The sequence below is a fragment of the Kitasatospora sp. NPDC088346 genome, assembly GCF_044740765.1.
Lineage (GTDB): Bacteria > Actinomycetota > Actinomycetes > Streptomycetales > Streptomycetaceae > Kitasatospora.
This window is the reverse complement of record NZ_JBIURH010000024.1, coordinates 27,501-111,330: the sequence shown is the minus strand read 5'-3', so window position 1 is coordinate 111,330 and position 83,830 is coordinate 27,501. Positions and strand designations below refer to the sequence as shown.

Here is an 83,830-nt window from a genome sequence, read left to right as displayed (position 1 = left end):
CGCGGGGCGCCGCCCCCGCGGGGGCGCCCCCCCCCCCCCGGCCGCGGGGGGGGGGGGGGGGGCCCGGGGGGGGCCCCCCCCCCGGCGGCCGTGGCCGGGTCCCGACTACCGTGCGGGTGCCCGAACTCGGGTGCCCGCCAGGAACGGAGCCGTGTACCGTCCCGGGTCCGTGTCCGCGGGGTCGTCCGTGAACAGCTCGCAGCGCAGGGTCCGGTCCTCGGCGGGGTCGGCCGCGTAGCCGAGGACCAGGCAGGGGCCGCTGAGGTTCGCCAGGTTCAGGACCAGGTCCGCCAGATCGCGGCCCTCGGGGTCGTGGAAGTCCTGGGACGGCACGCAGCGGAATCCCATGGCGACCTTGAACGAGAAGAGCCCGGCCTTGGTGAGGTGCCCGTACAGGTTCGGCTCGTCGCCCAGGGTCGCCCAGCGGTACCCCTTCTCCCGGGCCGTGCGCATCGCGGCGAAGTAGAGGGTGCGGGCCAGGCTGTGCCGGCGCCACGTCTCGGTCACGGCGGAGAAGCGGATCCGTGCGGCGTCCTCGTCCGGGCACTCCCGCACCACGCAGCCGCCGACCAGCTCGTCGCCCTCGTGGGCGAGCACCGCGAAGTACTGCTCGGTGCCGCCCAGGAGCCGTCCCCGCTGCCGTACGGCGATGGGCACGCCGTAGGCCATTCCCTCGACCCGGTCGCGGTACAGGGCGAGGAAGGGGTCCAGCACCTCCGGCCGGATCGTGTCGTGGACCGAGAAGCGCAGCGCGTTGTGCGCCCGGGTCCGCGCACGCCGGATGTCCTGGCGCGACTTGGTCTCCAGCCGGGCCAGGAACTCGTCCTCGTCGGAGCGGAGTTCGGCCTTCCAACACAGCAGTTCCGGCTTGTGGACGAACCCCGCCGCCGCCAGCTCCTCGCGGGCCCCGGCCGTGGGTTCGGGCATCCGGACCACGTCGACGGGCCGGGTGGTGCCGAGCCAGGGCCGGGTGGCCAGGTCCGCCGGGGTGATCAGGCCGATGCTCAGCCCGTGTTCGTCGACGACGTCCATCCGGATCACCCGCGCCCGTCGTGGCCGGCCGCGGCCAGCACGACGGGCCGGGCGTCGCCGGACCCGGCCACGGTCGTGGTGAACCGCCGGCCGATCTCCGCCGTCCGCTCGGCCACCTGCGCCTCGTCGGCGGCACGCATCACCACGATGCCGCCGTAGACGGACGAGTCGACCGGGCCGTGGAAGACGTCGCCGACTCGGGTCGTCACCTCGGCGTGGACCACGCCCGGCGCAGCCAGCAGCTCCTCGACCGGAGTGACCGCCGTGACCGTGCCGAGCGGGCGCGGCAGCATGTACTGGATCATGTGGTCGGAGCGGGCCGGCTGCCGGACCTCGACCCCCAGCCCCAGGGAGAGGTCCAGCAGGGCGCCCAACTGGTCGACGCCGTACTGGTGTTCCAGCTGGGCGGCGATGCCTCCGCCGCCGGTCCGGCAGGCGATCTCGCCGACCAGGTGGCCCCGGGAGCACTGCAGGACCTCCAGGTGGGTCACCCCGTCGGTGAGGCCCAGCGCGGCGACGACCCGCTCGTGGAGTGCGGCGACGACCCGGGCGTTCGGATCGTCCTCGGGCAGGGTGTACGAGCCGATGGCGCCGCCCACGCTGCGCAGCACCGGAGCGAGGTAGCGGGAGACCGGGGCGAAGCGGACCTGCCCGTCGACCACGATGCCGTCGCAGTGGAACTCGGTCTCGATGTCGATGAGTTCCTCGGCCAGCAGGGGGTAGGGGGCGGCCCGCAGGCCCGCCGTGGCGGCGTCGGTGGCGAGGCGCCGGGCGTGGTCCGCGTCGCGGAGCACGAAGATGTCCTCCGAGCCGCCGCCGAAGGCCCGCTTGACGACGATCGGCCAGCCGAGCTCGTCCCCGGCGTCCGCCGCGTGGGCGAACGAGTCGAGGCGGCGGAAGTCCGCCACCGGCAGTCCCGCGGCGGCGAGTTCCTGCTTCATGACGAGCTTGTTGGAGAAGGCGTTGGACACCGCGTAGCCGGTGCCGGGCAGCCCGAAGTAGGAGCGGATGTAGCCGCCGGCCTGGATGCTCCACTCGGAGGGCGCCACCACGTGGTCGAAGGGGTTCCTGGCCCGGATGCGCAGCGCGGCGAGCCGGACCTGGGTGAGGTCCTCGATGGTGTCGACCACCTCGACGTCCGTGCCGGGCCCGTAGTGGTGCAGGTACTCCGGCATGGTGATGACCGACAGCCGGATGTCCTCCCGCCGTTGCAGTGCGCGGGCGGCGTTCTCCCGGCTTGAGTTGATCAACAGGACGTTCTTCATCACACGGGCCTTTCCTCGGCCATGGCGAGCGGGGGAGTGACGGGTGCGGGGCGGGACGCGGGGCGGAGCGCGGGGTTGCGGACCGTCCACACGAGCGCCCCGAGCAGTGCGGTGGCCGTGACCGGCAGGAAGATCCGCACCGAGCCGGTGAGGTTCGCCGTGAGGCCGAGCAGCAGAGCGGAGACGGGGACCGCGCCGGTCATGAACGTACGGATCACCGCGTTGACCCGGCCGGCCAGCTCTCGCGGGATCTCGCGCTGCCGGTAGGCCATCGTCGTGGCGTTGACCCCGCCCTCGCCGAGGCACAGCACGCAGAAGCCCGCCACCACCGCGAGCGGGGCGCTGACCAGCAGGACGAGGGAGCCGAGGGCGGCCACCGCGAGCCAGAAGGCGATCCGGTGGTGCCGCCGGCCGGGAGCCGGCACCTTGGGGCTCAGCCAGGCGCCGGCGGCGGCGGCCACCGCCCCGCAGGAGACCGCGGCGCCCAGGGCGGAGGAGGACCAGTGCCACTGGGTGGCGCCGACCGTGAGCAGCGTGGGTTCCAGAGCCCCGGCGCCGAGGTTGTACAGCGCGACCGCGAGGGTCAGCCGCTGCAGGTCGGGCCGGGAGCGGAAGTAGGCGGCGCCCTCGCGCAGCATCGCGCCCAGCGCCGTCCGGGGCCCGGCGGGCTCCGGCGCCGGCATGAACAGCACGGTCAGGGCGGTGAGCAGGAAGGTGGCCGCGTCGATCTCCAGGGCCGGGCCGGGGCCGACGCCGGCGATGACCGCGCCGGCCAGCGCGGGCCCGGCGAACCGTGCCGTCAGCTGGGCGGAGTTGAACCAGCCCGACGCCTGGTCCAGGCGTTCGCGCGGGACCAGGGCGGGGAGCAGGCCGTAGTCGCCCGCCACGTCGGAGACGACCTTGGCCAGGCCCATGACGAACAGCACCGGGAACACCGCCGCGACCGCGTGCACGGCCAGCAGCAGGGGGATCAGGGCCACGCACACGCCCTGGACCACCTCGCCCGCGGCGAACAGCAGGCGCCGGTCGTAGCGGTCGATGGCCGCGCCGAGGAAGGGCGCCGCCAGGTACGGGACGGTCTGGGCCGCGAGGCTCAGGACGGCCGGCAGGGTCGAGTGCGTCGACTCGACCAGGGCCCAGGGAACGGCCAGGTAGAGGAAGGTGTTTCCGGCCGTGGACACCGCGGTGGCCCCGGTCAGCAACCAGAACGATTTCATCGGGATCCTCATCGCAGAGGGAGGTCGGGAAGGGGTCAGAGGAAGTGCCCGCTGGCCAGGTACGGCCGCGGGACCGGCAGGTCGCGCACGGCGACGTAGCCCTCCTGGACGATGTCGAGGCCCGCGGCCAGGCCGACGTCCATCGCCCACTCGTTGACCGCGGTGATCGACGGGACGAACGCGTCGTGCGGGGTCGACGCCAGCGCCTCCCACAGCAGTGACCGGGCGGTGTCCTCGTGGGCGGCGGCCAGCAGCGCCACGTGGCCCCGGTCGTCGACGTACGCGTATCCCGGCCAAGGTCCGGACCGGGACACGAGCAGGCGCAGGGTGGACAGCATGAACGTGTGGTCGGGGCCGTGGCCGGCGCCGCGCAGGCCGGTGTCGAGCCGGTCCATCCAGGGGAGGTCGCGGAGATCGCCCTCGGTGACACCGGCGACCGCGGGAAGCGCGGACCGGTCGACGGTTCCGGTCATCCGCACCTGGGAGTGGAGCGAGAAGCCGGCCAGCCGGTACCGGCGGGTCGCGCCGGGGTGCACGCTGGAGATGAAGATGCCCGGGCGGTCCCCGGCGTGCGCGAGCGCGGCGTCCATCAGACCCCGTCCGACGCCGCGCCCCTGATGACCCGGCAGGACTCCGTACGTCGCCAGGTACCAGAGTCGGTCGCGGTTCTGCGAGATCGCGAAGCCCACGACCTCGCCCGCGTCCACCGCCACCCAGCACCCGTCCGGGTCCACGGTGAGGAAGAAGCCCATCCGGTCGATCCAGAGGGCGGAGGCCGCGGCCGAGCGGGGTTCCGGCTCCGGCTCGACGGCGCGCCTGTTGAGCTGCTCGGCCTCCAGGAACGTCGCCGCCGAGGCGCGCTCCGCCCGGCGGAGGTCGTCCGCCCGCATCCGTCTGATCTGCATGATGAACTCCTCGGATTCCCGATCCCCACGGCGCCGCGGACCCCTACCGGGGCGACCGGCGGCCCGCGAGGGCGACCACGGGACGGCTCGCCGCCCCGACCAGCAGGAAGAGCACGGCGAGCACGAGCCAGCCGGGCCGCCCCCAGGACAGCACCATGACACCCATCACGGTCGGGGCCAGCGCGTCGCCGGTGCCCGCGCCGAGCCGGTAGACACCGGAGTACTGGCCCTGCGCCTCGGCGGAGGCGAGGCCGAAGGAGTACTCCATCGAGGCCGCGGCGTGCCAGAGCTCGCCGACCGTGTACACGGCGGTGGCCGCGACCAGGACCAGGGCCGAGACCCAGGCCGTCGGCCCGTCGGCCGCGGCCATCAGGACCAGCCCGGTGCACAGGGCGCCCCCGGCCCACAGCATCCGCCTGCCCGCGGCCTCGGTGGAGGACACCGACCGGCCGGCGATCACCTGGAGTCCGGCCACCATCGCGGTGTTGAGCAGCAGGACGGCGGAGACGGTCCAGCGCGGCGCGTCCGTGTGGTCCACGATCCACAGCGGAAGTGCGAAGGTCGGCACCGCGTAGTGCATCTCCATGACCCCGTTGATCACCGTCGCGACCAGGAAGGGACGGTTGCGCAGCGCGACCCAGCCGGGCTTCTCCGGGGCGCGGTCCTCGCTCCGCGCGGGGCCCGGCAGCCGGGTGAGCACGAGGGCGCACCCGACGAAGGCCACCGTCCGGCCGACCAGCAGGCTCACGTAGGCCTCGCGCGAGTTGGCCTGGATGGCCGCGCCGGCCACCACCGCGCCCAGGCCGACCGCCAGGTTGGTGACGGCCTGGAGGTAGGCGCGGTACGCGGCGGGCCGCTCGCCGCCGAACTGCCGCACCAGCGGGTCCCGGCTGGTGGGGTTGGCGGAGTGCACCGCGGCGGTCAGGCAGGCCACCGCGATGAACGGCCAGAAGGTGTGGACGAAGAGGTAGCAGGTCATGAAGAACGCGCCGAGCACCATGACGCCGATCTGCGTGCGCCTGGCGCCCCAGCGGTCGGCGACGCGGCCGGCGGCCATCCCCGCGACGAGGCCGACGATGCCGCCGGCGGTGAGGCCGACCGCCACCTGTGCGGTGGGCAGCCCGATCACCCGGGTGAAGTACAGCGCACTGCTCGTCACGAACAGGCCGCTGCCGAAGGTGTTGACCAGGGTCGCGGCCGCGAGGACACGCTGCGGGCCGGGTGCCGGCAGCAGTCTCGCCCACCGGCCCGCCCCGCGACGCTCCGGCCGCTCCGCCGGGCCGGCCGCCGGGCCGGCCCGGTCGACGTTCTCGGTCAGTGCCACAGCCGCTCCCCGAGCTCGTCGTGCGGCCGGGCCGCCCGCTGCCAGGCACGCAGCTCGCGGGGGGTCGCGGGGTGCGGGGCGACCACCAACCGCTCGCCGAACCACCGGCGGACCTCGGCGAAGCGCTGCGTCAGCTGGGCCTCCGAGTCGGCGACGACCAGGATCTGGGCAGCCCGCTGGTCGGTGCCCGCGGCGCCCCCGGTCCAGACCGTCCCGACCGGTGCCTCCACCCGGGCGTACTCGACGCCCGGCAGGGCCATCAGGTCGGCGGCCGAGGGGCGGTCGACCAGGATGCCCGGGCGGCCGGGCAGGTAGGACGCGCCGACCGTGCCCGGCCGGACCTTGACGTTCAGTTCCGGCCGGCGGCCGAGTCCGCACAGCAGCATGGCCTCGCCGAGGTCGACGCCGAACTTCGCCTGGACCTCCTCCTGGATGAGGGCGCCGCCGCGGCGTGCGCCGCACTCGCCGAAGACCAGCCGGCCGGTGGCCGGGTCGTGGAAGAGCTCCATGTGGAAGACGCCGTCGGTGAGGCCGAGCGCCCGCAGGGCGCCGAGCACGACCGGTTCGGCCCGCTCGTACCGCCACCGCTCGGTGTCGGGGTCGATCCGCCGCATCCACAGGGGGACGCCCTCGTCGAGCGCGGTCAGGCACGGGGCGCCGTAGGTGCCGAGCGACCAGAACAGCACCTCGCCGTCGAAGACGACGCCGTCGGCGATCCACTCCTCGCCCCCGATGTACTCCTCCAGGACGAAGGTGCGTTCGGCGGTGCCGGCGGTCCGGTACCGCCGGCTGAGCCCGTGCAGCTGCGCCACGGAGTCGACGACGGCGGTCAGCCGGGTCGAGGCGCCGGCCACCGGTTTGAGGACGGCGCGCGCCCAGGGGAGTTCGGTCACGGCGGTGACGTCGTGGACGTCGTCGATCACCGTCAGCCGGGCGGTGTCGATGCCCGCCCGTGCGACCAGCCGCTTCTGCAGGGACTTGTCCCGGAAGCGGAGCGCGGTGCGTGCGTCGATCGCCCGGCAGCCCAGGTGTTCGGCGATCAGTCCGGCGGTCACCAGCGCGAACTCGTCGGAGGTCACCACCGCGTCGAAGGCGCGGTGCGCGAGCCCGGCCCGGTGCAGGGCGGCGAGGACCGCCTCCGGCGAGGCCTGGTCGTCGACCCGCAGCACGGCCTGCCCGGGTGCCGCGAGAGCGGCGTCGTGTTCCCGCGCGCCCGAGGCGATCACGGCGTCGATGCCGAGGCGCGCGCAGGCGTCCACCACGTAGCGGGCGCTGCCGAGGAGCAGGACCAGGGGGCGGTTGTCGTTTCCCATGGGACTTCCTTCCGTGTGTGCGGCCGTCAGAGCAGCCGGTAGACCTGGTCCTTGAGGCCGTCGACCAGAGCCCGGTCGCGGCGCAGACTGGCCTCGTCCGGGCCGGCCAGGAAGACCCGGAGCGGGCTGGTGAGCAGGTCCTCGGTCGGCCGCAGACGTCGTCCCGGGCCGGAGCGGACGGCGACGCTGTGGACGGCGGGAAGGCCGGTGATCCGGTCCACGACGCCGGTCTCGACGGCGGCGACGACGCCGTCCAGGGCGGTGGGGGACTCGTAGACGGCGGCGGCCCGCACCGGCCGGTACGCGCGGCCGCCGAACCGGCGGGCGAAGTCGGCGGGTCGGGTGTAGGCGTGGGCGACCAGTTCGGCGACGTTCGTGCCGAACACGGTGTCGTAGAAGTCGGCGTTCATCGCGCCGTTGAGGCGGGCGCCGACCTCCACCAGGGTCGGTCCCCGAGGGGTGACGATCACCTCGGCGTGCGAGGGGCCGTGCCGGATGCCCAGGGTGTCGAGGACGGTCCCCACGTAGGCGGTGAGGGCCGGGACGGGGTCGGCGCCGGGGTCGCGGAGCACGCACATGTCGTAGATCGTCCGGCCGCCGTCGACGGGGCGCCGCTCGGACTCCCAGACGCCGGCCAGGTAGCGGCTGCCGTCGGCGCTGACGCAGTCCACGGCGAACTCGGGGCCCGCCAGGAACTCCTGGACCAGGACCTCCGTGTTGCGCTCCGCGAACATCGAGTGGGCGGCGAGCACGCGCCGGGCCGCGCCGGCCACCTCCTCGGGGGTGCGGCAGACGAACACGTGGTCGGACGAGGCGGAGGAGAGGGGTTTGACCACGACGGGGGAGCGTCCGTGCCGTACCGCCCACGCGGCCGCCGCGTCCGGGTCGTCGGTCTTGTACTGGTCGGCGCAGCGGATGCCGGCGGCGCGCAGCGCTTCGATCATCTCGTACTTGTCGCGCCGGGCGGCGGAGAGGGCGGTGCCGTTGGTGGCGAGGCCGAGGCGTTCGCCGAGCGTGTCGGCGAGCGGTACGCCGGGTTCCTGGCCGGCCAGCACGGCGACCGGGTCGAGGTCGCGCAGCCGGGCGAGGACCTGTTCCAGCGCGGCGTCGTCCGGGCAGAGGAGCCACTCCCGGTAGTCCTCGGGGCGCGGCGGGATCATCGCCGGCCTCGGCTCGGCCGTGCTCAGCACGTGCACGCAGGCATGCCCACGCCGGGCGAACGCGGTGACCAGGGACGCGGCGTTGGAGTAGCCGTCCACGATCACAACGGGCCTGGCGGGCAATCGGTCAGCCATCGTCACTCCTTGATCGAGGCCTTGAGGTTGTCACAATCATTGCCTGATGGGCAACCATATTGCCAAATCTTGCCATCGCTTCTAACGTCGAGGGCGACAGCCGACCCTTCGAGACCCACAGGAGACCGGATGCCCGAGAGAACGGGTGGCCCATGTGCCGGCTGATCCTGGCCCACGGCTCGTTCGCCGCGGCGGACATCGCGGCCGCCGCCGTGCAGATGAGCTGCGGAGCCACCGCCGACCACGACAACGCCACCACCGTGCACGCCCACGGCTGGGGAGCGGTGTGGCGCGATCCCGTCGACGGCGGGCTGCGGGTCCACCGTGACGTGCGCCCGGCCGCCGACAGCCTGCTCGCCTCCCCCGTGGCACACGTCCGCACGGACTTCCTGGCCATCCACGTCCGCAACGCGACGCTGCCCGGCAACCGGGGCCTCACGTTCACCCACCCGCTGGAACGGCCCGAGGACGACTGGTACTTCATGCACAACGGGTACCTGCCGACCGTCTACGAGCTGCTCGGCATGAGCGAGTCCGTCTTCGACTCCGCGGAGTACTTCGACTACCTGATCCCGCCGCGGACCGCGGGCCTGGAGCAGGCGAGCGCCCTGGCGAGGCTGCGGGCGATCCCGCCCGGCGGAATGTCCGGCAACGCCATCGCCGTCCATCCCGACCGGGCCCATCTCGTCCACTGGAGCCCGCCCGGGACCCGCACCCCGGTGTTCTTCGCGATGCACCGTCACACCACGGCGGACCGGCTAGTGGTGGCCTCCGAGATCGTCGCGGACCTGGCTCCCGCCGAGCACTGGGATCCACTGCCCGCCGACACCGTGCTCACCTTCCCGTTCACCCGAGAGGGCGCCCGCCCGGGCGCCCGCGAAGCCGCCCGAGAGGGCGCCCGAGAAAGGACCCCGTCATGCCCGCTGCCTGGGAGCGCCTCGTCCACCACCTCGACCGGCCCGCAGACCCGGCGCCCGACGGCCCCGGCATCCTGAAGGGCCTCGTCAACGGCGACCACGCCGTGGTCGTGCTCCGCGGCCTGGTGCCCCGGGAGGAGTTCGACGCGAACGTCCGACGCGTCCTGCCGCTCCTCGGACAGGCCGCCACCACGCAGTACAGCAACGGCAGCCTGACCACCATCGGCCCGTTCCTGGCCAAGCACCTCGCCGCCGTGGACGCCTACTTCGAGGAGGCCGCCGCGGCCGCGCGGCTGACCTCCTCGATCGGCTTCGACCTGGCCGGGCGCACCCGCGCCCGGCTGGCCGAGGTCCTCGGCCTCGACTCCTTCGAGGTGGCGGTGGAGCCGGACGGTCGCCGCTACGCCGAGAAGAACGTCCGCATCTACCCGGACGGCGTCCGCACCCCGCTGCACAACGACAACATGATGCGCGACGCGGCCGGCACCGGCCTGCTCCTGGAGAACCTGCGCCACCACCTGAGCGTCGTGGTGTGCCTCCAGGAGTGCGAGGAGGGCGGCGAGCTGGAGATCCACCGCAAGCGGTGGGCGCCCGAGGACGAGGGCTTCAAGGTCCTCGACGGCCTCGGCTACGACGACGCGGTCACCGGGGGCGCCCCCTCGCACCGCTTCAAGCCGGAGGCCGGTGACGTCTACCTCCTCAACCCCACGCACTACCACTCGATCGAACGGCCACTGGGCACGGCGGACCGGGTCACCATGGGCTTCTTCTTCGGATTCCTCGACGACACCCTGAGCGACGCCATCGCCTGGGTCTGACCCGGCCGGGCCCCTCAGAGCCCCCGAACCGACCGCACCCGGTCAGAGACGAGAGCACCGCACGTGCAGAATCACCATGTCCCGGACGGCGTCCGGACATCCGTCGAGCAGGACGACATCGAGTTGATCCGCTTCCTGTGGGTCGACCACAACTCCGTCACCCGCGGCAAGGCGGTGACCCGCGACGCCCTGGCCTCCCGCATGCGGTCCGGCGTCGGCCTGGCCCGCACCCGGCAGGCGTCGAGCCTGCTGGATCTCGGCCAGCCGGTACCGGGCTTCGACGCGGTGGGCGAGGTCCGGCTGGTTCCGGACCCCGACTCCTTCGTCCGGCTCCCGCACGCCCCGGGGTCGGCGGCCATGCTGTGCGACCTGGTGACCCTGGACGGCGAACCGTGGGCCGCCTGCCCGCGCACCTTCCTCAAGGAGGCGCTCGCAGCGGCGGCCGAGTACGAGGTGCTCGCCGCGTTCGAGCCGGAGTTCACACTGTGCGCCGGGAAGCCGGAACCCGGCAGGCTCGACCTGCTCGACGACAGCCTGTGCTTCGACAACGAGGGCTTCGACGCCGCCGACGAGTACGCCGTGGCCCTCGTTCGCGCGCTGCGCGCCCAGGGTCTGGAAGTGGAGACGTACCACCCCGAGTTCGGCAGCGGCCAGCACGAGATGACCCTGCGGCACGCGCCGGCGGTGCGCGCGGCCGACAACTACGTGTGGCAGCGGGCCATCACCCGGGGGCTGGCGCGCAAGCACGGCCTGTGGGCCACCTTCGCGCCGGTCCCGCACCCGGGGATGCGCGGCAACGGCAACCACGCGCACCTGTCGCTGTGGCGGCGCGGGCCTGCGGGCGAGCCCTCCGAGAACCTGTTCGCCGACCCGTCGGACGAGCTCGGCCTGTCCGCCATGGGGCGTCACTTCGTCGGAGGGCTCCTGGAGCACCTCCCGGCGCTCGTCGCCCTCACCAACGCCAGCGTCAACAGCTACCAGCGGCTCCGGCCCGGTATGTGGTCCGGTGCCTTCGGCGCGTACGGATTCGACAACCGCGAGGCGGCCGTCCGGATCCCCAGCCGGCTGCGAGGCAGCGAGTCGGCCTCGACGAACATCGAGGTCAAGACGTGTGACTCGACGGCTAACCCGTACCTGGCGCTCGGGGCGCTGATCCACGCCGGAATGGACGGCGTGCGCCGTCGGCTCGATCCCGGTGAGCCGCTGACGGAGGACCCGAACGGGCTCTCCGACCGCGAACTGCGCCGCCGCGGGGTCCGGCCGCTGCCGAGGTCGCTGGAGGAGGCCGTGGACGCGCTGGAGCGGGACGAGTTCATGATGTCCGTCCTGGGGCCGGAACGGCGTGCCCTGTACCCGGCCGTCAAGCGCGCCGACGTCCGGGACATGAAGGAGATGGGTGCCGTCGCCGACTTCCACACCCACGCGATCCGCTTCTAGGCCGGGTCCGCGGACCGGACGCACGTCGGCCCCGCCCCCCGGAAGGGGCGGGGCCGACGTGCGTCCGGTCGTCGTGCGGCAGGTCAGCCGGTGAGCTGCGCGCGGCGGGCCAGGACCCGCCGGAACGCCTCGGCGATGTCGTGCATGTCCTGCTCCTCGCCGAGCAGTGCGGCATGGTGGAAGGTGAGGAAGGTGTGGGCGGCGCGTGCGGCCGCCGGCCGGGCGTACTGCCGCGGGTCGAGCCGGTCGAGGTGACCGGGACGGATGTCGAACCTCCGGCGGGACGACGGGTCGTACAGCCGGCTGGCGAAGAGCGGCTGGTAGACGGGGCGCACCGGCAGCCCGAGCTCGGCGGTGAGTGCCTCCGCCACGGCCGCGGACGAGGCGGCGTCGGGCGGGGCTGCGGGCAGTTCGACGGCGTACCCGAAGTAGGTGCGCCGGGTGGTGCCCGGGGACGTCTGCTGCGGGCTCAGGCCCTGCTCGGCCAGCAGCCGGTCGAGCAGGGCCGCGTTGGTCCGGCGGCTGCCGTTCTGCGCGTCGAGGGTCTTCAACTGCGCGATGAGCAGCGCCGACTGGAACTCGGACAGGCAGCGGTTGCTGCCCATCAGCTCGCCGGTCTCCACCAGTTCGGGCGCCCCGGTGCGCGGGGCACGGGCCGCCCGGCAGCGCCCGTCGGCCCGCAGGTGCTCGATGCGCCGGGCGAGCGCCGCGTCGTCGGTGACCGCCGCCCCGCCCTCGCCACTGGTGAGCACCTTGGTGTGGTGCATGCTGAACGTGCCGACGTCGCCGAAGGTGCCGACCTTGCGGCCCAGGTACGTCGCCCCGTGGGCCTGGGCGCTGTCCTCGATCAGTGCCAGTCCGTGCCGGTCCGCCACCGCCCGCAGGCCGGTGAGGTCGGCCACGGCCGAGTACAGGTGCACCACCACGATGGCCTTCGTCGCCGGGGTGACGGCGGCCTCGGCCGACGCCGGGTCCAGGCACAGCGTGTGCGGGTCGACGTCGCAGAACACCGGTACGGCGTTGACACCGGCCACCGTCGAGGCCGAGGCGGCCCAGGAGAGGGCGGGCACGACCACCTCGTCGCCCGCCCCGACGCCGCACGCCTCCAGGGCCGTCATCAGCGCCGCCGTACCGCTGGCGGTGGGGACGCAGTGGCCGACACCGAGGTAGGAAGCGAAGTCCCCGGCGAAGCGCTGCTCGTACGTCGTGGCACCGCCGTACGGGCTGGCGATGGACCACCGGCCCGAGTGCAGTACCTCCAGCAGGGCCGCATCGGCACCCGGGGCCGGCTGCGGCCAGCGCGGCCAGGGCCGCCCGGTGCGCACCGGGCGGCCGCCGTGCACGGCCAGTGCGGCGCCCATCAGAGCAGGCCCCGGACGGTGCCGCCGTCCACGCCCCACACCGAGCCGGTGACGAACGAGGCCGCCGGCGAGGCGAGGAAGGTGATGACCCGGGCGATCTCGTCCGGGCTGCCCATCCTCCCCAGGGGCAGCTGGCGCTTGCTCATCTCGTACTCGACGGCTTCCCTGGCGTTTCGGCCGTGCACGTTCCCTAGGGTGTCGGCGAAGCCGCCCGGCCGGGTCCACAGCGGGGTCCACACCGGGCCCGGGGCGACCGCGTTGACGCGTACGGCCGGTCCATCGGACAGGGCCAGGCTCTTGGTCAGGCTGAGCAGGGCGACCTTGGAGACCTGGTAGTCGGCCGGCCCGGCCTCCGGTTGGCGGGCGAGGTCGGAGGCGTTGGTGACGATGCTGCCGCTGCCGCGCTCCCGCATGCCGGGCAGGACCAGCCGGACGGCCCGCACCGCGCTGAGGAAGTTGGTCTCGAAGGTGTCCAGCCAGTCCTGGTCGGAGAGTTCGTCGAAGGTGCGGGCGCGGCACTGGCCGACGTTGTTCACCAGGACGTCGGTGTGCCCGCCGAAGCCGTCGAGCAGCGTGGTGAACGCCTCCGTGACGCCGGCGGCACTGCCGAGGTCGGCCGTCACCGTCGTCACCTCGGCGCCCGCCGCGGCCAGTTCCCCGGCGAGGCGGGCGAGCCCGTCGGCGTCGCGGTCGACCAGGCCGAGCCGGGCGCCCTCCGCGGCCATCGTGCGCGCCGTGTCGGCCCCGATGCCGCTCGCGGCACCCGTGATGACGGCGGTCCGGCCGTCGAGCCCGAGCCTCACGCGACCCCCACCTCCGTGCTGATCAGCCGCAGGGGCTGCGCCCCGGTGGGGGAGACGGTGAAGGCGAGCCCCGGGGTGAGCGCGACGGACAGACCCGGGCCGCCCGGGTGGCGCACGCCGTCCGCGACGATCGCGCCGGAGCCCTCCAGGACGTGCAGCACGATGCTGCGGTCGGTCGGCACCCGCTCGTCGAGGCGTCCGCCGGCCGGTATGTCGAGGAGCCGGAAGCGCCGCCAGTCGCCGGTGAAGTACCGGGTGAGGTCGACCTCCGCCGAACGGATCCCCGCGCCGGGCTCCAGCCGGTCGGGCACGTGCAGGTGCGCGGGGGGTGCGGCCGGGCCCTCGCCGGGGAAGACCTCGGTCACGAAGAAGTGCATGTCCTCGTCGCCCCGGTTGGCGATGGAGTGGGACGAGCCGATCGGCGTGGTGATCAGGTCCCCGGCCGCGGCCCGGATCTCCACGCCGTCCATGGTGACGACGGCGTGGCCGCGGACGATGTAGTAGATCTCCTCGGTGCGCAGGTGCACGTGCTCGCCGACGGAGGCGCCGGGCTCGACGACCACGTACTCGACGCAGTTCCACTCGCCTTCCAGGTGCATGCCGTTCATCAGCATCTTCCACCGGCAGACGCCCTCGCCGCCGACCTGGCGGTGGGTGACGGCGGGGCCCGAGACGTCGTTGGCGATCGGTCCGAACGGGCGGCGTTCGCCGCGTACCGTGGTGGCCATCAGGCACCCACCAGCGCGGGACGGTTGCCGAGCACGGACTCGATGCCGGTCCGGACGGTCCGCTCGTCGACCTGGGTGATCTGCAGGCCGCCGGGCCGGTGCGGCCGGCCGAGGGCCTCCAGGAGGATCAGGTCGCAGCTGCCGCTGCGGCCGGGTACGTAGCCGCGCTTGTTGTCGAGGCGGACGATGTCGAGCACGGATCGGGTGTCCAGCTCCTGCGGCAGCAGGGTGGGGGCGCCGTTGAGTTCGAGGAGCCGGCGGTGGGCGGCCTCGTCGGCGCGGTCGAGCATGCCGAGCTCGCGGGAGACCCGGGCGGCGGCCAGCATGCCGATGCCGATGGCGAAGCCGTGGCGGAGCCGTCCGCCGGTGAGCAGTTCGGCGGCGTGGCCGACGGTGTGCCCGTACTCCAGGATCAGCGCGTCGCCCTTCTCGTTGGGGTCGTGGCGCATCACGCGGGTCTTGGCGTCCACGCACAGGTCGATGAAGCGGCTCAGCACGTGCGGCGAGTAGCGGGCGTCGGTGCGCAGCAGGCCCGCGACCTCGTCGTAGCGCTCCGGCACGATGCCGAGCACGTTCTTGATCATCTCGCAGAGCGCGGACCGGGTCTCGGCGGCCGGCAGCGAGTCGAGGAAGTCCAGGTGGTTCCAGACGAACACCGGGGCGTGGAAGGTGCCCAGGTGGTTCTTGCCGTAGCTGGAGTTCACCGCCTGCTTGAGGGACAGCACCGAGTCGGACATGCCGAGCAGGGTGGTGGGCATGTGGACCAGCCGGATGCCGCGGAAGACGAGAGCGGCCAGCAGGCCCGCGATGTTGCCGACCGTGCCGCCGCCGAGGGCGACCACCACCGAGCGGCGGGTGATGCCGTCGCGCAGCGCCTCCTCGGCGAGCCGGTCGAGTGCGGTGAGGCGCTTCTGGGTCTCGTCGGCCCGGGCGCTCAGCACCCGGGTGGGGGCGAGCAGGGACAGGTTCATCTCGGTCTCGGCGACCAGCTGCGCCGGCAGCCCGGCATCCGCCACGACGACGAAGCGGTCCGCGTCGAGCTCCGCGAATCGGGTGCGCAGATCACTCCACGCGCTGTGGCCGTGGCGTACGTGGAAGTCGTAGCGGACGTCGCCGAAACGGACCTCGCGGTCGAGGCCGACGGTGTTCTCCGACAGGATGGTCACGTCTTCTCCTTGAAGCGGTCTGGGGCGCTCGGCGGGCGGGAGGGCCCGGAGCGGGCCCGGCCCGGTGACGTCGCGTCGCCGGGCCGGGATGCTCGGGAAAGGGGTTGGGTCACATGCTCGGAGTGCCGCCGGCGCCGAACTCCCGGGTGTTGCCCTGGATCGCGTAGCCGGGCAGGCCGTCCACGCCGACGGTGGTGGGACCCGCGACGGTGACGCGCTCACCACGGCGGTGGTCGGTGTAGTCCTTGACGGCGTAGTGCAGGGTCGCCTGGTTGTCCCAGATGACGAGGTCGCCCTTGCGCCACCGCCAGCGAACCGTGTGCTCCGGGACGGTGGCGTACTCGGTGAGGGCGCGCAGGACGTCCCGGCCGGCCTGCGGGCTGTAGCCGACGACGCGACGGGCGAAGCCGCCGAGCATCAGCGCCTTCTCACCGGTCTCCGGGTGCACGCGCACCGCGGGGTGCTCGGCGGTGAACACGTTCTTCAGGTAACTGTCCTTCACGTCGCCGTCGTAGGTGGCGTCGGTGAAGTCGGAGTCGTTGCTGTGGATCACGCGCAGGCTGTCGGCGAGTGTGCGCAGCCCCTGCGGCAGGTTGCGGTAGGCCAGGGCGGTGTCGGCCCACAGGGTGTCCCCGCCGACCTCCGGGCAGACCACGTTGTGCAGGATCGCGAACGCCGGGGGGTTCTCCATGTACGTGAAGTCCGCGTGCCAGTAGTTGGCCCGGGTGCCCTCGCCCATGGAGTCCATCTCCCGCAGGTGCGGGTAGCCCTCGGGGCCGCCGTAGATCGGGTGGCCGAGGGTCAGGGTCCCCAGGCGGCGGCCGAACGCGACGAGCCGGTCGTAGGCGAGGTCCTGATCGCGCAGGAAGATGACCTTGTGGGTCAGCAGGGCCTGGCGCAGCTCGGCGACCACCGCCTCGGACAGGTCCTCCGCGGCGTTCACGCCGCGGATCTCGGCACCGATGTTGCCGGCCACGCGGGCGATCTCGACACCGGTGTGCTCTCGGGTCAGGGTCTCGGTCACTTCGTCGTCTCCATCTCTTCGACTGGGTCGTGGTGCGGTGGTGCGGTCGGACGGTCAAGCGGACGGGGTGTCATGGGGAGTGGGGGAGTGGGGGTGGTGGTGGGTGCTCAGGCGGTGGGGCCGGCGAGGATCGCGTTCAACAGCTTCGCGGCGCCGTCCTCGTACCGGACCACGTCGGTGGCCGGCAGACCGGTGGCCGCCTCGATGGCGGCGATCTCCTCGCGGGCCTGCTCGTCCGACAGCCCGCGGGTGATGAGCGAGATGCCGACGACCGGGCAGCGGCCCTCGGGCCACACCCAGCTCGCGCCCTCCGCGTGCATCTCGATCGAGCGTTCCAGGGAGGGCAGCGGGAAGTCGGGGAGCAGCTTGATGGTGGGCCGGCTCAGGTCGTGGCACAGGATCAGGGAGTCGGCGCGGCTGCCGTGCATCAGGAACAGCGGTCCGCCGGAGCCCCGCGGGTGGTTGAGCGCGCCCTGCCCCTCGACCAGGACGAGGTCGCTCTCCTCGACGGCGGCGCAGACCTCCTCCTCGATGATCTTGGCGACGTAGTCGACCATGATCGCGTCGATCGAGACGCCCCGGCCGGTGATCATGGTGCCGATCTGGCCGGTGGCCACGAACTTCGGCCCGAGGCCGCGGCGCAGGGCCGCCTTCTCGATCTCCAGCATCGTGGTCATCTTCCCGATGCCGCAGTCGGTGCCGACCGTGAGCACGGTGCGCGAGCCCGGGCGGTGCGTCCTGATCTCGAACACCGGCTTGCCGTCCGGCATGAACTCGACGGTGTAGCGCTCCGTGGGCTCCCGTCGGACGTCCCAGAGCGTCGCGCCGGAGCGCTCGGCCGCCGCGCGGATCTCCTCGTCCTCGCCCAGCATGGTGTGCAGGCCGTTGATCACGTCCAGCCCCCTGCCGACCGCGTCGAGGACCATGGCGCGCCAGCTCGGCGGCAGGATGCCGCCGGTGGGCTCGGCGCCCAGCAGGACCGCGTCGGGCCGCAGGGCCATCGCGGCCTCGACGTCCGCCACGATCGGGATGCCCGCGCCGAGGCCGCCGACCGCCTCGCCGGTGTCGCGGCCGGCGTTGTGGTGGTCGACCACGGCGACGACGCGGTCGGAGCGGTACCGCAGGATGCCCATCAGGGTCTTGGCGGGGCTGGGGGTGATCTCGTCCTCGGCGAGGATCGCGATGCGCTTCAGGTGTTCCATGTCAGTGTCCTTCCTCGGTTCGTACGGGGGTGGTTCGGGCGTGGGCCAGGAGGAGTCCGGCGGCGGCGAGCGTGGCCGCTCCGAGTGCGAGCCAGTACCGGTCGCCCGCGCCGTGGTGGTAGCAGGCCAGGAAGACGGCTCCGCCGGACAGCGATCCGAGGGCCTCGCCGGTGGTCAGCGAGACGCCCTGGAAGTTGGAGGAGGTGATGGGGGAGACGTTGGTGAGGCGGTTGAAGGCGATGCTCACCATCGGGCCGAACAGCATCTCGGCGAAGGCGAACACCGCCACGGCGGCGGCCGCCCCGGCGACCACCGGCAGGCCGACGCCGAGCAGCACGATCCCGGTGCCGAACGCGACCACCGAGAGGGCCAGCAGGGTGAGCGGCGCGGTGCCGGCCCGCAGCCTGCGGTTGGTCAGGAGCGTCACCCCGGACTGGAACAGCACGATGAGGATCGGCGGGCCGCCGAGCAGCACCGCGCGGAGCACCGTGGAGTCGACGGCCAGGGCGACGAAGAGCGCGAACGCGGAGTAGAACTGCCCGTAGGCGAACGCGCCGGCCGCCGTGAGCGCGACCGCCCGCAGACACTGCGGGTCGCGGACCGTACGGATCCGGGCGCGGGCCCCATCGGTGCGCCGCAGCGTGCTCGGCGGTCGCAGCCCGAACGGCAGGCCGACGAGGAGCGTCACGGCGGCGGCCAGGTAGGCGATCGCGACGAACGCGAGCAGCGACCGGTTGTCGCCGCCGACGTAGAGCGCCCCGGCGACGAACGGACCGAGCGAGGCGGCGGCGTTGGTGGCGATCTGCAGGACGCCGTAGACGGTGTTGCGGGCCGGCTCGGCGTCCAGGCTCTCCGCCACCAGGACCCGGACGAGTACACCGTGCACGCTGTTGCCGAATCCGGCCAGGCACAGTGCCGGCAGGACGAGCCAGGGGCGGCCGGTGAAGGCGAGCGCACCGAACCCGGCGCCCGAGCAGACCATGCCGGCCGCCATGGTCACCGCGTACGGCAGTCTCGGCAGCCAGCGGCCGACCGGCAACGAGGACAGGCCCACGCACAGCAGGAACGCGAACATGTGGAACCCGGCGGCCGAGGTGCTGCCTCCGTTGTCCCGGGCCAGCATCACGGCCAGCACCGGCATCAGGGAGAACTTGCCGAACTGGCAGCACAGGTAGTTGAGGCCGAGGGTGCGCCGCAGCGCCGAGCTGCTCAACCCGGCCGTCGTGCGCGGCCGCTGGACGGTCTCAGCCATGGTCGACGGTGTCCGTCCGCCGGTAGCCGACGAGCCGGGAGAGGTCGTTCTCGCGGCTGATCTCCTGGTCGTCACGGGCGCGGTCCGCGGGCTCCGCGGCCGGGCCCGGTGTCACGGTGAAGACCAGCCCCGCCACGCCCGCCGCCGCGTTGGCCGCGGCCTCGGCGGGGGTGGCGCCGGTGGCGATCACGTACGCGGCCCGGTCCCCCGACCAGCGGACCGGCCCGATGTGCCGGCCGGGCTCGTGGAGGATCCGGAGCTCGGTCACGGCCGGATCGGCGACGACCTCGTCCTGCCCGGTCACCGCCACCAGCTCGCCGCAGGGCGCCTCGGCGAACCTGATCGCCGACCCGCGCAGCGCCGGCGGCGGCCCGGGCAGCGGTTCGGCGAGCCCCAGCGCCCAGGCCACACTCAGCGCCTCCATGTCCACCCCGTGGGCGAGGCGCACGAGTTCGTTGATCCGGTCACCGCCCCGACGGCAGTGGCCCTCGACGATCCGGGGGCCGGCGGCGGTCAGCTTCACCTCGACGTGGGACGGCCCGTCGGTCAGGCCGACGGCGTCCAGGAAGTCCCCGACCAGATCGGTCACCGCGGTGACGGCGGCCGCGTCCAGCTCGGCGGGCACGCTGTGTCCGGCCTCCACGAAACCGTCGCCGGTCGACTTGTCGGTGAGCGCCAGCACGACGTGCCGGCCGGCGAAGCTGAACGACTCGACGCTGATCTCGGGTCCGTCGAGGTGCTCCTCCAGCAGGAAGGCGCCGGCCCCGCTGTCGGCGAACCGCCGGGCGATCCCGTCCACCCGGTCCGGCTCGACCAGGACCACCCCGAAGCTGCCGGTCGCCGACACCGGCTTGGCGATGAAGGGGAAGCCGTGCCGGCCGCCGAACGCACGCAGGTCGTCCGCGTCCCGTCCCAGGGCGGCCGCCACCGGACTCACGCCGTGCTCGGCGAGCGCCGTGCGCATGGCCCACTTGTCGGTCACGAGCCGGACCGTCCGGTGGCGCGGACCGCGCAGCCCCAGCCGGTCGTTGAGGGCGGCGAGCGAGAGGAGGGCGTGCTCCTGGATGCTCACCACCGCGTCGAACGGCCGGAACGCGTGCAGATGCACGACGAGGTCGACGAACTCCGGAGCGGTGTAGTCGGCCAGCAGGGTCACGACCGGAGCGGCGGTCTCGTCGGGCCGGACACGGTCGGGACGCTGCGCCCACCACACCTCGGCTCCGAGCGCGAGGGCCGCGTCGACCAGGGTCTGCTGATCGCCCAGGACCAGTACACGAGGCTTCATGGCAAGGACTCTGCCAGAGAGTTGCCACGTGTGGCAATACCCTTAAGTCTGATTGCCAAGATGATGGGAAGTGTGATCCCCTCCAGATGTGCGCCGCATCCCCATCTGCCCCTCCACCGGGGGTATTTGATGAGGTGAAAGCCTGGAAAGATGCTTGGCAAGTGCTTGCCAAGCATGTGCCTGGCTTCTACGCTCGGGGTCTGCTCCGCCTCACCCTCTTCCCGCATCCCCAGGTCCTGGAGAAGAAGAATGACGACGTCCATACAGACCGAGGATCTGAGTCTTGACTTCAACAGGCTCGACCCCGGAGTGCGGAAACAGCTGAGGGCGCTGTGCACCATCGACAACCACCACGCCCCGCTCGCCCTGCTCGGCGACTATCTGCTGGTGGCCGCGTCGATCTACGCGTGCGTCGGCGTCTCCTACTGGCTCTATCCGCTAGCCATCGTGCTCATCGGCTCCACCCAACGAGCCTTCGTCAACCTGCTGCACGAGTCCTCGCACAAGGTCCTCGCCCGCAGCGGACGACTCAACCTCGTCCTCGGCACCGTGTTCTCGGGCTACCTGGTGCTGCACATGTACAACCCCTACCGGAACTCCCACATCGGCTTCCACCACCGGTTCCTCGGCGACCCGGAGAAGGACCCCGACTACCAGTTCCACCAGGAGATCGGCATCTACGACCACCAGGTCTCCGACGCCCGCTTCTTCGCCCGCAACATCGCCTCGGCCCTGCTGGGCCTGCGCACCGCCCAGTACGTCACCTACGTCGTGCGCGACCGCATCCTCTTCAACGAGAACGTCTCGGTGTCGATGCCGATCCGGCAGAGCACCGAGCGGGTCCTGCTGCTCCTGCAGTGGGGAGCGATCGCCGGCGTGTGCGCCTGGCAGGGCTGGCTGCTCCACCTGCTGCTGTTCTGGTTCGTGCCGCTGTTCACCACGGCCGTCGCCATCGGCTGGCTCTCGGAGCTGGCCGAACACTACCCGCTCCCGGAGAGCGAGTCCCGGCAGAAGCTGATGACCCGCAACCGGCACGGCTGGGCCCTCGAACGCTTCCTGCTCGGCCGGCACCACGACAACTACCACCTGGTCCACCACCTCAACACCGGTGTGCCGTTCTGGAACATGAAGCGCGCCCACCACGTCCTGCTCCAGGACCCCGGCTACGCCCGCTGGGACGGCCTGTGGGCCGGCGTCCTCACCCGCTCGCGGGGCCGCGAGAACCAGGAGACGCTGCTCAGCTACGCCTCCAAGTACCGCCGCTGGCGCCGCCTCGGCGGAGACCCCGCGCTGATCGACGACGGCGGCTCCTTCGCCGAGGCCGCCGCGCTCGCCCGCCTCCGGTGACCCGGGCCGGCCCACCGACGAAAGAACCCCCCATGCCCGTGCACCTCAACACCGCCGGCGCCGGCCTGATGCCCGCCGAGGTCGTGGACACCATGAACGCCCACCTCGCGCAGGAGGCCGCCGAGGGCGCGTACGAGACGGAACTGCGCCACGCGGACATCCTGGAGAAGGGCGTCTACGAGGAACTCGCCGCCGTCCTCGACGCACCCGTCGACGACCTGGCCCTCTTCGACAGCGCCACCCGCGCCTGGACCGCCGTCGTGTCCGCCCTGCACCTCACCGACGCCGACCGCGTCTGGATCACCCCGTACGAGTACGCCGGCAACCTCATCCTGTGGACCGAACTGCGCCGGCGCACCGGTCTGCGCATCGAGGTCGTCCCCCTGCTCCCGTCCGGGGACCTCGACCTCGACTGGATGCGCCGCACCATCCGTGAGGACGTGGCCGTCGTCTCCGTCCCGCACGTCCCCTCCGGCTGCGGCATCGTCAACCCGGTGGAGGAGATCGGCCGCATCCTCACCCCGTGGCCCTGCCTGTACCTCGTCGACGCCTGCCAGTCGGTCGGCCAACTCGACGTCTCCGTCCGGCAGATCGGCTGCGACCTGCTCACCGGCGCGGGCCGCAAGTTCCTGTGCGGGCCGCGCGGCACCGGATTCGCCGCCGTCGGACCGCGCCTGCGGGCCGCCGCCGCACCGGTCTTCCACGACCTCCACGCCGCCGACATGACGGCGGCCGACCACTACGAGGTCCACACCGACGGCGCACGGCGCTTCGAGTACGCGGAGCGCTCGGGAGCCGCCGTCCGCGGACTCGACGCGGCGCTGCGCCACCACCGGGCCCGCACGGCCCGGCCCGGGACCGGACACGACGCCCGCGCCGCGGTCCGGGACGCCGTCGCCGCCCTGCCCGGCACCCGGCTGATCGACCCCGGGACGCGGCACGCCTCGATTCTCACCTTCGACTGCGCGCACCTGCCCGCGGCCCGGATCCGCGACGAACTCGCCGCCCACGGCGTCAACGTCTGGGTCGCCCAGGGCAACCACACACCGCTCTACCTGCCAGGACAGGGCGTCGACCACGCAGTGCGCGTCTCACCGCACCACTACACCTCGACGCAGGACACCGAGGTGTTCGCCCGAGCACTACGACACGTGATCCGCTGACGGTCACCCAGGGAGTTCCCATGCCCCACCCTTCCCCCGCCCGACCGATCGACAAGGACGCCGTCCGCGCGCTCGCGTACGAACGCATCGACTGGCGATTCAAAGGACTACCGGTGTCCGCCGCGGGCACCACCGTCGCCGAGCTGGCCGCCCGCCGGCTCAACGTCTTCGACGACGGCTTCCTCGGCCCGATCATGACCATCGACGCCGACGCCCTCGAACACAACGTCGACGTCCTGGCCAAGTGGTGCGCCGAACGCGGCGTCGAGCTCGCCCCGCACGCCAAGACGACCATGGCGCCCCAGCTCTGGGAACGTCAACTGGACGCCGGATCCTGGGGCCTGACCGCCGCCAACACCGCCCAACTCCGCGTCTACCGCGCCTTCGGCATCTCCACCGTCCTCTTCGCCAACGAACTGGTCGACAGTCCGTCGCTGCGCTGGGTCACCGAGGAACTGGACCGCGACCCGACCTTCCGGTTCATCTGCTTCGCCGACTCGCCCGAGGTCGTCGAGCGGATGCACGACGTCCTCACCGCACTGGATCCCGCACCGGCCCGCCCGGTCGAGCTCATCGTCGAGATCGGCCGGACCGGTGGCCGTGCCGGCGCCCGCACCACGGAGGACGCCCTCGCCACCGCCCGCGCCGCCGCCGTGAGCCCCGCACTGCGCCTGGTCGGCGTCGGCGGCTACGAGGGCGTCCTGGTCAACGACCCCTCGCCGTACAGCCTCTGCGTGATCGACGAATTCCTGGACCGGCTCCGCGAGGTCACCACCCTCCTCCACGACGAGAACCTGTTCGAGACCGACACCATCGTGGTCACCGCGGGCGGCAGCTGCTTCTTCGACCAGGTGGCCGACGCCCTCACCCGGCCCTGGAAGCCGGGGATGAACATCCTGCCGGTGCTGCGCAGCGGCTGCTACATCGCCCACGACGACGGCTTCTACCGGTGGATGTCCCCGTTCTCCCGGGACGACGACGCCGAGCGCAGGCTGCGCCCCGCACTGCACGCCTGGGGCCGGGTGACCTCGATGCCCGAACCGGGCCTCGCCCTGGTCACGGCCGGCAAGCGGGACCTGTCGTTCGACGCCTGGCTGCCCGAGCCGCAGGCCGTCCGCCGCGACGACGGGTCGACGCACGAACTGCGCGACTGCGTCGTCAACGCGGTCAACGACCAGCACGCCTTCGTCCGGCTCGCGCCCGGCAACGACGTCCGGATCGGGGACTGGGTCCGCCTCGGCCTCGCGTTCCCGTGCACGGCCTTCGACAAGTGGCAGCTCATCCCGGTGACCCGGGGCGAGACGGTCGTCGACCTCGTCCGCACGTTCTTCTGATGCCCGCCTCCACGGCCCTCGGGACCGGCCGCCGACTGCTCGCGGCGCTGCGCGCGACCCTGTACACCGCCGTGACCGGCCCCGAACGGGCCGGGCCCGCCGACCGCACCGCACCACCGGCACCCTGGCCCGACGGACTCCGACGCCGGGTCAACCAACGGACGCCGTGACCGCACCCCACGAACCGGTCCCGCCCTCCCGCCGCGACCCCCTCGCGAACGGCAGGGCGGGACCACCCGTCGGGGGCGGGATCCGCACAGCGGGTCTCTAGGACAGGGCCTGGCGACGAGCGCTCGGCGGCGCACGACGCGGCGTCGCCGCCGCTGCGGACGCGAAGACGGTGGCGCCGAACGCCATCGCGGCCCAGGCCGCGTGGGCATCCGAGAGGAGGCCGGCGGCGGCGGTTCCCGCCGCGCCGCCGGCGTGCATGAACGCGGTGATCCACGACTGGGTCTCCGCCTGCCCACCGGCCGGTGCCAGGGCGGCGGCGGTGCCGTACAGGGTGGCGAAGGTGGGTGCGAGGCCGACGCCCACCAGGGCGGCGGCCGGGAGGACGACGGTCGGGCCCAGGTGGCTCGCGAAGGCCATCAGGCAGGTCGCGGCGGCGAGCACGGCGAGCGTCACCGCCAGGGTGATCGTGTTCGACAGGCGGTGGGGAAGCCCGCTCATGACCAGTCCGCCCGCGACGCTGCCGACGGCCATCACGCTCAGCAGGACCCCGCCGAGCGCGGCGCTGCCGTGTTCGGCTCCCCACGAGGGGAAGGCCACTTCGATCGCGCGGACGCCGGTGAAGAACAGCAGAGCGCAGGCGAGCACCCGGCGCAGGCCGTGGTGGGAGAGCGGACGCCGCGCCCGCCCGCCTCGCTCCACTGGCCCGGCGGGGGCGGGGAGATGAACGGAGCGGGCGGTCAGCAGCGTCGCCACGGCCGTGAGCACCGCAGCGGTGGCAACGCCCGCCCACGGCGCGATCGCCGTGTGCACCGCGGAGGCCACCAGCGGACCCGCGATGAACCCGACGTCGGTGAGCGTGGCGTCGAAGGACATCATGTTCGGTCGCAGGGCCGGCGGTGCGAGCGAGCGCAGCGTCATGCGGGTGGCGATACCGACGGGCGGCGCGGTGACGGCCGCCGCCAGGGCACCCAGCACGGTGATCGTCAGCGGCCCGTGCCGGTGCTCGTTGCCGATGACGCCGACCAGGCACGCCAGGTACAGCGCCAGGGCGGCGTGCAGGACGGGACGGTAGCCGTGCCGGTCGGCGAGGAATCCGCGCACCGGTGCGGCCAGCCCGCCCGCCGCCGACGCCGCCGACACGATGCCGGCCTCCCCGACCGTCCGGTAGTGGGCGACGGTCAGCAGGAGGGACAGCGAGAAGACGCCGGACTGCAGTTTGGCGACGGCGGCGACCGCGGCGGTGGACGGGAAGCCCGGAAGCGTGGACAGGCTCCGGTAGACGGCCAGCCCTTTCACGCGGCCCTGCCCGGACGCGCCGCACTGGCGGGGGCGAGGACCGCTGTCCTGGTGCGGATGCGGGCCGCGAAGGCGGGGTCCTCGGCCATGAGCCGGCGGTGGACCCGCGCGAGCCGGTGGTGCGGTATCCCGGGCCACATGTGGTGCACGGTGTGGTACCCGTCGGCGTGCGGGTGGAAGAGGAGACGTTGAAGCCGGCCGGTGTTGGTGACCGTGGCGTCGAAGACCGTGGTGCTGTCGGTGTAGACGTGCTCGTCGGCTTCGGAGACGAACCGCAGGGCGGGCAGAACCAGCAGGAGCGCCGTCAGCCAGACCACGCCTGCGGTGATCCCCGTGCGGGTGCCCGCCACCAGGCAGGTGGGGACGGTGACGACGCACACCGACCAGACCGACGGCCCGAGCAGCGCGGTGGCGTCGGAGCGCAACTCCTTGAGCCAGCCGTACTGGTAGCGCGGCAGCCGCACGACGAGCTCGCGGGCGAAGTGCGGCAGCGTGCCGCGGGTGATGTCCTCGATGCGTAGCTCCTCGTAGCGTCGGCGGTCCGGGTCGTCCAGGGCACCGAACCGGCTGTGGTGGCGCAGGTGCGAGTCGCGGTAGGAGCGGAGGCGCTGCCCGACGGGCAGCGCCGCCAGCACGTAGGCGAGCAGGTCGTTGGCGCGGCGGTGGTGGCGGCTCCAGTTGTAATGGGAGCCCTCGTGAACGAGGTTCTCCACGGCTCGTTGCTGCCGCGCGATGCCCGCCAGGGCCACGACGGTCACCGGCGCGGCGATGGCCGGGGGCAGCGCGGTCCAGGCCCGCGCCGCCCCCACGGCAAGGCCGATGGCCACGAGGTGGTCGATCGCGGCGCAGGCGGTGGTGCGCCACAGGCTGGTGCGGTGGGCCGCCTTGATGGCCTCGCGGAGCTGGGCGGGCGCGGTGTAGCCCTTCTTGTACGGCCGGTACGGATCGGCCGACGGGGGAGCCGGGTCGCCCCCGGCCGGTCCGTGCGGGGATGTCAACGGGCCACTCGCTGCAGGAGGGCCAGCAGTTCGGTGCGCTCCGGCCCGTCCTTCTCGAACACACCCTTCAGGAGGGAGGAGGTCATCAGCGAGCCGGTCCTGATGCCCCGCATCGTCATGCACAGGTGCTCGCCGCTTCCGACGACCGCGACGTCGGGCGAGCCGACGGTCTTCTCGATCTCGTCGGCGATGTCGGCGACCAGGCGCTCCTGGAGCTGGAGTCTGTGCGCGTGCTTGTGCGCTATGCGGGCGAACTTGGACAGGCCGAGGATGTCGTTGCGGGCGCGGTAGGCGACGGCGAGGGTGCAGGTGAACGGCAGCAGGTGGTGTTCGCACAGGCTCCACACCTGCATGCCGGAGACGATGACCGTCTGGCCGCTGCTGACGCTCTCGAAGGTGGTGTCGACGGTCCCGGGGTCGTACTGGGTGAACTCGCGCCACCAGCGGGCGTAGCGGCGTGGGGTGTCCCTCAGCCCGTCACGATCGGGGTTCTCGCCGATCTCGGTCAGCAGCTCGCGGGCGAGGTCCTCCAGCGGATCCGCGGCAGCCGGCGCAGGCGCCTTCGCGGACGTGATGTCGGTCATTGAGGTCAGACTCCTCGTTTGTCGTCCCAGATGAGGACATGAAGACGGGTGGAGAGATTCCAGCCCCGGCGGATCGTTTCGGCCGCCAGGTTCCGGAGGTGGGTGTTGACGTCGGCCGCCCGGGTGCCCTCGGGCATGATCCACACGGAGGTCAGGTCGAAGGACGACTGGAGCGCGGAGACCTCGTCCAGGTCCCCCGTGGTGCGGCAGACGAACTTGAACGCGACGTCCTGGGTGTCGTTGAGCTTCTTGATGGCCGCAGGGACGATGCGCCGCTCGTACGGGTCGCGGGAGTGGGCGAGTTTCGGGGAGACGTTGAACCGCACACCCGCGTCCACCACCCGGTCGAGCGGGGCGACGGTGCCGTTGGTCTCGATTTCGACCTGGACGCCCTCGTCCCGGAGAGCGGTGAGGACCGGAAGCAACCCGGCCTGCTGGCTGAGGGGTTCACCGCCGGAGACGACCAGCAGGCGGGTGCGCAGCCGCAGGATCTCCCCGATGACGTCGTCGACATCGCGTGTGGTCAGCTCGACGCGCGGATCGTAGGCGGTGCCGGAGTCGCCGATGCCCTTCCAGTCCCAGGTGTACGGGGTGTCGCACCAGCGGCAGGACAGGTTGCAGCCCCCCAGACGCAGAAAGCTGCAGCGCCGGCCGGCCGACGGCCCTTCTCCCTGGACGGTGGGGCCGAAGATCTCGTTCACGACGAGACGCGGACGCGTCACGGCTCACTCCCCGGCCGCGGGCGCGTAGCGGGCCCACGTCTTCGGCGTCTCGGAGACCCGCACCCCGCTCAGCTCCGGCAGCTCTTCCTTCCAGGTGTCATGGATCCACCTGGCCAGGTTCTCCGCCGACGGATTCCGGTCGAGGATCACGTCGTTGAGGTGACGGTGGTCGAGCGTGACGTCGACCCACCTCTTGAAGGTGGCCAGATCCCCGTAGTCCCGGACGAACCCGGCCTGCGTCAGGTGGTCCGGATGGGCGCTGAGTTCGAGGACGAGAACGTAGTTGTGGCCGTGCAGGCGGGCGCACTGGTGACCTTCGGGAAGACCGTCCAGGCGGTGGCTCGCGGAGAAGTGGAATTCCTTGGTGATCGTCAGCATCGTTCCTGCTCCTTGCTGTAGTCGGTGGGGTCCTCGACCCCGGCGGCGGCGAATTCCTTGCGGCGGTCCTGGCAGGCCGCGCACACGCCGCAGTGCTTCGTACGGCCCTTGAAGCAGCTCCACGTCTCGGTGAAGTCGACGCCCAGCTCCTGCCCGAGGAGAATGACCTCCCTCTTGGGCATGGTGATGAACGGGGCTTCCACCACGAGTGAGGGCGGCGCCAGCCCGGCGGTGGCGATCCGCTCCATCGTGTTGAAGGCGTCGAGGAACGCGGCCGAGCTGTCGGGGGCGGTGGCGTCGTCGCCGGCCACGGCACCGACCGCGACCGCGTCCGCCTTCACCGCGGCGGCGTGGGCGAAGGCGATGGCGAAGAGGATGACGTTGCGGTTGGGGACGACGTTGACGCTGCCGGTCTCGGTGTACGACCGGTCGGGCACGTCGACCTGCCGGTCGGTCAGGGAGTATCCGGGCAGGACGGTGGCGAGGTTGCGCACGTCGACGACGTGGTGGGTGGAGCCCGTGCGGCGGGCGGCGAGGGCCGCGTAGTCGTGTTCGTTGCGGTGGCGTTGGCCGTAGTCGATGGAGAGCAGGTGCAGCTGGTGTCCCTGCCGGCGAAGGTGGTGGGCGAGGACGACCGAGTCGAGTCCGCCGGAGACGACGGCGACGATTCGTTTCATCACGGGTCCTTTCGTGCAGTGGTGATCGTCCGGGGTGAGGGGTCAGTCCTGCGGCTCCGCCAGCGGCGTGCCGCAGACGCGTGCGCTGTTCCCGGCGGCGTCCAGGGCGCCCGTGCAGGCCTCCTCGCTGTCGGCGGTGGCGACGGCGTACCCGTAGCGGCTGCGAGAGGCGTGGCCCCCGGGGGGAAGCCTCAGCGGCGTGCCCGGCGCGACGACGCACTCGACGCGGTGCACGGCGGCGGGCAGAGCGCCGGTGTCGAACTCGACCCGCGTCACCTGCATGTCGTGCGGCGGGTAGAGCATCCGGATCGCGGCGACCGGCGCGACGGGCGCATCCGCGGTCCGGTCCGGTCGGCGTCCGGCGGCCAGGTCGGCCGCGGCGAGCGCGAGGTCGCGGCCGGTCGCGAGGTGAACGAGGTAGGGGATGAGGTCACCACCGAGGCGTGCGTTCACCTCGACGATCTTCGGACCGTCCGCGGTGAGCCGGATCTCGGTGTGCGTGGCGATGTGGTCGAGTCCGAGCGCGGCGTGGGCCGTGGTCAGCAGCCGGAGGATGCCGGGATCGGCCATCAGCTCGTCGCCGGCGCTGACGGTGTGGCCGGTCTCCTCGAACCACGGTGCGAAGCCGATGTGCTTGCGGGCCAGGCCCCACGGGGTGACCTCGCCGCCCCGGCAGACGGAGTCGACGGAGATCTCCGGCCCGCTCAGGTACTCCTCGACCAGCACCCCTCCGCGTGCGTGGCGGGTGTGCTCCCCGAAGGTGGCACGGGCCGCGGTGGCGTAGTGGTCGGCCAGCTCACCCGGCCCACCCGCCCGGGCGACGCCGTTGCTGCCCGCGAGCGAGCGGGGCTTGACCACCACGGGGTACCCGATGTCCGCGGCGGCGTCCTGTGCCTCCGCCAGGCTGGACACGGCTGCGCAGCGCGGCTGCGGGCACCCGGCGGCCTCAAGGCGCTCGCGGCCCAGGGACTTGTCCCGACAGGCGGTCACCGCCTCGGGCGCGGCGGACGGCAGCGACAGCGCCCGGGCGATGTGGGCCGCCGTGACCACGCTCAGCTCGTCGTAGCACAGCACCCCCGTGACGCGGGTGCGGCGGGCCACGGATGTCGCGGCGGCCTCCGCCGCGGCGGCGTCGAGGAGGTCCACCGGGCTGTGACCGGCGAGGTAGCCACGCTCCCAGGAGGGTGCCCTCGGGGACAGCAGCCACAGGCGGTAGTGACGGGAGACCGATCGCAGGATGTACTCCCTGAAGGGCCGGGAGCCGCTTCCGATCAGCAGCAGGGTGTCTCGGGCAGGTTCCACGGTGAGGTTTCCTCCGACGTGTCGCGTGGTGGTACCGGTGTCGGTCAGCGCGTGCTCGCCGCGCGGAGCGTGTCCGTGACGGCCGCGGTGGCATCGGCTGCCGCCCGCACGTCCGCGGTGGTGATGTGCAGGTGCGTGACGAACCGCAGCCGATGGGCCCCAACGGGCATGGCCAGAACGGACTTGTCCGCGAGCGCCTCGGCGAGCCCGGCGGCCGTGATGCCGCTCCGCGCGGTGTCGACGATCACCATGTTGGTGTCGACCGGCCCCTCGACGTCCAACAGGCCCTGGCGGGCCAGCCGTTCGGCGAGCAGCCGTGCCGCGGCGTGGTCGTCCTGGAGCCGGGCGATGTTGTGCCTGAGGGCGAAGAGTGCCGCGGCGGCCAGGTGCCCGCTCTGGTGGAGGGCTCCGCCGTAGGACTTGCGGTAGTACCGTGCCTGGTCCATCAGCTCGGCGTCGCCGGCCAGCACACTCCCGACGGGGGCGCCGAGCCCTTTGGCGAAGCAGACCGAGATCGTGTCCGCCGTCGTCCCGTAACTCTCCAGCGGCGTACGGGAGGCGACGGAGGCGTTGAAGAGCCTGGCGCCGTCCAGATGGACTCTCATGCCCCTGCCGCGAGCGTGCCGGAACAGCGTCTGCAACAGGCCCAGCGGCACCACCCGGCCGGCGCGGTGGTTGACGGTGTTCTCCAAGGCCAGCAGTGCGGGGCGCGCGTACCTCGGGTCGCGCGCCTTGGCGTCGATGGCCCTGTCGATGTCGCCGGGTGTCAGCATCCCCGTGCCGGTGTCCACCGGATGGAGGCAGACGCCCGCGAGATCCGCGCTGGGGGCGCTCTCGTAGGTGTTGACGTGGTACGAGGCGTCCAGGATGACGTCATCACCAGGCCGGGTGTGCAGCCTGAGGGCGATCTGGTTGCTCATGGTGCCCGTCGGCACGAAGACCGCGGCCTGCTTGCCGAGGAGCGCGGCGCAGTGCTCCTCCAGCTCGTTCGTGGCGGCGTCCTCGCCGAAGTTGTCGTCCCCCAGCCGTACGGAGACCATCGCCTGCACCATCTCCGGGCTCGGACGGGTGAGCGTGTCGCTGCGCAGGTCGATCAACGCGGACCGCCCTCGTCCGGCCGGATGACCAGCCGGACCGTGTCCCGGACCTGCTGCAACAGCTCGATGACGCCCGCGGGGGTGGCGGCCGCCACCCAGACGCCGACGGGGATGTTCCTCGTGCTGTCGGTGACCGGCACATGGTCGCCCGGCCGGTAGACGGACAGCACCTTGTCCACCCCGGGCATGCGGCGCACGGCCTCCAGCCCTTCGATGCGGGTGAGGGTTCCCGCCGGGCCGTCGTTGCGGATGGCGCTGGCCCCGCAGAACCTGCGGAAGGCGACCGGGGTGGCCACACAGGCCGGCTGCTTGCCGAGATAGCAGTCCAGGGCCTGCTCGAACGGGTCCAGGTCGCTGTGGTTCAGCCACTGGTCGGTCATCGGCCCGCCGGGCAGCCGGGTACCGATCTCCATCAGATGGACCCCGTCCGGCGCGGCCTTGACCTCGGTGTGCGTGGGGCCGAGACGGATGTCGAACGCCTCCAGCACCCGCAGCACGTAGGAGGTGACCTTCTCCCAGTCCGGATCGTCCGGTGAGATCTGGGCGGACTCCCAGTAGGGGAAGTCGTAGTCCTGCGGGCCGGGCTGCCGGTACTCCCACACGTCCACCACCCGGTGCCGCCCGCCGTGGCTGAAGCAGTTCACGGCGAACTCCCGGCCCCGGACGTACTGTTCGACCAGCCACTGCGTCACCGTGCTGCCGAACAGATCCCGCTGGTGCAGCCCGGACCGCCGGAGCCCGGCCGCCGCCTCCGGCGAGGGGACCAGCCGTGTTCCGTGGGAGCCGCCGCCGGTGGTGTGCTTGCAGATCGCCGGGAAGCCGACGGACGCCGCAGCCGCGGGGATCCGCTCCGGGTCCGCGACCACCTCGAATCGCGGGATGCGCAGCCCGTGCTTCTCGGCGTGGCGGCGCATCGCGGCCTTGTCCCGCCGCGGGAGCGCGAGTTCGCTCCCGTTGCCCGGCACGCCCAGCAGGTCGGCGAGCAGGTCCGCGAGACGCACCGCCGAGTCCATCGCCGGGACCACCGCCACGACCTCGACGCCGAGCGATGTCACTTCGTCGAATATCCGGTGGTGATCGGAGCCGTAGACACTGGCCGCGTCCCCGTCCGCGTGGTCGGGCCAGCGTTCGGCGATGACGTCCTGCGCCACCGTGTACACCGACACGACCGCCATGCCTCTCTTCAGCACCTCCGGCTTGTACTGTGCGCCGGTGCGAACCGGATCCAGAAGCAGGACTGCTCTTTCACGGGGCCGCTGAAGCGGCATACGTGTACCTCCGCAGGAATGGGCAATTCCGAAACACCTCGACATCCACCAGGGGGGATCGGGTGCTACGACGACGACCTGGCCGACCCTGACAAGCCCGCCGCGGCTGCGGCGTTCGTCGGGCGACCGTGCACTGGATGACCTGCGCCTCCGCCGTCAGGCGACGGTGCAGCAACGCGCTTTCAAGGTACGACCGCCGTACTTTCGCGTCGTGAGTAAGGACTACTCACATCCGGTCGGTGCCGGTCCTGGTCGAGCACGCCACGCTCCACGCACGGGGCGGGAAATGACGGGGGAAAGGCCCTCCGCGCAGAGGCGCGGCGCCTCGCCCGCACATTCCGCCGGGCCGCCTTCCGGCCTCCGTGTACGGGCAATCCATGGACATGTCGTCAATCTCGGATCTACAGTCCAGAAATGGGGACCGAAGGGGAGGGCGCCGACCCTCGTACGACGATGTGGGCTCCGGCCTGCCAGGCCGTCGCACTGCTGCTCGGCCCGTGCGCCGAGGTCGTCCTGCACGACCCGGATGCGGATCGGATCCTGGCGATCTGGAACCCGATGAGCGCCCGCGGGCCGGGGGACCGGTCGCTGCCCGGCGAACTGGACGCCCTCGATCCGCCGGCCCGGGACGTGTCCGGACCGTACGAGAGGCCGCGCGCGGACGGCCGGCGGCTGGCATCGGTCAGCGCCGTGCTGCGCGATCGGGACGGCAGGCCCAGCGCCGTCCTGTGCGTCAATCTCGACCGCACGCCCCTGGAGCGGGCCGCGGCCGCACTGTCCGCATTCGGCGCCCCGACCGTGTCACGCCCCGAGCCGCTGTTCGAGCAGGATTGCGGCGAGCGCGTGCGACATGTCGTCGGCGCCTACGTGCGCGAATGCGGCCGCCCGGTCGAACGGCTCAGCCGGTCCGACCGCGCGGCGGTCCTCGCCCGACTGGACGAGGCCGAGGTCTTCGCGGTGCGCCGCGCCGCGCCCGTCGTCGCCCGTGCCCTGGGGGTCTCCCGGTCCACCCTGTACGGCCAGCTGGCCGAACTCAGAGCCGCCGGTGCGAAGGACCCCACCGCATGACCCGGCCGGCCTGACCTCAGCGGTGAACTCCTGTTCTCCGGGCGGGAGTTCACCGCAAGCCGCCAGCTGGCCGCCGCCGAGTCGCAGCGCATGCCCCTGGGCGCGCCCCGCCCCCGGCCGGCGCCCGGGATCGCGCCGTCCCGAGGACGCCTCGTCGGCCGCACCGGGAGCTCCGGTGCCCCGCGTGCATCGCACCCTGCGGCCCGGATGCGGCCGGTGGGTGGGTCAGCGGTACTCGCAGAGGTAGGCGGTCTCGCCGTCGACCTTGAGGTGGAACGTGCTGTCACCCGGGACGTCGAACCGTGCCCCGGCGGCGAAGGTCTCCCAGCCGTCGGCGTCGGGCAGCCTGACGGTCAGGGCTCCGCTGATCACGTGCATGGTCTCCGGGCGGGCGGTGTCGAACCGGTACTCCCCGGGAGCCATCACACCGATGGTCGCCGGCCCGTGCTCCTGCCGGAAGGCGATCGACTTGACCGTGCCGTCGAAGTATTCGTTGACCGTGAACACGGGGATCCCCCTCGGGGAACGGGCGGGACGAGCGGGCTGCTCGCCGCGTGCTGGGTGTGGGCAGGGAGAAGTTACCGGTGGCGCTGTCGGAGCCGTGATCCGTCTCGCTCCGTGAACGCGTCCAGGGCCACCGCGTACGTCCGCGGTCGGCGAGGGCCGGGCCGCAGGCCGCGGGGACGCCGGTCGGCCGGGCACAGGAGACCGCGCGACGGGGTGGGTACGGGCCGGGCGTGGGTGTCCCACCAGTGCCAGGCATGCGGTCTCGACCTCGTCCCACAGGGACCGAGGCCCGGCCCGGACGACCTCGCCGGGAGCGCATGCGCAGGAACACGTCCCCGCCGCGCCCCCCGGGGCGACCGCGCCGCCCGCGGGAGGGCGACCGGGAGCGCGAGGCGCCCGGGCCTGCTACCGGCGGGAGGCGCGGACCGCGCCGACGGAGGCCGTGATCAGGACGGACAGCAGGAGGAGCGTCACCGCCGGCCACAGCGGATCGCTGCCGACGGTCGCGTCGATGAGCGCGCGGAGACCGGCGCTGATGAAGTGCATGCGCGCACCGTAGCGGCACTCGCCGCCGGGTCGAGCACCGGACGACAAGGCCCGCCACCAGGCCGGATCCGACCGGGCCCGCGGCCGGCCGGTGCGTCCCGCGGTTCGTCATGAGCGGTGCCCGGACGGGGTCGTGGCGGGCCCGGACGGGCGAGGTCGGCCCGACTCCCCCGGAAGCCGGTCGATAACACATTGGTGACGGTGCGGGACGGTGGCGCCGTACGGCTCTCCCTTATAGGGGACCGGTGCACGCGGACCGCCGCGTGCGCGAACGCACCCGAGGGGGAGCATTGAGTGAGCCCGGAGCGTCCTGGCAGTCCTTCAGACACCGCGGTGAGGCACCGCGGTCGGTTGGTCAGAGGCCTGCCCCGCTGCCGGGGGGTGGGGCCGGTCCGCGCCTCGCCGTGGTGACGCGGTCCGTCGCGTCCCCCGATCGGTACACCCCCGCCGCGGCGCCCGGAGGCCGGGCGGCCGGAGGGGAGGCGGCCGCGCCCGCGGCGGCGCACCGGTCGGGGCCCGGTCCCGCCGGGGAGGTCCTGGCGTCGTTGCCCGAGGCGTGTCGGCTGGAGATCCTGCGGGGCGTCGCGCAGGCCGCCCGTCGGGGGCAGCTCCCGCCCTCCGGCGTGGCCGAGGCGCGGGCCGACGGGGAGGACTCCGAAGCGGCTCGGCAGGCCCGGGTCCTCGACATCGTCGGCAGGACGTGCAAATACGCGGCCGCCCTGCGCGCCTCCGCCTCCCCCGACGGCGCACCGGAGGGGCGGCCACGCGGATCCGAACCGTCCGCACCCGTGGGCGCCTCCTGCTCCTGCGAGGCCCCGCCTCCGGTCGCTCGTGCCGGGCGGTCGGCCCCGCAGGGCGCTCCGGGTTCCGCCGGTCGGCACAACCCTCGCCGCGCCATGTGGTGGACGTTGACGATGTCGGCCGCCGTCGTCGCCGGCGCAGCGGGCCTGCACCTTCACGGCTCGGCGGACGGCGCGCCCCGGCCGCAGGGCACCTCCGTTCCCGACGCCGCCCCGGACGCCGCTCCCGACACCGTTCCTGAGTCCGTTCCTGAGGCGCTTCCCGACGCCGTTCCCGGGGCGACGACGCAGTCGCCCACGGCGACCGACGCGGCCACGCCGGACCCGGGTCCGCTCCAGGCCGCGGGCGCTGCCCGGCCGGTCTCCGCGGACACGCCGATTCCGCCGTCCGCCGGTCAGGCGCTCGTCACGGAGGGGCCGTCGACGACCGTGGGGCCGGTGTCGCCGTGGACCGGATCGCCAGCGGTACCCGACGACGCACGGTCCGGATCCGAGGACGGTCCGGCGAGGGGCGGAGCCTGGCGCCCGCGGAGGCTCGCCGACCCGCGGCCGCAGCCTCCGAGGCCGCGGCACGGGCGGCCGAGCGGCACCGGGTCCGGCAGTCCCACCGCCCCGCCGGTGGTGGTGTCGCCGTCGCCGAGTCCCACCGCGCCGCCGCCGGTGGTCCCGCCGTCGCCGTTGCCGAGTCCCACCGCGCCGCCACCGGTGGTCCCGCCGTCGCCATCGCCAGCGCCATCGCCATGGCCATCGCCGTCGCCGCGCCCCTCCGACACGTACGCGCAGCCTGCACCGGATCCGTCGGCCGCGCCGACCGCGCCGACCGGGTGGTCCTCGGCCGACAGCCCTGCGGCGACGGGGGCCGCTGACCCGGAGGTCCAGGAGGTGTGAGGTCGGAGCGCTGCGATCGGTGCGCGTGAACGGGGAACGCCCCGCCCCCGGCCGCGGTGACCCCGCGGCCGGGGGCACCGAGGACGCCTCGGAACGGAACGGCCCGCCCTGCCACTCCGGACGACCCGGCCCCGGCCCCGGCCCCGGCCCCGGCGCCGGCCCCGGCCCCGGCCCGGGCTGTCGGGCCGTCGGGCCGGCTGCCGGACGGCACGGATGCCGACCGCGGCCGGCGGCGTGGGCCGGCTGGCGGCCGACACCGGGAGCCGGTCAGTTCGGGATGGGCCACGTCCGGAGGAGTTTACGGGCGGCTCCGCTGTTTCCGAGCTGGTAGACGGCGACGGCGGCAGGGCGGACGGTGAATACGTCGAACGGTTCGGCCTCGATGGTCCCGAGGTCGTCGAGGGTGGCGAAGCCGACGGTGATGTGGGCGGTGTACCGGTCGGGCCCGATCTGGGCCGGAACGTAGCCGTCGACCCAGTCGAGGGTGCTCCGGCTGATGCTCTCCCCGGGGTCGGTGACGAACGCGGCGGCCGTGCCGCCGGACTCGGTGAACGGGGAGATCGCGGCCAGCAGCGCGGCCTGGAAGTCGAGGACCTGCGGGTCGGGCCGCAGGAGAATGACCGCGAGGCCCTGGCCGGGCACGCCCCAGTCGGCGTGCTTGACGGCGACGGCCCGGTAGGAGAGGGCACCGGTGTCGGTCGCGGCCAGCGTCCGGCGGACGGCGTCGTACGTGTCGTCGAGGTCGGCCGTCCGGACGTAGCGCTGGAGGGTGGTGATGTGCGGCTGGTGGGAGGCGTCGAGGGCGAAGCCGTCCGGGACGCTCTCGCGCATCCGGGCGTTCCAGGTGTGGGCGTGCCGCAGGGTCGTCCCGTCCGGGTTGACGAGCACGTCGACGGCGGTCAGGTCACGGACGGCGGTCAGGTCGCTCAACGGGTCCTCCTGGTCAGAACACGGTCGCCCAGTCGTCCTTCATGCTCACGACGGCCCAGCCGAACCGCTCGGCCGCGGCGAGCGAGGCTTCGGCGCCCTTGGTGTAGGCGTACTCGCGCCGGTCGTCGTCGTGACGGACGAGCAGCGCGAACGCGGCGCTGCGCAGCATCTCGATGTCGACGTCGGCGTTGCCGCCCGCGAAGGCCGGCAGCCGGCCGGTGTGGGCGAAGATGTGCTCCGGCTTGCCGGGCCCCAGATCCAGGCTGCCCAGGAGCTCGTGCGAGCGGACGATCCTGCCATCGGTGTAGGTGTAGGCGGCCGCCGAGCCGATGACGTTCTCCTTCAGGATCCCCCAGGTGTCCTCGGCGAAGGCACGCATGAAGTCGCGGCCGCCCCCCGAGCACACGAAAACCCGGAACCCGTTCGCCCGCAGGAGGTCGAACAGCTCCAGCATCGGCCGGTAGACCAGCTCCACGTACGGGACACCGAACCGCTGGTCCCGCACCGTCCTGGTCCACTCCCGCACCCGCGCGTCGAACTCCCCGGGCGTCGTCCCCGCCCACGACCGGGCGAACGCCTCCAGCAGGCTCGCCACCGCCTCGGGGTCCTGTGTCGCCAGACCCTCGAAGAACCCCTGGTCCCGCTCCACGAGCGCCTTGTACGGTTGCCGTGACGCCAGCGACGGGTCGGCCTTCACCTCCTCCTCCCAGGCACGGAACACGAAGTCGAACTGCGGCGGCAGCGGCTGCTCCACCCACAGCGTGCCGTCGTTGTCGAACGCGGCGATCCGGTCGGCCGGCTCCACGAACCCCGTCCCCGGCGTCGTCGCCCGGTCCACGTACTCCAGGACCGCCCGCCTGGCCGGACCCTCGTTCCAGCTCGCCAACACCTGGCCGGTCACGGGTCACTCCTCGGCTCGGCAGTCGCGTCGCCTCCGAACGGCGACTCAAGGACGTTCATGAGGCCATGGTCACCCCGGACCCCTGCCGGCGCCGCTCGGACGGGTGCCGGACCCCACCCGCCGCGTGTGTCCACCCGGGGCTCGTTCCGGAGGTCAGCCGGCCCGCTGCCACCAGTGCCGGGTCCGGGGGTCCGTCTCGTGGGGCGCGCCGGCCCGCTTGCGGGCTGTCAGCGCGGTGGCTCCGCCGGCGAGGCCGGCCGGGGCGGGATCGGGCCGGCTGTCGGAGCTCCCGGTCGTGTCGGTGCTGTCGGCCCACGGCGTCGGGGCCGGTACGGCGGCCGGTACGAGGGTGGGTACGGGCGCGGGGGCCGGTGTGGGCGCGGCCCCGGCGGCGGCGAGGCGTGCGGCCTGGAGCTCGACCTTGCGGTGGCGGGCGCGGGCCGCGCCGCGCCAGACCATGGCGACGCCCGTGAGGAAGATCAGCATGAGCGCGGCGCCCGCGAGGAAGGCCTTCGGCACCGTGTAGGAGCCGATGTCGGAGCCGAGGACGCTGATCTGCGTGGTCGGACCGTTGTCGAGGTTGTCGGCGATCAACAGGCCGGTGAAGGTGCCGCTGAGCGCGAGAAGGACCAGACCGAGGAAGATCATGGTGGCCTCCCGACCGAGGGGATCGTCCCTTCTTCGCCTACCCGGTCGCAGAGCGTCGACTCTCCGCACGGCCCACGAGTGCGACGATCGAGCCCGAGGCCCGGCCGGGGTCGACCGTCGATGCCGGTGCCGTGGTCAGCCGATCCGGGCGGCCGGGTCCTTGGCGCTTGTTGCGCTTTCCGCTCACGCACGGTGGGCGGGGGTGACTAGAGTCGGGGGTATCGCCCGCGCAACCGGAGGTCCCGCACCATGGCCGGAATGGCTGATCAGCGTCTCTTCTCCTACGGCACACTCCAGTTGGAGCAGGTGCAGCTCAGCAGCTTCGGCCGCCTGCTGGACGGACAACCCGACGCGCTGCCCGGGTTCCGACTCACGATGATCGAGATCACGGACCCCGAAGTGATCGCGGCCAGCGGCACCGACCAGCACCCCCTGGTGCTGGCATCGAGCGAGCCGGGCGACGCCGTCGACGGCACGGTCTTCTCGATCACCGACGCGGAACTCGCCGCCGCGGACGACTACGAGGTCGACGACTACGCCCGCCGCGAGGTGCTGCTCGCCTCGGGTACCAAGGCCTGGGTCTACCTCTCCGCCGCGCACAGCCCCACCGGGAGCTGACACCCGTGCCGCCGGCCGTGCGAGGCGGCCGGCGCCCCCAGGTGCCTGGGGGCGGTTCGCGCGGTGCTCGTCAGGATCCGGACGGACCGGTTTCCGGTGGCTCCTGGCCGAGCCTGCGCAGCGTGTCCAGGGCGGTCCGGGGGTAGGGGCCCGTGCAGCCGGGGCAGGCGGCGGACGCGGCCGGGTCGTTGAGCCAGTAACCGTCGACGATGGCGCGTACCGCCCGGGCGGCCCGGTCGATCTGTGCGGCTCCGACGGCTCTGCCCGAAGGATTGGTGCTCAGGCCGGCGATCACCTTGATCCGGGGATTGGCCCGACGGGCCTGGGCGGTGGCCGCCGTCACGAAGGAGGCGAACAGCGCCGGGTTGTCCTCCGCGCCCTGGGCCTGGAGGTCCAGCACATCGGCGTGGCGGGCGATGTCGCCGGCCAGCCCGAGGCTCAGGAAGGTGTCGAAGGCGCCTGCGCCCGTGCCCGGGCGGAGCGCGTCGACGAGGTTGGTGGCGGGTGCGGCGATGAACAGCAGGTGGTGACGGTGGACCAGGTCCGCGGCCATCCGGTCGTAGCGGACCGGGTCGGTCTGCTCCGCGGCCGGGGTCTGGGGCCAGTGTTCGTTGTCGTAGAGCACCGCTTTGATCCGAGGGTCCAGCCGGTTGCCGCGCAGGGCCGCCTCAAGCGCGGCGTAGCTGTCGAAACTGGCGGTCGGTGTGCTGTGCCAGCCGTCCGGGACGGCCCAGTCGCCGTCACCGGTGAGCACGTAGGCGTCCGGCGTGTCGAAGGACCGGGCGGTGGTCCGGCCGGTGGGGTCGGTGGCGAGCAGCCGCCCCAGGGTCCGGCCGCTGACGATCCAGGAGACGGCCGCCGTGGTGGTGGCGCTCGGCGCGGGGGAGGGGGACGGCTGCGGGCGGTCCGGCGCGCCCGTTCGGGCCGTGACCACGAGACACCCTGCCAGCACCGCCGCGGCCACGCCGAGCAGGGCCGCCGCCTGCGCACGGGAGCGCCTCACCGGGCCGGCCCGGTGGGGTGGGCGCGGAGCGCGCCGGGACGCGGGGACGTGCGCAGGCCGGCCGGCAGTCGCACCGGACGGACCCCGCACGCCAGCATCGACTCCAGCTGGAAGAACCGTTTCAGGAAGGCGAACACCGGCCACAGCGGCGCCCACAGGAGCAGCCGCGCTCTGCGGTAGTACAGGACGATGCAGATCCGCGGCACCAGGGCCGGCAGCTGCGCCAGCACGAAGACGACGGCGAAACGGGCCAGGTTGTGCCGGGGCAGCGGTTGCAGGGTGCAGTGGAGCACGGTCAGCACCAGGACGAAGAAGTGGATCGGTGAGAGCAGCCTGCCGCCGGCGGCCCTCGGCAGCTGGAACCAGAACCGGGGTCCTGGCGCGCCCCGGCCGAACGGTGTGAAGCGGGCGAAGTTCATCAGGTTGCCCAGTCCCCAGCGGAATCGCTGGACCCGCAGTTGACCGAGTTTCACCGGCACGTCCTCGTAGGAGACCGTGTGCGGGTCCATCACCACCCGCCAGCCCGACCGCGCGAGCGCGCAGGTGAATTCGGCGTCCTCGCCGAACATGCCGTCGACGAAGCCGCCGAGCTCCACGGCCGCCGCGCGCCGGAAGCCGCAGAAGGTGCCGGGCACGCACGGCACGGCGTCCACGGTGGTCAGTGCGGCCAGGCTGAAGCCGTAGGTGAACAGTTGCTCCACGGCCCGCATCCGGTCGATCCAGGTGGTGTACGGCTCCTTGGGCAGGGTGAGGGCCCCGAGCACCCCGACCCGCGGGTCGGCGAGGAAGCGCGGGACCGACCGGACGAAGGCGTCGGGGTCGAGTGCGCAGTCGGCGTCGACGCGGTAGACGAATTCGGCCGTGCAGCGTTCCAGCGCGAGGTTCAGTGCCCTGGCCTTGCCCGCGTGGGGGCCCTGGATCACCTCGCCGGTGGCGCTGGTGAAGGCCGCGACGGCCGCCTCGGCCAGCGCCCGGGTGTCGTCGAGGGAGCCGTCGTCGCACAGGACGACGTGCACCGGCCCGCCGTACGCCGCCGCGGCCCGGTCGATCGAGCGCAGCAGGCGTTCGATCACCGAGGCCTCGTTGTAGGCGGGCACGATCACCCCGACGGGCGGGCGGTCGTCGACGGGCGGGGACGGCCGGCGCGGGCCGGCGAGGCCGACGAGCGCGAGCAGGATCAGCATCACGTCGAAGACGGAGAAGCGGAGGCTGACCAGGACGAGGAACTCCGCCAGCGGATGGCCGGTGACCTGGTGCAACAGGGCCAGTGCCGCGGCGCCGACCAGTGCGAGCGCGGCGAGCAGACAGAGCGTCAGGACGGCACTGTCCGGCCAGTCGCGGCGTCGCCGTGAGGCCAGCGGGGTCGGACGGGGCAGCCGGAAGGTGGTGAAGGCGAGCCGGTAGAGCAGCAGGTAGCCGAGCGTGGACTGGAGGACGAGGGCGACCAGGGGGACCGGGCCGAGCGGCAGCCCGGCCGCCGTCGCGACGAGCGCGGCCCAGCACTCGGCGAGGACGGACATCCCGACGAACACCGGAGCGTGCGCCAGGATCATCAGCCGACGGCCCGGGGTGGCCGGAAGGACCACCGCGACGGTGATCAGGTAGCCGACCACGGCGGCCGGTACGAGCGGCGGGAGGCTGTGCGCGTACACGGCGGCCAGGTGGGGATCGCCGTCCGCGGCCGACAGGGTGTCGGCGACCAGCGAGCGGTACGCCTGGTCGAGCCGTGGGTGACGGACGGCGACGATCACCGTGCTGACGGCGGCGGCGACCGACAGGAAGGCCAGCGCGCGCGGCAGTGACGGGCGGCGGAAGGGCGGCAGCCGGACCACCCGGCCGGATCCGCGGTCGGAGTCGTCGAAGCGCCGGGCCAGCGGCCAGCGGACCGCCAGGAGGAGCAGGAGGATGTCGGCGGCGAGCAGCGCGACGACGGCCGGGTGCAGCACCGCTCAGTCCTCCGCCCCGACTCCTGTACCGCGACGGCCTGTACCGCGACGGCCTTTTCCGTGGTGGTCCGGCCTGTGACGGCCCGTACGGGCTGGCCGAGGTGGGTGTTCGCGCACGATCCCGGTCGCACCCACCTCCGCCGGCCCGGCACCCGCCTCGCAGGCGAACGCACGCGGAATTCCTGATTCCATGGCCCAGTCCTTTCCTGGCGTGAACCGGGACTCAGGTATACACGATCTCTTCACATGGCGTCAGAGGTCGCGTGGGAGATTTTGTGGACTCATTACGAAGCGGTCCGGCAGGGAATCCGGCCCGCGCGGAAGGCGTGCAGGATCCGTCCAGGCGTGTTGAACCCGCAGCGGAGGGCCGTGGACGGCCCCGGCCGTCCGCCGTGCCGAGCCGTCGTCACCTGCGGTCCAGGATTTCGCGTCCGGTCTGAATGGCGGCACTGACCTGCAGAGACGCGTCCGCCGGTCTGCTCCGGTGCGTCAGGGTCGCCGTTGACTTGTACTGGACATGTCGCATCGACTGTGGCATGGTCGTCCAGCATCCGGCAGCCACCTCCCCATGGCCTGCCGCTTTACGGTCGCACTCGGCTGCGCCGCGTCACACCTTCAGGAAGTCCTCCGGTATTTCCGGCCTCCCTCGGCGCCCCGGGTGCCGGACCGCCCCGCCACTACTTCGGGCACTTCCTTGCTCTGCGTTCACGCGAGACATTTCCGCACGGCAATGCCTGTTATTCGATTTCCGCGCGTAAGGGAGTAGCCTCATGCATGTCCTGATTCTGGGCGGCGACGGATTCTGCGGTTGGCCGACCGCCCTCCACCTCTCCGACCGTGGCCACGAGGTGACCATCGTCGACAACCTCAGCCGCCGTGCCATCGACATCGAGCTGGAAGCCGAGTCGGTCACGCCCATCCGGCCCATCGGGGAGCGCCTGCGGGTCTGGCGCGAGGTGTCGGGCCGCGACATCGGCTTCGTCCGGCTGGACCTCGCCACCGAGTACGAGCGGCTGGCCGCCCTGCTCACCGACCTGCGCCCCGACGCCGTCGTGCACTTCGCCGAACAGCGCGCCGCGCCGTACTCGATGCGCTCGGTCCCCGCCAAGCGCTACACCGTCGACAACAACGTCCGCGCCACCCACAACCTGCTGGTCGCCCTGGTCGCGAGCGGCACCGACGCGGCCCTGGTGCACCTGGGCACCATGGGCGTCTACGGCTACGGCTGGTCCGGATCCGCCCCCATCCCGGAGGGCTACCTGACCGTCAAGGTCCCCACCCCGGACGGCGACCTGGAACGCCGGATCCTGCACCCGGCGCACCCCGGCTCCGTCTACCACCTGACCAAGACCCTCGACCAGCTGATGTTCTCGTTCTACGCGGCCAACGACGGCCTGCGCATCACCGACCTGCACCAGGGCATCGTCTGGGGCACCCAGACCGCCCAGACCGTCCGCGACGAACGCCTCGTCAACCGCTTCGACTACGACGGCGACTACGGCACCGTGCTCAACCGCTTCCTCGCCCAGGCGGCGGTCGGCCACCCGCTCACCGTCCACGGCACCGGCGGCCAGACCCGCGCGTTCATCCACCTCCAGGACACCGTGCGATGTATCGAGATCGCGCTCGCCAACCCACCCGCCGCCGGCGACCGGCCGAAGGTCTTCAACCAGGTCACCGAGACCCACCGGGTACGCGACCTGGCCAAGCTGGTCAGCAGCCTGACCGGGGTGGCCACGGCCCACCTGCCCAACCCGCGGAAGGAGGCGATCGAGAACGAACTCCGCGTGAGCAACGACCAGTTCCTCGCACTCGGACTCAAACCGACCAGCCTCAGCGAGGGGCTGCTGGACGAGTGCACCAACATCGCGGGCCGCTACCGCTCCCGGATCGACCCCCGCCGGATCATCGCCCGCTCGGTCTGGCGCCCCGGCATGGAGACCGCCGACGACCTGCTCACCGACCTGCCGGACGCGCCGCCCTCCCGCATCGCCTAGCGTCCTCTCGACCCGACCCGACCCGACCCGACCCGACCCGACCACACCCGCGCCGCACGCGGGTGCCGCGGGTTGCCCGGCACCGGCAGGACCGAACCAACCCAGGAAGGAGGCAGGGAACGATGGCTCGACCCTCGCGCCCCGTGCGCGGGATGAACGCCGCGCTCGCCGGCGGCGAGGCAGGCGTCGGAGAGATCAGGCCCGCCCGCCCCCCGATCGGCCCGTGGAGACTGGCCCTCGCACTGCTCCTCGCGGTCGCCGCCACCTTCGCCGGCATCCGGACCTACCACGCGGTCGCATCCCGGCCGGTCACCTTCAACGGCCAGGTCACCCCGGCCCACGCGTACTACCTCAACTTCCCGAACACCGGCACCGTCGAGACGCTCACCGTGAAGCCCGGCGACCACGTCACGGCCGGCCAGGTCCTCGCCACCCAGGTGAGCAGCGTGGCAGCCGCCAACCTCGCCGCAGCCCAGGCCGCCGTCGACGCCGACACCGCGCTGCTCGCCGAGGACGGCAATCCCACCACCGCCGCCGGCCGGCAGGCCCAGAGCGAGCTGAACCTCGCCAAGGCCCAGGCCGCCGCCGACAGCACCCAGAACGCCCTCACCCTGGCCCAGGCCGGTACGCAGAGCGCCATCACCGCACAGAACACCGTGATCTCCGCCGACCAGGCCACGCTGGACGAGGAGACCGCCCGCTTCACCCGGGCCTGCCAGGCATCCCCGGCCACCGCCACCACGGCCGCCGGATCCCCGGCCACCGCCGGCACAACTGCCGCATCCCCGGCCTCCACCACCCCGACCGCAGAGTCCCCGATGGCCGCTTCCCCCGAACCGAGCGTCACGGCATCCGCGCCATCCACCACCACCGCCACCCCGCCCGCCCGGCAGGAGTCCTGCCAGAGCCTGCGGGCCCAGATCGACCGGGACACGGCCCAACTCGCCCGGGCCAGGGCCCGACTCGGCACCCTGCAGTCCGCCGGACAAGCCCATGCCCAGCAGCTCCAGACGCGCCTGACGCAGAGCCAGTCCGTCCTGGAGGCGGCCCGGACCACGGTGGCCTCCCAAGGCGCACCACTCACCCCGGCCGCCATCGCCCGGGCACGGTCCCAGCTGGCCTCCGCCCAGGCCCAACTCGCCGCCGACCAGCTCGCCCTGCAACAGATCACGATCACCGCCCCCGCCGACGGCACCGTCGTCGGGACCGCCGGCGCCACCGGCGACATCGTCGGCCCCCAAGGCGTGCGCACCTACGCCGGTCCAGCCGCGCAGGCCGGCACCCTGGCCGACCAGCAGCCCGGCATCCAGCTGTTCGTCCCCACCGCCGCCCCGGGCGCCAACCAGGTGGGCGGCGCCACCTACTCCGCACTCGTCACCCTGCACTCCGGACCGCTCGGCGTGACCGCCCAACTGCCCGAGTCCCGGATCGCGGACGTACGCGAAGGCCGGCCCGCCACCATCTCCGTCCCCGCCACCGGCCACACCGTCACGGGACGGGTCGACCACATCCTGTTGCAGCCCGCCCGGGTACCGGGAGCGACCTACTACAACGTCACGATCAGCCTGGACGACCAGCGGGAGGACCTCATGCCCGGCATGTCCGCAGAGGTGACACTGTCCTGAAGGAGACCATGAGCCCCACCTGGGCAAGCCTGCCCGGCCGCTCCGACACCCCCAACCAGGACCTCCTGCTCACCGCCCCGGGCGTGCTCGTCCTGCTCGACGGCGCCGGCGGACCCAGCGAGGACGGTGGCGGCTGCCGCCTCGCGAGCTGGCCCGAGGCCGTCGCCCGACTGAACGGCGACGGTCCCGCCACGCTCCTGGACGCCGTACGCGCGGCCGAACACTCCGACCCGCGAGGCCGCCGCTGGCCCCGCCTCAAACCGCACGACGACGCGACCGCCGCGCACTGGACGGACCCGGCGGGTGGGTTGTCCGCCCACCCTCTCCCTGCTCGTGTTCCGCACGAACGGACGGGTCCGGCGAGTGCGGGTGGTCCTTCCGCGGCCGGCTGTGTGGGGGATGCACCGCCTCGGCTCCGGTGAGGCGGTCGGCCGGGTCGGACTGCGCAGCAGCCAGGTCTGCACGGCGACGTGGAGACCGTGGCGTCGTCCTCTCCCGGGTGGTCGGGGACGAGCATGCCGCCGTGGTCCTGCGGCCGGGAGCCGGTGAGCGGCGGCGAGGTGGCACAGCCCGCCGCCACGATCACCTTCCCCGCCATGCGCCGACCGTGGAGCACCGATCACGGCAGCCCGCCCCGGGCTCACCGCGACCGGCTGCCCGACGAGCACGGGCGACGGCTTGCGGGTGCAGTTCACGCACAGGGCACGCAGGTCGTCGTGGCGGCGGGCGGGGGTGCCCGCGGTGTGGTCGGGGGTGTTGCCGGCGGCTGTCATGGTGGCTTCCTGGTGGTTCAGCGGGTGGGGACGGCGAGCAGCAGGGCGAAGCGGGCGGACCGGTCGGTCCACCACTGACTGACGGTGAAGCCGCCGGCGGCGAGCTCGGCGGTGAGCGTCTCGCGCCGGAACTTGCCGGAGATCTCGGTCCGCACGCTCTCCTCGGCCGCGAGGTCGAGGACGAGGTCCACGGCCGGGATCTTCACCGTCTGGGCGGTGCGGGCGCGCAGGTGCATCTCGATGCGCTCCTCGGTGCCGTTCCACACCGCCACGTGGTCGAACGCGGCGGGGTCGAAGTCGGCGTCGAGCTCGCGGTTGAGGACGCTCAGCACGTTCTTGTTGAAGGCCGCGGTCACGCCCTGCGCGTCGTCGTAGGCGCGTACCAGCGTTCCGGGGTCCTTGACCAGGTCCGCTCCGAGCAGCAGGGCGTCGTCGCCGCTGAGTGCGTGGCGCAGCGTGGCGTAGAAGGAGCGGCGCTGGACGGGGTCCAGGTTGCCGATGGTGCTGCCGAGGAAGGCGAGCAGACGTGGACCGGGCTCGTCGCCGAGGGCCAGGTCGTGTTCGAAGTCGGTGACGGTGGCGGCGATGCGCAGGTCGGGGTAGTCGAGGGCCAGGGCTTCGCCGGCTTCGGTGAGCGCGGAGTCGCTGACGTCCTGCGGTGCGTAGCACCGCAGGGTACCGGCGGCGGTGAGCGCGTCCAGGAGCAGGCGGGTCTTGCGGGAGGAGCCCGAGCCGAGTTCGACGAGGGTGCTCGCCCGGGTGAGCGCGGCGATCTCCGGAGCCCGCCGGGCGAGGATCTCCTGCTCGGCGCGGGTCGGGTAGTACTCGGGCAGGCGGGTGATCTGCTCGAAGAGTGCGCTGCCGTGGGCGTCGTAGAACCACTTGGACGGCAGTGTCCTGGGCGCGTCGGACAGGCCGTGCAGCACGTCGGCGCGCAGCGTGGTGGCGAGGTGGTCCTGGGGGAGCCGGTGGTCGAGCGTGAAGCGGTTCGTCATCGTGCTGCAGTCCTTGGTGGTGAGGCCTTCGAGGGTGGGGTCCTTGGTGGTGAGGTCCTTGGGGGTGGCGGACGGGCGTGCTGCGGCGGGCCGCAGCGGGACCACCCGGACGTGGCCGGGGACGGCGACGAGGAGGGAGTGCTCGGGGACCTCGTGCCAGGCTCCCTCGCCGTCCGGTTCGGAGGCGACCAGCACGCGGTCGGGGGCCGTCCGATACCAGAGCGTGTCGCCGTGGCGGGTGGCGGTGATCGTGCGGCCGTCGGTGAGCAGCAGGTTCAGCCGGGCGTCCGGGCGGACGGCCGCGGTCTGGCGCACCACGGCGGCCAGGGTCCCGGCGGCCGGCTCGCCCCGGCGCAGCCGGTGGCCGAGGATCGCCCAGAGCAGCGCGGAGTCGCTGCGAGCCTCCAGGGCGAGCAGCTCCGCGGGGTCGAGCCCGCAGGCCGCGCCCAGCGCGGCGGGCAGCCTGGTCCAGTCGGGGACGGCCCCGTTGTGGCTGAACAGCCGGTTCCCGTCCTGGAAGGGAGCGGCGGCCGCTTCGTCGTGGCCGGTGCCCGGGGTGGCCGAGCGGACGGCGGCCAGCAGGGCCCTGGTACGGACGGTGCGGGCGAGGTCGGGCAGGTTGGGGTCGGCCCAGACCGGCACCGCGCGCCGGTAGCGGGCCGGCGGCTCGTCCGCGGCCGGCAGGTACCAGCCGAGGCCGAACCCGTCCGCGTTCACGGTGCCGTGCCGCTGCTGCCGGGGGGCCCAGGACTGCGTGCACAGGCCGTGCGGCGGGTCGAGCAGCAGTGCGGCGGCGGTGGTTTCCGGTCCGAGGTAGGCGAGATGGCGGCACATCAGCGTGCCTCGCCCGGGGCGGTGTCACGGGCGGTGCGGAACCCGCTGAAGATCTGGCGGCGGATCGGGTGGTCCCAGTTGCGGAAGGTGCCGCGGCAGGCGACCGGGTCCACGCCGAACGCCCCGCCGCGCAGCACCTTGTACTCGGGGCCGAAGAACACGTCGGAGTACTCCTGGTAGGGGAAGACGGTGAAGCCCGGGTAGGGCAGGAAGTCGCTGGCGGTCCACTCCCACACGTCGCCGGTCAGCTGCCGCGCGCCGGACGGCGCGGCGCCCGCCGGGTAGCTGCCCACCGGAGCGGGCTGCAGGTGGCGCTGGCCGAGGTTGGCGTGCTCGGGGGCCGGGGCGCCGTCTCCCCAGGGGTGGCGGCGGGAACGGCCGGTGGCCGGATCGTGGCGGGCGGCCTTCTCCCACTCGGCCTCGGTCGGCAGCCGCCGGCCGGCCCAGCGCGCGTAGGCGTCGGCCTCGTACCAGCACACGTGAAGGACCGGCTCCAGCGGTGGCACCGGTTCGGTGCGGCCGAAGCGGCGGCGCAGCCAGTCCCGGCCGTCGCGCTGCCAGAACAGGGGGGCCTCCAGGCCGGCCCGCTGTCGGTGCGCCCAGCCCTGCGGGGTCCACCAGCGCGGGTCGGCGTAGCCGTCGTCCGCGATGAACTCCCGGTAGTCGGCGTTGCTCACCGGGACGGTGTCCAGCCAGAACGGTGCCACGTCCACAACGTGGGCGGGCCGTTCGTTGTCCAGAGCCCACGGGTCGGTGTCGGTGCCCATGGTGAACGGGCCGCCGGGCACCAGGACCTCGCGCGGCAGGGCCGTCTCGTCGGGGCGGGCCGGCGGTGGGGGCGGGGCGGCCAGGACGGCGGGACCGGAGCGCAGCTGGTGGGTGGCCAGCATGGTCTCGGCGTGCTGCTGCTCGTGCTGGGCGACCATCCCGAAGACGAAGCCACCGGCGAGCAGCGGGTCCTGCCCGGTGGAGGGGTCGTCCTGGCCGAACACCGCGGCGTCCAGGACCTCCAGGGCCTGCTCGCGGACCTGGCGGAGGTAGCCGCGGGCTGCGTCCGGCGGCAGCAGCGGGAGGGCGGTGCGGTCGGCGCGCGCGTGCCGGAAGGCGTCGTAGAGCTGGTCGAGGTCGGGGCGCAGCGCAGGCCGTCGGCCGGCCTCGCGGACCAGCCAGATCTCCTCCTGGTTGCCGACGTGGGCCAGGTCCCATACCAGCGGTGACATCAACGGGGAGTGCTGGGCGAGCAGTTCGGCCTCGTCCAGGCAGTCCGTCAGTGCGAGCGTCCGCTGCCGGGAGGATGCCAGTGCGGTGGCGGCGTCGCCGGGAGTGGGGTGCGCGTTCAGCGGTCCGTTCCTTCCAGGAGGTCGTCGGCGGGACAGCGGCCCCGTTCGGTGTAGCGGTCGGCGAACGCGGTGAGGGCGCCGCGCAGCCGGCCGTCGGGATCGGTCCCGGAGTCGGCGAGCGCGGCGACGGCGGCCGTGAAGCAGACCCGGGCGGCCTTGCCGATCTCGGGGTCGGCGGGGCCGAGCCGGGCGGCACGCTGCCACATCCCGGCCGGCGGCTGGTCGTCGCCGCCCGGGCAGAGCGGCGCGGTGGCCTGCCAGGCGGCCTCGGCCGCCGCCGGGTCGTCCAGCAGGGTGGCCGCCAGGACCGTCGGGACGATCCAGCCGTCGCCGTCCTGGGCGTCGACCATCCGCAGCTCCAGCCAGCCGCGGGCGCGTACCGGTGGGAACAGCGTGGTCAGGTGGTAGTCCAGGTCGTCCAGGGTGGGCGGTCGTTCGGCCGCCCCGCCGCGCAGCCAGGAGCGGAAGGTGAGGCCGCGCGGCGCGGCCCAGGATCCGGGCGCGGCGCGGCGCAGGCACAGCAGCGGGGCGTCCAGGGCGTAGCGGGCCCAGGCCCCGCGCGGATCCGGGCCCGGCTCGGGCGGCCGCGTGCGGTCGGGGTCCGCGTTCGCCCAGACCTGCTGCCGGGTGGAGCGCCAGCCGGTGGGCCTGCCGTGCCACAGGGGGGAGTTGGCGAAGGAGGCGACCAGCACCGGGCCGATCCGGTGGGCCAGCGCCCAACGTCGGCGGTAGCCGGTGATGCCGTCCGTGTCGTCGCCGCCGTCGAGGTTGATCTGTACGGACGCGGTGGCCCGCATCATCATCCGTCCCCACAGGCCCCGTCGGTCGAAGTGCTGTTCCATCGCCCGGTAGCGCGGGTGGTCCAGGAGCCGTGCCGGGTCGCGGTGCGGATCGAGCCCGCAGCCGGTGAGTTCCAGACCCGCACGGGAGAGCGTGTCCCGCAGGACGTCCAGGTCGTCGGCGGTGGATCGCACGCAGGCGGCGAGCGTGGTGGCGGACCTGGTGCTGAGCTCGATCTGCCCGCCGGGCTCCCGGGTGAGCTCGGAGCGGTGCGGCAGCCCACCGGCGGCCTCCAGGGTGGCGAGTGCGGCGTCCAGCCGGGCGGCGGGGACCGGGCGGGCGCGGTCGGCGCGATCGTGCACCAGCCATTCGACCTCGACGCCGACGCGGCCGGGCGGGCCGGTCTTGAAGCAGACGCCGCGGACGTACGCCTCGGCCTGTGTCTCCGTCAGGAGCGTTTCCATGGTGTCCCTTTCGTTTCGGGGTGTGGGCGGGCAGCCGGTGGCAGCCGGCCGGGGGTACCGCGTGGTGGCGGGGGCCGTGATCGGGGGTTCCCGTCATCGCCGCGTGTACGAGGCGACGAACTGAGTGGATCCGAGCGCCCTGCTCCGAAGCTCCTGCAAGGTCCGGCGCGGTGGCGTGTCCTTGCCGAAGGACGCGGGGACGGCCTCGGGGAGTGCGTACAGGGCCAGTTGGTACTGGTGGGTCTCTCCATGCGGAGGGCAGGGCCCGTCGTAGGTGGCCTCGCCCAGGTCGTTGAGCGCCTCACGCGCACCGGAGACGAGGTGGTGAGCAGTCAGCGCGGTGGTGCCGGCCGGGATTCCGAGCTGTAGCCAGTGGATCCGCCGGTCGGTCAAGTCGACCATCGACAGGGCCAGTTCGGCCGTCCCCGGCGGGAGGCCGCCGATCGTGAGACCGGGGGAGTAGTCGTGCGGGTCGTCACAGGTCATCTGGGGGACGAACGCCCCCGACGCGTCGAAGCCCTGCCCTCGCGTGAGGGCGAGCGCGGACGGTACCCCGCCCATACCGGCCGAGGGGGCCGACGAGCCGGACGCCGTCGCCGAGTCGGGTGGCCGCGGCGACGGCGGCGCCGGCTTCGACGGCGCGGCACACGCGGCCGAGGTCAGCAGAGCCGCGGCGACGGCGACAGCCCCGAGGTGGCGAGCGTTCATGGCCACACCCTAGGCACGGGAACGGCGCGGATCCGGGTGCGGACGCCTTACGGACTTCTAACCCCGCCCGGGGCCAAGCACGGCGAAGACGTCGACACGACGGGCACGGCGCGGCAGACCAGCCCGCGCGTGACCCGGCCGCACAGCCGCCCCGCGTAGGCATCCACCGTCTGCCGTGCCGTGCCGTGCCGTGCCGTGCCGCGTCGCGTCGACCGCGTCCGGCCCGGAGTGGAGCGCCGTGGCGACTGGGGGAGCCTGACTGGTCTTCGAGGAGCCGGCAGACCGTGAGACCGCCGAGTGCCAGGACCTGAGGCCGCGCGGGGTGCACGCCGGTCATCCATATTCGTGGCAGGGATTCCGGGCCGCTGCGGTGCTGCCCGGTTGTTCGGCGTGGGGCGTGTCCGCTCGTTGCCCTGGCTGCTGGCGGTCCGAACGCGCCCGTCCGGTCGGTGATCCGGTCGCCTTCCGGCAGCCCGACGTGCCCCGGGAGCAGCAGATCAGCGGCTGCCGTCCGGGTGGCGGACGCTGAGGTCGCCGTAGGCCGGCAGCACGTCGGCCAGGTCGCCGGGTCCGTCCCGCAGAACGGTGTCCAGGAAGGCGAGGGTGGCCGCGGCGACGACGCGCGGGCTCTCGGTGCGGCCCAGGGAGCCGACGATCGAGGGCACGGGCGGCAGGTACAGGGGGCCGTCCATGAAGGTCAGGTGCGCGGCGCCGGGGACGGTGAGCAGGTAGCTCGTCGCGGTACTGGAGCCGAGTGCCTCGGTGAGACGGGGCAGGTAACGGGCGTCGGTCGCGGGGGTGATGGCCTGGGTGAGCGTGAGCGTCGGCTGGCGGAGGGCGGGGGAGGCGGGGCCGTGGGGGAACCCGTCCAGATCGATGACGGCGTCGAACCGGCCGTCCTGCCGCGCAGCCTGAAGGGCGGCGGCGCCACCGATGGAGTGGCCGGTCACCGCGACCCGGCCGGTGTCCAGGTGTCCGGCCAGCGGATCGGCGATCTCACCCCGGTCCAGACGCTCCAGTTGGGTGAGGACGAAGCCGAGGTCGGCGGCTCGGACCGCCGTCCAGCCGGCCGCCAGCTCGTCGTCCCTGTCCCGGTCGCCGCTGGAGGCGATCGCGGTGCTGATCGTCCGGCCGTCGGCGAGCACGACCGCGGCGGCGTCGTACGGATGGTCGAGGGCTGCCACCACATAGCCGTGGCTGGTCAGTTCCTCCGCCCAGGCGGTGTTCTGGGTGCGCACTCCGCCCGACCCGGGAGAGAACAGCACGACGGGGAACCGTCCCCCCGCGCCGTCCACCGGGGCGTTGAAGACCGCACGGGTGCGGGCCCGCGGCACACCGTCGACCAGGAAGCCCGGCAGGCCCACTCCGTGGGCCAGGGCGTCGGAGACGGTGCGCGCCTCCTGCTCCGTGCGCCCCAGGTACTGGGCCCGCTGCGCGCCGGCGGGGCTCCTCTGTGCGGGATACCAGAGCTGCACCACGACCGTACGCCGGTCGTCGGGATCGGCGGTGAAGGTCTCGGGGCGCAGCGGGTCGGTCCACTGCACCACGCGGGTGCCGACCGCGAAGTCGCCCGACGGTTCGGGGAACACGGGTACGGGAAAGGCCCAGGCGGCCACCGGCCCCGCGGCGATCAGGCCGACGCAGGCCACCGATCCCGGCAACGCCAACCACCAGCGGGCCCGCCACACCGTCCGGCCCGTACGGCGCCGCAGCAGGGGAGAGAGAGCGAACGGCAACACGAAGGCAGCGCCCGCCAGGACCGGCAGCATCTGCCAGCGGATCCCCGCCGAACCCAGCACGATCGCGGACGCCACGAGAACCGCCCCCGCCGCGATCGTGACGCGTGGGCGGGCGGCAGGGGGAAGCCAGCGCGCCACCACCAGCGCGACGGCACCCAGCACGGCAAGGATTTCCAGGGGGGACATGTGCAGTCCCGTGATGATCTCGGTCACCCGGCCATCCTCGGCGCCGAGCAGGCAGTGCCACATCAATCCCGGGGCCCCCACCCCGTGCAACCGGGGTCGCAAGCCATGCCAGGCCCCTGTGCAACCGGAGTTGCAGTCGGACCGTCGGACCAGCGACGACGCCCTGCGACCACCCCGGCGGCAGCGGCCCCGACGGCACGCCGTTCGGGCCTTCCGCGACCTGCTGCCCGGGCCTCGGCGCAGCCTGGACGCTGAGCCGCCGGCGCTGTACGGAGATCCGGGTCGAAGGCCGCCGACGACCCGGGCAGGCCGGCCGTGCCCGGGTCCGGCGGGTCGCTGAACACCGTTGCGAGAACGGCTGCGCCGCTGCCTCCACCTGACAGCAGGTGATCACCACGGCCGGTCGGAGTGCGCCACCGAGGCGGGCCGCGGTAGTGGTGGCAGGCGACGGCTTCGAGCAACGCCTGGCGGGCCGCTGACGTCCTTGGTGCGGCGGCAATGCAGCGGCCTCGTACGTGTCCAGGACGGGGCGCAGGTCGGCGTCGAGCACGGCGGGTGACCAGGAGGGCGAGGTGCGGGCCGGTCGATTGTGTCGGTGGTGCCGTCGTCGCTCGCGCCGCCCAGGTCCTCGACCTCGACCATCGAGGACCTGGGCGGCGGCTGTCCTGGTAGTGCAGGGCGACCTCGGAGGTTCTGGACAGGTTGGCTCTATACGTGAGTGGTGAGAGCATCTGTTTGCTGGGCGGCGAGAGCACCCGACGCTTCGGGTGAGTGATGTCGCTGAGTTTTGAGAGCGCTCGGGTGCTTGCTTCGGGAGCATAGTTGTGATCGGCACGACGAGGGGCCCGCGCTGCCGAAGACCAAGGTCGATCTGTATGCGGCGATTCACTGTCACGCGCGTGGCGGCCTGTCGAACCTTTCCGGCGAACGTACGGTGTCGGCTTCCTGACAGTGGCCAAGGCCCTGGAAGTCCGCGTGGCCCGAACTCCAGGTCGGCGGCATGTGCGTCTGCTGGACCAACAGCCCGATCCCCGAGGCCTACCGCCTCACCGATCGGCGACAGGAAGGTGGAGCCCCGGGCGGCTGTCAGAGGCCGGCCTCGGTGAGGACGCGGTCCCTCCGGGCCAGTGACAGCACGGGGTTGGCCGCCGCGTCGTCGGCGACCTTCGGTTCCGGGTCCACCAGCAACTGCTCCAGGAGGTCCGAGGCGACGTTGGGCTGCCGGGCCGCGCCCGCGCGCAGAAACGACTCCTCGCATGCCGCGAACCGCCGCAGCTCCGACACCGGCAGCCCTGGGTCCTCCAGAGCGAGGACCCGCACCCGCGGGTCCGGCCCGTCGGCGAAGCCGCGCAGGGCCTGGCGCGGGAAGTTGGGGTGGTCCACCAACAGCGGTCGAACGTGGAAGACCTCACCGTGGTCGCGGACCAGCCGCAGCAGAACCTGGGACGGCGTGTCGGGCCGGCGGGCGGCGGCGCGGCGGACGGACACGTCCGGGTCGTCGTCCAGCCGCTGCCAGGCCTCGTCCGGCAGGTCCCGGCCTGCTGCCAGGACGCGCCGGAACACCGCGTGCGGGCAGTCGAGGTAGGTCAGCCGCTCGGCGAGCGGCGCGTCCCGCAGCCGGCCCGGCTCGTGGGGCGACCAGTGGAGGGCGAGAGCGGCATCCTCGCCGCCGGCCGCGTCCTCGGCCTCCACCAGCGCGAGCAGCCGGTCCCGGGTTTCGGCGGTGGCGTGGCGGCTGTAGGCCACCGCGACGCGCACGGCCGGGTCCTCGCTGTCCTCCAGTTGGGCGACCAAGTCGGCGGTCAGGTAAGGGTTCCCGGCCACGGCGTGCAGCACCGCTTCGTCACCGGTGGTCAGCAGCCGGTCGAACTGGTCCGGCGTCAGCGGAAGACGACGCGCGACGTTGGCCTGGACGGCCGGATCGGCGAGGCAGCGCTCGCGGTACTCCGGCGGGACGCCCGGGTGCTGGGCCTTGGTGGCCGCGGCCCGCACTTCGGGGGCCGGATCGGTGAGCAGCGCCAGTTGCAGGGCCATCGGCCGGTCCCGCCAGGCCTCGGCGACGGCCGCGCGCAGCTTGGGATCCGAGGCGGCCGCGAGTTCCGCCGGCGGCCGCCCGTAGGCCTCGACCAGGCCCTCGATGCCCATCGGCACCCCGCACTCCACCATCGTCCGGACGAAGTCCGCGTGGGCGTCGCCGATCGCCGGATCGGGATGGTCGGCGATCCGGCGGCGCATCGCCGGGGGAGACCCGGCCCCCGTGCAGGAGCACCGCCGAATCCCTGCCGCCGGGCGTCAGCAGGGCCTCGGCCACCGCGTCCGGCAGCCGGCCCTTGCGTATCGCTAGCCCGTGCCGGCCCGCTTTGTGCGCGGCTAGGCGCACCAGGACGTCCGCCGGAGCGGCCGCATTCCGCCCCAGCCCGGACAACTGCGGTTGCTTGAGATGCACCATGCGTCCACGCTAGCCGAGCCGCTTCAGCACCCTTCGCCCGACTGGTTTTTGCCGTCGGCTTCCGACACGCCGGCGCAGCCTCCAGCTGCTCTCGGTTCACTCCGATATTTCCTGGCATCTCGATCAAGAATCGATGCCAGAACTCGCCGACACCCGCTCTCCGTTGTCACCTACACAGCCAACAGGTCGAGCTCGACGTTGGCGGATCGCGGGTTCGCCGGATGCGTGAGTACGGCTCTTCGACTGGGCGAGGGAAGACGAATACCACTTTGTGGTCGGGGTCGAGGCCACTGATGCCGGTGTACGGGCCAGCATCAAGACCTTCGGGGTGACGGTCTGGGACAGGCTGGACGACTTCCTCGACGGCCTCGCGCAGGACTTCCGCGGCTGGGACGGCGAGAGGGTATGGACGAACAAACACCTTGTTGTCGCTGCAACCTTCGGCTGCGGTGGTCATGTGTGCTTTGTCCACCGCAGGCTCGCACGGGACTGCGAGGCCAAGCCGGCCCGCTCGGTGGCGGTGATCCACTGGTCTATGACCGACGCCAAGCTCCGCCACCCCGACCTGGCGCGACCCGCCACCCTTGCATCGAGCACCTGTAACTGGCGGGAGTGTCGACGAGGGAACTCCTGGACAAGATCGAGGCCCGGCAACAGCTCGTCCGCGAAACAGCCGAACGGCTGCGTGACCAGATTGCCCAGCTCACCGAACAACTCGCCGCTGCCGAAGACACCTTGAAGCGTCTGGAGATCGCCCGCGAGACCGTGGTGGAACTGGCTGCCGAGGATGGCATGCCGCTGCCGGGGCCGCTGCCGCCCGGATACCGCTAGATCCGGGCCACCATGGAGCGGGCCGGGGGCGGACTCCGCGCCAAGGATGTCTGCCATGCGCTTGGCCTCGGCATCAAGCCGCGGAACACCGAAGGCGCGCACGCGAAGCTGAAGCGACTGGTGGTTCGCGGCATCCTCAACGAGCCCGAACCGGGCCTGTTCGCCCTCGTTGCGAAGACGGTGGCCGACCAACAGCACTGACCGGCGCGTCTGTCCCGGACTCGGTCATCGTCCTGCCAATCGCCCAGTGCCCCATACCTATCGCCGAGCCGCCAACCGGTGCGACGCCTATCCCTCCCGCATGCTCATCAGTCAGTACGTCTACTTCGGGCTGTCCAGCCTCGCCATGTCGGCCGCGGAGATGACGGCCGTGCTGGGAATCGAACCGGACGAGATCATGGTTCGAGGCAGCCGCTTCACCGAACCCAAAGTGGTTCCGGTCATCCACCGATGGAAGATCGTATGCCGTGAGCCGGGCTTGAGCGTCGACGAACAGGTTGCCCGCGTCGTGGCGCGGCTCGAACCGCACGTCGATGCAATCGCGGCCCTGGCCCGGCAGCTCGACGCCGAAGATTGTCAAGGCCCCAGTGCTGTTCTGGAAGTTGTGCGCATGTTCAACGATGAGGACGGACAGGACCGCCTCGCCTGCGTGCCCCAGAGCTCATCGAGGGTCCGGGCCTGCTGGGGTGGCACCTGGGACGCGACGTGCTGGCGTTTCTCCACGCCACCGGTGCTGCTCTAGACGTCGACGAGTACGACTACACGCCTGACCCGACGGATGACTGATCTACACCTGAACTTGCGACCGCGTTTCTCGTCCAACTCTCGCAAAACGCCAACTCATTGGGCATCTCACCCATGAAAGCGCTGGTTAATGCGGGTTTGCGAGCCGCCCGGTCGGAGCCCTTGGCGTGACACTCGAGGCAGCAGTCACCAGCGTGGCAGCTGCCCACGAGAGCCCGCCGGAGATGCGCGCTCCGTCCCGTCTCTTCCCCAAAGGTGAGCCGTTTCCTCGCCGTGGAAATCCGCAGGCTCTGGACGCTGCAGACCTCGCGTCGGACGGGAGGCGGGCCACGTCTTCCGCCTTGACAGCGGAGAGATCGTGATGCTCTGGCGAAGCCCTTGCCGCGTTCCCACGCCCACACACTCGCGGGTGCCCGCTTGGAGCTGCGCACCGCCTACGCATGGCCAGTGAGTTCTCCTCCGTACCCGGTGAGATCCGCCCCGCGCGGCCACCGGGACACCACCAGGAGCAGCAACCCGACAGGCCGCACCGGGGCACGAGGCGCGGCACCGGCCGACGGCCGTGGCGGGCATGAGGTTGCTGCGGGGAGGCTTGACGTCGCCCGGATGGCGCGGTGCCATGGATCCGGCGGAAGGGGGCGCATGGTGGCCGACGGAGAGGACGACACCGAGGGCAGGGGCGGTGAGGGAGGCGGTGACCGGCCTGATCACCCACCGGGCCGGCACACTCCGGGACCCCAGGACGCCTTCTGGGTGGCGGTGCTCGGGCTGATCGTGGTGGTCCTTTTCCTGGTCGGCCTCCTGTCGAATCTGGACATGAACAACGGGCCCGCGAACCAGGACTGGAACACCGTCTGGCACTGAGCGGCCTGATCATCCGCCGGGGCTCAGCGCGATCGGCATGAACACGCGCAGGTAGCGGGCCTCGGGCTGCCCGTTCCCGTCGAACGACTCGCCCTCCTGCTCGGCGACCGGCAACCAGATCGCGTGGGTCTCCAGCGCCTCCTCCAGTGCGACCGGAACGAACTCGCCCGGTATCCAGTGGTTTGCGGCGACCTCGGGCAGCAACCACCACCCCCTCAGGTCGGCCGGCAGCGGCAGGTCGAGGCCCGCCTCGAACCCGTCCAGGCGCGCAGCATCCGCCATCGGCCTGGCCGCATCCCGCCGGAGGGGGCCGGCGCGCCGGGTCCTGATGCGGCGCCAGGAGTTCACGGAACTGCCGGCCGAACTCCCACATCCTGCGCCGGCAAGTGATCGCCGAACGCCAGGTCCGCGGCACCCGCCCCGGGCGCGGGCCGGGTCAGGGAGGTGTCAGTGGCCGGTCAGTGCGATGGGTCATGCTGAGGGCACGTCAGGGAGCAGGAACGCGGCTCCCGGGACTGGGAGAGGTGCCCGGAGCGGCTCATCGGGTGCCTGGCCGGCAACGGCCGAGCAGGGCCCTTCGGGGGGCCCGCGCAGGTTCGAATCCTGCCCTCTCCGCTTCTGTCCGTAGCCCGGCCCGCCCGTGCCTTCACCTCACGGCTCGGGCTCGGTGTCGTGCCGCCCGGCGGTTCCTTCCCGCCGGGACGCTCCTGTCCTGCGCCCCGGGCGGCCCGGGTCCGCCGGTGCCGTCTCTGCGGCGGCCGTCGGCTTCACCGTGAACTGGCCGTGCCTCGGGACCCCGGCGGCGCGTTCTTCGACGATCCGGACCTGCCGGCCTTCTCCTGTCCGCCCTGCCGCCGGGGCCGCGGTCGGTGTCGGCGGTCGCGGCAGCGGCACCGGGCCCCGCATCCGTGACCGCCTTCGGAGCAACCCCGCCATGTCCCCGGCCCGGTCAGGTCTCCGGTGGGCGCTGCTGCCAGCGGAAGGCCTGACTGTCGTAGTAGTTCCGGCTCTGTGTCAGCTGGTCGCCGTCCCCGGGGTGGTCGGCCTTGGGCCAGTGTTTGAGGCCGAGCAGCAGGTCGTTGGCGGTGTTGACGACCATGCCGTTGTTCTGGAGGGTCCAGAGCTGGCCGCTGTTCCCGTTGGCGCAGGTCTCCTGGACGAGGGGGGCGCCGTCGGCGGTGCTGCCGCCGGTCCCGAGGCAGCGGCCGGTGCCGGCGTTCCTGATCCGGACGCTGTCCCCGACCGGGACGACGGTCCAGGTCTGGGTGGCGCCGCCGTCGCAGGTGCGTTGGGTGAGGGTGCCTGCGGGGTCGGCCTGGGCGCAGAGTCCGGTCATTGCGTTGACCATGGTCCGGGAGCCCGGGGTCGGGGCGGTGGGGGAGGGCGAGGTGGTGCCGGCGGTCGCGGTGACGGGCGGTGCAAGGGTTGTGGAGGGCGGGGCGGTCGGGGCCGGCGGGCGGTTCGGGGAGGCCGCCCGGATCGTCGTCAGCGGCGGGGGCGCCGGCCGGTCGGACGCGGGCCCCAGGTCGGGTAGGACGACGACAGCGGCGACGGTCGCGCCGGTGACGGCCGCGGCCGTCCATGCAGCCTTGGCGGTGCCGAGGCGTGCCGCTCCCAGCTTGGCGGCGGCGGGGGCCAGGTGGGCGCCGTGGCCGGCGGCGGTCGGCCAGAGGAGTTGGGGGCTCCACAGCAGGATGCCTGCGGGCAGGACCGCGCCGAGGCGGCCGTTGATGTCGCGCAGGTCGCGTTCCGCCCGTACGCAGTCGGCGCAGGACTGGAGGTGGCGGCCGAGGTCGTGGGTGGTGCGCTTGTCGGACCGGCGTACCGAGGCGGCGATCAGCCTGCCGTAGTGGCGGCACTCCTCGCTGGCGGTCTGGTCGAGGTGGGCCCGCAGGTAGGCCTCGCGCAGGCCTTCGCGGGCGCGGGCGGCGAGTGATCCGATGCCCCGGGCGGTGATGCCCAGTCGCCGGGCGGTCTCGGCGGCGGGCTCGCGCTCGACCACCGCGTGCCACAGCACGGCCTGCCAGCGCTCGGGCAGCGACCGGTAGGCGCGCAGGACGAGCGACCCCTCCTCGGCGGCGAGCACGGCGGACTCGACGTCCTGGCCGGCGGGCAGGGTGTCGGCCCAGCTCTCGAAGTCGTCCGACAGCTGGGTTCGGGCGCCGTCGCGAGCCCAGTCCACCGCCGTGTGCCGGACGCAGGTCAGCAGGTACGGGCGCCAGGCGTGGTGCGGTCCGGCTCCCGAGGCGACCGAGCGGTAGGTGCGGGCGAAGGCCTCGGCCGCGAGGTCGTGCGCGGTCGCGGCGTCCCGGCAGCAGGTGCGGGCGTAGGCCAGGACGGCGGGGTGGTGACGGGCGAACACCTCGCCCATCACGTCACGGACGGCGGGCCCCGCCGCGGTGTGGGGCTCGTGCAGCAGTGCGGCCAGGTCGGCGTCGCTCAGGTCGGTGAGGTCCGCCCGGAGGGCCGTCGTCAGTACGCTCAACGCTTGCTCCGATCTGCTCGTCGACGGCCGGTGGGATGAGGGTGCGCGGCATGTCCGCCCGCGGGGCCGGCCTGCGTTTCGGCTGGATAGCGGGCAAGTGTGCACGCCCGTTCGCCTCCGCGGCAACGCGCGTCCGGCGGCGGGCAGGGCCGCGAGGGTGTATCGGTCCGGGGCGGTCTTCGGGCGGGCGGTTGCCCGTCGGGGTGTCCCTGTTGCCCGGTGGCGCCGTGAGGCACGGCTCGTCCGCATTCGTACCGTCAGTCGGTCGGCGGGCCGGAGAACGTGTTCGGTAAAGCCTTGGCAAAGTCGCGGGTCGTTCGGCGGCCTGCCCGGTTTCCCCCTCAGGAACCGGGAGACAGGGAGCGGCGCACATGACGACCGGTCGGCGCCCCGTCCCCTGTGCTCCGCCCGGTCCCGCGCTTCGCGGATCGCCGGGGATTCCGGAACCCGCACCACCCCGCCCGTTCGCTGCCGCGCACCCCGTGGCCGGACCCTACGAACCGAAGGACCCGCGCATGGCACGCCGTACCTCCCCGAACGACACGACCCGCCGCTCGCCGGCCACCACCCTCCTCGCCGTCGCGGCCGCGAGTGCCCTGGTCGTCCCGGCCGCGGCCCTCGCCACGCCGGCGGCGGCCGCCGATCCGGGCCCGCAGACGACGGACCGGCACATCGTCGTCCTCGTCAACTTCCGCAGCGCCAAGCTCACCGAACCCGACGTGGACCGCCAGGAGGCCCGCAGCCGGTTCTTCGGTCCGACGGGCTCGCTGGCCTCGTACTACGCGGCGAACTCCGGGGGCCGGTTCGCCGTGGCGCCGGCCAAGGGGGACGGCGTGCTCGGACCGTTCGACCTCGACATGGACAACGCCACCTGTGACACCAACAAGATGGCCGAGCTCGCCCGCAAGGCCCTCCCGGCGGACGTGACCTACGACCACGTGTCGATCGTCATACCCAGCACGAAGGCCTGCCAGTGGTGGGGGCTCGGCCACCAGCCCGGGAGCGTCACCTGGCTCCAGGAGGGGGCTGTCAAGGACACCGCCGCCATCGTCCACGAGGTCGGCCACAACCTCGGCCTCGCCCACCAGGAGTGGCACGTGTGCACGCCGGGCAGCTTCACCGCCTGCACCGCCGACGGCTACAGCGCGCGGACGCCGATGGGCGGGGGCGGCGAGAAGAAGGGCCTCTCCGCGCCGGAGCTCCTCGCCCTGAAGTGGCTGACCCCCCAGCAGACCACCACGCCCACCGCCACCGCCACGGTGCGCCTCACCCCGCTGCACGCCGCCGCGAACACCTCCGGGGTGCGCGCCATCGACCTCCCCCTGGGCAGCGGCGGCGACCGGGTGGTCGTCGAGTACCGCACGCCCGACGCCGGTACCCCGGACATCAACGTCGCGCAGGGCGTCGTCGTCTACCGCGTGCCCAAGGGCCGGTACGACCACGCCGTCATGATCACCAACAGCAAGCGGGACGACAAGACGACCGTCGGCTCGTTCAAGGCCGGCGCGGCCCTCACCGACACCGCGAACGGCCTGTCCATCGGCGTCACCGGCAGCACCGCCGCCGGCGCCGAGGTCCGGATCACGCTCGGCAACGGCTCCACCCCGGACCCCAACCCCGGCCCCACGTCGAGCGCCTCGCCCAGCAGGCCCGGCACCGGGACGACCCCGACCCACACCGCCGCCCCGACCTCCGCCCAGCCGACGCCCACCCGCTCCGCCGGCGACGGTGACGACGCGACCGACATCGGCAGCACCGCCCTCCCGCCCCGGCCTACCGAGACCACCACCACCGGCGGAGCCGCGTCCCTCGCCCACACCGGCGCCGACGTCACCGTCCCCGCCGTCCTCGGCAGCACCCTCGTGCTCGGGGGCGGCGCCCTGGCCCTCCTCCTGCGCCGCCGCCGCGCCCAGCACCGCCGGCACTGACCGCGGCCGCCGCGCCCAGCACCGCCGGCACTGACCGCCCGGGTCCCGCTGACCACCCCGGTCAGCGGGACCTCCCGGCGCCGCACCGGACACCACGCCGCCCGCCCGCAACCACTCACCACACCCAAGAATCGGGACAGCCAGTGTCAGACCCAGCCGCCGACCTGCGCTCGGACGCCGAGCAGACCCGCCGGTCAGCCGCCCGAACGCTCGCGACCCGCCACCGCGGCGCCCTCCTCGCCTACACACGGCAGCTGTGCCGGGACGACCGCACCGCGCAGGGACTCGCCGACGAGGTGTTCGCCGACACCTTCGCGGCGGCCCGCTCCGGAACGGGCCCCACCCACGCGTGGCGGCCCCACCTGCTCACCGCCGCCAGACGCACCGCCGCGCACTGGGCCGACGACCACCGCGCCGCCGTGCTCGCACCCGCCTTCCTGACCTGGCTCCACGCCCTGCCCGCCCCGGACTCCACCGCCCCGCGCACCCGGGCCGCGGTCCTCGCCGAAGACAACTCGCCGACCCTCCAGGCCTTCCGCAGGCTTCCCGAGGACATCCAGGCCGAACTGTGGCGGTGCCTGGAGAAGCCCCCCGGACCGGCGGGCCACCCCCACGCCGTCGCCGTCCCGCCCGTCCGGCTCGTCCACCGCTTCCACGACGCCTACCTCCAGCTCTACGCCCTGCACACGCCGCGCCGCGACTGCCGCCAACTCGTCGCGAGGCTCGGCGACGCCGTGCGGCACGGCCACGGCGAGGATCGCGCCCTCGAACACCACCTGACCCACTGCCCCGACTGCGCCCACGCCCGCGTCGAGCTAGCCGCCATCCACACCTGGCAGCGGCCCGCCCTCCTCACCGCGCTGCTGCTGTGGACGGGACACCCGAGGCCCACCGACCAGCAGGCACCGCCCGTCCACGTCCCCCGGGCCGCCCGGGCCAAGGCCCAGCCCGCCCGCGCCGACCGGACCCTCGCGCTCGGCCTCGTCGTGCTCGGCCTCGCCGTCCTGACCGTGGCGGCGGCCGCCCGGCCGAAGCCGCCCCCGGCCCATTCCCCGAGCATCCTGCCGGTCCGGCCGACGGGCCCTGCCCCACCGACCCCCGTCGCCGCCGCCTCCACCCCCGCCACCGGACCGCGTCCGCCGACGACGTCCGCCCCCTTCAGACCGTCACCCACCAGCCGGCCCAGCGGACTGCGCCTCGTCAACCTGCGCACCGGCCTGTGCGTCACCCCCGGGGACAGCGACAGCGTCCGTCTGGAAACCTGCACCGGCGCCGACTCCCAGTAATGGCAGTTCCTCGGCGACGGCGACGGGCTCCACCAGATCCGCAACACCACCAGCGGCCGCTGTCCGGACGGAACCACCACCGGCGGAAACACCGTCACCGTCGTCCTGCGGGACTGCCACCCCGACCACCGGGAGCAGCTCTGGAAGCCCGTCCCCGACCGCAACCCCGCCGCCCTCCGCCTTTACCTCGCCCCACCGGCGACGGCAACACCGCTCTCGCCCGCCCCACGGCTGGACGCGTGACGGCCTCGATCCCCCGCGCGGGAGACGGGCCGCACCGCGATCCGGCCCACGCACCTGCTCGCGGAGCCGTAGCCGGGCCCGCCGGGCGGGGAGCACCCGGCACGGCGATGAGCTCGAAGTACGTTTCCGTGTGAGGGCGTTGGGTCATGGACAGGCTGTACGGTATGAAGATCCTCGTGCTCGGCGGCTCGAAGTTCCTCGGGCGTGCCTACGTCGCAGATGCCCTCTCGCGTGGCCATGAGGTCACCACCTTCAACCGCGGGGTCAGCGGTGCCGACCTCGACGGCGTAGAGGCCGTACGCGGCGACCGGACCCGACCGGAAGACCTGGAGCGCCTGGTCGACGGCCGGCGCTGGGACGCCGTCGTCGACACCTCGGGCCAGCAGCCGTACGACGTGGCGCAGGCCGCGCGGCTGCTCCGCGGACGCGCGGACCACTACAGCTTCGTCTCCTCCGTCCACGCCTTCGCCGACTGGCCCGCCAAGCCCGTCGACGAGAACTCCGAGACCCTGGACTGCCCGGCGGACACCCCGCAGGACCAGCCGTTCGCCAACGCCCTCAAAGCGGGCTGCGAGCGCGCATTGCTCGACCGGTTCGGCGAGCGCTCGTCCGTCCTCAACTGCGGCCTGCTCTACGGCCCGTACGAACCGATCGGACGGCTGCCCTGGTGGCTGGAACGGATCGCCCGGGGCGGCCGGGTACTCGCTCCCGGCGACCCCCTGCGACCGGTGCAGCTGATCGACGCCAGGGACTTCGCCACCTTCGGGCTCGACCTGATTGACCAGGGCCTGACCGGACGCTTCGTCACCACCGCACCGATCGGCCAGACCACCTACGGCGAGTTCCTGGACGCCTGCGTCCAGGCCACCGGATCGGACGCCGAACTGGTCTGGAGGGACGACGCCACCCTGCTCGCCGCCGAGGTCGAACCCTGGACCGAGCTGCCCCTGTGGGCCCCGGACAATCCGGACTGGCAGAGCACCTGGCGTGCCGACAGCTCCAGGGCGGCCGCCGCGGGGCTGCGCTGCCGACCGGTCGTCGAGACCGCCGGGGACACCTGGGCCTGGCTGCGCAACGGCGGCGCGGCCAAGGTCACCTACACCCAGGGGCTGACCGGGGTCCCGATCGGCATCGAGGCCGAGAAGGAACAGCGGATCCTGGCCGGTTGAGACCCGCGGGCGCCTTTGAGCACGCACGTGCGGCCCGGGTTCGCGGTCTGTGAGCTGCCGACCGGTGGTAAGGAAGGGGGCAGTCCTTCCCCTTTCCTCGGGCTGTCGGAGGCTCAGCGGATCAGTGTTCGTGGGACCGGCACGCTCGTCCCGAACGCGGTCAGCCCGGCCGGCACGGCCCCGGCCGGGTGGTTGCAGCCGATGAAGACGAGGCCGCCCGTGATCAGGCCGCCGGTTCAGGCCCGGCGGCTCCGTCGTGGTCGCACCGGCGCAGGCTCGTCGAACGGCCGTCCGGCCCGGGTTCGGCGTCCGGTGGAGGGGGGCGCAGGCCGGGCAGGAAGGTCAGCGCCAGGACTGCGGCGAGGACGACGGCGAGGACCGCCATCGCGCCGCGGGCCGGGAACCGTTCGTCGAGCCGGCCGGTGGCGACAGCGGCGAACGGGTAGAGCAGGCCGACGACGAGCGCAGCCATGACGTGCGACGGCCAAGTGTTCGGGCTCTCGAACCGCCTGTGCGTTGCCCTCGCCGCTGCCCGACCGGGACCGCCTGCATTCCTGGCCCGCGAGCACGAGGCTGTCCTGTCCGGATCCGGAGCCGTGATCGCTACCGGGACGATCGGTCGAGGACCGGGGCGAGCGTCCGAGCCTTACTATGTGATCACGAGCGTTGGGGTGGGTGTGCGGGGCGTGAGGCCGGTGTCGGTGGTCGGGGCCACGGTTCTGCTGGTCGGGACTCTGGCAGGCTGCGGAGCCGGTTCGCCGCCGCCCGAGGCCGCTCCGACGGTGGCGGGCAGTTCCGTCGCTGCGGCGCCGGGCTCGCTGCGGCTGACCGAATCGAAGTCACTTCCCGGCGGATACCGGGCCGAGAGCCCCGCTACTGTCCGCACCGACTACCCGGCGGGCCCACAGCCGGCCGGTTACGGCAGCCTGGTGGCCAAGTACACCGCTGACTCCGGTGGGACCCTGACCGTCGGCGGAGCCTGGGGCACCATCACCGACCCCGAAGCGGTGGCGACTTCCGCGATTGCCGCGATGCATTCCCCCAGGGACACCTGGACGGTGCCGATGACCGACGTCGAAGCCCGGGACCCGTATGACGCGAAGGGCCGGCTCACGTGCGGAGTCTCAAGCGACTGGCCTCTCGTCACGTCCGTATGCCTCTGGGTCAACCACTACACCGCCGGCTCGGTGAGCTTCCCCGCCTGGATCGAGGGAAACCCGGCCACCCTCGATCAGGCCGACGCCGCCGACCGCACCCGCCGCATCCGCGACGCGATGACGGTCCCCAAGTAGCCGCCGCACCACTCACCCGCGACCGCACGTGTGAGTCCCGAGAGGCCGAGACCCCGGTCCGCTCGCCAAGCGCCGGATCCGGCCGGTCACGGGCCTGCTGTCCCGCGCTGTAGTCCATGGCGAAAGAATGAGGCGTCAGCGTCCGTGCCTGTCAAGGACGGGAAACCGGCCACGCCGGGGCGCTCCGCGGCCAGGGCCGTCTGCTGCCGGCGTCTGGCAGACGGCCAACGGTCGCAGATCGGCGCCATCCGCCGCCTCATCGCCCAGCCCGTCGAACGCCCGACGGTGTGACTTGGGCCGTCGTGCATCGCGCGGGGCGCGGACACGTTGTTCGCCGAGGAACTGCTGGTCTTGGGCGGAAGGCTCGTCGTCGTCCCGTCCAGGGACTGTCGGCCAACCGTGGTCGAACCCGATCACGCCCCGGCCTTCGGCCACTTCTTGGAAGCGGCGGCCGAGGTGGTGATCCTGCCCAATGGGACCGCTGGCCGGAACGCGTACGAGGCCGCACGCGCGGCGGGCCTGGAAGCCGTCGTCGTCCGACTCGACGGCGCCGCACGACGGGACTGACCGGGCTCCGAACTCCTGTGCGGGCGTGGATGCGAGGGCCAGTGGCGCAGGTGGCCGCTCCCGTCCGTTTCGGCCACGGCGACACGACCCGCTCCCTGCGGCGGAGGGTCGTGACCACCGTGCCCCCTGGCGGGTCCGATCAGCGCCCGCCTGCACCCGCGCGGCGATCGATGCGTCGTCCGGGCCCCGGACCGCCGCCCCTGCCGTGACCTCCCCAAGACATCGCAGGACGCGCTCGTTGCGGTCCTGCGTGATCTTCGGCCGACCTCCATCCCCGCGAGGATCATTCCTCCTGTCGTCCTGACATCAGGACCGCGGCCGGGCCGGTGCGCCATAATGGATCCCCACCCTGCCGCCCCTGCCGATGCGGAGTCGCGATGCCGCCCCTCGCCGAGCTGATCAGAGTTGACCGGTCGAGCCCGATCCCGCTCTATTTCCAGGTCGCCGAGCGGCTGGAGGGGCTGATCATCTCGGGCGAGCTGGCCGCCGGGGCGCGGCTCGACAACGAGGTGTCGCTGGCCGGGGAGCTGGGCCTGTCCCGCCCGACCATGCGTCAGGCGATCCAGCACCTGGTGGACAAGGGGCTGCTGGTCCGCAAGCGCGGGGTCGGCACCCAGGTGGTGCACAGCCGGGTCCGCCGCCAGGTCGAGCTGACCAGTCTCCACGACGACCTGGTGCGCGACCACCGCAGACCGCGCACCGAAGTGCTGCGGCTGGCCCGGGTGGGGGCCGGCGAGGAGGTGGCGTCCGCGCTGCAGGTACCGCCGGGTTCGCTGGTGTGGGAGCTGGAGCGGCTGCGCTTCGCTGACGACGAGCCGCTCGCCCTGCTGCGCAACCACCTGCCGGTCGGACTGTGCGCGCTCAGCGAGGAGACGCTGTCGCGAGGCGGCTTGTACGAGGAGCTGCGCGGGGCGGGGGTTCAGCTGGGCGCGGCCGAGCAGTCGATCGGCGCCCGCCGTGCGTCCGCGGCCGAGGCACGGCTGTTGGGCGAGGGCCGGGGAGTCCCGCTGCTGACCATGCGGCGCACCGCGTACGACGTGCAGGGCCGCCCGGTCGAGCGCGGCGACCACCTGTACCGGCCCTCGCTCTACTCGTTCGAGTGCACCCTGCTGGCGCGCTGACCTGTCGTCACCGTCCGTACCTCCCAACCCTGGCGCGGGCCGGCAGGCGGTCGGCGGGTGCTCCGTGGACGGTGCGAAATCGACGCGAAAGCGCCCCTACATGACCGGTCAGTATGTCTTGACATACTGACCTACCGATACCAATCTTGTGGCACTCGAGCGCCCCACCCGCAGCGCCGCCCGACCCTCGCGGCACCGACGCACCATCAGGCCGACCAGGCACCACCGCCCGGAACACCGCTGGAACCCGGACCGCCCGGGACCGATCCCGGCCCGATCACCCCACGTTCGAGCCATCCCCGGACGCCGCTCCGTCGAATCCTCCACCACCGGCCTGCGCCAGCCGCGCGCCGAATCCCACCCTCGGAGGCAGTGCCATGACCCACTCGCGGACCCCCGACGCCGACCGCTCCCTCATCCGTCGCAGGCCTGCCCGTACCCGGCGGTTGCTCACTGTGGCTGCCGCTGCCGCCCTGCTGCTGGCCGCCGCGTGCAGCGGACCGGCCGGCGGGAGCGGCGCCGCCTCCGGCAGCGCGCCCGCCCCGGCCCCCGCGTCCGGTTCCGGTCCGCTCCACGTCACCGTCATCACCCACGCCGGGCCCGGTGACGCGTTCTGGAGCGTGGTGAAGAACGGCGCGACCGACGCCGGCAAGCAGTTGGGCGTGCAGGTCGACTACGCATCCGATCCCGATCCGGCGGGCCAGGCCAAGCTCATCGACAACGCCGTCGCCCAGCACGTCGGCGGCCTGGTGGTGTCGATGGCCAACCCGGACGCCCTGCAGACCGCCGTCAAATCCGCGGTCGCGGCGGGCATCCCAGTGGTCACGGTCAACTCCGGCTCGGCCCGGAGCGTGGAGTTCGGCGCCGTCGGCCACGTCGGCCAGGAGGAGACGGTGGCCGGCCAGGGCGCCGGCGGGAAACTGAAGAGCCAGGGCCTGCACAAGGTGCTGTGCGTCATCCACGAAGCCGGCAACATCGGCCTGACCCAGCGCTGCGACGGCGCCAAACAGGGGTTCGGCTCCGATGTCGTCAACCTCCAGGTGGACGCCAACAACCCCACCGACACGCTCTCCAGGATCCGCGGCGCGCTCCAGGCCGACCCCGCCGTCGACGGCGTTCTCACCCTCAACGCCCAGGTCGCCGCCCAGGCCGTGGACGCGGTCAAGGCGGTCGGGTCCAAGGCCCGGGTGGCGACCTTCGACGTCAATCCGGACGTGCTGGCGGCCATCAAGGCCGGCACCGTGTCCTTCGCGGTCGACCAGCAGCAGTACCAGCAGGGCTACCTGCCGGTCGTGATGCTGAAGCTCTATCACGACAACGGCAACACCCTCGGCGGCGGCCACCCCGTGCTGACCGGCCCGGCCTTCGTCGACAAGTCGAACGTCGACCAGGTCACCGCCTACGCCGCCCGGGGCACCCGGTGAGCCGGCGGTCTGAGGCGGCGGCCACCCTGGCCGCCGCCGCCCCGGCGGGCCGCGAAGACGCCGCGACCGGCGCTCCCGCCGCCGGACCAGGGCGGTGGGGACGGTCCGGACTGCTCCACCGCCTGGTGGTCCGGCCGGAGTTGGGCGCAGCACTGGGCGCCCTGCTGGTGTTCGGGTTCTTCTCCACGATCACCGGGCAGTTCCTCAGCCCGCTCGGCGCGGCGACCTGGCTCGACGACTCGGCGACCCTCGGGATCGTCGCCGTCGCGGTGGCGCTGCTCATGATCGGAGGCGAGTTCGACCTGTCGGCCGGTGTGCTGACGGCCTCCACGGCGCTGGTCACCTCGCTGCTCGCGGTACGGCTCGGCTGGAACGTCTGGGCGGCGCTGCTGGCCGCGCTGGTCTTCGCCATCGCGGTCGGCGCCCTGAACGGCTGGCTGGTGATGCGCACCGGGCTGCCGAGCTTCATCGTCACGCTCGGCTCGTTCCTGGCGCTGCAGGGACTCAACCTCGGGGTGACCCGGACCGTCACCGGCACCGTGCAGGTAGGCGGCATGCGGGCGACGGACGGCTACACCTCGGCCGGTTCGCTGTTCGCCTCCACCATGGACCTGGGCGGTACCACCTTCCCGACCTCGATCGTCTGGTGGCTCGGTGTCACGGCGGTCGCCTCGGTGGTGTTGGTCCGCACCCGCTTCGGCAACTGGATCTTCGCGGTCGGCGGTTCGGCGCCCAGCGCCCGCCAGGTCGGCGTCCCGGTGCAGCGCACCAAGATCCTGCTGTTCATGACCACGTCGGCCGCGGCCTGGCTGGTCGGCAGCATCAATCTGCTCCGGTACACCACCGTGCAGGCCAACCAGGGGGTGGGGCTGGAGTTCCAGTACATCATCGCCGCGGTGATCGGCGGCTGTCTGATGACCGGCGGCTTCGGCTCGGCGGTGGGCGCGGCGATCGGCGCACTGATCTTCGGCATGGCCCGCCAGGGCATCGTCTTCGCCCGTTGGAACAGCGACTGGTTCATGCTCTTCCTCGGACTGATGCTGATCTCCGCGGTCCTGGTCAACAACACCTTCCGCCGCCGCGCCGAACGGGCCCGCCGATGACCTGGGAGCAGCCGATGACCAGCAGGACGCCTACGGGTCCGCAGCACACCACCACCTCCCCGCCCCTGCTGGAGGCCAGGTCCGTCGGCCGGACGTACGGCAGCGTCAGCGCCCTCGACGGGGTGAGCGTCGCGGTGAGCGCCGGTCAGGTCACCTGCGTGCTGGGCGACAACGGGGCCGGCAAGTCCACCCTGATCAAGATCCTCTCCGGCGCGCACGAGCACACCAGCGGCGAACTGCTGCTGGACGGCCGGCCGGTCCGCTTCACCTCGCCGCGTCAGGCACTGGACCGCGGGATCGCGACGGTCTACCAGGACCTGGCCGTCGTCCCGCTGATGAGTGTCTGGCGCAACTTCTTCCTCGGCTCCGAGCCGGTCCGCCGGTACGGTCCGGTACGGCTGCTGGACCGGCGCACCGGCCGGGAGACCGCCCGGGCCGCGCTGGCCGAGATGGGCATCGAACTGGCCGACGTCGAACAGCCGGTCGGCACCCTCTCGGGCGGCCAGCGTCAGTGCGTGGCAATCGCCCGGGCGGTCCACTTCGGCGCCCGGGTCCTGATCCTGGACGAGCCGACGGCCGCGCTCGGCGTCCGGCAGGCCGGGGTGGTGCTGCGCTACGTCGCCCAGGCCCGGGACCGGGGCCTCGGCGTCGTCCTGATCACCCACAACCCGCACCACGCCTACCCGGTCGGCGACCGCTTCCTGCTGCTCAAGCGGGGCCGCAGCCTGGGCTGCTTCGAGAAGGCCGACATCTCGCTCGCCGAGCTCACCCGGCAGATGGCGGGCGGTGCCGAACTGGACGCCCTCGCACACGAGTTGCGCGCCGGCGACGCCGACCCCGCCGATCCCGCCCACGCCTCGGACACCACCGGCTCCTGACCGGCCGGCCGCACCCCGTACGCCCCGGCTCACCCGGCCCTCCCTGCGCTCCCCGACGAAAGGCCCTCCCATGCGTGTCGGTCTCCTCGGTACAGGCCGCATCGGCCTCTTCCACGCCTCCACCCTCGCCCGCCACCCGGCCGTCACCGAGTTGCTGCTCGCCGACGCCGACCCGGACCGCGCCCTGGACGCGGCCGCCCAGCTGACCGCCGGCCCCGGCGGCGCCGAGGTCGTCGCACTCGACACGGTGGGCGCCGTGCTCGCCGCAGGTCCGGACGCGGTGGTCGTCGCCACCGCCACCGACGCCCACGCCGACCTGATCGTCCGAGCCTCCCGGGCCGGGCTGCCGACGTACTGCGAGAAGCCCATCGCCACCGACCTGGCGGGCACCGTCCGCGCCCTGCGCGAGGTGGAACGCAACGGCACCGCCCTGCAGATGGGTTTCCAGCGCCGCTTCGACGCCGGTTACACCGCGGCCCGCGCCGCCTACCGCTCCGGCGAGCTCGGCTTCGTGCACACCCTGCGGACGGTGACCGCCGACCCGGCGCCCCCGCCACCCGGCTACGTGCCCACCTCCGGCGGACTGTACCGGGACTGCCTCGTCCACGACTTCGACGCGGTCCGCTGGGTGACCGGCCGGGAGATCCTCCAGGTGTACGCGACCGGCTCCAACCGCGGCGAGCCGTTCTTCTCCGCCGCCGGCGACGTCGACACCGCCGCTGCGCTGCTCACCCTGGACGACGGCACGCTGGTCAGCTGCACCGGCACCCGCTACAACGGCGCCGGGTACGACGTGCGGATGGAGGTCAGCGGCAGCCTGGCCCAGATCACCGTCGGTCTGGACGGGCGCACCCCGCTCACCTCGGCCGAACCCTCCGGCCCCGCCGCACCGAAGGAGCCGTGGCCCGACTTCCTCAGCCGTTTCCACGACGCCTACCTGGCCGAGCTCGACATCTTCCTGGACGTCGCCCGAGGGCGCCGCCCGAGCCCCTGCACCGGTCACGACGCACTCGAGGCGCTGATCGCCGCCGAGGCCTGCGAGCTGTCCCGCGCACTCGGCGTGCCGGTGGCCGTCGACAGCGTGCGCTCCGCCGCGGCCCTGCGGGCCCTGCCCGCACAGGGGGTGGCCCGATGACCGGGCAGCCGCCGACCGGACAGCCGTCGACCGGACAGCCGCCGACCGCTGCGCTGCGGCCCCGGCTGGCGGCCGCGCCGATCTCCTGGGGCGTGTGCGAGGTCCCCGGCTGGGGCCACCAGCTGTCCGCCGACCGGGTCCTCGCGGAGATGGCCGGACTCGGCCTGACCGCGACCGAGTTCGGCCCGGACGGCTTCCTGCCGGCCGACCCCGCCGAGCGGGCCGCCACCCTGCGCTCGTACGGTCTGGCCGCGGTGGGCGGCTTCGTCCCGGTCGTGCTGCACGAGCCCGACCACGACCCGGTGCCCGCTGTCCGGACCGCGCTGCGGGCGCTGGCCGGCTGCGGCGCCGGCACCCTGGTGCTGGCCGCCGCCACCGGCCGGGACGGCTACGACGACCGTCCGGCGCTGGACGCCGCCGGCTGGCGCACCCTGCTCGCCAACCTGGCCGCGATCGTCGCTCTGGCCGCCGCGGAAGGCGTCACCGCCACCCTCCATCCGCACATCGGGACCATGGTGGAGCGCGCCGAGGAGGTCCAGCGCGTCCTGGACGGCGGCGACGCGCCGCTCTGCCTGGACACCGGCCACCTGCTGGCCGGCGGTACCGACCCGGTCGACCTGGCCCGCCGGGCCGCCGGCCGGATCGCCCACGTCCACCTCAAGGACGTCGACGCCGAGGCCGCCGCCCGGATCAGGTCCGGCGAGGTCGGCTACGCCAAGGCCGTCGCCGCCGGCCTCTACCGGCCGCTCGGGCAGGGCGACGTGGACATCGCCGCGCTGGTTCCGGCTCTGGAGCGCGCCGGCTACCGCGGCTGGTACGTGATGGAGCAGGACACCGTGCTCACCGGCGCACCCGCGCCGGGCACCGGCCCGGCCGCCGACGTACGGGCGAGCCTGGACTTCCTGCTCGCACTGGAGCCCGAGAGGACACCGGCCGGATGAACCGCCCCCACGACCTGATCACCCTGGGCCGGGTCGGCGTCGACCTCTACCCCCAGCAGACCGGTGTGCCGCTCGCCGAGGTCGAGACCTTCGCCCGGTCGCTCGGCGGCACCGCCACCAACGTGGCCGTCGCCGCCGCCCGCCACGGCCTGCGCACGGCGGTCGCCACCGGCGTCGGCGACGACCGCTTCGCGCCGTACGTGCGCACCGCGCTGCGCCGCTTCGGAGTCGACGACAGCCAGGTGGTGACGGTGACGGGCCGGCAGACCCCGGTGGTGTTCTGCGAGATCCACCCACCGGACGACTTCCCGATCCTGTTCTACCGCGCCCCGATCGCCCCGGACCAGTGCCTGACCTGCGAGGACCTCGACCTCGCGGCCTTCACCCGGGCCCGGATGATCTGGATCACCGGCGGCGGCCTGGCCGTCGAACCGTCCCGGACCACCACCCTGGAGGTGGCGGCGCTGCGCGCGCCCGGTGCCGACACCGTGCTCGACCTCGACTGGCGGCCCTCGTTCTGGGCCCGCCCCGAGGACGCCCGGCACTGGTACGCACGGGCGCTGGAGCTGGCCACCGTCGCCGTCGGCAACCGCGAGGAGGCCAAGGTCGCCGTCGGCACCTGCGACCCCGACAAGGCCGCCGATCTGCTGCTGGCCGCCGGGGTGCGGCTCGCCGTCATCAAGCAGGGCCCGCACGGCGTGCTGGCCCGCACCCCCACCGAGGAGGTCGTGGTCGAGCCGATCACCGTCCGGGTGGTCAACGGCCTGGGCGCGGGAGACGCCTTCGGCGGCGCGCTCGCCGCCGGGCTGCTCGCCGGCCGCCCGCTGCGAGAGGTCGTCGAGACCGCCAACGCCGCCGGCGCACTGGTCGCCGGGCGGCTCGCCTGCGCCGACGACATGCCCGAGCCGCACGAGGTGACCGAGCTGCTCTGGCGCAACGCCCGCCGCCAACCGCAGGACCCGCCACTGTCCGTACCACCCCGCGCTTTCACCCTGGCCGCCCACCGACCCCGGGGCGTGAGCCTGTGACCACCGACTCCGGCCCGCTCGCTCTGGCCGCCCGCCGCCGCCCCGACCTGGGCCACCTGACGGAGCTCCGGGCGACCGACCCGCAGGCCGTCGCCAAGGCCCTGCTGCTGCGCCCACGCTTCGACCGGGCGGCGCTGGCCCGGCCGCTGTTCGTCCTGGCCGCCGACCACCCGGCGCGCGGCGCGCTGGCGGCCGGCGGCTCCCCGACCGCGATGGGCGACCGGCACGAGCTTCTCGCCCGCTGCATCGAGGCACTCGCCCGCCCAGGTGTGGACGGCTTCCTCGGCACCGCCGACCTGGTGGAGGACCTCACCCTGCTCGGCGCCCTCGACGGCAAACTGGTGCTCGGCTCGATGAACCGCGGCGGGCTGCCCGGCGCCGCCTTCGAACTCGACGACCGCTTCACCGGCTACGACGCCCGCGGCATCGCCGAGGCGGGTCTGGACGGCGGCAAGCTGCTGCTGCGCCTCGACCCCGACGACCACGGCACCGTCACCACCCTGGAGAGCGCCGCTCACGCCGTCGACCAGCTGAACGAACGCGGCCTGATCGCCATGGTCGAGCCGTTCAGCTCCCGCCGGGAGGGCGGCCGGGTGGTCAACCGGCTCACCGCGGACGACCAGATGTGGGCCAACAACATCGCCCAGGGTCTCGGCCGCACCACCGCCCACACCTGGCTCAAGGTACCGGTGGTCGAGGACATGGAGCGGATGATGGCCTCCACCACCCTGCCCGCGATGCTGCTCGGCGGCGAGGGCGGCGGCGACCGCGACGCGCTCTTCGCATCGTGGCGACGCGCGCTGCGGATCCCCCAGATCCGCGGCCTGATGATCGGCCGCACCCTGCTGTATCCGCCGGACGGCGACGTCGCGGGCGCCATCGACACCGCCGTCTCGCTGCTGGAACGCTGACCGGCACTCACCCACCACCAACCCCCACCACTCCCCGACACCACCAGGAGACACCGTGCCTGCGGACGCGCCCGGCCCCGGCCCCGTACGGCTGCACCTGCCCGACGGGTCCGCCACCCGCGACGGCTACCGCTGCCGGATCGACACGGCGACCGCCGGCTGGACCTACACCTCACTGCGGATCCTCGACCTGGCGCCCGGCGCATCCCGGACCTTCGACACCGGGGACAGCGAGTGGATCGTGCTGCCGCTCTCCGGTGCGTGCCGGGTCGCCTGCGACGGCCGGACGCTGGACCTGCACGGGCGGCCCGACGTGTTCCGCGCCGTCAGTGACTTCGCCTACCTGCCACGTGACAGCACGGCCACCGTCACCAGCGCGGCCGGTGGACGGTTCGCCCTCACCGGGGCCCGGTGCGAGCGGCGGCTGGCCTTCCGTCACGGACCGGCGGACGAGGTCCCGGTGGAGATCCGCGGCACCGGGAGCAACTCCCGGCAGGTCAACAACTTCGCCGGGGTGGACGCCTTCGACACCGACCGGCTGATCGCCGTCGAGGTGCTCACCCCGGCCGGGAACTGGTCCTCGTACCCGCCGCACCGGCACGACCGGGAGCGTCCGGGCGTGGAGAGCCGGCTGGAGGAGATCTACTGGTTCACCATCGCCGACTCACCCGCGGGCACGCCCGGCAGCGGCTACCACCGGGTCTACCCGTCCGGCGACCGCACCCGTTCCGACCTGCTCGCCGAGGTCCGAACCGGTGACGCGGTGCTCGTGCCCGACGGCTATCACGGCCCGTCGATGGCGGCGCCCGGGTACGACATGTACTACCTCAACGCGATGGCCGGGCCCGGCGCCACCCGTGCCTGGCTGATCTGCGACGACCCCGCCCACAGCTGGGTCCGGCAGACCTGGATCGGCCAGGCCGCCGACCCGCGGCTGCCGCTGTACACCGCACCCGCCCGCGGAGCATCAGCACCCGCACCCGCACCGACGGAAGGCCCCGAGCGATGACCGCCGCCAGTCCCGAGGCGCCCGGCGCCGTCGTCCGCCTGACCACCGCCCAGGCGCTGGTGCGCTTCCTCGCCCACCAGTTCACCGAACGCGACGGCCACCGGCAGCGGCTGATCGCGGCCTGCTGGGGCATCTTCGGCCACGGCAACGTGGCGGGTCTCGGGCAGGCGCTGCGGCAGGCCGGGCAGGACGGTCCGGACGGCATGCCGTTCCTGCAGGGCCGCAACGAGCAGGCGATGGTGCACGCCGCCGTCGGCTTCGCCCGCCAGCACGGCCGGGCCGCCACCCACGCCGTCACCACCTCGATCGGCCCCGGCGCCACCAACCTGGTCACCGGCGCCGCCCTGGCCACCGTCAACCGGCTGCCGGTCCTGCTGCTGCCCGGCGACGTCTTCGCGACCCGCCCCGCCGACCCGGTCCTCCAGCAGCTGGAGTCACCTGTCTCGGGCGACCTGACGGTCAACGACGCGCTGCGCCCGGTCTCCCGCTACTTCGACCGGATCTGGCGCCCGGAGATGCTGATCGACGCGGCCCTGCACGCCATGCGGGTGCTGACCGACCCGGTCGACACGGGGGCGGTGACGCTCGCCGTCCCGCAGGACGTCCAGGCCGAGGCGTACGACTGGCCGGTCGCCTTCTTCGCCGACCGCCTCTGGCGGATCCGCCGTCCGCAGGCGGACGCAGGGGAGCTGGCCCGGGCCGCCGAGCTGATCAGGGCCGCCCGCCGGCCGCTGCTCGTGGCGGGCGGTGGGGTCCACCACAGCGGGGCCGAGGCGGCCCTGGCCGCTCTCGTCGAGGCGACCGGCCTGCCGGTCGCCGAGACGCAGTCCGGCAAGGGCTCGCTGCCCTGGGACCACCCCGCGCAGCTCGGTGCGGTCGGCCACACCGGAACCACGGCGGCCAACGCCGCCGCGGCCCGGGCCGACCTGGTGATCGGTGTCGGTACCCGCTGGACGGACTTCACCACCGCATCCGCCACCCTGTTCGGTTCGCCCGGCGTCCGCTTCGTCAACCTCAACATCGCCGCGCCGGACGCCCACAAGCTGGCCGGCGAGCCGCTGGTGGCCGACGCCCGCAGCGGACTGGAGCAGCTCGCCGCCCACCTGGCCGGCCACCGGGTCGACCGGGAGCACCGGGAGGTGTGCACCGCCGCCGCCCGTACCTGGCAGCAACTGGTCGACCGGGCCTACCACGCCCCGGACCCGGCCGCCCGGCCCACCCAGACCCAGCTGCTCGGTGTGCTCCAGGAGACCCTCGCCGAACGCGACGTGCTGGTCAACGCGGCCGGTTCGCTCCCCGGCGACCTGCACCGGCTGTGGCGGGCCCGCGACCCGCGGCAGTACCACGTCGAGTACGGCTACTCCTGCATGGGGTACGAGATCCCGGCCGCGCTCGGCGTCCGGCTGGCCGCCCCCGATCGGGAGGTCTTCGCGCTGGTCGGCGACGGCACCTATCTGATGATGCCGACCGAGCTGGTCACCGCCGTCCAGGAGCACATCAAGATCATCCCGGTGCTGGTGCAGAACCACGGCTACGCCTCGATCGGCAACCTCTCCGAGGCGGTCGGCGCCGAACGCTACGGAACGGCGTACCGCTACCGGGCGCCGGACGGCGGCTACACCGGTGACCCGCTGCCGATCGACCTCGCGGCCAACATGGCCAGCCTCGGCCTGGAAGTCCTGCGGGCCGACACCGTGGAGCAGCTCCGCCACGCCCTGCGCACCGCCCGCGCCGCCGACCGCCCCACCGCCGTGTACGTCGAGACCGCGGCGGCGGCAGCCCCCGAGGACCTCGCTCCGACGGCCACCGCGTCCGCCTGGTGGGAGGTCCCGGTCGCCGAGGTCTCCACCCGCCAGGCCACCGCCGAGGCCCGCCGGGCCTACGACGACGCCAAGCGGCGGCAGCAACGGCACCTGTGACCCCGCTGAAGGCCATCACCGCCGCCCACCTGGTGTGAGTGCCGGGCGCCGGACCGAGGCCCGAGTGGACGTCGACCGGCACGTCCCAGAGCCGAGCGGGAACCGTACGGCTCGCCCGTCGAGGTGTCGAGCTGTTGTTCCCGTTCGGGCTTCCGTCGACCGGGGAAGCCCGACCGGACCCGGCCCGCCGACCCATCCTGAAACGATCGGTCAACGGCTGCTCAGGGGCGCAGGATGATCCGGATCGGGTTGCCCTGCTTGCTCGCCAGGCGCCGGACTGCCTCCGGCGCTTCGGAGAGCGGCAGGATCTCGCTGACGGACCGGGAGAGGTCCAGTCGGCCCAGCTCTGCGAGCGCCACCAACTGCTGGACGTGCTCGACCCGCGAACCGTAGTGGCCCAGGATCTGCTGGCCGAGGTAGCTGAACCGGGTGCCGTCGGTCACCGTGATCGGCTGGTCGCTGAGCCCGACCAGCACCAGCTTGCCCCGCTCGCCAAGGCAGCAGATCGCCTGCTCGCGTACCTGCGGGACACCGGCGAAGTCGAACGCGATGCCCAGCCCGGTGCCGCCGGTGGCGTTCGCCACGGCCAGGTCGAACTGCTCGTCGGCGGGATCCAGCGCGACGTCCGCCCCGAATGCCAGGGCCCGCTCGCGCGCCGCCGGCAGCGGGTCCACCGCGACGATGGGAGCCGCCCCGACCAGGCGCAGCAGCTGGACCGCGTGGGCGCCGAGGCCACCGACGCCCCAGACGCCGACGGCCTGGGCCGGCTGGGTTTGCGCGGTGGTGGTGATCGCCGCCCAGGGGGTGGAGACCGCGTCGGGGATGAAGCAGGCCTGCTCGAACGGCAGGCTGTCCGGGATCGGGGTCACGGTGTCCGCCCGGGCCACCGCGTACTCCGCCCAGCCCCCGTCGTAGTCGACCCCGCGGGTGAAGACCACGCCGCCGCGGGGCTCCCCGGCTCGCAGCAGCACTCGTTGACCGGACGCCAGGCCCGTCACCCCGTCGCCGACCTCGTCGATCGTTCCCGCGTTCTCGTGCCCCAGGGGCACCGTGTCGCCCGACAGCCGCAGCGGCGTGAGACTGCCCTCGATGAGGTGCACGTCGGACAATGTCAATGATCTGCAAGCCCTCATCTGAACGATGCGAAGGACCGGTGGTCATGGGCGGTTCTGCCTTGCGCCTGGAGGCCCACCGTGGTGCCTCTGGCGCGGGCCGTGGCCGCTCCCGTCCGGAGCCGGGTCCGGTGGTACCGGGTGACTCCCGCGCGTCGCGCCCTCGGGCGGCTCAGAGCCAGCCGTGTTGCGCTGCTTTGAGTCCCGCTTCGAAGCGGCTGCTGGCGTTGAGACGTTCCATGAGGGCTGCCATCTGCCGGCGGACGGTGCGCATGGAGACGCCCAGCCGTTTGGCGACCGTTTCGTCGGTGAGACCGGTGGCGAGGAGCGTCAGCAGTTGCTTCTCGGTGGTGTCCAGCCCGGTCCGTGCGTCGCGTTTGGGGTCGGCGCCGAGTGGAACGGCGGTCTCCCACGCCTGCTCGAACATGGCGACGAGGGTGGCGATGACGGCTGGTTCGCGGGTGCACAGTGCGCCCAGGCGGGTGTTGGCGGGGTCGATCGGCACCACGGCGACCTGCCGGTCGAAGATCAGGAGACGAGGTGGCAGGACGGGGGCGGTGCGTACCTCAGCGCCCCGGTCGGTCATCCACTGGGCGTAGGCGAAGGTGGCGGCGTCGTTGCGCACGCTGTGCTGGTAGAGCGTCAGAAGACGGACACCGCGCCCCATCGCGTCCTCGTCGAGAGGCTGCGACGCCTGCAGACTGGCCTGGGACTGGGCCCCGCCCGGCATCACCGACAGGCACTCGTCGGTCAACTCCTTGGCCAGCACCTCCAGCCGCGTCTGGATGGCGTCCAGCCCGACCAGCCGTTGTGAACCCTCGGCTGGAGTGTCGGGTCGCAGGTGCGCGAACTCGGCGACCGCCCGGGCGGCGGCGGCCTTCTGGGCGGCCAGCTCCTGCTGGCGGCGGGCGACGTCCTCCTCCTGGCGCCTCAGGACCACGTCCAGTGCGATCTCCGGGCTGATCGCTCGTAAGGTGCCCGGGTGGTCGAGGGATTGACGCAGGAGGGTGAGGTCGGCGAGCTGGTCGAGCGCCTCACGGACCCGGGTCTCCGGCAGGGCCAGGTGCGCGCACAGCTGGGCCACGCCGAGGCATGGATCGGTGAGCATCGTTCGGTAGACGGCCTCGGCAGCCGTGCTCAGTCCCAGCATCTCCAGCATGTGTTGCCCCCGGTTTCGTCGAACGGGCGATCGCCCCGCTTCCGATCGGTCATCCTCGCAGCCGGGGGAGAGGTTGTGTGCCAACCGAGCAAAGATCGGTCGGATGCCCTCCGCTTTCACACACGGACCGGCCACTCCGAGCCATCCCCATCCGGTACGAGGTGCGGGCCCGACGTCTCGCCCCACCCCGCCATCCGGCTGACCGTCAGGCCGAGCCGGAGGCCGCGACGCCCGTTCTGATCGCCGATCGGCGGTGGTCCGGCCGGGGCCTGGGGCGCGACGGGTGCGGTACGGGCCCACCGGTTGACCCGCGCGCCGCGCCGCCGCGGTCGCCGGTCGCCGTCGGCGCCGACCGTCACCTCGGGTATCCGTCCCGGGGCAGGCGGCCCGCCTGCCGCGCGGCCCTGTGGCTGCTGCTCTGCGGGGCGGCCCTGTCGCCAAGGTGACAGGCCGCTTGGTGACAGCCGGAACCTCTTCTGGGGGCCTTGGGTAACCGGCAGAGTGGTTCTCACCGGAACGGCGGGGGAAGCAAAAACCACCTCGTGTCCGGGAATTCCGAGAAACGAATTTCCCAAGTCCCGCTCATCCATCCGACAGGAGTACCGCCATGCCGAACGCGGCCCGCATTCTCAAGTCCGCCGCCATCGCGGCCGTGCTGCTCGTTGCCGCCGCGCCGACGGCGGTGGCGAGCGGGATCGGCTGGGACGTGCTGCCGTCAGCCGCCGCGTCGGTGGCCGGAGCGCCGGCTGACGGCATCGGCTGGGACGTGCCTTCCGCCGCCGGCCCGCAGGGCGATGGCATCGGCTGGGACTGATTCGTGATGTACCTCGTGAGCCTTTCCCTGGCCTGCCGTGCGAACCCGATGCCCGGTACGGCGGACGCGCACGCCGTCCACGACGTCCTGTGGGCTCATGCCGGCCCAGGTGACGGTCTCGAACACGTCCGCGCCCGCGTCGTACCCGAGGGCATCGACCTCGTCCTGTTCATCAGCGCCACCGGGCACGGCCGGGCCACGGCCCAAGCAGCGGACCTCCTACGGCGCGTGGGGGCGTCAAAGGTGATCTCGCGATACGCCGTTCCTGACGTCATGTGACCTACCTCTTGTAACCAACCTCCTCCCTGACCGCCGCAGCGCCGAGGCACGGGCAGGTCGACCCAGGACGTCCACGTCCTCCCGTGCATTCCGGCCCGCGCCGGTGGTCGACCCGGGGCTTCTGCCGCGGTCGTCGGCCGACACCGTCACGGTCGCTCCCCACGGCACATCTCGTCCCGTCACGTCAGCAAGTCGTCACGCAAGGAGTTCCTCCCATGAACGTTCGTCTCACCAGCCTCACGCACCTCAAGAACGCCGGAGCCGCGGCGATCGCGGCCGCCACCATCACCGGTCTGGCCGTGGTCCCCGCCCACGCCTCCGCAGCCTCGATCGCCACGACCGCGAACAACGAGATCGGCAACGGGCCGTGTGCCCACGATGGTTATGAGTCCGGTGCCGGTGGCCAGTCCTCCAGTTGCGGAAGCGGCGGCGGCCAGTCACACGCCTGGTGCTCGGACTTCGTCGGCTGGGTCTGGGCGCGGAACGGCGTCGCCCACCTGGGCGACCTCGACGACCGCGCCGCCAGCGTCTACGAGTACGGCAAGCGGTACGGCACGCTCCACAGCACCCCCCAGGTGGGCGACGCGGTCGTCTACAACTACAGCGCCTCCGCCGCCTACGCCGATCATGTCGCCCTGGTCACCGCGGTCGGCGGCGGATCGGTCACCATCGTCGGCGGCAACGAGGGACACTCCAGTGGCCACACCGAAGGCATAGTCCAGCGCGAGAGCACCACCAGCTACGCCGTCGGCGACGCCCCCTGGGGCCAGACCATCAGCGGCTACATCTCACCCGCCGGAGTCTCCACCCCGACGACCGTCGACATCACCGGTGACGGCAAGGCCGATCTGATGGTGCTGAGCACCGACGGCACGATAGGGCGCCGGGTCGGGACCGGGACGAGTTTCGGCGGCGGCACCGACGTGAGTGCGGGCTGGCAGAACTTCCTCGGCCAGGCGGGCCAGGGCCGGATCTACTTCGCGGACATCAACGGCGACGGCAAGAAGGACCTGCTCGTCCAGGGCGCGGACGGCAACGTCGGCGGCCACTTGAACAACGGCGACGGCACGAGTTTCGGTGGCAATGTCGCGTTGTCGGCTGGTTGGCAGAATTTCCTGGGTCAGGCGGGTCAGGGTCGGCTGTACTTCGCGGACGTGAACGG

General features: G+C 73.1%; 75 protein-coding genes, 1 tRNA gene and 3 pseudogenes. 36 read left to right on the top strand and 43 right to left on the bottom strand.

Going from position 1 to position 83,830, the window contains the following annotated elements; translation table 11 throughout:
- Positions 1–105: 105 nt before the first annotated feature.
- Genes ACIOFR_RS26635 through ACIOFR_RS26605 form a run of 7 tightly spaced genes read right to left on the bottom strand, consistent with a single transcriptional unit; the run spans position 106 to position 8,351 of the window.
- Positions 106–1,032, bottom strand: coding sequence for a GNAT family N-acetyltransferase (locus ACIOFR_RS26635; protein ID WP_401001528.1), 927 nt, complete (start codon positions 1,030–1,032; stop codon positions 106–108).
- A gap of 5 nt (positions 1,033–1,037) precedes the next feature.
- Positions 1,038–2,297 carry a hypothetical protein gene (locus ACIOFR_RS26630; RefSeq protein WP_401001535.1) on the bottom strand — a complete coding sequence of 420 codons (1,260 nt, stop codon included), beginning with the start codon at positions 2,295–2,297 and terminating at the stop codon, positions 1,038–1,040.
- Positions 2,297–3,514, bottom strand: coding sequence for an MFS transporter (locus ACIOFR_RS26625; protein ID WP_401001527.1), 1,218 nt, complete (start codon positions 3,512–3,514; stop codon positions 2,297–2,299). Before ACIOFR_RS26625 ends, ACIOFR_RS26630 begins: the two co-directional genes overlap by 1 nt.
- 35 nt (positions 3,515–3,549) lie before the next feature.
- Positions 3,550–4,419, bottom strand: coding sequence for a GNAT family N-acetyltransferase (locus tag ACIOFR_RS26620; protein WP_401001525.1), 870 nt, complete (start codon positions 4,417–4,419; stop codon positions 3,550–3,552).
- 43 nt (positions 4,420–4,462) lie between these two features.
- A complete protein-coding gene (locus ACIOFR_RS26615) occupies positions 4,463–5,743 on the bottom strand; it encodes an MFS transporter (RefSeq protein ID WP_401001523.1) in 1,281 nt (426 codons plus the stop codon).
- Positions 5,734–7,056, bottom strand: a complete 1,323-nt coding sequence (locus ACIOFR_RS26610) for an acetyl-CoA carboxylase biotin carboxylase subunit family protein (RefSeq protein WP_401001521.1) — start codon at positions 7,054–7,056, stop codon at positions 5,734–5,736. Before ACIOFR_RS26610 ends, ACIOFR_RS26615 begins: the two co-directional genes overlap by 10 nt.
- A 26-nt stretch (positions 7,057–7,082) precedes the next feature.
- The gene (locus tag ACIOFR_RS26605; protein WP_401001520.1) at positions 7,083–8,351 is read right to left on the bottom strand and encodes an ATP-grasp domain-containing protein; all 1,269 of its coding nucleotides are present in this window, start codon (positions 8,349–8,351) and stop codon (positions 7,083–7,085) included.
- Between the two features lie 152 nt (positions 8,352–8,503).
- Here ACIOFR_RS26605 and ACIOFR_RS26600 point away from each other — a divergent pair, with 152 nt between their 5' ends.
- From ACIOFR_RS26600 to ACIOFR_RS26590, 3 genes are all read left to right on the top strand, one after another.
- Positions 8,504–9,346: a class II glutamine amidotransferase gene (locus tag ACIOFR_RS26600; protein WP_401001519.1), complete on the top strand. Its 843-nt coding sequence runs from the start codon at positions 8,504–8,506 to the stop codon at positions 9,344–9,346.
- Positions 9,268–10,086: a hypothetical protein gene (locus ACIOFR_RS26595; protein ID WP_401001517.1), complete on the top strand. Its 819-nt coding sequence runs from the start codon at positions 9,268–9,270 to the stop codon at positions 10,084–10,086. Before ACIOFR_RS26600 ends, ACIOFR_RS26595 begins: the two co-directional genes overlap by 79 nt.
- A 63-nt stretch (positions 10,087–10,149) precedes the next feature.
- On the top strand, positions 10,150–11,523 hold the full coding sequence (locus ACIOFR_RS26590; protein ID WP_401001516.1) for a glutamine synthetase family protein: 1,374 nt from the start codon (positions 10,150–10,152) through the stop codon (positions 11,521–11,523).
- Positions 11,524–11,606: 83 nt separating this feature from the next.
- Here the strand turns inward: ACIOFR_RS26590 and ACIOFR_RS26585 are convergent, their stop codons facing one another.
- The 8 genes from ACIOFR_RS26585 to ACIOFR_RS26550 all read right to left on the bottom strand — a co-directional run bounded on the left by ACIOFR_RS26585 (position 11,607) and on the right by ACIOFR_RS26550 (position 20,344).
- The gene (locus ACIOFR_RS26585; protein WP_401001514.1) at positions 11,607–12,884 is read right to left on the bottom strand and encodes a DegT/DnrJ/EryC1/StrS family aminotransferase; all 1,278 of its coding nucleotides are present in this window, start codon (positions 12,882–12,884) and stop codon (positions 11,607–11,609) included.
- Positions 12,884–13,687 carry an SDR family NAD(P)-dependent oxidoreductase gene (locus ACIOFR_RS26580; RefSeq protein ID WP_401001513.1) on the bottom strand — a complete coding sequence of 268 codons (804 nt, stop codon included), beginning with the start codon at positions 13,685–13,687 and terminating at the stop codon, positions 12,884–12,886. The genes ACIOFR_RS26585 and ACIOFR_RS26580 overlap by 1 nt, the downstream gene beginning before the upstream one ends.
- Complete coding sequence (locus tag ACIOFR_RS26575) at positions 13,684–14,415, bottom strand: cupin domain-containing protein (protein ID WP_401001511.1); 732 nt, start codon at positions 14,413–14,415, stop codon at positions 13,684–13,686. The genes ACIOFR_RS26580 and ACIOFR_RS26575 overlap by 4 nt, the downstream gene beginning before the upstream one ends.
- Positions 14,415–15,581 carry a 2-deoxy-scyllo-inosose synthase gene (locus ACIOFR_RS26570; RefSeq protein ID WP_401001510.1) on the bottom strand — a complete coding sequence of 389 codons (1,167 nt, stop codon included), beginning with the start codon at positions 15,579–15,581 and terminating at the stop codon, positions 14,415–14,417. The genes ACIOFR_RS26575 and ACIOFR_RS26570 overlap by 1 nt, the downstream gene beginning before the upstream one ends.
- Before the next feature lie 109 nt (positions 15,582–15,690).
- Entirely contained in the window at positions 15,691–16,605 is a 915-nt protein-coding gene (locus tag ACIOFR_RS26565) for a TauD/TfdA dioxygenase family protein (RefSeq protein WP_401001509.1), read from the bottom strand.
- A 107-nt stretch (positions 16,606–16,712) separates the two neighbouring features.
- Positions 16,713–17,807 carry a DUF1611 domain-containing protein gene (locus ACIOFR_RS26560; RefSeq protein WP_401001507.1) on the bottom strand — a complete coding sequence of 365 codons (1,095 nt, stop codon included), beginning with the start codon at positions 17,805–17,807 and terminating at the stop codon, positions 16,713–16,715.
- Between the two features lies 1 nt (position 17,808).
- Positions 17,809–19,059, bottom strand: a complete 1,251-nt coding sequence (locus tag ACIOFR_RS26555; protein ID WP_401001506.1) for an MFS transporter — start codon at positions 19,057–19,059, stop codon at positions 17,809–17,811.
- On the bottom strand, positions 19,052–20,344 hold the full coding sequence (locus ACIOFR_RS26550; protein WP_401001504.1) for an ATP-grasp domain-containing protein: 1,293 nt from the start codon (positions 20,342–20,344) through the stop codon (positions 19,052–19,054). The genes ACIOFR_RS26555 and ACIOFR_RS26550 overlap by 8 nt, the downstream gene beginning before the upstream one ends.
- Before the next feature lie 249 nt (positions 20,345–20,593).
- On the opposite strand from ACIOFR_RS26550, the gene ACIOFR_RS26545 reads away from it, so the two are divergent.
- The 4 genes from ACIOFR_RS26545 to ACIOFR_RS26530 are packed head-to-tail and all read left to right on the top strand — an operon-like array spanning position 20,594 to position 24,358.
- Complete coding sequence (locus ACIOFR_RS26545) at positions 20,594–21,691, top strand: fatty acid desaturase (protein WP_401001502.1); 1,098 nt, start codon at positions 20,594–20,596, stop codon at positions 21,689–21,691.
- Positions 21,692–21,723: 32 nt separating this feature from the next.
- Entirely contained in the window at positions 21,724–22,854 is a 1,131-nt protein-coding gene (locus tag ACIOFR_RS26540; RefSeq protein ID WP_401001500.1) for an aminotransferase class V-fold PLP-dependent enzyme, read from the top strand.
- A gap of 20 nt (positions 22,855–22,874) precedes the next feature.
- Positions 22,875–24,188 (top strand): alanine racemase, encoded by a 1,314-nt coding sequence (locus ACIOFR_RS26535; protein ID WP_401001499.1) that lies wholly within the window; start codon positions 22,875–22,877, stop codon positions 24,186–24,188.
- A complete protein-coding gene (locus ACIOFR_RS26530) occupies positions 24,188–24,358 on the top strand; it encodes a hypothetical protein (protein ID WP_401001498.1) in 171 nt (56 codons plus the stop codon). The genes ACIOFR_RS26535 and ACIOFR_RS26530 overlap by 1 nt, the downstream gene beginning before the upstream one ends.
- A 97-nt stretch (positions 24,359–24,455) precedes the next feature.
- Here the strand turns inward: ACIOFR_RS26530 and ACIOFR_RS26525 are convergent, their stop codons facing one another.
- Genes ACIOFR_RS26525 through ACIOFR_RS26485 form a run of 9 tightly spaced genes read right to left on the bottom strand, consistent with a single transcriptional unit; the run spans position 24,456 to position 32,603 of the window.
- Positions 24,456–25,655, bottom strand: a complete 1,200-nt coding sequence (locus ACIOFR_RS26525) for an MFS transporter (protein WP_401001497.1) — start codon at positions 25,653–25,655, stop codon at positions 24,456–24,458.
- Positions 25,652–26,653, bottom strand: a complete 1,002-nt coding sequence (locus tag ACIOFR_RS26520) for a fatty acid desaturase family protein (protein ID WP_401001495.1) — start codon at positions 26,651–26,653, stop codon at positions 25,652–25,654. The genes ACIOFR_RS26525 and ACIOFR_RS26520 overlap by 4 nt, the downstream gene beginning before the upstream one ends.
- The gene (gene folE, locus ACIOFR_RS26515) at positions 26,650–27,237 is read right to left on the bottom strand and encodes a GTP cyclohydrolase I (protein WP_401001493.1); all 588 of its coding nucleotides are present in this window, start codon (positions 27,235–27,237) and stop codon (positions 26,650–26,652) included. Before folE ends, ACIOFR_RS26520 begins: the two co-directional genes overlap by 4 nt.
- 5 nt (positions 27,238–27,242) lie before the next feature.
- Positions 27,243–27,959: a 7-carboxy-7-deazaguanine synthase QueE gene (locus tag ACIOFR_RS26510; RefSeq protein WP_401001492.1), complete on the bottom strand. Its 717-nt coding sequence runs from the start codon at positions 27,957–27,959 to the stop codon at positions 27,243–27,245.
- 3 nt (positions 27,960–27,962) lie between these two features.
- A complete protein-coding gene (locus ACIOFR_RS26505) occupies positions 27,963–28,337 on the bottom strand; it encodes a 6-pyruvoyl trahydropterin synthase family protein (RefSeq protein WP_401001490.1) in 375 nt (124 codons plus the stop codon).
- Positions 28,331–29,014 (bottom strand): 7-cyano-7-deazaguanine synthase, encoded by a 684-nt coding sequence (locus tag ACIOFR_RS26500; protein WP_401001489.1) that lies wholly within the window; start codon positions 29,012–29,014, stop codon positions 28,331–28,333. The genes ACIOFR_RS26505 and ACIOFR_RS26500 overlap by 7 nt, the downstream gene beginning before the upstream one ends.
- Before the next feature lie 42 nt (positions 29,015–29,056).
- On the bottom strand, positions 29,057–30,316 hold the full coding sequence (locus tag ACIOFR_RS26495; protein ID WP_401001487.1) for an ATP-grasp domain-containing protein: 1,260 nt from the start codon (positions 30,314–30,316) through the stop codon (positions 29,057–29,059).
- 44 nt (positions 30,317–30,360) lie between these two features.
- The gene (locus ACIOFR_RS26490; RefSeq protein ID WP_401001485.1) at positions 30,361–31,413 is read right to left on the bottom strand and encodes a threonine aldolase family protein; all 1,053 of its coding nucleotides are present in this window, start codon (positions 31,411–31,413) and stop codon (positions 30,361–30,363) included.
- A complete protein-coding gene (locus ACIOFR_RS26485; RefSeq protein WP_401001483.1) occupies positions 31,410–32,603 on the bottom strand; it encodes an ATP-grasp domain-containing protein in 1,194 nt (397 codons plus the stop codon). Before ACIOFR_RS26485 ends, ACIOFR_RS26490 begins: the two co-directional genes overlap by 4 nt.
- A 492-nt stretch (positions 32,604–33,095) precedes the next feature.
- Here ACIOFR_RS26485 and ACIOFR_RS26480 point away from each other — a divergent pair, with 492 nt between their 5' ends.
- The gene (locus tag ACIOFR_RS26480; RefSeq protein ID WP_401001481.1) at positions 33,096–33,749 is read left to right on the top strand and encodes a transcriptional regulator; all 654 of its coding nucleotides are present in this window, start codon (positions 33,096–33,098) and stop codon (positions 33,747–33,749) included.
- Between the two features lie 225 nt (positions 33,750–33,974).
- On the opposite strand, the gene ACIOFR_RS26475 is transcribed toward ACIOFR_RS26480, so the two are convergent.
- A complete protein-coding gene (locus ACIOFR_RS26475; protein ID WP_401001479.1) occupies positions 33,975–34,256 on the bottom strand; it encodes a pyrimidine/purine nucleoside phosphorylase in 282 nt (93 codons plus the stop codon).
- 405 nt (positions 34,257–34,661) lie between these two features.
- The gene (locus ACIOFR_RS26470) at positions 34,662–34,802 is read right to left on the bottom strand and encodes a hypothetical protein (RefSeq protein ID WP_401001478.1); all 141 of its coding nucleotides are present in this window, start codon (positions 34,800–34,802) and stop codon (positions 34,662–34,664) included.
- Between the two features lie 1,246 nt (positions 34,803–36,048).
- On the opposite strand from ACIOFR_RS26470, the gene ACIOFR_RS26465 reads away from it, so the two are divergent.
- Entirely contained in the window at positions 36,049–36,468 is a 420-nt protein-coding gene (locus ACIOFR_RS26465) for a hypothetical protein (RefSeq protein WP_401001476.1), read from the top strand.
- Positions 36,469–36,757: 289 nt separating this feature from the next.
- Here the strand turns inward: ACIOFR_RS26465 and ACIOFR_RS26460 are convergent, their stop codons facing one another.
- The 3 genes from ACIOFR_RS26460 to ACIOFR_RS26450 form a co-directional block, all read right to left on the bottom strand.
- The gene (locus ACIOFR_RS26460) at positions 36,758–37,420 is read right to left on the bottom strand and encodes a hypothetical protein (protein WP_401001475.1); all 663 of its coding nucleotides are present in this window, start codon (positions 37,418–37,420) and stop codon (positions 36,758–36,760) included.
- 13 nt (positions 37,421–37,433) lie between these two features.
- Complete coding sequence (locus tag ACIOFR_RS26455; protein WP_401001474.1) at positions 37,434–38,321, bottom strand: HAD family hydrolase; 888 nt, start codon at positions 38,319–38,321, stop codon at positions 37,434–37,436.
- 153 nt (positions 38,322–38,474) lie between these two features.
- On the bottom strand, positions 38,475–38,969 hold the full coding sequence (locus ACIOFR_RS26450; RefSeq protein WP_401001472.1) for a hypothetical protein: 495 nt from the start codon (positions 38,967–38,969) through the stop codon (positions 38,475–38,477).
- Between the two features lie 258 nt (positions 38,970–39,227).
- Here ACIOFR_RS26450 and ACIOFR_RS26445 point away from each other — a divergent pair, with 258 nt between their 5' ends.
- Positions 39,228–39,587 (top strand): gamma-glutamylcyclotransferase family protein, encoded by a 360-nt coding sequence (locus tag ACIOFR_RS26445; protein ID WP_401001470.1) that lies wholly within the window; start codon positions 39,228–39,230, stop codon positions 39,585–39,587.
- Positions 39,588–39,657: 70 nt separating this feature from the next.
- Here ACIOFR_RS26445 and ACIOFR_RS26440 read toward each other — a convergent pair whose 3' ends face one another.
- Positions 39,658–40,590: a hypothetical protein gene (locus tag ACIOFR_RS26440; RefSeq protein WP_401001469.1), complete on the bottom strand. Its 933-nt coding sequence runs from the start codon at positions 40,588–40,590 to the stop codon at positions 39,658–39,660.
- Positions 40,587–42,536, bottom strand: coding sequence for a glycosyltransferase (locus ACIOFR_RS26435; RefSeq protein WP_401001467.1), 1,950 nt, complete (start codon positions 42,534–42,536; stop codon positions 40,587–40,589). Before ACIOFR_RS26435 ends, ACIOFR_RS26440 begins: the two co-directional genes overlap by 4 nt.
- 770 nt (positions 42,537–43,306) lie before the next feature.
- On the opposite strand from ACIOFR_RS26435, the gene ACIOFR_RS26430 reads away from it, so the two are divergent.
- From ACIOFR_RS26430 to ACIOFR_RS26420, 3 genes are all read left to right on the top strand, one after another.
- Positions 43,307–44,533 (top strand): NAD-dependent epimerase/dehydratase family protein, encoded by a 1,227-nt coding sequence (locus tag ACIOFR_RS26430; RefSeq protein WP_401001465.1) that lies wholly within the window; start codon positions 43,307–43,309, stop codon positions 44,531–44,533.
- A 122-nt stretch (positions 44,534–44,655) separates the two neighbouring features.
- Positions 44,656–46,158, top strand: a complete 1,503-nt coding sequence (locus ACIOFR_RS26425) for a hypothetical protein (RefSeq protein WP_401001463.1) — start codon at positions 44,656–44,658, stop codon at positions 46,156–46,158.
- Between the two features lie 8 nt (positions 46,159–46,166).
- The gene (locus ACIOFR_RS26420; protein WP_401001461.1) at positions 46,167–46,580 is read left to right on the top strand and encodes a hypothetical protein; all 414 of its coding nucleotides are present in this window, start codon (positions 46,167–46,169) and stop codon (positions 46,578–46,580) included.
- Between the two features lie 368 nt (positions 46,581–46,948).
- Here the strand turns inward: ACIOFR_RS26420 and egtD are convergent, their stop codons facing one another.
- The 7 genes and pseudogenes from egtD to ACIOFR_RS26385 all read right to left on the bottom strand — a co-directional run bounded on the left by egtD (position 46,949) and on the right by ACIOFR_RS26385 (position 56,212).
- Entirely contained in the window at positions 46,949–47,926 is a 978-nt protein-coding gene (gene egtD, locus ACIOFR_RS26415) for an L-histidine N(alpha)-methyltransferase (RefSeq protein WP_401001533.1), read from the bottom strand.
- A 153-nt stretch (positions 47,927–48,079) separates the two neighbouring features.
- Positions 48,080–48,760, bottom strand: a pseudogene (egtC, locus tag ACIOFR_RS26410) (ergothioneine biosynthesis protein EgtC); the annotation flags it as partial.
- Positions 48,760–50,100 (bottom strand): ergothioneine biosynthesis protein EgtB, encoded by a 1,341-nt coding sequence (gene egtB / locus ACIOFR_RS26405; RefSeq protein WP_401001531.1) that lies wholly within the window; start codon positions 50,098–50,100, stop codon positions 48,760–48,762. The gene egtB and the pseudogene egtC, both read right to left, overlap by 1 nt.
- Positions 50,097–51,344 carry an ergothioneine biosynthesis glutamate--cysteine ligase EgtA gene (gene egtA, locus ACIOFR_RS26400; RefSeq protein ID WP_401001460.1) on the bottom strand — a complete coding sequence of 416 codons (1,248 nt, stop codon included), beginning with the start codon at positions 51,342–51,344 and terminating at the stop codon, positions 50,097–50,099. Before egtA ends, egtB begins: the two co-directional genes overlap by 4 nt.
- A gap of 93 nt (positions 51,345–51,437) precedes the next feature.
- Complete coding sequence (locus ACIOFR_RS26395; RefSeq protein ID WP_401001458.1) at positions 51,438–52,052, bottom strand: YbhB/YbcL family Raf kinase inhibitor-like protein; 615 nt, start codon at positions 52,050–52,052, stop codon at positions 51,438–51,440.
- Between the two features lie 497 nt (positions 52,053–52,549).
- Entirely contained in the window at positions 52,550–53,977 is a 1,428-nt protein-coding gene (locus tag ACIOFR_RS26390) for an alpha/beta hydrolase family protein (protein WP_401001529.1), read from the bottom strand.
- A 1,086-nt stretch (positions 53,978–55,063) separates the two neighbouring features.
- Positions 55,064–56,212: a hypothetical protein gene (locus ACIOFR_RS26385; RefSeq protein WP_401001456.1), complete on the bottom strand. Its 1,149-nt coding sequence runs from the start codon at positions 56,210–56,212 to the stop codon at positions 55,064–55,066.
- A gap of 455 nt (positions 56,213–56,667) precedes the next feature.
- On the opposite strand from ACIOFR_RS26385, the pseudogene ACIOFR_RS26380 reads away from it, so the two are divergent.
- The 5 genes and pseudogenes from ACIOFR_RS26380 to ACIOFR_RS26360 all read left to right on the top strand — a co-directional run.
- Positions 56,668–56,880 (top strand): annotated as a pseudogene (locus ACIOFR_RS26380) (DUF6228 family protein); the annotation flags it as partial.
- 158 nt (positions 56,881–57,038) lie between these two features.
- A complete protein-coding gene (locus tag ACIOFR_RS26375) occupies positions 57,039–57,257 on the top strand; it encodes a hypothetical protein (protein WP_401001454.1) in 219 nt (72 codons plus the stop codon).
- A gap of 12 nt (positions 57,258–57,269) precedes the next feature.
- Positions 57,270–57,458, top strand: coding sequence for a hypothetical protein (locus tag ACIOFR_RS26370; protein WP_401001452.1), 189 nt, complete (start codon positions 57,270–57,272; stop codon positions 57,456–57,458).
- A gap of 100 nt (positions 57,459–57,558) precedes the next feature.
- Complete coding sequence (locus ACIOFR_RS26365) at positions 57,559–57,999, top strand: DUF4279 domain-containing protein (protein WP_401001450.1); 441 nt, start codon at positions 57,559–57,561, stop codon at positions 57,997–57,999.
- Between the two features lie 644 nt (positions 58,000–58,643).
- Positions 58,644–58,865 carry a hypothetical protein gene (locus ACIOFR_RS26360; RefSeq protein WP_401001448.1) on the top strand — a complete coding sequence of 74 codons (222 nt, stop codon included), beginning with the start codon at positions 58,644–58,646 and terminating at the stop codon, positions 58,863–58,865.
- 9 nt (positions 58,866–58,874) lie between these two features.
- Here ACIOFR_RS26360 and ACIOFR_RS26355 read toward each other — a convergent pair whose 3' ends face one another.
- Complete coding sequence (locus tag ACIOFR_RS26355; protein ID WP_401001446.1) at positions 58,875–59,147, bottom strand: hypothetical protein; 273 nt, start codon at positions 59,145–59,147, stop codon at positions 58,875–58,877.
- Between the two features lie 236 nt (positions 59,148–59,383).
- Between ACIOFR_RS26355 and ACIOFR_RS26350 the strand changes: the two genes are divergently transcribed.
- Positions 59,384–59,480, top strand: a tRNA-Cys gene (locus tag ACIOFR_RS26350).
- Positions 59,481–59,814: 334 nt separating this feature from the next.
- Here the strand turns inward: ACIOFR_RS26350 and ACIOFR_RS26345 are convergent.
- Positions 59,815–61,350 carry a sigma-70 family RNA polymerase sigma factor gene (locus ACIOFR_RS26345; RefSeq protein WP_401001445.1) on the bottom strand — a complete coding sequence of 512 codons (1,536 nt, stop codon included), beginning with the start codon at positions 61,348–61,350 and terminating at the stop codon, positions 59,815–59,817.
- 515 nt (positions 61,351–61,865) lie between these two features.
- Between ACIOFR_RS26345 and ACIOFR_RS26340 the strand changes: the two genes are divergently transcribed.
- From ACIOFR_RS26340 to ACIOFR_RS26330, 3 genes are all read left to right on the top strand, one after another.
- A complete protein-coding gene (locus ACIOFR_RS26340) occupies positions 61,866–63,278 on the top strand; it encodes a hypothetical protein (RefSeq protein ID WP_401001443.1) in 1,413 nt (470 codons plus the stop codon).
- Between the two features lie 143 nt (positions 63,279–63,421).
- Positions 63,422–64,564 (top strand): hypothetical protein, encoded by a 1,143-nt coding sequence (locus tag ACIOFR_RS26335; protein WP_401001441.1) that lies wholly within the window; start codon positions 63,422–63,424, stop codon positions 64,562–64,564.
- Between the two features lie 407 nt (positions 64,565–64,971).
- Positions 64,972–65,976: an NAD-dependent epimerase/dehydratase family protein gene (locus ACIOFR_RS26330; protein WP_401001439.1), complete on the top strand. Its 1,005-nt coding sequence runs from the start codon at positions 64,972–64,974 to the stop codon at positions 65,974–65,976.
- 223 nt (positions 65,977–66,199) lie between these two features.
- Here the strand turns inward: ACIOFR_RS26330 and ACIOFR_RS26325 are convergent, their stop codons facing one another.
- The gene (locus tag ACIOFR_RS26325) at positions 66,200–66,448 is read right to left on the bottom strand and encodes a hypothetical protein (RefSeq protein ID WP_401001438.1); all 249 of its coding nucleotides are present in this window, start codon (positions 66,446–66,448) and stop codon (positions 66,200–66,202) included.
- Positions 66,449–66,629: 181 nt separating this feature from the next.
- On the opposite strand from ACIOFR_RS26325, the gene ACIOFR_RS26320 reads away from it, so the two are divergent.
- From ACIOFR_RS26320 to iolD, 12 genes are all read left to right on the top strand, one after another.
- Positions 66,630–67,268 carry a hypothetical protein gene (locus ACIOFR_RS26320; protein ID WP_401001436.1) on the top strand — a complete coding sequence of 213 codons (639 nt, stop codon included), beginning with the start codon at positions 66,630–66,632 and terminating at the stop codon, positions 67,266–67,268.
- A 327-nt stretch (positions 67,269–67,595) separates the two neighbouring features.
- Positions 67,596–67,835 (top strand): hypothetical protein, encoded by a 240-nt coding sequence (locus tag ACIOFR_RS26315; protein ID WP_401001435.1) that lies wholly within the window; start codon positions 67,596–67,598, stop codon positions 67,833–67,835.
- Between the two features lie 377 nt (positions 67,836–68,212).
- Positions 68,213–68,956, top strand: coding sequence for a GntR family transcriptional regulator (locus tag ACIOFR_RS26310; protein ID WP_401001434.1), 744 nt, complete (start codon positions 68,213–68,215; stop codon positions 68,954–68,956).
- A 455-nt stretch (positions 68,957–69,411) separates the two neighbouring features.
- A complete protein-coding gene (locus ACIOFR_RS26305; RefSeq protein ID WP_401001432.1) occupies positions 69,412–70,380 on the top strand; it encodes a sugar ABC transporter substrate-binding protein in 969 nt (322 codons plus the stop codon).
- On the top strand, positions 70,377–71,483 hold the full coding sequence (locus ACIOFR_RS26300; RefSeq protein ID WP_401001431.1) for an ABC transporter permease: 1,107 nt from the start codon (positions 70,377–70,379) through the stop codon (positions 71,481–71,483). Before ACIOFR_RS26305 ends, ACIOFR_RS26300 begins: the two co-directional genes overlap by 4 nt.
- A 14-nt stretch (positions 71,484–71,497) precedes the next feature.
- Positions 71,498–72,361 carry an ATP-binding cassette domain-containing protein gene (locus tag ACIOFR_RS26295; RefSeq protein WP_401001429.1) on the top strand — a complete coding sequence of 288 codons (864 nt, stop codon included), beginning with the start codon at positions 71,498–71,500 and terminating at the stop codon, positions 72,359–72,361.
- Positions 72,362–72,431: 70 nt separating this feature from the next.
- Positions 72,432–73,496, top strand: a complete 1,065-nt coding sequence (locus tag ACIOFR_RS26290; protein WP_401001427.1) for a Gfo/Idh/MocA family oxidoreductase — start codon at positions 72,432–72,434, stop codon at positions 73,494–73,496.
- A complete protein-coding gene (locus tag ACIOFR_RS26285; RefSeq protein WP_401001426.1) occupies positions 73,493–74,437 on the top strand; it encodes a TIM barrel protein in 945 nt (314 codons plus the stop codon). Before ACIOFR_RS26290 ends, ACIOFR_RS26285 begins: the two co-directional genes overlap by 4 nt.
- Positions 74,434–75,465, top strand: a complete 1,032-nt coding sequence (iolC, locus tag ACIOFR_RS26280; RefSeq protein ID WP_401001424.1) for a 5-dehydro-2-deoxygluconokinase — start codon at positions 74,434–74,436, stop codon at positions 75,463–75,465. The genes ACIOFR_RS26285 and iolC overlap by 4 nt, the downstream gene beginning before the upstream one ends.
- Positions 75,462–76,376: a deoxyribose-phosphate aldolase gene (locus ACIOFR_RS26275; RefSeq protein WP_401001422.1), complete on the top strand. Its 915-nt coding sequence runs from the start codon at positions 75,462–75,464 to the stop codon at positions 76,374–76,376. Before iolC ends, ACIOFR_RS26275 begins: the two co-directional genes overlap by 4 nt.
- 55 nt (positions 76,377–76,431) lie before the next feature.
- Positions 76,432–77,385, top strand: a complete 954-nt coding sequence (gene iolB / locus ACIOFR_RS26270; protein ID WP_401001420.1) for a 5-deoxy-glucuronate isomerase — start codon at positions 76,432–76,434, stop codon at positions 77,383–77,385.
- A complete protein-coding gene (iolD, locus tag ACIOFR_RS26265; RefSeq protein WP_401001419.1) occupies positions 77,382–79,304 on the top strand; it encodes a 3D-(3,5/4)-trihydroxycyclohexane-1,2-dione acylhydrolase (decyclizing) in 1,923 nt (640 codons plus the stop codon). Before iolB ends, iolD begins: the two co-directional genes overlap by 4 nt.
- Before the next feature lie 221 nt (positions 79,305–79,525).
- Here iolD and ACIOFR_RS26260 read toward each other — a convergent pair.
- Positions 79,526–80,431: pseudogene (locus tag ACIOFR_RS26260) on the bottom strand (zinc-binding dehydrogenase); the annotation flags it as partial.
- A gap of 157 nt (positions 80,432–80,588) precedes the next feature.
- A complete protein-coding gene (locus ACIOFR_RS26255; RefSeq protein WP_401001417.1) occupies positions 80,589–81,575 on the bottom strand; it encodes a LuxR C-terminal-related transcriptional regulator in 987 nt (328 codons plus the stop codon).
- 607 nt (positions 81,576–82,182) lie between these two features.
- Between ACIOFR_RS26255 and ACIOFR_RS26250 the strand changes: the two genes are divergently transcribed.
- Positions 82,183–82,389 carry a hypothetical protein gene (locus ACIOFR_RS26250; protein ID WP_401001415.1) on the top strand — a complete coding sequence of 69 codons (207 nt, stop codon included), beginning with the start codon at positions 82,183–82,185 and terminating at the stop codon, positions 82,387–82,389.
- A 494-nt stretch (positions 82,390–82,883) separates the two neighbouring features.
- Positions 82,884–83,830 (top strand): FG-GAP-like repeat-containing protein (locus ACIOFR_RS26245; protein ID WP_401001413.1); only part of this gene is annotated, 947 nt, incomplete at its 3' end.

Coding starts and splice junctions, on each gene's coding strand:
- ACIOFR_RS26585 (WP_401001514.1), bottom strand. CDS start 12,884: ATGGGCGCCGCACTGGCCGTGCACGGCGGCCGCCCGGTGCGCACCGGG.
- ACIOFR_RS26560 (WP_401001507.1), bottom strand. CDS start 17,807: ATGGAACACCTGAAGCGCATCGCGATCCTCGCCGAGGACGAGATCACC.
- ACIOFR_RS26595 (WP_401001517.1), top strand. CDS start 9,268: ATGCCCGCTGCCTGGGAGCGCCTCGTCCACCACCTCGACCGGCCCGCA.
- ACIOFR_RS26330 (WP_401001439.1), top strand. CDS start 64,972: ATGAAGATCCTCGTGCTCGGCGGCTCGAAGTTCCTCGGGCGTGCCTAC.
- ACIOFR_RS26610 (WP_401001521.1), bottom strand. CDS start 7,056: ATGGGAAACGACAACCGCCCCCTGGTCCTGCTCCTCGGCAGCGCCCGC.
- ACIOFR_RS26450 (WP_401001472.1), bottom strand. CDS start 38,969: ATGATCTTCCTCGGTCTGGTCCTTCTCGCGCTCAGCGGCACCTTCACC.
- ACIOFR_RS26635 (WP_401001528.1), bottom strand. CDS start 1,032: ATGGACGTCGTCGACGAACACGGGCTGAGCATCGGCCTGATCACCCCG.
- ACIOFR_RS26630 (WP_401001535.1), bottom strand. CDS start 2,297: ATGAAGAACGTCCTGTTGATCAACTCAAGCCGGGAGAACGCCGCCCGC.
- ACIOFR_RS26430 (WP_401001465.1), top strand. CDS start 43,307: ATGCATGTCCTGATTCTGGGCGGCGACGGATTCTGCGGTTGGCCGACC.
- folE (WP_401001493.1), bottom strand. CDS start 27,237: ATGACCGACATCACGTCCGCGAAGGCGCCTGCGCCGGCTGCCGCGGAT.
- ACIOFR_RS26325 (WP_401001438.1), bottom strand. CDS start 66,448: ATGGCTGCGCTCGTCGTCGGCCTGCTCTACCCGTTCGCCGCTGTCGCC.
- ACIOFR_RS26625 (WP_401001527.1), bottom strand. CDS start 3,514: ATGAAATCGTTCTGGTTGCTGACCGGGGCCACCGCGGTGTCCACGGCC.
- ACIOFR_RS26370 (WP_401001452.1), top strand. CDS start 57,270: ATGGAGCGGGCCGGGGGCGGACTCCGCGCCAAGGATGTCTGCCATGCG.
- ACIOFR_RS26285 (WP_401001426.1), top strand. CDS start 73,493: ATGACCGGGCAGCCGCCGACCGGACAGCCGTCGACCGGACAGCCGCCG.
- ACIOFR_RS26550 (WP_401001504.1), bottom strand. CDS start 20,344: ATGAAGCCTCGTGTACTGGTCCTGGGCGATCAGCAGACCCTGGTCGAC.
- egtD (WP_401001533.1), bottom strand. CDS start 47,926: ATGACGAACCGCTTCACGCTCGACCACCGGCTCCCCCAGGACCACCTC.
- ACIOFR_RS26545 (WP_401001502.1), top strand. CDS start 20,594: ATGACGACGTCCATACAGACCGAGGATCTGAGTCTTGACTTCAACAGG.
- ACIOFR_RS26425 (WP_401001463.1), top strand. CDS start 44,656: ATGGCTCGACCCTCGCGCCCCGTGCGCGGGATGAACGCCGCGCTCGCC.
- ACIOFR_RS26500 (WP_401001489.1), bottom strand. CDS start 29,014: ATGAAACGAATCGTCGCCGTCGTCTCCGGCGGACTCGACTCGGTCGTC.
- ACIOFR_RS26480 (WP_401001481.1), top strand. CDS start 33,096: ATGGGGACCGAAGGGGAGGGCGCCGACCCTCGTACGACGATGTGGGCT.
- iolC (WP_401001424.1), top strand. CDS start 74,434: ATGAACCGCCCCCACGACCTGATCACCCTGGGCCGGGTCGGCGTCGAC.
- ACIOFR_RS26385 (WP_401001456.1), bottom strand. CDS start 56,212: ATGCGCCGCCGGATCGCCGACCATCCCGATCCGGCGATCGGCGACGCC.
- ACIOFR_RS26540 (WP_401001500.1), top strand. CDS start 21,724: ATGCCCGTGCACCTCAACACCGCCGGCGCCGGCCTGATGCCCGCCGAG.
- ACIOFR_RS26395 (WP_401001458.1), bottom strand. CDS start 52,052: ATGAACGCTCGCCACCTCGGGGCTGTCGCCGTCGCCGCGGCTCTGCTG.
- ACIOFR_RS26250 (WP_401001415.1), top strand. CDS start 82,183: ATGCCGAACGCGGCCCGCATTCTCAAGTCCGCCGCCATCGCGGCCGTG.
- ACIOFR_RS26355 (WP_401001446.1), bottom strand. CDS start 59,147: ATGGCGGATGCTGCGCGCCTGGACGGGTTCGAGGCGGGCCTCGACCTG.
- ACIOFR_RS26310 (WP_401001434.1), top strand. CDS start 68,213: ATGCCGCCCCTCGCCGAGCTGATCAGAGTTGACCGGTCGAGCCCGATC.
- ACIOFR_RS26295 (WP_401001429.1), top strand. CDS start 71,498: ATGACCAGCAGGACGCCTACGGGTCCGCAGCACACCACCACCTCCCCG.
- ACIOFR_RS26365 (WP_401001450.1), top strand. CDS start 57,559: ATGCTCATCAGTCAGTACGTCTACTTCGGGCTGTCCAGCCTCGCCATG.
- ACIOFR_RS26605 (WP_401001520.1), bottom strand. CDS start 8,351: ATGGCTGACCGATTGCCCGCCAGGCCCGTTGTGATCGTGGACGGCTAC.
- ACIOFR_RS26420 (WP_401001461.1), top strand. CDS start 46,167: ATGAGCCCCACCTGGGCAAGCCTGCCCGGCCGCTCCGACACCCCCAAC.
- ACIOFR_RS26390 (WP_401001529.1), bottom strand. CDS start 53,977: ATGTCCCCCCTGGAAATCCTTGCCGTGCTGGGTGCCGTCGCGCTGGTG.
- egtA (WP_401001460.1), bottom strand. CDS start 51,344: ATGGAAACGCTCCTGACGGAGACACAGGCCGAGGCGTACGTCCGCGGC.
- ACIOFR_RS26535 (WP_401001499.1), top strand. CDS start 22,875: ATGCCCCACCCTTCCCCCGCCCGACCGATCGACAAGGACGCCGTCCGC.
- ACIOFR_RS26360 (WP_401001448.1), top strand. CDS start 58,644: ATGGTGGCCGACGGAGAGGACGACACCGAGGGCAGGGGCGGTGAGGGA.
- ACIOFR_RS26255 (WP_401001417.1), bottom strand. CDS start 81,575: ATGCTGGAGATGCTGGGACTGAGCACGGCTGCCGAGGCCGTCTACCGA.
- ACIOFR_RS26575 (WP_401001511.1), bottom strand. CDS start 14,415: ATGGCCACCACGGTACGCGGCGAACGCCGCCCGTTCGGACCGATCGCC.
- ACIOFR_RS26340 (WP_401001443.1), top strand. CDS start 61,866: ATGGCACGCCGTACCTCCCCGAACGACACGACCCGCCGCTCGCCGGCC.
- ACIOFR_RS26290 (WP_401001427.1), top strand. CDS start 72,432: ATGCGTGTCGGTCTCCTCGGTACAGGCCGCATCGGCCTCTTCCACGCC.
- ACIOFR_RS26600 (WP_401001519.1), top strand. CDS start 8,504: ATGTGCCGGCTGATCCTGGCCCACGGCTCGTTCGCCGCGGCGGACATC.
- ACIOFR_RS26555 (WP_401001506.1), bottom strand. CDS start 19,059: ATGGCTGAGACCGTCCAGCGGCCGCGCACGACGGCCGGGTTGAGCAGC.
- ACIOFR_RS26505 (WP_401001490.1), bottom strand. CDS start 28,337: ATGCTGACGATCACCAAGGAATTCCACTTCTCCGCGAGCCACCGCCTG.
- ACIOFR_RS26620 (WP_401001525.1), bottom strand. CDS start 4,419: ATGCAGATCAGACGGATGCGGGCGGACGACCTCCGCCGGGCGGAGCGC.
- ACIOFR_RS26530 (WP_401001498.1), top strand. CDS start 24,188: ATGCCCGCCTCCACGGCCCTCGGGACCGGCCGCCGACTGCTCGCGGCG.
- ACIOFR_RS26470 (WP_401001478.1), bottom strand. CDS start 34,802: ATGCACTTCATCAGCGCCGGTCTCCGCGCGCTCATCGACGCGACCGTC.
- iolD (WP_401001419.1), top strand. CDS start 77,382: ATGACCGCCGCCAGTCCCGAGGCGCCCGGCGCCGTCGTCCGCCTGACC.
- ACIOFR_RS26445 (WP_401001470.1), top strand. CDS start 39,228: ATGGCTGATCAGCGTCTCTTCTCCTACGGCACACTCCAGTTGGAGCAG.